Annotated in this window: 104 protein-coding genes, 5 tRNA genes and 1 pseudogene (1 of these 110 only partly in view); 73 read left to right on the plus strand and 37 right to left on the minus strand. The window is 38.6% G+C overall.

The annotated features are described in order from the left end of the window. The 12 genes from tuf to AC4CUY_RS00365 all read left to right on the plus strand — a co-directional run. Nucleotides 1-159 carry the final stretch of an elongation factor Tu gene (gene tuf, locus AC4CUY_RS00310; RefSeq protein WP_004723653.1) on the plus strand. It extends 1,032 nt beyond the left edge of the window, so the window shows 159 of its 1,191 coding nt (coding positions 1,033-1,191); its start codon lies beyond the left edge, outside the window; the stop codon is at nucleotides 157-159. A 50-nt stretch (nucleotides 160-209) separates the two neighbouring features. Beyond that, a tRNA-Trp gene (locus AC4CUY_RS00315) sits at nucleotides 210-285 on the plus strand. Between the two features lie 74 nt (nucleotides 286-359). Next, the gene (secE, locus tag AC4CUY_RS00320; RefSeq protein ID WP_004718489.1) at nucleotides 360-800 is read left to right on the plus strand and encodes a preprotein translocase subunit SecE; all 441 of its coding nucleotides are present in this window, start codon (nucleotides 360-362) and stop codon (nucleotides 798-800) included. 7 nt (nucleotides 801-807) lie between these two features. After that, nucleotides 808-1,341, plus strand: coding sequence for a transcription termination/antitermination protein NusG (gene nusG / locus AC4CUY_RS00325; protein ID WP_004718486.1), 534 nt, complete (start codon nucleotides 808-810; stop codon nucleotides 1,339-1,341). A gap of 117 nt (nucleotides 1,342-1,458) precedes the next feature. Continuing rightward, complete coding sequence (gene rplK, locus AC4CUY_RS00330) at nucleotides 1,459-1,887, plus strand: 50S ribosomal protein L11 (protein WP_004718484.1); 429 nt, start codon at nucleotides 1,459-1,461, stop codon at nucleotides 1,885-1,887. Nucleotides 1,888-1,890: 3 nt separating this feature from the next. Then, a complete protein-coding gene (gene rplA, locus AC4CUY_RS00335; protein WP_004718482.1) occupies nucleotides 1,891-2,586 on the plus strand; it encodes a 50S ribosomal protein L1 in 696 nt (231 codons plus the stop codon). 361 nt (nucleotides 2,587-2,947) lie between these two features. After that, a complete protein-coding gene (gene rplJ / locus AC4CUY_RS00340; RefSeq protein WP_336952377.1) occupies nucleotides 2,948-3,454 on the plus strand; it encodes a 50S ribosomal protein L10 in 507 nt (168 codons plus the stop codon). Nucleotides 3,455-3,502: 48 nt separating this feature from the next. Continuing rightward, complete coding sequence (gene rplL / locus AC4CUY_RS00345; RefSeq protein WP_004818508.1) at nucleotides 3,503-3,868, plus strand: 50S ribosomal protein L7/L12; 366 nt, start codon at nucleotides 3,503-3,505, stop codon at nucleotides 3,866-3,868. Between the two features lie 304 nt (nucleotides 3,869-4,172). Continuing rightward, complete coding sequence (gene rpoB, locus AC4CUY_RS00350) at nucleotides 4,173-8,261, plus strand: DNA-directed RNA polymerase subunit beta (protein WP_004718475.1); 4,089 nt, start codon at nucleotides 4,173-4,175, stop codon at nucleotides 8,259-8,261. Nucleotides 8,262-8,406: 145 nt separating this feature from the next. After that, nucleotides 8,407-12,600 carry a DNA-directed RNA polymerase subunit beta' gene (gene rpoC, locus AC4CUY_RS00355; protein WP_336952374.1) on the plus strand — a complete coding sequence of 1,398 codons (4,194 nt, stop codon included), beginning with the start codon at nucleotides 8,407-8,409 and terminating at the stop codon, nucleotides 12,598-12,600. Between the two features lie 83 nt (nucleotides 12,601-12,683). Beyond that, on the plus strand, nucleotides 12,684-13,256 hold the full coding sequence (locus AC4CUY_RS00360) for a hypothetical protein (protein ID WP_490773546.1): 573 nt from the start codon (nucleotides 12,684-12,686) through the stop codon (nucleotides 13,254-13,256). Nucleotides 13,257-13,486: 230 nt separating this feature from the next. Further along, the gene (locus AC4CUY_RS00365) at nucleotides 13,487-13,843 is read left to right on the plus strand and encodes a YMGG-like glycine zipper-containing protein (protein WP_336952370.1); all 357 of its coding nucleotides are present in this window, start codon (nucleotides 13,487-13,489) and stop codon (nucleotides 13,841-13,843) included. 150 nt (nucleotides 13,844-13,993) lie between these two features. Here AC4CUY_RS00365 and AC4CUY_RS00370 read toward each other — a convergent pair whose 3' ends face one another. Then, the gene (locus AC4CUY_RS00370) at nucleotides 13,994-14,482 is read right to left on the minus strand and encodes a PaaI family thioesterase (RefSeq protein WP_336952368.1); all 489 of its coding nucleotides are present in this window, start codon (nucleotides 14,480-14,482) and stop codon (nucleotides 13,994-13,996) included. A gap of 119 nt (nucleotides 14,483-14,601) precedes the next feature. Between AC4CUY_RS00370 and AC4CUY_RS00375 the strand changes: the two genes are divergently transcribed. The 7 genes from AC4CUY_RS00375 to AC4CUY_RS00405 all read left to right on the plus strand — a co-directional run bounded on the left by AC4CUY_RS00375 (nucleotide 14,602) and on the right by AC4CUY_RS00405 (nucleotide 21,977). Beyond that, on the plus strand, nucleotides 14,602-15,477 hold the full coding sequence (locus tag AC4CUY_RS00375) for an alpha/beta fold hydrolase (RefSeq protein ID WP_419359062.1): 876 nt from the start codon (nucleotides 14,602-14,604) through the stop codon (nucleotides 15,475-15,477). A gap of 144 nt (nucleotides 15,478-15,621) precedes the next feature. Then, nucleotides 15,622-17,040 carry a Na+/H+ antiporter family protein gene (locus AC4CUY_RS00380; RefSeq protein ID WP_004818515.1) on the plus strand — a complete coding sequence of 473 codons (1,419 nt, stop codon included), beginning with the start codon at nucleotides 15,622-15,624 and terminating at the stop codon, nucleotides 17,038-17,040. Nucleotides 17,041-17,413: 373 nt separating this feature from the next. Beyond that, nucleotides 17,414-17,809, plus strand: a complete 396-nt coding sequence (locus AC4CUY_RS00385) for a hypothetical protein (RefSeq protein WP_490773547.1) — start codon at nucleotides 17,414-17,416, stop codon at nucleotides 17,807-17,809. A gap of 551 nt (nucleotides 17,810-18,360) precedes the next feature. Next, nucleotides 18,361-18,972: an OmpW/AlkL family protein gene (locus AC4CUY_RS00390; protein ID WP_034617314.1), complete on the plus strand. Its 612-nt coding sequence runs from the start codon at nucleotides 18,361-18,363 to the stop codon at nucleotides 18,970-18,972. A 167-nt stretch (nucleotides 18,973-19,139) separates the two neighbouring features. Beyond that, complete coding sequence (locus AC4CUY_RS00395; RefSeq protein ID WP_336952364.1) at nucleotides 19,140-19,481, plus strand: lysozyme inhibitor LprI family protein; 342 nt, start codon at nucleotides 19,140-19,142, stop codon at nucleotides 19,479-19,481. 92 nt (nucleotides 19,482-19,573) lie between these two features. Further along, nucleotides 19,574-21,505 carry a molecular chaperone HtpG gene (gene htpG / locus AC4CUY_RS00400; RefSeq protein ID WP_336952363.1) on the plus strand — a complete coding sequence of 644 codons (1,932 nt, stop codon included), beginning with the start codon at nucleotides 19,574-19,576 and terminating at the stop codon, nucleotides 21,503-21,505. A gap of 61 nt (nucleotides 21,506-21,566) precedes the next feature. Then, the gene (locus AC4CUY_RS00405) at nucleotides 21,567-21,977 is read left to right on the plus strand and encodes a hypothetical protein (protein ID WP_336952362.1); all 411 of its coding nucleotides are present in this window, start codon (nucleotides 21,567-21,569) and stop codon (nucleotides 21,975-21,977) included. A gap of 81 nt (nucleotides 21,978-22,058) precedes the next feature. On the opposite strand, the gene AC4CUY_RS00410 is transcribed toward AC4CUY_RS00405, so the two are convergent. Then, nucleotides 22,059-23,204 (minus strand): hypothetical protein, encoded by a 1,146-nt coding sequence (locus AC4CUY_RS00410; RefSeq protein WP_336952361.1) that lies wholly within the window; start codon nucleotides 23,202-23,204, stop codon nucleotides 22,059-22,061. 758 nt (nucleotides 23,205-23,962) lie between these two features. Between AC4CUY_RS00410 and AC4CUY_RS00415 the strand changes: the two genes are divergently transcribed. After that, nucleotides 23,963-24,949, plus strand: a complete 987-nt coding sequence (locus AC4CUY_RS00415) for an IS110 family RNA-guided transposase (protein WP_490773548.1) — start codon at nucleotides 23,963-23,965, stop codon at nucleotides 24,947-24,949. Between the two features lie 645 nt (nucleotides 24,950-25,594). Here AC4CUY_RS00415 and AC4CUY_RS00420 read toward each other — a convergent pair. After that, nucleotides 25,595-26,296, minus strand: coding sequence for a DsbA family oxidoreductase (locus AC4CUY_RS00420; RefSeq protein ID WP_004818526.1), 702 nt, complete (start codon nucleotides 26,294-26,296; stop codon nucleotides 25,595-25,597). 190 nt (nucleotides 26,297-26,486) lie between these two features. Here AC4CUY_RS00420 and AC4CUY_RS00425 point away from each other — a divergent pair, with 190 nt between their 5' ends. Then, the gene (locus tag AC4CUY_RS00425) at nucleotides 26,487-27,236 is read left to right on the plus strand and encodes a hypothetical protein (protein WP_419326989.1); all 750 of its coding nucleotides are present in this window, start codon (nucleotides 26,487-26,489) and stop codon (nucleotides 27,234-27,236) included. A 50-nt stretch (nucleotides 27,237-27,286) separates the two neighbouring features. Continuing rightward, the gene (locus AC4CUY_RS00430; protein WP_490773549.1) at nucleotides 27,287-28,102 is read left to right on the plus strand and encodes a DKNYY domain-containing protein; all 816 of its coding nucleotides are present in this window, start codon (nucleotides 27,287-27,289) and stop codon (nucleotides 28,100-28,102) included. Between the two features lie 12 nt (nucleotides 28,103-28,114). On the opposite strand, the gene AC4CUY_RS00435 is transcribed toward AC4CUY_RS00430, so the two are convergent. Beyond that, the gene (locus tag AC4CUY_RS00435) at nucleotides 28,115-28,480 is read right to left on the minus strand and encodes a MerR family transcriptional regulator (protein ID WP_336952354.1); all 366 of its coding nucleotides are present in this window, start codon (nucleotides 28,478-28,480) and stop codon (nucleotides 28,115-28,117) included. Between the two features lie 241 nt (nucleotides 28,481-28,721). Here AC4CUY_RS00435 and AC4CUY_RS00440 point away from each other — a divergent pair, with 241 nt between their 5' ends. Continuing rightward, nucleotides 28,722-29,231: a hypothetical protein gene (locus AC4CUY_RS00440; RefSeq protein ID WP_490773550.1), complete on the plus strand. Its 510-nt coding sequence runs from the start codon at nucleotides 28,722-28,724 to the stop codon at nucleotides 29,229-29,231. Between the two features lie 238 nt (nucleotides 29,232-29,469). Here AC4CUY_RS00440 and fadA read toward each other — a convergent pair whose 3' ends face one another. Continuing rightward, nucleotides 29,470-30,642 carry an acetyl-CoA C-acyltransferase FadA gene (gene fadA, locus AC4CUY_RS00445; RefSeq protein WP_004718442.1) on the minus strand — a complete coding sequence of 391 codons (1,173 nt, stop codon included), beginning with the start codon at nucleotides 30,640-30,642 and terminating at the stop codon, nucleotides 29,470-29,472. Nucleotides 30,643-30,654: 12 nt separating this feature from the next. Continuing rightward, nucleotides 30,655-32,808: a fatty acid oxidation complex subunit alpha FadB gene (fadB, locus tag AC4CUY_RS00450; protein ID WP_004818537.1), complete on the minus strand. Its 2,154-nt coding sequence runs from the start codon at nucleotides 32,806-32,808 to the stop codon at nucleotides 30,655-30,657. 508 nt (nucleotides 32,809-33,316) lie between these two features. On the opposite strand from fadB, the gene lpxO reads away from it, so the two are divergent. The 7 genes and pseudogenes from lpxO to AC4CUY_RS00485 all read left to right on the plus strand — a co-directional run bounded on the left by lpxO (nucleotide 33,317) and on the right by AC4CUY_RS00485 (nucleotide 40,865). Next, nucleotides 33,317-34,261: a lipid A hydroxylase LpxO gene (lpxO, locus tag AC4CUY_RS00455; RefSeq protein WP_336952350.1), complete on the plus strand. Its 945-nt coding sequence runs from the start codon at nucleotides 33,317-33,319 to the stop codon at nucleotides 34,259-34,261. A 108-nt stretch (nucleotides 34,262-34,369) separates the two neighbouring features. Next, nucleotides 34,370-34,993 carry a PH domain-containing protein gene (locus AC4CUY_RS00460; RefSeq protein ID WP_336952349.1) on the plus strand — a complete coding sequence of 208 codons (624 nt, stop codon included), beginning with the start codon at nucleotides 34,370-34,372 and terminating at the stop codon, nucleotides 34,991-34,993. Nucleotides 34,994-35,129: 136 nt separating this feature from the next. Beyond that, nucleotides 35,130-35,555 (plus strand): PH domain-containing protein, encoded by a 426-nt coding sequence (locus tag AC4CUY_RS00465; protein WP_336952348.1) that lies wholly within the window; start codon nucleotides 35,130-35,132, stop codon nucleotides 35,553-35,555. 510 nt (nucleotides 35,556-36,065) lie between these two features. After that, the gene (uvrC, locus tag AC4CUY_RS00470) at nucleotides 36,066-37,865 is read left to right on the plus strand and encodes an excinuclease ABC subunit UvrC (RefSeq protein ID WP_336952347.1); all 1,800 of its coding nucleotides are present in this window, start codon (nucleotides 36,066-36,068) and stop codon (nucleotides 37,863-37,865) included. A 126-nt stretch (nucleotides 37,866-37,991) separates the two neighbouring features. Then, on the plus strand, nucleotides 37,992-38,786 hold the full coding sequence (locus AC4CUY_RS00475) for a thioesterase family protein (protein ID WP_336952346.1): 795 nt from the start codon (nucleotides 37,992-37,994) through the stop codon (nucleotides 38,784-38,786). A 105-nt stretch (nucleotides 38,787-38,891) separates the two neighbouring features. Further along, entirely contained in the window at nucleotides 38,892-39,479 is a 588-nt protein-coding gene (pgsA, locus tag AC4CUY_RS00480; RefSeq protein ID WP_004718416.1) for a CDP-diacylglycerol--glycerol-3-phosphate 3-phosphatidyltransferase, read from the plus strand. A 220-nt stretch (nucleotides 39,480-39,699) separates the two neighbouring features. Further along, a pseudogene (locus tag AC4CUY_RS00485) lies at nucleotides 39,700-40,865 on the plus strand (hypothetical protein). Nucleotides 40,866-40,967: 102 nt separating this feature from the next. Here AC4CUY_RS00485 and AC4CUY_RS00490 read toward each other — a convergent pair. The 4 genes from AC4CUY_RS00490 to AC4CUY_RS00505 all read right to left on the minus strand — a co-directional run bounded on the left by AC4CUY_RS00490 (nucleotide 40,968) and on the right by AC4CUY_RS00505 (nucleotide 43,885). Further along, nucleotides 40,968-41,186 (minus strand): hypothetical protein, encoded by a 219-nt coding sequence (locus tag AC4CUY_RS00490; RefSeq protein ID WP_336952344.1) that lies wholly within the window; start codon nucleotides 41,184-41,186, stop codon nucleotides 40,968-40,970. Nucleotides 41,187-41,374: 188 nt separating this feature from the next. After that, on the minus strand, nucleotides 41,375-42,004 hold the full coding sequence (gene blhA / locus AC4CUY_RS00495) for a cell division protein BlhA (protein ID WP_419326995.1): 630 nt from the start codon (nucleotides 42,002-42,004) through the stop codon (nucleotides 41,375-41,377). A gap of 32 nt (nucleotides 42,005-42,036) precedes the next feature. Continuing rightward, on the minus strand, nucleotides 42,037-42,444 hold the full coding sequence (locus AC4CUY_RS00500; RefSeq protein ID WP_004718406.1) for a DNA polymerase III subunit chi: 408 nt from the start codon (nucleotides 42,442-42,444) through the stop codon (nucleotides 42,037-42,039). After that, complete coding sequence (locus AC4CUY_RS00505; protein WP_336952343.1) at nucleotides 42,437-43,885, minus strand: leucyl aminopeptidase; 1,449 nt, start codon at nucleotides 43,883-43,885, stop codon at nucleotides 42,437-42,439. Before AC4CUY_RS00505 ends, AC4CUY_RS00500 begins: the two co-directional genes overlap by 8 nt. 144 nt (nucleotides 43,886-44,029) lie before the next feature. Here AC4CUY_RS00505 and lptF point away from each other — a divergent pair, with 144 nt between their 5' ends. The 4 genes from lptF to AC4CUY_RS00525 all read left to right on the plus strand — a co-directional run bounded on the left by lptF (nucleotide 44,030) and on the right by AC4CUY_RS00525 (nucleotide 49,111). Next, nucleotides 44,030-45,130 (plus strand): LPS export ABC transporter permease LptF, encoded by a 1,101-nt coding sequence (gene lptF, locus AC4CUY_RS00510; protein WP_336952342.1) that lies wholly within the window; start codon nucleotides 44,030-44,032, stop codon nucleotides 45,128-45,130. Then, nucleotides 45,130-46,200 (plus strand): LPS export ABC transporter permease LptG, encoded by a 1,071-nt coding sequence (gene lptG / locus AC4CUY_RS00515; protein WP_336952341.1) that lies wholly within the window; start codon nucleotides 45,130-45,132, stop codon nucleotides 46,198-46,200. Before lptF ends, lptG begins: the two co-directional genes overlap by 1 nt. Before the next feature lie 154 nt (nucleotides 46,201-46,354). After that, on the plus strand, nucleotides 46,355-47,902 hold the full coding sequence (gpmI, locus tag AC4CUY_RS00520; protein ID WP_336952339.1) for a 2,3-bisphosphoglycerate-independent phosphoglycerate mutase: 1,548 nt from the start codon (nucleotides 46,355-46,357) through the stop codon (nucleotides 47,900-47,902). A 30-nt stretch (nucleotides 47,903-47,932) separates the two neighbouring features. Continuing rightward, nucleotides 47,933-49,111 carry a S41 family peptidase gene (locus tag AC4CUY_RS00525; protein WP_336952337.1) on the plus strand — a complete coding sequence of 393 codons (1,179 nt, stop codon included), beginning with the start codon at nucleotides 47,933-47,935 and terminating at the stop codon, nucleotides 49,109-49,111. Between the two features lie 285 nt (nucleotides 49,112-49,396). Here AC4CUY_RS00525 and AC4CUY_RS00530 read toward each other — a convergent pair whose 3' ends face one another. Genes AC4CUY_RS00530 through gacA form a run of 3 tightly spaced genes read right to left on the minus strand, consistent with a single transcriptional unit; the run spans nucleotide 49,397 to nucleotide 53,069 of the window. Beyond that, complete coding sequence (locus tag AC4CUY_RS00530; protein ID WP_336952336.1) at nucleotides 49,397-50,812, minus strand: sigma-54-dependent transcriptional regulator; 1,416 nt, start codon at nucleotides 50,810-50,812, stop codon at nucleotides 49,397-49,399. Nucleotides 50,813-50,829: 17 nt separating this feature from the next. Continuing rightward, entirely contained in the window at nucleotides 50,830-52,398 is a 1,569-nt protein-coding gene (locus AC4CUY_RS00535) for a sensor histidine kinase (protein ID WP_336952335.1), read from the minus strand. A gap of 35 nt (nucleotides 52,399-52,433) precedes the next feature. Continuing rightward, nucleotides 52,434-53,069, minus strand: coding sequence for a response regulator transcription factor GacA (gacA, locus tag AC4CUY_RS00540; protein WP_336952334.1), 636 nt, complete (start codon nucleotides 53,067-53,069; stop codon nucleotides 52,434-52,436). Between the two features lie 232 nt (nucleotides 53,070-53,301). Between gacA and pbpG the strand changes: the two genes are divergently transcribed. Then, nucleotides 53,302-54,357 (plus strand): D-alanyl-D-alanine endopeptidase PBP7/8, encoded by a 1,056-nt coding sequence (gene pbpG, locus AC4CUY_RS00545; protein ID WP_004718389.1) that lies wholly within the window; start codon nucleotides 53,302-53,304, stop codon nucleotides 54,355-54,357. Between the two features lie 676 nt (nucleotides 54,358-55,033). On the opposite strand, the gene thrC is transcribed toward pbpG, so the two are convergent. From thrC to xerD, 4 genes are all read right to left on the minus strand, one after another. Next, nucleotides 55,034-56,173, minus strand: coding sequence for a threonine synthase (gene thrC, locus AC4CUY_RS00550; RefSeq protein WP_336952333.1), 1,140 nt, complete (start codon nucleotides 56,171-56,173; stop codon nucleotides 55,034-55,036). 141 nt (nucleotides 56,174-56,314) lie between these two features. After that, nucleotides 56,315-57,619, minus strand: coding sequence for a homoserine dehydrogenase (locus AC4CUY_RS00555; protein ID WP_004718385.1), 1,305 nt, complete (start codon nucleotides 57,617-57,619; stop codon nucleotides 56,315-56,317). Nucleotides 57,620-57,744: 125 nt separating this feature from the next. Further along, complete coding sequence (locus tag AC4CUY_RS00560; protein WP_336952331.1) at nucleotides 57,745-58,557, minus strand: thioredoxin fold domain-containing protein; 813 nt, start codon at nucleotides 58,555-58,557, stop codon at nucleotides 57,745-57,747. Between the two features lie 122 nt (nucleotides 58,558-58,679). Then, nucleotides 58,680-59,597: a site-specific tyrosine recombinase XerD gene (gene xerD, locus AC4CUY_RS00565; RefSeq protein ID WP_336952330.1), complete on the minus strand. Its 918-nt coding sequence runs from the start codon at nucleotides 59,595-59,597 to the stop codon at nucleotides 58,680-58,682. A gap of 168 nt (nucleotides 59,598-59,765) precedes the next feature. Here xerD and AC4CUY_RS00570 point away from each other — a divergent pair, with 168 nt between their 5' ends. The 3 genes from AC4CUY_RS00570 to AC4CUY_RS00580 are packed head-to-tail and all read left to right on the plus strand — an operon-like array spanning nucleotide 59,766 to nucleotide 62,175. Continuing rightward, nucleotides 59,766-60,035, plus strand: coding sequence for a FeoA family protein (locus tag AC4CUY_RS00570; protein WP_336952329.1), 270 nt, complete (start codon nucleotides 59,766-59,768; stop codon nucleotides 60,033-60,035). Further along, nucleotides 60,032-61,894 (plus strand): ferrous iron transport protein B, encoded by a 1,863-nt coding sequence (feoB, locus tag AC4CUY_RS00575; RefSeq protein WP_336952328.1) that lies wholly within the window; start codon nucleotides 60,032-60,034, stop codon nucleotides 61,892-61,894. Before AC4CUY_RS00570 ends, feoB begins: the two co-directional genes overlap by 4 nt. Before the next feature lie 29 nt (nucleotides 61,895-61,923). Then, nucleotides 61,924-62,175 carry a DUF6587 family protein gene (locus AC4CUY_RS00580; RefSeq protein WP_105714628.1) on the plus strand — a complete coding sequence of 84 codons (252 nt, stop codon included), beginning with the start codon at nucleotides 61,924-61,926 and terminating at the stop codon, nucleotides 62,173-62,175. A 535-nt stretch (nucleotides 62,176-62,710) separates the two neighbouring features. Here AC4CUY_RS00580 and AC4CUY_RS00585 read toward each other — a convergent pair. Beyond that, a complete protein-coding gene (locus tag AC4CUY_RS00585) occupies nucleotides 62,711-64,513 on the minus strand; it encodes an ABC transporter ATP-binding protein (protein ID WP_336952325.1) in 1,803 nt (600 codons plus the stop codon). Nucleotides 64,514-65,082: 569 nt separating this feature from the next. On the opposite strand from AC4CUY_RS00585, the gene AC4CUY_RS00590 reads away from it, so the two are divergent. Continuing rightward, nucleotides 65,083-65,706: an alpha-ketoglutarate-dependent dioxygenase AlkB family protein gene (locus AC4CUY_RS00590; protein WP_336952324.1), complete on the plus strand. Its 624-nt coding sequence runs from the start codon at nucleotides 65,083-65,085 to the stop codon at nucleotides 65,704-65,706. Here AC4CUY_RS00590 and AC4CUY_RS00595 read toward each other — a convergent pair. After that, nucleotides 65,691-66,392, minus strand: a complete 702-nt coding sequence (locus tag AC4CUY_RS00595; protein WP_336952323.1) for an NAD(P)H-dependent oxidoreductase — start codon at nucleotides 66,390-66,392, stop codon at nucleotides 65,691-65,693. The two genes, AC4CUY_RS00590 and AC4CUY_RS00595, sit on opposite strands and share 16 nt — an antisense overlap. A gap of 312 nt (nucleotides 66,393-66,704) precedes the next feature. Next, entirely contained in the window at nucleotides 66,705-67,493 is a 789-nt protein-coding gene (locus tag AC4CUY_RS00600; protein WP_004818582.1) for an IclR family transcriptional regulator, read from the minus strand. A gap of 545 nt (nucleotides 67,494-68,038) precedes the next feature. Between AC4CUY_RS00600 and AC4CUY_RS00605 the strand changes: the two genes are divergently transcribed. Genes AC4CUY_RS00605 through AC4CUY_RS00615 form a run of 3 tightly spaced genes read left to right on the plus strand, consistent with a single transcriptional unit; the run spans nucleotide 68,039 to nucleotide 71,393 of the window. Then, complete coding sequence (locus AC4CUY_RS00605) at nucleotides 68,039-70,123, plus strand: FUSC family protein (protein ID WP_336952321.1); 2,085 nt, start codon at nucleotides 68,039-68,041, stop codon at nucleotides 70,121-70,123. 2 nt (nucleotides 70,124-70,125) lie between these two features. Continuing rightward, entirely contained in the window at nucleotides 70,126-70,332 is a 207-nt protein-coding gene (locus AC4CUY_RS00610) for a DUF1656 domain-containing protein (protein ID WP_336952320.1), read from the plus strand. A gap of 50 nt (nucleotides 70,333-70,382) precedes the next feature. Continuing rightward, nucleotides 70,383-71,393, plus strand: coding sequence for an HlyD family secretion protein (locus AC4CUY_RS00615; protein WP_336952319.1), 1,011 nt, complete (start codon nucleotides 70,383-70,385; stop codon nucleotides 71,391-71,393). Between the two features lie 52 nt (nucleotides 71,394-71,445). On the opposite strand, the gene AC4CUY_RS00620 is transcribed toward AC4CUY_RS00615, so the two are convergent. From AC4CUY_RS00620 to AC4CUY_RS00640, 5 genes are all read right to left on the minus strand, one after another. Then, complete coding sequence (locus AC4CUY_RS00620) at nucleotides 71,446-72,159, minus strand: SDR family NAD(P)-dependent oxidoreductase (RefSeq protein ID WP_336952318.1); 714 nt, start codon at nucleotides 72,157-72,159, stop codon at nucleotides 71,446-71,448. A gap of 13 nt (nucleotides 72,160-72,172) precedes the next feature. After that, nucleotides 72,173-72,616: a Holliday junction resolvase RuvX gene (gene ruvX, locus AC4CUY_RS00625; RefSeq protein WP_336952317.1), complete on the minus strand. Its 444-nt coding sequence runs from the start codon at nucleotides 72,614-72,616 to the stop codon at nucleotides 72,173-72,175. After that, entirely contained in the window at nucleotides 72,609-73,163 is a 555-nt protein-coding gene (locus AC4CUY_RS00630; protein ID WP_105714632.1) for a YqgE/AlgH family protein, read from the minus strand. Before AC4CUY_RS00630 ends, ruvX begins: the two co-directional genes overlap by 8 nt. Nucleotides 73,164-73,426: 263 nt before the next feature. Further along, nucleotides 73,427-75,088 carry a DNA repair protein RecN gene (gene recN / locus AC4CUY_RS00635; protein WP_419819694.1) on the minus strand — a complete coding sequence of 554 codons (1,662 nt, stop codon included), beginning with the start codon at nucleotides 75,086-75,088 and terminating at the stop codon, nucleotides 73,427-73,429. Between the two features lie 342 nt (nucleotides 75,089-75,430). After that, entirely contained in the window at nucleotides 75,431-75,643 is a 213-nt protein-coding gene (locus tag AC4CUY_RS00640) for a hypothetical protein (protein ID WP_419359020.1), read from the minus strand. A gap of 403 nt (nucleotides 75,644-76,046) precedes the next feature. On the opposite strand from AC4CUY_RS00640, the gene ppnP reads away from it, so the two are divergent. The 3 genes from ppnP to AC4CUY_RS00655 all read left to right on the plus strand — a co-directional run bounded on the left by ppnP (nucleotide 76,047) and on the right by AC4CUY_RS00655 (nucleotide 78,244). Beyond that, nucleotides 76,047-76,370 carry a pyrimidine/purine nucleoside phosphorylase gene (gene ppnP, locus AC4CUY_RS00645; RefSeq protein WP_004718357.1) on the plus strand — a complete coding sequence of 108 codons (324 nt, stop codon included), beginning with the start codon at nucleotides 76,047-76,049 and terminating at the stop codon, nucleotides 76,368-76,370. Nucleotides 76,371-76,529: 159 nt separating this feature from the next. Then, the gene (gene rlmB, locus AC4CUY_RS00650) at nucleotides 76,530-77,285 is read left to right on the plus strand and encodes a 23S rRNA (guanosine(2251)-2'-O)-methyltransferase RlmB (RefSeq protein ID WP_336952314.1); all 756 of its coding nucleotides are present in this window, start codon (nucleotides 76,530-76,532) and stop codon (nucleotides 77,283-77,285) included. 38 nt (nucleotides 77,286-77,323) lie between these two features. After that, nucleotides 77,324-78,244 carry a DMT family transporter gene (locus AC4CUY_RS00655; protein ID WP_336952313.1) on the plus strand — a complete coding sequence of 307 codons (921 nt, stop codon included), beginning with the start codon at nucleotides 77,324-77,326 and terminating at the stop codon, nucleotides 78,242-78,244. A gap of 394 nt (nucleotides 78,245-78,638) precedes the next feature. Here the strand turns inward: AC4CUY_RS00655 and coaE are convergent, their stop codons facing one another. Genes coaE through pilB form a run of 4 tightly spaced genes read right to left on the minus strand, consistent with a single transcriptional unit; the run spans nucleotide 78,639 to nucleotide 83,118 of the window. Beyond that, on the minus strand, nucleotides 78,639-79,238 hold the full coding sequence (gene coaE / locus AC4CUY_RS00660) for a dephospho-CoA kinase (RefSeq protein ID WP_419359018.1): 600 nt from the start codon (nucleotides 79,236-79,238) through the stop codon (nucleotides 78,639-78,641). A 26-nt stretch (nucleotides 79,239-79,264) separates the two neighbouring features. After that, the gene (locus tag AC4CUY_RS00665) at nucleotides 79,265-80,146 is read right to left on the minus strand and encodes a prepilin peptidase (RefSeq protein ID WP_419359060.1); all 882 of its coding nucleotides are present in this window, start codon (nucleotides 80,144-80,146) and stop codon (nucleotides 79,265-79,267) included. A gap of 2 nt (nucleotides 80,147-80,148) precedes the next feature. Beyond that, on the minus strand, nucleotides 80,149-81,381 hold the full coding sequence (locus AC4CUY_RS00670) for a type II secretion system F family protein (RefSeq protein ID WP_419359016.1): 1,233 nt from the start codon (nucleotides 81,379-81,381) through the stop codon (nucleotides 80,149-80,151). A 27-nt stretch (nucleotides 81,382-81,408) separates the two neighbouring features. After that, nucleotides 81,409-83,118 (minus strand): type IV-A pilus assembly ATPase PilB, encoded by a 1,710-nt coding sequence (pilB, locus tag AC4CUY_RS00675; protein ID WP_419359014.1) that lies wholly within the window; start codon nucleotides 83,116-83,118, stop codon nucleotides 81,409-81,411. 276 nt (nucleotides 83,119-83,394) lie between these two features. Here pilB and tpiA point away from each other — a divergent pair, with 276 nt between their 5' ends. The 16 genes from tpiA to AC4CUY_RS00755 all read left to right on the plus strand — a co-directional run bounded on the left by tpiA (nucleotide 83,395) and on the right by AC4CUY_RS00755 (nucleotide 96,516). Further along, a complete protein-coding gene (gene tpiA, locus AC4CUY_RS00680) occupies nucleotides 83,395-84,189 on the plus strand; it encodes a triose-phosphate isomerase (protein WP_419359012.1) in 795 nt (264 codons plus the stop codon). A gap of 9 nt (nucleotides 84,190-84,198) precedes the next feature. Further along, complete coding sequence (gene secG / locus AC4CUY_RS00685; RefSeq protein WP_419359011.1) at nucleotides 84,199-84,540, plus strand: preprotein translocase subunit SecG; 342 nt, start codon at nucleotides 84,199-84,201, stop codon at nucleotides 84,538-84,540. A gap of 53 nt (nucleotides 84,541-84,593) precedes the next feature. Continuing rightward, a tRNA-Leu gene (locus tag AC4CUY_RS00690) sits at nucleotides 84,594-84,678 on the plus strand. 44 nt (nucleotides 84,679-84,722) lie between these two features. Next, nucleotides 84,723-84,799, plus strand: a tRNA-Met gene (locus AC4CUY_RS00695). Nucleotides 84,800-84,875: 76 nt separating this feature from the next. Continuing rightward, nucleotides 84,876-84,952 (plus strand) — tRNA-Met (locus tag AC4CUY_RS00700). A 100-nt stretch (nucleotides 84,953-85,052) separates the two neighbouring features. Further along, nucleotides 85,053-85,129, plus strand: a tRNA-Met gene (locus tag AC4CUY_RS00705). A gap of 202 nt (nucleotides 85,130-85,331) precedes the next feature. Then, nucleotides 85,332-85,856 carry a ribosome maturation factor RimP gene (gene rimP, locus AC4CUY_RS00710; RefSeq protein ID WP_419359009.1) on the plus strand — a complete coding sequence of 175 codons (525 nt, stop codon included), beginning with the start codon at nucleotides 85,332-85,334 and terminating at the stop codon, nucleotides 85,854-85,856. Nucleotides 85,857-85,890: 34 nt separating this feature from the next. Next, nucleotides 85,891-87,375, plus strand: coding sequence for a transcription termination factor NusA (nusA, locus tag AC4CUY_RS00715; protein ID WP_336952303.1), 1,485 nt, complete (start codon nucleotides 85,891-85,893; stop codon nucleotides 87,373-87,375). 10 nt (nucleotides 87,376-87,385) lie between these two features. Beyond that, nucleotides 87,386-90,094, plus strand: coding sequence for a translation initiation factor IF-2 (infB, locus tag AC4CUY_RS00720; protein WP_336952302.1), 2,709 nt, complete (start codon nucleotides 87,386-87,388; stop codon nucleotides 90,092-90,094). Further along, a complete protein-coding gene (locus tag AC4CUY_RS00725; RefSeq protein WP_336952301.1) occupies nucleotides 90,094-90,495 on the plus strand; it encodes a ribosome-binding factor A in 402 nt (133 codons plus the stop codon). The genes infB and AC4CUY_RS00725 overlap by 1 nt, the downstream gene beginning before the upstream one ends. A gap of 398 nt (nucleotides 90,496-90,893) precedes the next feature. Further along, nucleotides 90,894-91,484, plus strand: a complete 591-nt coding sequence (locus AC4CUY_RS00730) for a LemA family protein (RefSeq protein ID WP_151802279.1) — start codon at nucleotides 90,894-90,896, stop codon at nucleotides 91,482-91,484. A 119-nt stretch (nucleotides 91,485-91,603) separates the two neighbouring features. Further along, nucleotides 91,604-92,686 (plus strand): TPM domain-containing protein, encoded by a 1,083-nt coding sequence (locus AC4CUY_RS00735; RefSeq protein WP_419359008.1) that lies wholly within the window; start codon nucleotides 91,604-91,606, stop codon nucleotides 92,684-92,686. Beyond that, nucleotides 92,680-93,246, plus strand: a complete 567-nt coding sequence (locus AC4CUY_RS00740; RefSeq protein ID WP_419359006.1) for a TPM domain-containing protein — start codon at nucleotides 92,680-92,682, stop codon at nucleotides 93,244-93,246. Before AC4CUY_RS00735 ends, AC4CUY_RS00740 begins: the two co-directional genes overlap by 7 nt. Before the next feature lie 200 nt (nucleotides 93,247-93,446). Then, a complete protein-coding gene (locus tag AC4CUY_RS00745; protein ID WP_419359004.1) occupies nucleotides 93,447-93,794 on the plus strand; it encodes a type IV pilin protein in 348 nt (115 codons plus the stop codon). 583 nt (nucleotides 93,795-94,377) lie between these two features. Beyond that, nucleotides 94,378-94,722 (plus strand): prepilin-type N-terminal cleavage/methylation domain-containing protein, encoded by a 345-nt coding sequence (locus AC4CUY_RS00750; RefSeq protein WP_419359002.1) that lies wholly within the window; start codon nucleotides 94,378-94,380, stop codon nucleotides 94,720-94,722. A gap of 144 nt (nucleotides 94,723-94,866) precedes the next feature. Beyond that, a complete protein-coding gene (locus tag AC4CUY_RS00755) occupies nucleotides 94,867-96,516 on the plus strand; it encodes a PglL family O-oligosaccharyltransferase (RefSeq protein WP_490773551.1) in 1,650 nt (549 codons plus the stop codon). 116 nt (nucleotides 96,517-96,632) lie between these two features. On the opposite strand, the gene bfr is transcribed toward AC4CUY_RS00755, so the two are convergent. From bfr to gmk, 6 genes are all read right to left on the minus strand, one after another. Then, nucleotides 96,633-97,097 carry a heteropolymeric bacterioferritin subunit Bfr gene (bfr, locus tag AC4CUY_RS00760; protein ID WP_336952292.1) on the minus strand — a complete coding sequence of 155 codons (465 nt, stop codon included), beginning with the start codon at nucleotides 97,095-97,097 and terminating at the stop codon, nucleotides 96,633-96,635. 314 nt (nucleotides 97,098-97,411) lie between these two features. Beyond that, the gene (locus tag AC4CUY_RS00765) at nucleotides 97,412-97,606 is read right to left on the minus strand and encodes a bacterioferritin-associated ferredoxin (RefSeq protein WP_004718308.1); all 195 of its coding nucleotides are present in this window, start codon (nucleotides 97,604-97,606) and stop codon (nucleotides 97,412-97,414) included. 188 nt (nucleotides 97,607-97,794) lie between these two features. Beyond that, complete coding sequence (locus tag AC4CUY_RS00770) at nucleotides 97,795-98,178, minus strand: RidA family protein (protein WP_004718306.1); 384 nt, start codon at nucleotides 98,176-98,178, stop codon at nucleotides 97,795-97,797. 93 nt (nucleotides 98,179-98,271) lie between these two features. After that, entirely contained in the window at nucleotides 98,272-100,383 is a 2,112-nt protein-coding gene (locus tag AC4CUY_RS00775; RefSeq protein WP_490773552.1) for a RelA/SpoT family protein, read from the minus strand. A gap of 214 nt (nucleotides 100,384-100,597) precedes the next feature. Continuing rightward, a complete protein-coding gene (gene rpoZ, locus AC4CUY_RS00780; RefSeq protein ID WP_004718302.1) occupies nucleotides 100,598-100,879 on the minus strand; it encodes a DNA-directed RNA polymerase subunit omega in 282 nt (93 codons plus the stop codon). Between the two features lie 110 nt (nucleotides 100,880-100,989). Continuing rightward, nucleotides 100,990-101,610 (minus strand): guanylate kinase, encoded by a 621-nt coding sequence (gmk, locus tag AC4CUY_RS00785; protein ID WP_336952290.1) that lies wholly within the window; start codon nucleotides 101,608-101,610, stop codon nucleotides 100,990-100,992. A gap of 134 nt (nucleotides 101,611-101,744) precedes the next feature. On the opposite strand from gmk, the gene ispH reads away from it, so the two are divergent. The 12 genes from ispH (at nucleotide 101,745) to rplS (ending at nucleotide 112,691) form a co-directional block, all read left to right on the plus strand. After that, on the plus strand, nucleotides 101,745-102,695 hold the full coding sequence (gene ispH, locus AC4CUY_RS00790) for a 4-hydroxy-3-methylbut-2-enyl diphosphate reductase (protein WP_419358995.1): 951 nt from the start codon (nucleotides 101,745-101,747) through the stop codon (nucleotides 102,693-102,695). A gap of 142 nt (nucleotides 102,696-102,837) precedes the next feature. Beyond that, complete coding sequence (locus AC4CUY_RS00795; RefSeq protein ID WP_419358993.1) at nucleotides 102,838-103,347, plus strand: pilus assembly FimT family protein; 510 nt, start codon at nucleotides 102,838-102,840, stop codon at nucleotides 103,345-103,347. Beyond that, the gene (gene pilV, locus AC4CUY_RS00800) at nucleotides 103,344-103,865 is read left to right on the plus strand and encodes a type IV pilus modification protein PilV (RefSeq protein WP_490773553.1); all 522 of its coding nucleotides are present in this window, start codon (nucleotides 103,344-103,346) and stop codon (nucleotides 103,863-103,865) included. The genes AC4CUY_RS00795 and pilV overlap by 4 nt, the downstream gene beginning before the upstream one ends. A 9-nt stretch (nucleotides 103,866-103,874) precedes the next feature. Further along, complete coding sequence (locus AC4CUY_RS00805; RefSeq protein WP_419358989.1) at nucleotides 103,875-104,786, plus strand: PilW family protein; 912 nt, start codon at nucleotides 103,875-103,877, stop codon at nucleotides 104,784-104,786. Further along, nucleotides 104,770-105,549, plus strand: a complete 780-nt coding sequence (locus AC4CUY_RS00810) for a pilus assembly PilX family protein (RefSeq protein WP_419358987.1) — start codon at nucleotides 104,770-104,772, stop codon at nucleotides 105,547-105,549. The genes AC4CUY_RS00805 and AC4CUY_RS00810 overlap by 17 nt, the downstream gene beginning before the upstream one ends. A gap of 17 nt (nucleotides 105,550-105,566) precedes the next feature. Next, a complete protein-coding gene (locus AC4CUY_RS00815; protein WP_490773554.1) occupies nucleotides 105,567-109,337 on the plus strand; it encodes a pilus assembly protein in 3,771 nt (1,256 codons plus the stop codon). Beyond that, nucleotides 109,315-109,848: a type IV pilin protein gene (locus tag AC4CUY_RS00820; RefSeq protein ID WP_336952283.1), complete on the plus strand. Its 534-nt coding sequence runs from the start codon at nucleotides 109,315-109,317 to the stop codon at nucleotides 109,846-109,848. Before AC4CUY_RS00815 ends, AC4CUY_RS00820 begins: the two co-directional genes overlap by 23 nt. Nucleotides 109,849-109,850: 2 nt before the next feature. Further along, nucleotides 109,851-110,282 (plus strand): type IV pilin protein, encoded by a 432-nt coding sequence (locus tag AC4CUY_RS00825; RefSeq protein WP_419359059.1) that lies wholly within the window; start codon nucleotides 109,851-109,853, stop codon nucleotides 110,280-110,282. A gap of 145 nt (nucleotides 110,283-110,427) precedes the next feature. Further along, the gene (rpsP, locus tag AC4CUY_RS00830) at nucleotides 110,428-110,685 is read left to right on the plus strand and encodes a 30S ribosomal protein S16 (protein WP_004718284.1); all 258 of its coding nucleotides are present in this window, start codon (nucleotides 110,428-110,430) and stop codon (nucleotides 110,683-110,685) included. Between the two features lie 27 nt (nucleotides 110,686-110,712). Further along, nucleotides 110,713-111,261 (plus strand): ribosome maturation factor RimM, encoded by a 549-nt coding sequence (gene rimM, locus AC4CUY_RS00835; RefSeq protein WP_490773555.1) that lies wholly within the window; start codon nucleotides 110,713-110,715, stop codon nucleotides 111,259-111,261. 42 nt (nucleotides 111,262-111,303) lie between these two features. Next, the gene (gene trmD, locus AC4CUY_RS00840) at nucleotides 111,304-112,044 is read left to right on the plus strand and encodes a tRNA (guanosine(37)-N1)-methyltransferase TrmD (RefSeq protein ID WP_419358983.1); all 741 of its coding nucleotides are present in this window, start codon (nucleotides 111,304-111,306) and stop codon (nucleotides 112,042-112,044) included. Between the two features lie 275 nt (nucleotides 112,045-112,319). After that, nucleotides 112,320-112,691: a 50S ribosomal protein L19 gene (gene rplS, locus AC4CUY_RS00845; protein WP_234623337.1), complete on the plus strand. Its 372-nt coding sequence runs from the start codon at nucleotides 112,320-112,322 to the stop codon at nucleotides 112,689-112,691. 64 nt (nucleotides 112,692-112,755) lie between these two features. Here rplS and AC4CUY_RS00850 read toward each other — a convergent pair whose 3' ends face one another. Together AC4CUY_RS00850 and AC4CUY_RS00855 are read right to left on the minus strand one after the other, a co-directional pair. Continuing rightward, a complete protein-coding gene (locus AC4CUY_RS00850; protein ID WP_336952279.1) occupies nucleotides 112,756-113,721 on the minus strand; it encodes a lipase family alpha/beta hydrolase in 966 nt (321 codons plus the stop codon). A 262-nt stretch (nucleotides 113,722-113,983) separates the two neighbouring features. Beyond that, nucleotides 113,984-114,958, minus strand: a complete 975-nt coding sequence (locus tag AC4CUY_RS00855) for an esterase/lipase family protein (protein ID WP_336952278.1) — start codon at nucleotides 114,956-114,958, stop codon at nucleotides 113,984-113,986. Between the last annotated feature and the right edge of the window lie 385 nt (nucleotides 114,959-115,343).

The following is a 115,343-nucleotide window of genomic DNA, read 5'->3' on the forward strand; positions in this document are numbered from 1 at the left end:
CAATTACAAGACGGCGTTGAAATGGTTATGCCAGGTGACAACGTTGAAATGTCAGTAGAACTTATCCACCCAATCGCAATGGACCCAGGTCTACGTTTTGCGATCCGTGAAGGTGGTCGTACAGTTGGTGCTGGTGTAGTTGCTAAAGTAACTGCATAACCGCTAATATGTTTATTCTAACCGAGAGTTTAGGCTCTCGGTTTGTTTATAGGTCAGTAGTTCAATTGGTAGAGCGTCGGTCTCCAAAACCGAATGTTGGGGGTTCGAGTCCCTCCTGACCTGCCATTTTTTAAATAAAAAACTTGATGTCGGCTAAACTGGTCATATAATAAGTCGCGAAACCTACGACGAGTACAAAAATGTCGAATGATAAATCACGTGACGCAATGGGCGGCGCGGCAATTCCTCAAAGCAACAATTCTGCTGAAATGGTGAAGACAAGTTCTCCATTTGATTTTATTTTGTGGATCATTGCATTAGCTTTATTTGGCGGTGCGTTGATGACAAATCAATATCTTCCAGCGTATTGGGCACCTGCAAATAGTGTCTGGGTGCGTATTGGGGTAATTTTAGCTTGTATCATCGTAGCTTTAGGTTTATTATACGCCACCCATCAAGGCAAAGGCTTTGTTCGTTTGCTTAAAGACTCTCGTATCGAATTGCGTCGAGTTACATGGCCTACGAAACATGAAACAGTAACCACTTCATGGCAAGTTCTCCTCGTTGTTGTAGTTGCCGCAATTATTTTGTGGTGTTTTGACTATATCATCGGTTGGTTTATGAAGTTTATTATCGGGTAAGAGAGCTATGAAACGTTGGTACATTATTCATGCCTATTCAGGTTATGAAAAACAAGTGATGCGTTCACTTAATGATCGAATCCAGCGTAGCGCTGTTGCTGATAGTTTTGGTGAAGTCCTTGTTCCTACCGAAGAAGTGGTAGAGATGAAGGATGGTAAGAAACGTAAATCAGAGCGTAAATTCTTTCCTGGCTATGTGTTAGTCGAAATGGAAATGAATGATGAAACTTGGCACATTGTTAAAGAATGTCCAAAAGTATTAGGTTTCATCGGTGGTACAGCTGAAAAGCCAGCACCAATTACGCAAAAAGAAGCTGATGCGATTCTTGCACGTGTACACAACAAAGGCGAAGCACCTCGTCCTAAGACGATGTTTGAGCCGGGTGAAGAATTACTTGTTACTGACGGTCCATTCACAGACTTTAAAGGTGTGGTGGAAGAAGTTCAGTACGAAAAATCACGTTTAACGTTGACGATTAATGTATTTAATCGACCAACTCAAGTTGAATTGGAATTTCGCCAAGTCGAAAAAACAATTTAATTTGCACTGTTTGAAAGCGCCCGATTTGTTATGGATCGGGCATTGTTGTTGTAACGGTATCGTTACTTGAAATGTTGGGGAGCTCTAAAAGGCGTTTGTACCCAGAGGTAATTTGAAATGGCTAAGAAGATTGACGGCTATATCAAGCTGCAAGTTCCAGCTGGTAAAGCGAATCCATCTCCACCGATTGGTCCTGCACTAGGTCAACGTGGTGTTAACATCATGGCATTCTGTAAAGAATTCAATGCTGCGACACAAAAAGTTGAACAAGGTCTTCCAATTCCTGTAGTGATCACTGTGTACAACGATAAGTCGTTCACATTCATCATGAAAACTCCACCTGCTGCGATTCTTCTTAAGAAAGCTGCTGGTATCCAAAAGGGTTCTGCTGTACCAAACAAAACTAAAGTTGGTAAGTTGACTCGCGCTCAGTTAGAAGAAATTGCGACTACTAAAGAACCAGATTTAACTGGTGCTGATTTAGACGCACGTGTACGTACCATTGCTGGTTCTGCGCGTTCTATGGGCTTGGAAGTGGAGCTATAAGACATGGCAAAGTTAACTAAACGTCAAAAAGCCATTGCTGCAGCTATTGAAGCAAACAAAGTTTACACTTTGGAAGAAGCAGTACAAGTTCTTAGCAGCCTACCTGCTGCAAAATTCAAAGAATCTTTGGATGTTGCGGTAAATCTAGGTGTTGATCCTCGTAAATCTGACCAAGTTGTTCGTGGCGCGACTACACTTCCTGCAGGTACTGGTAAAACTGTACGTGTTGCTGTGTTTGCTCAAGGCGCTGCTGCTGAAGCTGCTAAAGCTGAAGGCGCGGACATCGTTGGTTTTGATGATCTTGCTGAAAGCATTCAAGCGGGTAACTTAGATTTCGACGTTGTGATTGCTGCTCCAGATGCAATGCGTGTTGTTGGTAAGTTGGGTACGATCCTTGGTCCACGTGGCTTAATGCCAAACCCTAAAGTGGGTACTGTAACTCCTGACGTAGCAACTGCAGTTAAAAATGCAAAAGCTGGTCAAGCACGTTACCGTGTAGACAAAGCGGGTATCATCCATGCTGCGATCGGTCAAGTAGGTTTCACTGCTGAAGCTGTTCGTTCAAACGTTGAAGCGCTTATCGCTGACCTTAAGAAAGCAAAACCTGCGACTTCTAAAGGTATCTACATCCAAAAGATCACTTTGAGCTCAACTATGGGTCCTGGTCTTGTTGTTGATGTACAAAACGTTTCTAAATAATTATTTTTCAATAATTATATTGAGATAAAAGAATTTTAAAGTCCTGAGTGAAATTTGAAGTGTTACTTCAAATTTTACGCAAGAAAGAGTGATGACTTCTATTGAGGTTGAGCTTTTCTTCTTGTGGATTGATAAAGCATTGCTTTGTTAATCATCAGGCGGACTTTGAATTGATAGATGTAAATTTATCAGCGTCAAAGACCTCAGGCGAGGGGAGTCTTCGGATTCGCTTCTTAAAATACCAGTCTGAGTAGACGCGGTGGTGTGATTGATTCCTCCTCCGCGTGTAAGTCAAGAGATTGATTTACGAATTGGGAGTGCAGTCCGTGGATTGCATAAATCACCGTTAGGAGGTTTTACAATGGCTCTTCTTATCGAAGACAAAAAACAGATCGTTGCGGAAGTAAATGAAGTTGCTTCTACCGCGTTTGCTGCTGTTGTTGCTGACTACCAAGGTTTAACAGTTGAACAATTGACTACACTTCGTGTTGAAGCTCGTAAGTTAGGTGTTAAGACACGTATCGTGCGTAACACTTTGGCTAAACGTGCTTTCGAAGGTACTCAATTTGATATCTTAGACGAAAACCTTGTTGGTCCAACTATTCTAGCTTTTTCAACTTCTGAAGATGACATGGGCGCAGCTGCTCGCTTGTTTGAAGAATTTGCTAAAACTAACAAAGCATTTGAACTTAAAGCTGCTGCATTTGACGGCAAACTTTATCAAGGTGCTGAAGTTAGCGTTATCGCGAATCTTCCGAACCAAGAAAAAGCACTTACTATGCTTGCCAATGTTCTTCAAGCTCCTATTTCGAAATTGGGTCGCCTTATTACAGCGCTCAAAGAGAAAAACGAGTCAGAAGCTGCATAAGCTTAATAAATTTCACACACCATTCAATATCCATTTGGAGTTATTCTCATGGCTTTAACTAACGAAGAAATCTTAAACGCAGTTGCTGAAAAAACTGTTCTTGAACTTGTTGAACTTATCTCTGCTTTCGAAGAGAAATTCAATGTATCAGCTGCTGCTGTAGCTGTAGCTGCAGGTCCTGCTGTTGCTGCTGCTGAAGAGCAATCAGAATTCAATGTTGAATTGACTTCTTTCGGTGCTAACAAAGTTGCTGTAATTAAAGCAGTACGTGAAGTTACTGGTCTTGGCTTGAAAGAAGCTAAAGACTTAGTTGAAGGCGCTCCTTCAAATCTTAAAGAAGGCGTTTCTAAAGAAGAAGCTGAAGAACTTAAGAAAAAACTTGAAGAAACTGGTGCTACAGTTACTGTTAAGTAATTTCGCTAGGGGTCGAATTTTAATTTGACCCCAAAAATTGGCTGATGGCTCTTGGGTCATCAGCCTTTTTGCGTTACAATAACCGGCTCGATTTTAGATTGATTGGTAGAAAAACCATCAATTTTTAAAATAAATAAACATAATCAAACGCTTACCAATATTTTTCCACTTTAAAAATATTGTTAAGCGTTTTGTACCACTGAAATTTGCAGCATTTGTATAAAAGTGGTGGTCATATCGACCTGCGTAATTCCTTCTAAGTTCGTTCTGCAGGCGGACTTAGTTTACTTTCCGAGGACTCCAGATGGCATACTCATATACCGAAAAGAAACGGATCCGTAAGAATTTTGGTAAATTGCCCCAAGTCATGCATGCTCCGTACCTGCTCTCGATTCAAGTCGACTCGTACAGAACATTCTTGCAAGATGGCAAAACTCCAAAAAATCGCGAAGATATCGGTCTCCAAGCTGCATTTCGTTCAGTTTTTCCTATTGAAAGTTATTCGGGCAATGCTGCTTTAGAATTCGTTGAGTATAGTCTTGGTAAACCAGAGTTTGATGTTCGCGAATGTATTCTTCGTGGCTCAACCTTTGCGGCACCAATGCGCGTTAAAATTCGTTTGATCATCAAAGATCGTGAAACGAAATCTATTAAAGACGTACGTGAACAAGAAGTGTACATGGGTGAAATGCCACTCATGACTGAGAATGGTACCTTTGTCATCAATGGTACTGAGCGTGTAATCGTATCTCAATTACACCGTTCACCAGGCGTATTCTTTGACCATGATAAAGGTAAAACGCATTCAAGCGGTAAAGTGCTTTATTCAGCACGTATTATTCCTTATCGTGGTTCATGGTTAGATTTTGAGTTTGATGCTAAAGATTTAGTCTTTGTACGTATTGACCGTCGTCGCAAATTGCTTGCGACTGTTGTGTTACGTGCATTGAGCTATAGCAATGAACAAATTCTGAATATGTTCTACGAAAAAGTACCTGTATATCTTGATATGGGTAGCTATCAGATTGACCTTGTGCCTGAACGTCTTCGTGGTGAAATGGCTCAATTTGATATCGTGGACAATGATGGTAAAGCCATTGTTGAACAAGGTAAACGTATTAATGCTCGCCATGTACGTCAAATGGAAGCTGCTGGTTTAACTAAACTTCCAGTTCCAGATGAATATTTGTATGAGCGTATTACTGCTGAAGATATCGTGCTTAAAGATGGTGAAGTGATTACTGCTAACACTGTATTAAGTCATGAGATTTTGGTCAGAATTGCTGAAGGTGGTATTAAACAATTTAATATCCTGTTCACCAATGACATCGATCGCGGTTCTTTTGTTGCTGACACCTTACGTGCAGATACAACATCTGGCCGTGAAGAAGCACTTGTAGAAATCTACAAAGTGATGCGTCCAGGTGAGCCACCAACGAAAGAAGCGGCTGAAAACTTATTCAATAACTTATTCTTCTCTACAGAGCGTTATGATTTATCGCCTGTGGGTCGTATGAAGTTTAACCGTCGTTTGGGTCGTCCTTACGAAGTGGGTACAGATCAGAAGTCTCGTGAAGTAGAAGGTATTCTTTCTAACGATGACATCATCGATGTACTGAAAACATTGGTAGAAATTCGTAACGGTAAAGGTGAAGTCGACGATATCGATCACTTGGGTAACCGTCGCGTACGTTCTGTTGGTGAAATGACAGAAAACCAATTCCGTGTTGGTTTGGTTCGTGTTGAGCGTGCTGTTAAAGAGCGTTTAAACCAAGCTGAAACAGATAACTTGTCTCCACAAGATTTGATCAATGCGAAACCAGTTGCTGCTGCAATCAAAGAATTCTTTGGTTCAAGCCAATTGTCACAGTTTATGGATCAAAACAACCCATTGTCAGAAATTACACACAAACGTCGTGTATCTGCGCTTGGGCCTGGTGGTTTGACACGTGAACGTGCGGGCTTTGAGGTACGTGACGTACATCAAACTCACTATGGTCGTGTATGTCCAATTGAAACGCCTGAAGGACCAAACATTGGTTTGATCAACTCGCTTTCTGTTTATGCAAAAGCGAACAACTTCGGTTTCTTGGAAACACCATACCGTCGCGTTGTTGATGGTCGTGTAACAGATGATGTTGAATATTTATCTGCAATTGAAGAAGTTGGTACTGTGATTGCACAGGCCGATTCTGCATTGGATAAAGATGGACATTTAACTGAAGACTTCGTTTCAGTACGTCACCAAGGTGACTTCGTTCGTATGCCACCTGAAAAAGTGACGCATATGGATGTATCGGCTCAACAGGTTGTCTCTGTCGCTGCATCTCTTATTCCATTCCTTGAACACGATGATGCTAACCGTGCCTTGATGGGTTCAAACATGCAACGTCAGGCTGTTCCTACATTGCTTGCTGATAAACCACTTGTGGGTACCGGCATGGAAGCAAACGTAGCGCACGACTCTGGTGTATGTGTGATTGCGAAACGTGGTGGACGCATTGAGTTTGTAGATGCATCACGTGTGGTTATTCGTGTCAATGAGGATGAAATGATTGCGGGTGAAGCAGGTGTAGATATCTACAACTTGATCAAATACACGCGTTCAAACCAAAACACATGTATTAACCAAAAAGTGCTTGTGAGCATGGGCGATAAAGTCGGTCGTGGTGACGTTCTTGCTGATGGTCCATCAACTGATGGTGGTGAATTAGCACTAGGTCAGAACATGCGTGTCGCGTTCATGACTTGGAATGGTTATAACTACGAAGACTCGATTTTATTATCTGAACGTGTTCTTCAAGAAGATCGTTTAACTTCAATTCATATTCAAGAATTATCATGTGTTGCACGTGATACGAAGTTAGGTGCGGAAGAAATCACTGCCGATATTCCTAACGTAGGTGAAGCAGCGTTATCTAAACTTGATGAATCAGGTATTGTTTATATCGGTGCTGAAGTTGCAGCGGGTGATATTCTTGTTGGTAAAGTGACACCTAAAGGTGAAACACAATTAACTCCTGAAGAAAAATTACTTCGTGCAATCTTTGGTGAGAAAGCGGCAGACGTTAAAGATTCATCTTTACGTGTTTCTTCAAGCGTTAAAGGTACAGTCATCGACGTTCAAGTGTTTACACGTGACGGTATCGAGAAAGATGAACGTGCTCAAGCGATTGAGAAAGCGCAACTTGATGCTTACCGTAAAGACTTGAAAGAAGAATTCAAAATTTTCGAAGAAGCTGCTCGTGAACGTATTATCCGTTTGTTAAAAGGCCAAGAGTCGAATGGTGGCGGTACTACGAAGCGTGGTGATAAGCTATCTGAAGATGTATTGTCTGGTTTAGAGCTTGTTGATCTTTTAGAAGTTCAACCAACAGATGAAGGTATTGCTGAACGCTTAACTCAAATTCAAGTGTTCTTGAAAGAGAAGAGCTACGAGATCGATGAGAAATTTGCTGAGAAAAAACGCAAACTTTCTACAGGTGATGAGCTTACAACAGGTGTCTTGAAAGTTGTTAAAGTTTACTTAGCTGTAAAACGTCGTATCCAGCCTGGTGATAAGATGGCGGGTCGTCACGGTAACAAAGGTGTTGTATCAAACATCTTGCCTGTTGAAGACATGCCGCATGACATCCATGGTGTTCCAGTTGATGTCGTACTTAACCCATTGGGTGTACCATCACGTATGAACGTGGGGCAGATTCTTGAAACTCACTTAGGTATGGCTGCAAAAGGTCTTGGCGATAAGATCGACAAGATGATGAAAGAGCAACGTACTGTTCTTGAGCTTCGTGATTTCTTAGACAAGATTTATAACAAAGTTGGTGGCGAGCAAGAAGATCTTGATAGCTTGACCGATGAAGAAATCTTGGTGTTATCAGGTAACTTGCGTAAAGGTGTTCCTTTAGCTACGCCAGTATTTGATGGTGCAGAAGAGAGTCAGATCAAAGAGTTGCTTGAGCTTGGTGGTATCTCACGTACAGGTCAAACAGTATTGTATGACGGACGTACAGGTGAGCGTTTTGACCGCCCAGTAACTGTTGGTTATATGTATATGCTCAAGTTGAACCATTTGGTTGATGACAAGATGCATGCGCGTTCTACTGGTTCTTATTCACTTGTAACTCAACAACCGCTTGGTGGTAAAGCACAATTCGGTGGTCAGCGTTTCGGTGAGATGGAAGTCTGGGCACTAGAAGCTTATGGTGCTGCTTATACACTTCAAGAAATGCTTACTGTGAAGTCGGATGACGTTGAAGGTCGTACTCGCATCTATAAGAATATTGTAGATGGTAACCATTATATGGATCCGGGTATGCCTGAATCGTTTAACGTATTGACCAAAGAGATCCGTTCTTTAGGTATCAACATTGAACTGAAAAATGGTGACTAAATCCCCCCCATTCCCCCTTTGTTAAAGGGGGGAATGTCCCCTCTTTAAGAAAGAGGGGGTAGGGGAGATGCCAAATCTCAGTGAAAAAACAATATTTGTGACCCAGTCGTAGCCTGAAAAGCGCTTCGACACACGGAGAAAAAAATTGAAAGACTTGCTCGATATCATGCGCAAAAAGACGGATTCAGATGGTCACGCTCCAGTAGAGTTTGACCGTATCCGTATTGGTCTTGCGTCACCAGAAATGATTAAGTCATGGTCTCACGGTGAAGTTAAAAAGCCAGAAACCATTAACTATCGTACGTTTAAACCAGAACGTGATGGTTTATTCTGTGCCAAAATCTTTGGTCCAGTAAAAGATTACGAATGCTTGTGTGGTAAATACAAGCGTATGAAATATAAAGGCGTCATTTGTGAAAAATGTGGCGTTGAAGTAACAACTGCAAAAGTTCGTCGTGAGCGTATGGGTCACATCGAGCTTGCTTCTCCAGTTGCGCATATTTGGTTCTTGAAATCATTACCAAGCCGTATCGGTTTATTACTTGATATGACTTTACGTGATATCGAACGTGTATTGTACTTCGAATCTTATGTGGTCACTGATCCTGGCATGACGCCAATGGAAAAGTACCAACTTCTTAACGATGAAGAATACTTCACAGCGTTAGAAGAACATGGTGATGAATTCAGCGCGAAAATGGGTGCAGAAGCAGTTCAAGATTTGTTGAAAGACATCGATCTTGAAGCTGAAATTTCTCGTTTACGTGAAGAAATTCCGAACACGACTTCAGAAACGAAGCTTAAAAAAGCCTCTAAACGTTTGAAGTTGATGGAAGCGTTCAAAGAGTCGAACAACAAGCCTGAATGGATGGTGATGAATGTACTTCCTGTACTTCCACCTGATCTTCGTCCGTTGGTACCGCTTGAAGGTGGTCGTTTTGCGACTTCTGACTTGAACGATCTTTATCGTCGTGTGATCAACCGTAACAACCGTTTAAAACGTCTTCTTGACCTTGCTGCACCAGACATTATCGTACGTAACGAAAAACGTATGTTACAAGAGTCTGTGGATGCGTTATTGGACAATGGTCGTCGTGGTCGTGCAATTACTGGTTCGAACAAACGTCCGCTTAAATCTTTGGCAGATATGATCAAAGGTAAGCAAGGTCGTTTCCGTCAAAACTTACTTGGTAAGCGTGTCGATTATTCTGGTCGTTCGGTAATTACTGTAGGTCCAACTTTACGTTTACACCAATGTGGTCTTCCAAAGAAAATGGCTCTTGAATTATTCAAGCCTTTTATCTTTGCTAAGCTACAAGCTTCTGGCCAAGCAACAACCATTAAAGCTGCGAAGAAAATGGTTGAGCGTGAAACCCCTGAAGTTTGGGACGTTCTTGCATCTGTAATTCGTCAACATCCAGTCATGTTGAACCGTGCGCCAACACTTCACCGTTTAGGTCTTCAAGCATTTGAACCTATCTTAATTGAAGGTAAAGCGATCCGTTTACATCCACTCGTTTGTGCTGCGTTTAACGCCGACTTCGATGGTGACCAAATGGCGGTTCACGTTCCATTAACACTTGAAGCTCAATTAGAAGCTCGTGCGTTAATGATGTCGACTAACAATATCTTGTCACCTGCAAATGGTGAGCCGATCATTGTACCTTCTCAGGACGTTGTCTTGGGCTTGTATTACATCACACGTGATGCAATCAATGCCAAAGGTGAAGGCATGGTGTTTGCGGATACTCATGAAGTAAACCGTGCACTTGCAACTGGTCAAGTTGACTTACATGCGCGTGTAAAAGCACGTGTACACCAAACAGTGATTGATGAAAACGGTAACCGTGAGCATCAAACAATTGTTGTAGATACGACGCCTGGTCGTTGCTTACTTTGGGAAGTTGTGCCTGAAGGTATGGATTTCCAACAAATCAACGTTGAGATGACGAAAAAGAACATCTCTAAATTGATTAACTCTTGCTACCGTAAATTAGGTTTGAAAGATACTGTTATCTTTGCTGACCAATTGATGTACTTGGGCTTCCGTCAAGCAACACGTTCAGGTGTTTCTGTGGGTATGGAAGACATGTTGATTCCACCACAAAAACAAGCAATTATCGAAAAAGCAGAAGTTGAAGTTCGTGAAATTGAACAACAATTTGAGCAAGGTTTCGTAACGGCAGGTGAGCGTTACAACAAAGTTGTCGATATTTGGGCGCGTACCAACGACCAAGTTGCGAAAGCGATGATGGATAACTTGTCCTTCACAACTGTTAAAAATAAACAGGGCGAAGACGAGAAGCAAAAATCATTCAACAGTATCTACATGATGTCTGACTCAGGTGCCCGTGGTTCGGCAGCTCAGATTCGTCAGCTTGCGGGTATGCGTGGTTTGATGGCGAAACCAGATGGTTCGATTATTGAAACGCCGATTAAAGCGAACTTCCGTGAAGGCTTGACAGTACTTCAATACTTCATTTCAACACATGGTGCACGTAAAGGTTTGGCCGATACAGCACTTAAAACTGCGAACTCTGGTTACTTGACTCGTCGTCTTGTAGACGTAGCACAAGACTTGGTTATTACAGAGCCAGATTGCGGTACGCTTGAAGGTCTTGTAATGACTCCGTTCATTCAAGGTGGCGACGTTATTGAGCCATTAAGTGTACGTGTATTAGGACGTGTAACTGCTGAAGACGTGAAAAAAGCGGGTTCAGATGAAGTTGTTCTTCCACGTAACACATTGATTGATGAAAAAATCGCTGCATATATTGAAGATGCTGGTGTTGATGAAGTTAAAGTACGTTCAGTTGTAAACTGTGCTTCCACTTTCGGTGTATGTGCGAAATGTTATGGTCGTGACTTGGCTCGCGGTCACTTGGTAAATCCAGGTGAATCTGTTGGTGTTATGGCTGCACAATCAATTGGTGAACCTGGTACACAGTTAACCATGCGTACATTCCACGTGGGTGGTGCTGCAAGCCGAACATCTGCTGCAAATAGCGTACAAGTACGTAATAAAGGTACGGTTCGTTTTCATAACGTTAAAACTGTTCAACATGCTAAAGGCCATTTGGTATCTGTTTCACGTTCAGGTGAGATCGGTATTGCAGATGACTTAGGTCGCGAACGTGAACGTTATAAACTTCCATACGGTGCGTCTATCTTGATTAAAGATGGTCAACCTGTAGAAGGCGGCGGTATTGTTGCGACTTGGGATCCGCATACACATCCATTGGTGACAGAAGTTGCTGGTAAAGCACGCTTCAGCCAAATTTCGGATGGCGTAACTGCAACATCTAAAACTGATGATGCAACGGGTATGACGACTGTTGAAATCTTACCTGTAACAGCGCGTCCTGCTTCTGGTAAAGATTTGCGTCCTGCAATCGTGTTGGATACAACAGATGGCGGCGAACAGTTCTACTTCTTGCCACAGAACACGATCGTTACTGTTCGTGATGGTGAAACGATTGGTGTTGGTGACGTTATTGGTCGTGTACCACAAGAAACTTCACGTACTCGTGATATTACCGGTGGTCTACCACGTGTAGCTGATTTGTTCGAAGCACGTAAGCCGAAAGAACATGCAATTCTTGCTGAAATCTCAGGTGTTGTAAGCTTTGGTAAAGAAACCAAAGGTAAGAACCGTTTAGTGATTACACCAGATGATGGCTCTGAAATTTATGAAGAGTTGATTCCAAAATGGCGTACCATTAACGTGTTTGAAGGTGAGCATGTTAACCGTGGTGAAACCATTTCTGATGGTCCACAAAATCCACATGACATCTTACGTTTGAAAGGTGAAGTTGCATTAACCAACTACATCGTGAACGAAGTTCAAGACGTTTACCGCTTACAAGGTGTAAAAATCAACGATAAGCATATCGAAGTAATTGTTCGTCAAATGTTGCGTAAAGTAGACATTACCGACGGTGGTGATACAAGCTTTATCAAAGGTGAACAAGTGGATTACATCCGCGTTGTGGGCGAAAACCAAGCAGTATTGGCTCAGAACAAATTTCCTGCGAAGTATGAACGTCAATTGATGGGTATTACGAAAGCATCGCTTTCTACTGATTCGTTCATCTCTGCTGCATCGTTCCAGGAAACAACACGTGTGTTAACTGAAGCTGCTGTAACAGGGAAAGAAGATGAGTTACGTGGTTTGAAAGAAAATGTTGTTGTAGGTCGCTTGATTCCAGCTGGTACTGGTCTTGCATACCATTTAGAACGTCGTCGTCAAGAAGCAGAAGCTGCAGAGCATGAGCTTGTAAATGACTTCTCTGAAGTTGATCAAGCATTCTCGCAAGCTTTAAATGAAGATACTTTCTAAGTTAAACAGCTTTTGAAATGAAGAAGACGCCTTAGGGCGTCTTTTTTTATATACTGAGTGGACTCAACACATAAGCATTTAAAATGGCAATAAAAATTAGACATACATTGATGGTTTTACTGGCAGTCATGTTCGTTCCCGCCTGTTTGTTGATGTTTTTACCAGCTCAGCCAGAAATGAATTGGCAGCATAATGTATTTCAATTCATCACAGAAAAATTAAAGGTTCAAACGGGAATGTTTGGCCCCTTGGGTTTTTATACAGTATCGATTACTGCATATTTTTCGCTATTGAGCAGCATCTGGGCCGTTTTTTTATTTTGCATGATTTGGCAAGAAGAGCGTGAAACTGCACCTCAAACAACCACTCAGACAGTGCAATTTAAGTTGTTGGATGGGGTAATTATGGTTGTATGTGTTATTGGATTTATCTGGTTTAGTTTTTCGATGATGCAATGGCATTTCGCGAAACAAGATATGACCATAGGTTTAGGTCGAAATGGTTATTTATTCCAATCCTTGTATCACTATCAACTTGGTGTTGTCTTTGCTGAACTCTTTTTTATGCTTTTCTTGGTATTCAGCCAGCTGGCAATCTTAATGCTTGTTTATGCAAGTTATCATTTTCTCAATGAAAAATTTAAACGAATAGAATGATGCTTTTAGTTTTAAAAATCTTGTGATTAAGTTAATGCTTTATGAGGAAATCGTCATTCAATGATAATTTCTTATTAACATGAATGTTATTTAAATTCGACTGTGCATCTTTGATAATTAAAGACTACAAATAGCAACATGAAAATTTAATTTAATCCATAAATTAGTGTTTTCATAAAATCAGTTGTAATTAATTGCATTTGTAAGTTCAGATAGAAAGGATGAATAACATGAAAAAAATAGTAATGACTATGATGTGTGTGAGTTTACCTATTGTGATGCTTACAGGTTGTGAAAACATGTCAGCAAATGATAAGCGTATTACTTCCGCGGCACTTGGTGGTGCTGTTGGTGGTGGTATAGGTAATCATGCTGGTAATGGTGTGGGTGCTGCTGTTGGTGCAGGTGGTGGTGCTGCTGTAGGAAGCAAAGCCAACAATGGTTCAAACCGTAATGCAACATATAGTGGTATAGGTGCAGGTATTGGCTCAGTCATTGGTAAAGGTGTACTCGGCGGTGATGCCGGTGCGGCCATTGGTGGTGCGATCGGTGGTGGTGCTGGTGCTGCAATTGAGCAAAATAAATAGTCGTTAAAACCAAATCAAAATAAGCGCAACGTTTATAACGTCATGCGCTTATTTTTTTATCAATATCTAATTTTAGAAGAGTTCAGCATCTCTTCACTATTACACAATTTATTGACTATTTGGCTTTAAAATGGCTCATTCAAACAGACTTCAGCGTTTTAATGGGTGAGGGTTTTTACGACGGATATACACCGTTTTTTGTACTTCAGCAATTCTTAAGCCCGAGTCGTCAAAAATATTCACTGTATAGTTACGATAGACTGGACTATAGTTTTCGGCCAAGTTCTTCACATGTTCGATTTCAATCGCATCTAAACGGATATCTGCATAAACCGTACTGCGACCAGGGGAAAGGAAATTGATGTTTGCGGTTTTGTCCCAAACCATATATTTCGGGCCTAAATGATGCATTAAAAGAAGCATATAAAATGGATCAACCATTGAATACAAACTACCGCCAAAGTGCACGCCAACAATATTTTGATTGCTATGCGTCAGTGGCATTTTGACCCGAACGTGATAGTTTTTTAGATCAATTTTTTCGATTTCAATCCCTGCACCTTTATATGGAGAAAAATGATTCAACATAAATTTGGAAACAAATGGGATTGTCTGTAGTTTTTTGATTAGCGCATTCATGGTCAATTCTAGTTATCGATTTTTAAACCATAATAAAGAACAGAATGGAATGTGGCATTGATCTAAATGCCCTTTACAACGAAATCACAGCCAATGGTAAAACAATAAAAGGTGACTCAATGCAAGTGCAAACTTATTGGATATCCACCCAAGACAAACAAAAACTTTATGCAAAAACATGGGGTAATGCTGAAAACCCTGCGTTGGTTTTGGTGCATGGCTATCCCGATAATCAAGAAGTTTGGGAACCGATTATTGAACAATTGATCTCAAAATTTTACATCATTACTTATGATGTACGTGGGGCAGGGCAGTCTTCTGTACCAAAACGAATTCGTGATTATGCTTTAGCACGCTTATCTTTGGATTTTGAGTGCGTGGTAAATGAGCTACTGCCCAATCGTAATTTTCATCTTGCAGCGCATGATTGGGGCTCGATTCAGTCGTGGGAATCTGTGACTGAACCTAAATTTAAAAATCGTATTTTGTCTTATACCACTATGTCTGGACCTTGTTTAGATCATGCGGCTTTTTGGATGCGTGAACAGTTTTTACATGAAAAGCCTAAATTTTTTAAGCAGTTATTTAAATCTTGGTATATCGTTGCATTCCAGTTACCATTTCTTGCCCCGACCGTTTGGCATTTTTTTAGCCCACAACGCTGGGGTGCAATTTTAACGCAACTTGAGAAAAAGAAAGGCTTACCCTTAAACCAAAATATTGCAAAAGATGGTGAACATGGTATCGGACTATACCGTGCTAACTTTCTTCCACGTTTAACTCGTCCACGTGAGCGTTATGCAGTATGTCCTGTACAGGCGGTTGTACTGTTAAGAGATAAATTTGTAAGTCCAGAATTGATTGATGAAGTGCCTAAATGGGCAACAGATTTTGAACGTGTAGAAGTTGATGCAAACCATTGGGCAGTACTTAGTCAACCACAAGAGATTGCACAATATATTGAAACATTTGCACTCAAAAATAGTGAGAGTTGATTCGCTTAAAGTGATGTGAGCTCTTATAAAAATAGGCCATGTTTTCACATGGCCTATTCATTTTATGACCAGTTCGACTAAATTACAGCTTCATTGAAGTGAATCTGATAAAATATCGGCTTTCAAATTTTCGTAAATTTCTCCATGAATGCTGTCGTTATTGCGATTGCCGTGATGTTTATCTTGTCACTGGCACGAGTTTCTGTTGTTTTAACATTGGTTATTTCAGCAATTATAGGTGGGTTGGTTGCAGGTTTAAGCTTGTCAGATACTGTTACAGCATTTAATGCGGGCTTGGGTGATGGTGCAGAAGTTGCCTTGGCCTATGCGGTATTAGGCGCTTTCGCTTTGGCACTTTCAAAGTCAGGCTTGCCTGATTTATTGGCCTATAAACTGATCGGCTTACTCGGTATGGAAGCCACGCAGAAACAAGCAACCAAAGTAAAATTCTTATTATTGGGTATTTTACTGATTGCCGCGATTTGTTCACAAAATTTAATTCCTGTGCATATTGCGTTTATTCCTGTGCTTGTTCCACCGCTCTTAAAAGTGATGAATCACTTGAAACTCGACCGTCGTGCCGCAGCATGTGTACTGACCTTAGGTTTAGTCGGCACATATATCTTCTTGCCTGTAGGCTTTGGTGCAATTTTTCTTGAACAAATTCTGATGGGGAATATCAACAAAATTGGCGCTGCTTATCATCTGCATGTTGAAAGAAGCATGATGCCTATGGGGATGGCTATTCCTGTATTGGGTATGGTGATTGGTACTTTATTTGCCGTTTTTGTCAGTTATCGTAAACCGCGTATTTATGTTGATCGTAATGTTGCACCAATTACCACGATTGATTTAGATAAACCACTTCGTGCGGTAAATGTTGAGGTATTAAAAGCTGATGGCATAGCCTTAGAGCAAGAAGCCAAGCAAGAAGCCCCTGTGATTGCCAAGAAAACTATTCTTATGGCATTGCTGGCAATCATTTTAACCCTGATCTCTCAATTGTATTCAGGCTCAATGATCCTTGGCGGATTAGTGGGCTTTTCTGTCTTATCTGCCGCAGGGATTTTTAAATGGCAAGAAGCGGATGATGTTTTTGTACAAGGGATGCGTATGATGGCATTGGTCGGTTTTATCATGATCTCTGCTGCGGGGTTTGCATCCGTGATGACCCATACTGGGGATATTAATCAGTTGGTCAACGGTGTTGTTCATTTGATTGGTGACAATAAAGCGCTAGCTGCTTTCTTGATGTTATTTATTGGTTTATTTGTAACAATTGGAATTGGTTCATCATTTTCAAGTGTGCCTGTACTTGCAGTCATTTATGTTCCTTTATGTGTACAATTCGGCTTCTCTCCACTTGCAACCGTTGCTCTGATTGGTACTGCGGCAGCATTAGGAGATGCGGGTTCACCAGCTTCAGATTCGACCTTGGGGCCTACTGCTGGTTTGGGCGTAGATGGGCAACATGATCATATTTGGGATACGGTTGTTCCAACATTTATCCATTTTAATATTCCATTATTGGTGTTTGGTTGGATTGCTGCGATGGTGCTGTAGCGTTTATTTTTTAAGTTAAGGCTGTTTATGATGAGATCTAAACAGCCTTTTTTATATCTGTTCGACTAAAATCATTTAAATAGATGGGTTGATATTCTTTGTAAAAATGGGAGTATTCTAGTTTTTGATATTTAAACAGCAGGAAAAATCTTAAATAATATGCCTGAATTAAGATCAGCAGATCAAGATTATCAATTATCTAAGCCTAAATAATAAGGTGAGTGGGGATTTGGCTGATCAAAGAGATACATATAAAGGTGAGTTATAAACCTTTGTGATCATACTGCCCCAATTCATAAAAATACTTCAGGATCACTGCATAGAGATACCTGATGGTAATAAGATATCATTGTAATTATTGGAAAAAGTAAATATGAATATATGTGAATTAGTGAGTTATATTGAAGTTGGTATGACCAAACCTGTTGTAGTAGATAGAGTTTTATTAGAAGAGTATGGGAATTATATGAGAGTAATTGGTTTTTTGGACAAAGAACAAATATTAATATCCTACTTTTATTATGATGAAAGTGATGAGGATACAGGGATAGATATTAATCTTAAATATGAATCATTAGATAAAGCGATACAGTCAATTGAACAGTTTTTAGGGGTTTCAATAGATGGATGGGAAAATTTTAATCGAACAGGAAATTATCCAGAACCTTTGGAGAATTGTGTTGATAATAAATGGAATAATTTAGTAAATGATATTAAGCAAGGTACTATGATTCCAAAAGGTTATAATGAAATTCGTTTGAATATATAAATTACTATATTTTTTATTGATTAAAATACTTTAATTCTTTTATCTTAAAATGAACTGTTTATCTTTAAACAATATGATTTAGACTATGTAACATAACTTTATATTGATGTTTTATTGACAGTATAGGTTGATTTAATTTCCTAATTTATAAAAATAACAAAAAACAATTTTTCGATGAACTCTCTGTTTTCAATACACTTTTATCTTTCTCGATAAAAAATTCAGAGATGCCAATCTGATTGGCTGAATCTATCATCTAGGACATGGAGGCAAGATTTTTCTCTGAAGATACAGCCCTGAAAATGAGGTTTAAATTTATTTTATAGATATTATTAATTTATAATAAAGAATCCATTTTATATTAAATTTCACTCAATAATCCTGATTAATTTGGTTGGGTTTTAAAACCAACTGTTTTGATATGATTAAAATAAATTTTATTGTATAACAGTTACTTGAAAATATATATTAATTCTTGATTTAAATAAATGTTGCAATATTATTAATACCTATGTTTAATGTTTATTAATAACAACGCTGGGGTATTTATAATGTTAAAGCAAACTGCTCTTATTGCATTAATGGCAATTTCTTCTGCTTCATTTGCAGATTGGCAAGTCAAGGTTGGTGGTTCGGTGATTGCACCAACACAAGACACCAAAGTTGCTGGTGTTGGTACTGTGAAAGCAGACCATGAATATGCTTTTACGCCTTCTGTAGAATATATCTTTGGTGAAACACCTTTCTCTGCGGAAGTTTTATTAGCTACACCAATTAGCCACGATGTGAAATTAGATGGTGAAAAAGCAGTTAACCTTAAACACTTACCACCAACTGTAACGTTTAAATATAACTTCAAAAACTCTACACGTTTTACACCATATATTGGTGTTGGTGGTACAGCATTCCTTGCATGGGATGAGGAATCATCTGGGGCATTGGCGGGCACTAAGGTTAAAGTTAAAGATGATTTTGGTTTTGCTGGTCAAATCGGTTTTAACTTCCAACCTGCTGATGCAAAAAACTGGGGTGTTTTCTTTGATGCCCGTTATGCTCAATTAAGCCCAGAAGTGACTGTTAAAGCGGGTAATACTACTGCTGCAAAATTTGATTTAGATATTGATCCAGTTATCTATACTTTGGGTTATAGCTATAGATTCTAAGTTCGCTTTAGACTCATAAAAAACTCGGTAAATTTACCGAGTTTTTTTATTTTTACAGAGCCTTATATATTGAAACAAGAAGCAATAAAAAATAGTTATTTTTAGCTATATAAGCGCTGATTAAATCCATTTAATCTATCAGAACATCAATAAGACTTTGACATGATATGAAAAATTTAATTTTTATAATATTGGTAGGGTTAAGTAGCAGCACAATAGCCAATGCAGCAAGTTTTAATTGTGAGCATGCTCAGACCAAAAGCGAACATGCCATTTGTGAGCATCGCAGTTTAAACGATGCAGATGTCAAAATGGCGACCACCTATACCATTATCCGTAAACTTGTTCCGATGGGAACACGGGGTGTGATACAGGATCAGCAAGTGAAATGGTTACAACTGCGCAATCAATGTCAGGACAATCTACGTTGTTTAACCGATGCGTATCAAATGCGCCAGCAAAAACTAGAGATTTATATGAATCGAGTTTACCAACAAGGTCCATTTTAAAAAAAATTAAATTTGCCTATTGAAATATGCTTAAACCACTCCATTTCTAATGCATTCAATAAAAAAGCGTTATGAATTTACGGAGTGATTTTATGAGTGAACAGAACGTACAACACAGTTCAAAAAAGCATAGCTTTCAAGCAGAAGTGGCTCAGCTTTTACATTTAGTGACGCATTCACTTTATTCTAACCCTGAAATTTTCCTACGCGAGCTGATTTCAAATGCTTCAGATGCATGTGATAAGTTACGTTTTGAAGGAATTAACCATCCTGAATATTATGAGAATGATCCAGACTTACATGTTCGTGTAAGCCTAGATAAAGATGCGAAAACAATCACCATCTCAGACAACGGTATTGGTTTAAGCCAACAAGAAGCAATTGATAACTTAGGAACGATTGCTAAATCAGGCACCAAAGACTTTATGTCAAAGTTATCTGGTGACCAAAAAGCTGATGCACAACTGATTGGCCAGTTTGGTGTAGGTTTTTATTCTGGTTTTATCGTTGCTGATAAAATTACCGTTGAATCTCGCCGTGCAGGTTTAGATGCATCAGAAGGTGTACGTTGGATCAGTGGTGGTACGGGTGACTTTGAAGTCGAACAAATTGAGAAGGCTTCACGTGGAACTTCGATTATTTTACATTTACGTGATGACGCACTGGATTATTTAGAATCTTATAAAGTTAAACAAATTATCAATAAATACTCAGACCATATCAGCTTACCTATCGAAATGCAGAAGGAAGTTTGGCAGGAAGAAGAAGCAGCTGAAGGTGAAGAGAAAAAACCAGGTCATTATGTTAAAACAGATGAATGGGAAGCGATTAACTCAGCAAGTGCCTTGTGGACACGTAGCAAAGGCGAAATTACTGAAGAGCAGTATGTAGAATTCTATAAGAATTTAACTCATGACTTTGATGCACCATTGGCTTGGGCACATAACCGAGTTGAAGGCAGTACTGAATATACCCAATTGCTTTATATTCCAAGTAAAGCACCAAGTAATATTTTCACGCGTGAAGCTAAAGCAGGCATCAAACTTTATGTAAAACGTGTATTTATTATGGATGATGCAGATAATCTGATTCCAAATTATCTACGTTTTGTACAAGGTGTGGTGGATAGTGCTGATCTGCCGCTTAATGTAAGCCGTGAGATTCTACAAGAAAGCCGTGATGTGAAAACCATCCGTGAAGGTAATGCACGTCGTGTATTGACAACATTGGATGCTTTAGCAAAATCAGAAGATCAAGCTGATCAAGACAAATTTAAAACTTTCTATGCTGAATTTGGTTCAGTGATCAAGGAAGGTTTAGGTGAAGACTTTGGTAATCGTGAACGTATTCTAAAACTTTTACGCTTCTCTACTTCGAGCAATGATGAGGTATCAACATCATTGGAAGCTTATAAAGCACGTATGAAAGAAGGGCAAAAAGCTATCTATTATGTGACTGCCGATAGCTTAGCGGCTGCGAAAAACTCTCCGCAACTTGAATTATTCCGTAAAAAAGACATTGAAGTTTTGCTTATGGCAGATCGTGTTGATGAATGGGCGATGGAGTTTGTGCATGACTTTGATGGCACTCCTATGCAAAATGTTGCAAAGGGTGCAGTCGATCTTGGTGATTTACAAGATGCGGAAGAGAAAAAAGCACTCGAAGCTGCCGCAGAACAGTTTAAACCTGTGGTTGAAAAACTCTCTGATTCATTAAAAGCCAAGACCAAAGAAGTGCGTGTGACAACGCGTTTAGTGGACTCACCAGCATGTCTAGTGACCAGCGATGGTGAGCTTTCGCCGCAGTTAATTCGTATGTTAAAACAAGCGGGTCAGGCTGTACCTGAATCTAAACCAATTCTGGAAATTAACCCTGAACATCCTTTAGTAAAAAAACTTGAAAGTTCAGCCCAGTTTGATGATTTAGCCAATGTGATCTTTGATCAGGCAGTAATTGCTGAGGGTGGTTTACCTGATGATCCTGCTGAATATGTAAAACGTATTAACAATTTATTGCTTAAATAAGTCGTAATTTGTTTTAACAGAGCCTATCTTTAAGATAGGCTTTTTTATATAAACACATTCAATGAATAATTTTAAAAGAATTCAATGTATAGGTTGTTTTGTATTGCTCAGTTTAGCTACAACAGTTGTGATGGCATATGAACTTCCACCAGTTGAAAAGCGTAATGCAAATACCACAGATATTTCAGTACATAACGCCATGTTCTTAAGACAAAATACACAGGCTGCTGTGATGGGTATATTGAAAAAAAATGGCCAGAACTATGAACTTGCTGCTAGCGATGGGAAAGGGGGAATGGCGTTACCGATAGCGGTACATCCAAGCCTTAAAATAGACGATGCTTTAGTCGATAAAGAAGTTAGGGCGATTGGGCGAATGACTTATGAAACAATGTATATGCCCAATTCTAGCGACTTTGGTCCCGCTTATAGTTTTACTTTTGAATTGTTTTCAATTGCCCCATTGAATTAAAAGGGTGTGGCAGGCATTTTACCAACATCAGTGGATAAGTCGAAACTTATCCACAGTTCAGCTTAAAGATTCAGCTTATGCTTAAAATAACGCTTCTAAACGTACCAAAGCGCTTGGGAAATGGCTACGATCTTCACGACGATCATTAAAATAATTTAAGTCGCCTTGTACGTAAAACCATTCACGCCAAACAGGTTGTCGCCAAGAAACAAAAGGCCCCCAACTGTTGAGCTTAAGGTCATTATTATTATAATAACCGCCAGTATAGATACCATAGTTAAAGCGATTATTTTTAAAGAACTGATGTTGTCGATAAGTACGGTTATCCCAAGTTAAATCATCGTCTTGTTCATCTGCATACGTCACATAGAATTGGTTGGAAATAAAGGGCTGATTGGGGCGAGCATGGGTCAGCTCTAAGTTGGTTCTCAAATAGTTTTCACTGTCGATCCCATAGCGGTAAATCTGTTCCGCATGAAAAGTAAAATCATTCCCCAGTTTCCAATCCTTTTGAGCCTTTAAACGTGCATAGATATCATCACCTGAACGAATACCAAGGTCTGCATCTAAGTCAAAAGGTAAGCGTTTAGAAAGCTGTGACCAACGTAAAGCAATCGAGCTGTTATCATCACGAATTTGTTTACCATCCACTCGTTTATCTGGATCGCCATCAGCATGATTATTGTTGATCGCTATATTATTTGTAATTTCATCATCTAATGAATCATCACCAAAGACCACACTTAAACGGTTTTCAAGTGTGGGTAATTTAACTTTTCCTCGTATCCGAGGATTGACATCATAACCATCATGCTTATTCCATTGATTATCAACAATGATCCGCAACGTTGCTGACGCTGGATGTGCAGGATCAGTTTTTCCAAACCAGTTGTCCATTTTATTGGCTGTACGGTCTGCCCAATTGCTAATCTTTTTCTGCTTTTTGTCGGCCCAAGTTTGATCTTCTGTTGCATCCGTTGGGGGAACAATAACTTGATTAGATTGTTCTGGGAAAATGGTCGGTGTTGAGTCAACAATTTTTGGAATATAGTTGAGCAAGCCCATCTCATTTTCTTTGGCGCTGGCTAAAGAAGGTTGCTGATCGACTTTCCCCGTTTTAGCATTCGCTTCAAGACTGCTATTTACTTCTGCAAACGCAGTGTTCCCAAAAAAACCGCCTAATATTAAGACATAAGGTAGTTTTGAGAAGATTGATATTTTATTCATATGCCCACTTCTTAAACTTTGAGTCATTCAGTACTTCATTTTCGATATAACTATGCCTTAAAAAAACACTAAATTTCAATGGAATCGCTATTTTAAGTACAAAAAACATAAATTTATTTAAAATGAAGCGTATTCTATCCACATTATCGCGAATCAAAGCGTGACTTAAGCTATTTTTTAATAAATAAGCGCTTTTTTATCCAAAGCTCAATTATGGTAAAGCTTTTACGCTAAAAATTCTTTGGAGACAAAATCTACACTTATCCAAGAATAGATAAGCGATTTTAAATATAGTCAAACTGCATAATTATTCATGCAAGTGATTTGCTTCAAGTCATTGATTAGACATGAAGCATGTATCTTTTATGAACTTTTTAAAAACTATGGGTTATCAATTCATTTTTTGTGCTTTTGAATCATAAATAGTTGCCCTACAGTGTGGCGACATGGATGTCGCCGTTGGGCGGGGGTATATGAGCAAAAATAAAGCACTGCTTTGTTTGCAGCGCAAGAGCCCTGTTAAACGAAAGATTTTTGTCATCTTGTATCTTGTTCTTTGTAGTGATTAGCTATCACTACACGTAAATTGTAGAGTTTGGTTTGTCATCAAAACTTCGAGTTTCCTGAAAAGATTAAACCTACAATTTACACCTAACCACTGACATAAATCTGGACGGTAACTAAGCACTTTGATGCTGCATTCACAAGAAAAGACTGTGGTTTTTTAATATTAATTCAATCAATAATTAGGTGAAGCTATGTTTTATCTTGGCATTGATGTTTCTAAAGCTAAATTCGATTGTTGTTTATTTCTTGATGACTCTAGTGGAAAAATAAAAACTAAATGCTTTTCCAATAGCAATAAAGGATTTCATCAATTGTTATCATGGTTAAATCGTTTTGGTCTTGTTGCTGAAGAAACTAGAGCCTTAATGGAAGCAACATCCGTCTATCATGAAATGTTAGCTCAATTTTTATTTGATTTAAAATTTCAAGTTTGTGTGGCTAACCCAGCCCGTACTCGATATTTTGCTCAAAGTATCTCTAAGCTTAATAAAACTGACAAAATCGATAGTGAAGTATTGGCGCGATTTGCAATGACTGTAGATTTACATTTATGGCAACCCACTCCTGATAATATCCGATTGCTCAATGCTTTATTAGATAGAAGGTCAAGTCTTGCGAACGACTTAAAACGTGAACAAAATCGTTTGGAAAAAGCAAACTCCACTCTAATAGTTGTACCAATTTTAAAGTCTATTAAGACTAATATTAAATCATTAACTCGGCAAATTCAGAATCTAGATACACAAATTCAAAACCATATTGATCAAGATCAAGACCATGAGCTTAAACGTGATCAAAAGCTTCTTGAAAGCATTCCAGCAATTGCTGAGCGTACCAGTTTATTAATGCTTGTTTTTTTACGTGCTCATTCTTTTGAAAAAGCTAGCCAAGCTGCTGCATTTGTGGGTTTAGTTCCCATTCATAGACAATCTGGTAGTTCTGTGCTTGGAAAAAGTCGCTTATCTAAAGCCGGTTCACCTAAAATTCGATCGGGTTTATATATGGCTGCCATTGTTGCAACTCGGTACAATCCTCACATTAAAGAGTTGAGCGAACGGCTCTTAGCGAAAGGGAAAACTAAAATGGTAGCGATTGCTGCTGCTATGCGAAAGTTAATTCATCTTTGCTATGGTGTTCTTAAAAACCAACAACCTTATCAGGCAAATTATAAGGCATGAATCCTTAAATAATTTGCTTGACAGTTAAGACGGTATCTTTTCATCTCTGAAAAGTGAGGCATCGCCTACGCAAAGGTATTTAAGCTTTGAATGTATGGTACGGCATTGCAAGCTTTTTATAATCAAACAAATTATTTCCTAAGGCAATTGATTTAGTTGAAAATATTAATCAAGAGAAATTATATTCTTGTGTATGAGTTTTTGACAGGTTGACTATAGTAGCAATGCACTTTTGAAAAGCGAGAATGAAGAAAAATTATACGCTGTTGTGGATAACTTTAATTTTATCCTCAAAGCCTATTTTATTGCGGCATAAACAAAAACACCTCCAAAAGAGGAGGTGTTGTGTCTTAAAAAATAAGAAAATTAAAAAAGAAACTACAGCGCATGAATTTCGTGGGAACGAAAAATATTTATTGATCTTAGTCTAAGAAAAAGGTGATGAATAGTTGCTTTTCTGCAACGCTGTATTGCAAAAATGGCACGTAAAATTTAAAAAATGACTCATTAAAAATAAGACATAGAAATCATTCAGTATATTTTTTATGATCTGTTTCGGTTGGTTTTTTAATCATTTTCTTAAATATTATTATGCTTATTGAATACTGAAGAAACTCCTTCAAGGAATTTCTCCAGTAGCTGATTTTATTTGTTGGGAACTTCACAAGACTCATCAGCACAAACAGGGCCATCCTGTTGCTCGATTTCAGCATCATTCGCAGTTTCAAGGGCTTTTTCTAACACTTGTACAAAGACTTCACGTGGTTGAGCACCCGCTAAAGCCACACGTTGATCAAAGACAAAGAATGGTACGCCTGTTACTTTTAATTGTTCATGAGCAACTTGTTCATCGAATTTTACAAAGTCAGCATATTCTTCAGAGTCTAGAACATCATCAACTTCTATTGGATTTAAGCCAATACGAGATGCGACATCTTCAATTGTTTCCCGTTCACCAATCGGTAAACCTTGAGTCATATAGCTATAGAAAAAAGCTTCTTCTGCTTCTGAACCTAAACCCTTACTTTGTGCAAGGTGAATGATCCGATGGGCGTTAAAGGTATTTCCTGAGTTGGCATTTTCCCAGTTAAATTGGATGCCTTCTTCTTTTGCCATTGCTGCAATATTGCGTTGCATATCTTCGACTTCAGGGATACTACGCCCATATTTTTGCGCAAGACGTTCAGAGTTTGAAACTTCTTGGCGCGTAGGTGCTTCAGGATCAAGTTCAAAACTGTGCCAATGGACTTCAAGCTCAATACCTGCTTGTTCAGCAGCAGCTTCTAAACGTTTTTTACCGATATAGCAAAAAGGGCAAACCACATCTGACCAAATATCTACGCGCATGGGAAATCTCTACAATCTAATTTTGGATTATGATGGGGTTTGTTTGCATAAATTTAAAGTGAAACTTTTAAGCAGTCTTATTTTAAGGTGATTCAACAAAGGTTATTTATTGTTATTTTGCATAATTAATATACAAAAAAGAGTCGCTTAGGATATTCTAAGTAATCTATAAGGATGTTCGGAGTTTGGTATGCGTCGACTTTTGATTGTTTTCGGTATCATCTTTCTGGCTGTTATTGGATTTTTCTACTATGACCATACTTCAATAAAGAATGAAGACGCCAATCGCCAAGCATTTGATTTGGTGATGACTGAAAAAATGCGGCAACTTTCTGAACAAGCCCAAGACCGTTCTAAACCCGTAAATATTGATATTCATGATAATCGGCTCAAAGGTGATTACAAAACCTTGTCTGAGTTTTTATTGAAATATTGGGCCAAGAATGTTGATACACGGAACACTTATTTAAATCAGCTCGCAGCGGCCAAATGGGATCATTTTTTAGATGTAAATCGTTTGGATGCAGACCGTAAACAGAACTATGTAGAAACAACACAGATGCTGGTGACTGTACGACAAGCAATGCAGCAATATCAGCAAAAAAATAGACAAAATAAAACCGAGGCTTTAAACGAATTAAAAAAAATAGATTTGCGCAAGGACCTCAAGAAACCCTTACAGGATAAGCTCGAACAGAATGTTGAACTTGACCCTGAAAATACCCTAATCCTAAATGAGCTACAAATTTTAGGTAAAGCTGAAACCATGTTTGATTTGTTAAAAAAATATGAGTGGCAGAAGCAGGGTAATCAAATTTTGTTTAAAGACGATGCTCAAGTGAAACAGTTTAACCAGTTGTTTCAGGATGTGCTGAAATTGAATAGCCAAATCAATCAGAAAAAAGAGCAAAATGCGGAAGTATTAGAAGAAGCCTTGTAAATTTTAGAAGTAGATGAATGAAAAATATAAAAATATGTTTGCTTTTTACAATGTTTATACTGCTATTGCTGGGTGGGATTGGCTATGTCTACCAGACGCCATTTCTCGTTCAGCAAGATTGTAAAAGCGTTGCTTTATATCGCTATCATTTTGGTGTTTATCAAATTGATCAAGACACAATGCTGGATGCCGATACTTATAAAAAGGTTTATGGATGGAAGCATTTTTTAGGCTTAGCCCCTATTTTATGTGCTGAACAAATTGAGTATGACCAATGTGTCGTGGAGGAAAAGCAAGCGGGGTTAAATGCTGAGCAGGAAAAACAGCAATGGAGCCTTGTGCGGGACAATTTATATATCAATCCTCAACGAGAATTGGCGTTAAAGTTTCCTTATGCAAATCGTTGTAGCGTGTTTCTATCTGAACATGTTCTGCCCAGCAAAAGCCTGTCGATCATGGGTGAGCGTTTTTATCGACATTTGGGTTTTGGTGGTGAAGATGGGCCTTCTTTGAATGACACTATAGATTTAGCGAGCTTTAAGCAGTTAAACCCTTCTAATTTGTATAAAGATAAACGGCATGTTTATCAATACTTTAGCATGCTGGATGGGGGCATGTTTTCGATTTTAGAGGGTGCAGATGCCAGTAGTTTTGAACTACTCGGAGATTGCTACGCAAAAGACAAGCAGCATATTTATGAAGAACGTTTTGGCGAACTTGAGGGTGCAGATTATGCAAGTTTTAAAACCAAATCTGATATGGGATGCGTTGCACAGGATAAAAATGGCTATTGGTTTTGGAATAATCGAAAAGCTTGGAAAGATATGAATAGTGAAGAAAAAGAGCGGGTCCAGGCGCTTCAATAAGATTGATCTCGATTAACGCTTGGTTTCTTCAACTTTTCCTTGCATTAAAAAAGATGTTAATAGGCTTTGAGATTTTTTGAGTTTGACTAATTTTTCTGAAATATGTTCTAACTCTATTTTTAATGTTTCTTTGGCAACAGGGCATAAGGTAAATTTTTCCTCACCCAAATCGAAACATGGCAATAATAATTTAATGTCTTTTAAATGCATGCCGGCATCATTGAGAACTTTAATTTTTTGAATATCCTCGATGTTTGCTTGATTATAAGCTCGATAGTGATTCGCTGTTCGTTGCGGGCGAATTAATCCTAGCTCTTCGTAATAACGTAACATACGCGGGCTTACTTGAGTTATCTCAGCAACTTTAGCAAGATTCATAATAGACCTCTTATAAACTAAAACGGACCAGTTGGAAAAAAAATTATTGGTGGCTCTATTTAAGTTGTTGAATGAGCAAAACCTATTTAATCTTTATTTCAGAATTTTAACAGTATTTACCGTTTATCTGAGCTTTAGTGAATCTCGCTATAATTTGTTATAGCCTGTTTAATAGACAATATTAAATGTATTGAATCATTTTATTGAATATATACGATGATTTATTTTTTAGGTGAAATGTATGAACTTTATCAAAGTTTCGATACTTGTAACTGCTCTTTCTGTTTGGTTACCCACTGTACAGGCAGAAGAAGTTGCCTCATTGCCTACGATTAAAGTGATGGCGGATTCTGAACTGCGTCAAGAAGCTGTAGGTGTTGTTCCTTATCAAGAAGATAAAGATGTACGTAAGGCGTTACAGCATCAGATCATTAAAAAAGATAATGAGATCCAAAATTATGTGATTGGCGATAATTTTACTACGCTTGATATACAGCCCAAAGCCTCTGAACCGAATATAAATCAAATTTCTTCACCATTACTTAGAGAGTATGTTTTAGCTGTGGCTGCTGGTTTGCAGTCTTCTGACCCGACATCAGGTTTGTTTACCATGATGGAACCACTTTCGATGGGTATGAATCGCGAGAAAGCTTTAGAAGCAGTTCGTAATGGAACTTTTAAGTTGAATATCGATGCTGACCGTTTAGATTTGATATTAGGTGATAAATGGCGAAGTGCTCTGCCTAAGTGATTCGTTATTTAAAATTTTGATTATTTCATTAAGCCAATCTGTTGATTGGCTTTTTGTATATTGCTATCTGTTTTCAAGAATGTTGACATATCCTAATTCTAAAATTAAGTTAGTAGTTAAGGTGAAATTATCTATTAAAAATATCAAAATCAATAGGATATTTAGATAAATTTGAAATGTTTATAATAAAAATCCCCGCATTAAGCGGGGATTTTATATCTTAGTATTTAATTAAGAATTAAACACGTTCGATAATTGTCGCGATACCTTGACCAAGACCGATACACATGGTTGCAAGACCGATTTGCGTATCTTGTTGTTCCATCACGTTCAACAATGTAGTGGTGATACGTGCGCCAGAACAACCCAATGGGTGACCCAATGCAATCGCACCGCCGTTTAAGTTGATCTTGTCTTGCTTGTCATAGATGTTCAAGCCTTTCATTACAGAAAGACCTTGAGCAGCAAATGCTTCGTTTAACTCGATGGTTTGGATGTCTTCCATCGTTAAGCCAGCACGTTTAAGCGCTTTCTGTGTTGCAGGAACAGGACCATAACCCATGATCGCAGCATCACAGCCTGCAATCGCCATAGAGCGAATCACAGCACGTGGCTTAAGACCTAAAGCTTGAGCACGTTCAGCCGACATCAACAACATTGCTGATGCACCATCAGACAATGCAGAAGAAGTCGCAGCAGTCACAGTACCACCTTTAGGGTCAAATACTGGACGTAACGCTTTGAATGCTTCAAGGTTTGCATCTGGACGAATTACTTCGTCGATGTCGCAAAGGATTTTGAAGCCATTGGCATCATGACCTTCAACACCCACGATTTCGTTTTTGAAACGGCCTTCCTGAGTTGCAGCCCAAGCGCGACGATGGGATTCAACACCAAACGCATCTTGTTCGTCACGGCTAATGCCGTTCATACGACCTAACATTTCAGCAGTTAAGCCCATCATGTTAGATGCTTTCGCATAATGCTTAGATGCTTCTGGGTTAAGATCGATGCCATGCATCATACCAACGTGACCCATATGCTCTACACCACCGATGATGAATACATCACCTTGGTTGGTTGCAATTTGCGCCGCAGCAGTATGGATTGACTGCATAGAAGAACCACAGAGGCGGTTTACAGTTTGACCACCAACAGTCTTCGGCAAGTCAGCCAATAACACGATGTTACGGCCAATGTTCATACCTTGTTCTAGGGTTTGGTTCACACAACCCCAGATCAAATCTTCAACTTCATTTACATCAAACTGGTTACGAGCAACTAAAGCACGAACCAATTCAGCAGATAAGCTGTCAGCACGTACATTGCGGAACATACCGTTTTTGGTTTTACCCATTGCAGAACGTACGCCATCAACGATGACAACGTCACGTGGATTTAAAGTAGCCATTCACGTTGCTCCTTAACCGTAGAATTTTTTGTTGTTTGCAGCCATGTCACGCAACATTTGTGGCGCTTCATAAGCCTTACCTAAGTGTGCATATTTGTCGCAAAGCGCAACATATTCAGCAACACCTGTTTGGTCGATGTAACGCGCTGGACCACCACGGAATGGAGGGAAACCTACACCCATGATCATTGCCATATCTGCTTCAGAAGCAGTAGAAACAATGTTGTCCTCTAAGCAACGAACAGTCTCGTTACAGAACGCGAGCATCATACGGTCAATAATTTCTTGAGCATCAAACTCGTGCTTTTCAGTTGTTGCCATCGTTGCAACAAGCTCATACGCAGTTGGATCAATAGATTTCGCTTTCTTACCTTTACGATCAAGCTCGTATTTGTAGAAACCGATGTCATTTTTTTGACCAAGACGTTTGTTTTCGTACATGATTTCGATCGCGCCTTTATAGTCAGGCTTCATGCGGTCTGGGAAACCTTCAGCCATAACTTCAGCACCATGCACACCAGTGTCGATACCCACAACGTCGATCAAATAAGCAGGTCCCATAGGCCAGCCGAATTTTTCCATGACTTTGTCAACTTGTTGGAAGTCTGCGCCATCTTTAAGCAGAAGGTCAAACGCACCAAAGTAAGGGAACAATACACGGTTTACAAGGAAGCCAGGACAATCGTTTACAACGATTGGTGTTTTACCCATTTTTTGAGCAAGAACAACAGTTGTCGCAATTGCTTCTTCAGATGTTTTCTCACCACGGATCACTTCAACCAAAGGCATCATGTGAACTGGGTTAAAGAAGTGCATGCCTACGAAGTTTTCAGGACGAGTCAATGCATTTGCAAGACGCGTGATTGAAATCGTAGAAGTATTTGAAGCAATGATCGTATTTTCACGAACTTTTGCTTCTGTATCACGTAACACAGCTTCCTTGATTTTAGGATTCTCTGTGACTGCTTCAATCACGATGTCGACTTCTTTAAACTCGTCATAGCTTAAAGTAGGACGGATACGTGCAAGTGTTTCACCCATTTTTGCAGGTGTCATCTTTTTACGTTCAACTTGTTTAGTCAATAAGCCATTTGCTTCAGACATACCTAAAGCAAGCTGTGGGTTACCGATGTCTTTCATGATGATTGGTGTGCCTTTGCTTGCCGCTTGGTAAGCAATACCGCCACCCATAATACCCGCGCCTAAAACAGCTGCTTGGTTAACCGGGTGAGCACCTTTCTCATGTTTTTTAGATGCTTTTTTTACAACTTGGTCATTGATGAATAAACCGATCAATGCGCCAGCTTGTGGTGTAATAGCAGCTTTAGCAAACGCTTCGGCTTCAATTTTTAACGCTTCATCACGTTTTTGGCTTACACCAGCTTGAAGTGAATCAAGAAGAAGTTTTGGTGCTGGGTATTGAGCAGGGTTTGCTTTCGCAAGGACTACACCTTTAGATGAGTTAAACGCCATCATTTGTTCAAGCATGTCTAATTTAACAGGCTCTAATTTTTCTTGACGTTTTGCTTTCCAGTCTAAACGACCAGAGATTGCTTGTTTAACAAGATCAATCGCAGCTTCTTGGAGTTTGTCAGCCGCAACCACTGCATCTACAGCACCGTCTTTCAGTGCAGCATCTGGACGTTTGTTTGCTGAAGTCGCGATCCACTCAACCGCATTGTCAATACCAATCAAACGGCTTAGACGAACAGTACCACCGAAACCAGGAATGATCCCCAGTTTAACTTCTGGTAAGCCAACTGTTGCAGCATTTGACATTACGCGGTAGTCACATACCAAACACATTTCAAAACCGCCGCCCAATGCAATACCATTGATCGCAGCAACTTTAGGAATCTCTAGATCTTCAAAAGCGTTAAAAATCTCGTGAACAGGCATTGCCCATTCTACAATTGCACTTTCACCTTGCTTAAAATTTTCACCAAACTCAGTGATGTCTGCACCAACGATAAATGTTGATTTACCAGAGGTTACGATTAGACCTTTCACTTCACTGTTATTTTTTACAGCTTCAATAGCAGCTTTAAAGTCTTCAATCGTTGCACGGTTGAATTTGTTAACCGACTCACCTTGTAAGTCAAAGCGGAATTCTGCAATTCCGTCCGAAAGCAATTGGACGGTAATGGCATTGCCAGCGTGGATCATGCCCTGATCTCCTTTTTTGGAGGACTTCTTAAGTTGATGTTTTGAAGTGTGTATGCAATTCCCGCACACATTTCGACTTCACTAATCTTACGATAACTATATCTAAAAATAACCTAACAAGTTGTATCAAGCCGTGACGCAAGGGTCATCAATTTTTTTGTTGCAGAAACTTATCCATTTATGTGTTGAATAGGTAGTTATTTCAAATGATGTAATGAAGCATATGTTTAAATTAATTTTTTTAATCATAAGATAAGACTTTTATATCGAAAAAGAACATTGTAATAGACTGGTTTTACCAATGAATTTTTAGTCATTTTGGTCAATTGAGTGTTTTATTAAACAATTTTAAGCTGTGTAAGGTAGTTTATAAAGTTTAGGCTTTAATGCGATTGGCTTTTTGATTTATAGATTTGTTATAATTTGTAGAAACATTCTCCCTTTTTGAGATTTAAAATTCTATCAGCACATGTTGCTTGATTAACCTGATTAATGAAAAGAGTGCTGTATGATTAAATGGATCATATTGGCGATTTTTGTGATTTCTGCTTTGTATATCCAAAATCGCGGTAAAGTGCGACATTCGTTTTATCGTCAATTTTTTGACCATTCAACGATACTCGCACCAATTAACTTTCTCATGTATATGTTTTCAAAAGTGCCGAATCAACCGTATATCGACACGCAACATTTTAAAGATTTAAAAGTGTTAGATGAAAACTGGGAAATGATTCGTGAAGAGGCGCAAGCGTTATATGCCAAAGGTGGAATTAAGGCTTCAAGTACATATGATGATTTAGGCTTTAATTCATTTTTTAAAACAGGTTGGAAGCGTTTTTACCTAAAATGGTATGATTCAGCGCATCCATCAGCAACAGAACTCTGTCCAAAAACAACTGAATTGCTGAAAAATTTGCCAACTATCAAGGCGGCAATGTTTACGGAGCTTGCACCTGATAGTCGATTAGTACGCCATCGTGATCCTTATGCCGGTTCATTACGTTATCATTTGGGGCTCATTACGCCAAATGATGATCGTTGCTTTATTGATGTAGATGGTCAGCGTTATTCATGGCGTGATGGTGAAAGTGTGGTTTTTGATGAAACTTATATTCATTATGCAGAAAATACTACAGACCAAAATCGTATTATCTTTTTTGCTGATGTAGAGCGCCCATTAAAAACAAGATTTATGCAGCGCTTTAATCACTGGTTCGGTAAAAAAGTGATGACTGCTGCCAGCTCTCCAAATGAAGCAGGGGATCAAACAGGAGGGTTAAACAAAGTTTTTGGTTATGTGTATCAAATTCGTATTAAAGCCAAAGCCTTGAAAAAATCCAATCGTCAGTTGTATTACTTTTTAAAGTGGTTCTTGATGTTAGGGATTTTCTTCCTGATTTTTATTCGACCATATATGTCACAGATCATTGCATTTTTTGAAAAAATGATTTGATTTGAAGCGCCCGTCAGGGCGTTTTTTAATAACAAATTTTGACTTGAGTTTAACGCTCGATTTTTTTAATTTACTTTCATAATTTATAAAAGTGCTGGAAAACACAAAATGTTTAAAAATTTAGCCTCAGAAATGATGGGTATGAGTGATATTGGAACAATTATTGAACCGCATGATTTCAATAAAACAGATATTGATGATTATATTTTTCATGAAGATAACGAGAAAATTTTCTTTGTAATCAAAAGTAAAACAGATGAATATTGCTTTACTAATGTCGCCTTTATGCATCTCGATGGTAAAAGTGCAATCAGTAAAAAGCGCATGTTGTACCGCTATTTGTACAAACATAATCCTGTGAAAAATGTTCTTTTAGAAACAGCAGGTACCGTGGATTTAGATGCTGAAATTAAGTTCCAGTTAGGTGATCAGCACTTCTCTATTGATATTGATAAAAAGCAAATAGAGAAAATTCGTGATCTATATAAAGCATTATTCACCATTGGTGAGACCTGCAAAGAAATCAATCGTAAACGTAATGTACTATTACAAAGTACTGACAATGTTCAGAAAATGTTTAACTTGCGAGAGCTCAGTGAGCAGGCAATTTTAAATTTACCTGAAATCATTAACCAGACTGCACAACAAGTTGAAGACTATGCGAATCAGCGTATTCGACAAATCGAAAATTATGATTTTTCTGAAATTTTTGATCGTTATTTGAAAAATTGATTTTTTATAAATTTAGTCAAGAATTAAAACGCTCGTAAGGGCGTTTTCTATTATGTAAATCAATGATTTTATAGTCATTTTTTAGTCAGAATTCAGGTAAAATAGTATTTTGTATGGGGGAACTTTGAAGCACATTATGCAAAAATTTCATACTAAAATTGATTGGTGGATTTTAGGCTTTATAATCGCGATGACAGGCCTACTCATTCAGTTACTCTTTACCATGTATGCTAAGGGCACAATGGTTGAATATCCTGAGCATTCGGTCGTTTATATTTTAACCATTGCGGTGATTTGGTGGCCAGTTTTAAATACACGTTATATCATTCAAGATGAAATACTGACGATTCATAGTCTATTCTTAAAATGGCGTATTCCATTGGCAAATATTCAGAAAATAAGTAAAACTAATAATTCGATTTCATCACCTGCATTATCTTTAGATCGTTTGAAAATTGAATATATCAAGGATGGGAAAATTAAACAGGTCCTTGTTTCTCCAAGAGATCAGCAGGCTTTCAGTAAGGTTGTAAATAATCCTTTTTTTGATTCTTGCACATAAATATACCAAACAAAACATTTCCGATATGAAGGTTTAATAGCGGAAAAATACAATATGAATGGCAGAAAGCTTTTGGTTAATAGTACTTCTACAGAAGGAGCTGCATAATATTATCTGACTAGAGAGGGAGTTCTTATATTTATGCTCCTTGGTCATTGGATGAAATATTTTTTAGTGGATGAGTAACATTTGATACTGAAGAACTCAAATATTTATAGAGTGGTTATATTTCTCGAAATTTTGGTTTTATTTCATTTCTATAAGAAAGTTGATGTTTTATGTGAATCGATCACAAAAGATATTCATAATCTAATCTGTCAGATCAACAGTAATACGATTGTTTAGATTTTAGTTGCAATATTAAGGATAAGTTGCTTATCTATCAGTCATTTGAAAAATAAAAATCAAGATCTTATTCAATAGAAAGAAAAAGTAATTCACTCAAGTAGACTTGAAAAATGCATGATCTAACTACATCATCCATTTATAGTCCAAATTTAAAAGCCTACTGTGAACGAAAACGCACGTGAAAATATCGAAAAGATTCTAGCCAATATGACGACGCTACCTGGTGTGTATAAAATGCTGGGAAAAGATGGTGAATTATTATATGTCGGAAAAGCCAAAAATCTAAAAAATCGCGTACTGAGTTATTTTGTAAAAACCATTGAACACCCGAAAACACAGGCTTTGGTTGCACGTATTTATAATATTGAAACTCTCGTAGTCCGTTCTGAAACTGAAGCCTTATTACTCGAACAGAATCTGATAAAACTGCATCGCCCACCGTATAACATTATGTTGCGCGATGATAAATCTTATGTCTATATTTTTGTCTCCGCAGATAAACCTTATCCGCGGATTGCTTCAGGACGAGGCAAAGGCAAACATCAAGTAGGTAAGTTTTTTGGACCCTATCCAAGTGCTTATAATGCAAGAGACACACTTTTAGTACTACAAAAACTATTTAATGTCCGGCAATGTGAAAACAGCTATTTCTCACAGCGTAAACGTCCATGTTTACAATATCAGATTAAACGTTGTACTGCGCCTTGTGTGGGTTTGATTTCACCTGAAGCCTATAATGAGGATGTACAAAATTCGATTCGTTTTTTAAATGGTGATACCAAAGAGCTGAACCAAGAATTGATCCAAAAAATGGAACAGGCAGCAGAAAATCTAGAATTTGAAAAAGCAGTTTTTTTTCGGGATCGTATGGCCTTACTCCGTGATGTACAAGCACAACAAGCCATTTATAAAGTCAAAGGTGAAGCTGATATTCTTGCGATTGCCTATCAAGCGGGTGTGACATGTGTACAGATTATGCATGTACGTAATGGGAAAATGCTGGGCGGGAAAAGTTATTTTCCAGATATGTTGGATGATGATTTGAGTCAAATGCTGTCTGATTTTATCGCCAATTTCTATTTCCAAGTTGCAGACGAGGTTCCAGCCGAACTCATTGTTAATGTAAATGTTACAGATCGAAAAGAATTGGAAGAAGCTTTACATCAGCAATTTGAAAAGAAAATTCAGATTAAACATAATGTTCGAGAAACTCGTGCTGAATGGCTGGAATTGGCTGAGATGAATGTTCAGCATGCGATTAAAGGAAAACTAGCCAATCATTTAGAATTAAATGAACGCTTTCATCAACTAGAACAAGTCTGTGGTCGTCCTATAGATCGTATTGAATGCTTTGATATTTCTCATACGATGGGCGAAGCGACCATTGCATCATGTGTAGTTTTTGATGCAGGCGGAGCACGTAAGCGAGATTATCGTCAATTTGCAATTGAAGATATTACAGGTGGTGATGATTATGCCGCGATGCGGCAAGCGTTAACACGCCGTTATAAAAAAGCCATGTTACCCGATTTGTTACTGATTGACGGGGGCAAAGGGCAACTTCATATGGCGATGGATGTTATGCAAGAGCTTGGCTTAGATGCATTTATGGTGGGTGTATCCAAAGGTGAAGGACGTAAACCCGGTTTAGAAACACTACATTTTACCGACGGCACTAAGATTCAGCTTCCCGAAGACCATAAAGCACTGCATTTGATTCAGCAAGTCCGTGATGAAGCGCATCGTTTTGCAATCACCAAGCATCGTGCTAAGCGAGATAAACGTCGTGGAGGATCGGTACTTGAGGCTATTCCGGGCTTAGGTCCAAAACGTCGTCGTGATTTACTGACTCATTTTGGTGGGATTCAGGGGGTACTTAAAGCTTCTGAACATGATTTAAAAAATGTTCCAGGTTTGGGTGATGTTATGGCACGAATGATTTATAAAGTGTTGCATGAATAACGTCGTTATTGTTCTCGATGATGAGTAGCATTTGCCAAAACAACCATTGACGCATGAGTCACTGATCATTTTCATCTCGCGTCAAATATGAAACAGTACAGCAAAGATCGAAAAATTGGACGGATCATGTCATTAGAATCACTATTTCAGCAGATTGAACAAGAAGAGTGGATTGATATTCCTCAAGGGTGGTTGCAGGGGCGCACGATCTTTGGCGGTCTTGTAGCGGGTATGTTGGTTTATAAAGCAATTGCAACCATTCACGATCCAGTTAAAAAGTTGTTGAGTTGTAGTGTCACTTTTGCTGGGCCTGTTGAAGAAACACCAGTGAAATTAACTGCTGAAATCTTGAGACAGGGTAAATCAGTCACTACAATTGAAGTCAGACTGTGGCAGAATGAGGCTGTGCAAAGTATTTTAATTGCAAGTTTTGGTAGCCAACGCGATTCTAAAATTCAAGTATCTTTAGAGCCTCAAGCCCCTGATTTTCCGCCACTTGACCAGATTAATATTGTCCCTAAATATTTACCCTTTCCTGAGTGTGTAAAGAACTTCCAGCTGGCATGGACTGAAGGGAATTATCCAATGTCAGGTAGTAAGCAGCCTGATTTTTCAGGTTGGTGTCGTTTTGACCCTGAGCTACATGCCAATCGAGCAATGAATGTTTCAGATATCATGACCTTAATGGATGTTTGGCCACCTGGTGTATTGCCGATGTTTAAATTGCCAGCACCTGCAAGTACACTAACTTGGCATGTGACGTTTATCCATCCTTTACAAAATCAGTTGAATGATTGGTTTAAGTATAAAGTGTTTACAGACTTTGCTGAGCATGGATATGCAACTGAACATGCCTATCTTTGGGATGAACAAAATCGACTCATTGCGATTGCAAGACAGACGGTTACGGTATTTACCTAGTCGACAGTTTAATGTGAATCGTTTAAAGTACTAAGGAAATAGAGCTTTACTCTAAATTATTATTTACCTTCATTCGGGTAAGTAGGGGACTCACTGGCGGTGTCTATGACTACAGGTCGTATCCTGAATATTCCAAATATCTTGACGCTTGCTCGAATCGCGTTAATTCCTGTTTTTTTAATTATTGCCTATTGGCCACCTGCAATTGGAGTGGCTGGACATACAGGTGGTATGACGCGTCATATTATCTTGACTGCAATTTTTGTTGTTGCTGCAGTCACAGATTGGTTTGATGGTTATCTAGCAAGAACTTTAAATCAGACCTCAGCTTTTGGGCGGTTTTTAGATCCAGTTGCAGATAAATTAATGGTGGCAGCAGCACTGATTGTGTTAGTGCAGTGGCAACCATCAATCACTATGGCATTTGCTGCAATTGTGATTATTTCACGTGAAATTACAGTTTCAGCACTACGTGAATGGATGGCTGAATTAGGTGCGCGTACCAATGTAGCAGTCTCCACGGTAGGTAAATATAAAACAGCCTTTCAGATGATTGCGATCACGGTGTTTTTATTAAATTGGCAACCGCTTGAAATATTGGCTTATGCTTTGTTATATACCGCTGTCATTTTGACACTCTGGTCGATGTTTATTTATTTAAAAGCAGCGTGGCCATATTTAAAACAGCCTTAATCTGCGCAATATAATGCAGTATATAGATCAAAGCCTTTCTCTCGTGAAAGGCTTTTTTTGCGCTTGAAAGTTAGTACAATAGAAAGATTGATGAAAACCAATACAAATCGTTAAACATCACCTTGTGCTATATTGAAAATTAATCAAATTACAAGAAACACTGTAACTGGAATATTGTGAAACACGTCATTGCAGGTGCAGGTAAAATTAAGGAATATACATGGCAGCATTGCTTTATTTATCGAATCAAAATTTGTATTTATTGGATGGAAATAAAAGTATTACGGTTCAATGCCAATCCATTGACTTATATAAAAAGAATTTAGTTGAGATTCAACAACGTAAAGATTGGAAAACCAAAGGTACGGGTGCACAGTTCATGCGAACATCTTCACAAGATGATGAGGTGGATTTAACCCATATTTTCCCAACAGATGTAGCTCTGACCGCTGATCATAAAATGATTTATACTGCTTGTTTGCAAGAAGGCACTTCGATCAACATCAAATCATTGACAGATTAGATTTACAAGAAACCGAAGGCTTAGTGTTAAGAAAGAATGATTTTGTGGTGCAGGACATGGCTTATGATGAGTCCAAAAAGCGTTTAGCACTATCTGTTAACACACAGGGCTATGAACGACATATTTGTATTCTACCTTTAGACGCCAATCGAACACAGTATTTGACCGAAGGAGATTGTCAGGATTCAAATCCATGTTTTGATCCACGAGATACCATGCAGTTATATTATGATTCGTGTGGTTTAGCCTATGGTGAACACCGTATTGCCTATAGTCCCAAAGAAATTTTTCATTTGGATATGACAACAGGCGAGTTGCAAACAATCGCTTCAGATCCAAAGTTTGATTTCTTTAAACCAAAAATGGATGGGCTGGGTAATTTGTATTTTATTAAACGCCCCTATTCCCGTGATGGTTCTCCTCAATCTCCCTTAACGACATTTAAAGATATTATTGTTGCACCCTTTAAAATTATTCGTGCGATTGTAGGGTGGTTAGATTTCTTTACTCAACGCTATACAGGTGAATCATTAAAAACAACGTCTGGAAATAATCCAGCCAAATCGCAACAAAAGTCAGAAGAAGAACTATTTGTTGAAGGTAATTTGATTAAGGCTCAGCAAAATTTAGAACGTAATCAGAAGGCGGGCGAAAAATATCCTGGGATGATTCCAAATTCGTGGGAGTTGATCAAAATGACAGCTTCTGGTGAAATGATTGTATTAAAAAAAGGTGTGATGAGTTTTGCTTTAAAAGACAATTCTATTTTTTATTCCAATGGAAAATATTTGGTTGAAATTGATCAAAACAACAATGAGAACTTGAGGGTTGAAGCAAAGCTAATTTCAAAAATTATCTGTTGAGGTCTTGTTTTTCTACACTACATTTAGATAAATCAAAGCCGAAATGAGACTTTGGTTTATCTTAGAAATTGCTTTGAGAAAGAGACAAAGTATCAGGCTTAATTAGTTTTTGATAATGGTCAAAGAGGTATGTTCAAAGCGTGATTTTAGTTTGTGTGTATCTGTCAGTGAGAACATCCCTTTTTCAGACTCCCGAGAAAGAAATACTGAAAGTGATTGAAAATCTACACGGCTAATCAGTAAGTCTTGTATAGAAACAGTCCATTTTTCACCTGAATGTAGTCGCGCAATTTGGTTCGAAATATGGTTAAGCAGATCCATTTTATTCATCCTGATCCAAGTGATTGGAAAATTTTATCTTGAAAATAAAAATTCACTGAATTGATCACTTAAAATATTTTTAACCTGTACACATAAGCATTAAAGCCATCCGAGATGACTATCATGTGACATTAATATTGCATTTTCGTGACAAGTAAACTTGGATATCCGATTATAATAAATAAACTTTATTTTTTGTCTGCCGAGAAATTCGAATTTGCCAAAATATATTCAATCTCTTCTTTTGCCGCAGTTTGCAGTTTGCTACGTAAAGCATTTAAGCTCTCTTCGATTAGCGTTTCTGCTTCTAACTCAAGACGTAGACGAACACTTTCCAACTCTGAAGTCATTTGTGCATCTGTGATGCGGAATTGCCCATTGGCATAATCTATTGCTGGATAATCAGGATTTTTAGTGTATTTTTCACTATATTCTGAAATTTCAATATCAATTTGTTGACGTAAATTTTGTAAGGTCAATTTTTGATGTTCAAACTGCTGAATTTCATCTTGTTGTAGTTCTAAATTATATGCGTGCTGTAATGCTCTTTTTTCAGCTAAAGATTTTTCAAGTGCCAATTGTCTACGGATACGTGCTTCTTCAATCAGCTGGGCTTTTAGCTCAGCATAGGCTTGTTCAACTTGGAGTTGCGCCACTTGCATTTGGCGTTGGTCATTACTTAGCCAGTCCTGTACATTTGTTGTAGGGCTGAGAAGGTCACAGATGCGGTTAAGGTCATCTACAAAAGTTTGGCGTACGGCTTCAGGCGTATCTAACCAGCGCTTTTTAAAATCTTGACCGACATTTAATGTCACCACGCATCTCCTTGATATAAAATGAGAATGAAGAATTAAAGTTTAAATGTTTGAGGCGAAACACCCATTCGTCGATAGGCTTTATATTTCTCTCGACCAATTTGTTTTGCTGATTCAGCATTTTCAATAATTTCTATAATGTGACTAAATTGTGTCACTTGTTCAAGTGCTTGATTGTTAAAATTAAACACAATCCAGTCTAAAGACTCAGGTAATCTTGAAGAAATACAGATCGGTGCATCAATTTGATCAATTCCATGCGCAATAAAACTGGTTGGATCAAAACTCCATAAACGTTCATCCAGTTGTTGCTGCATTTCTACATCAGGGCAATGCAACCAAACTTTGGCTGCATTTCGTAAAATTTTACGACATAAACGACAGGCACTTTCTACCTGTCGCTCAGGGCTTTTTTCAAATAAATAAAAGCTAATTTTAGCCATTCTTTTGTACACGGTTGGCTATTAACTGCATCAACAATGGTACTGGACGGCCGGTTGCACCTTTATTTGCACCAGAATTCCATGCTGTACCAGCGATGTCTAAGTGCGCCCAACGATAGTCACGGGTAAAGCGTTGTAAGAAACAGGCTGCTGTAACTGCGCCAGCTTTTGGACCACCAATATTGGCAATATCGGCAAATGGCGAATCAAGTTGTTCTTGATAATCGTCATATACGGGCATACGCCATACACGGTCAAATGCAGTGTGTCCTGCTGCTGTAATTTCTTCTGCAAGTTCATCATCTGGTGTAAATAAACCAGAAACGACTGAACCTAAAGCCACCACACAAGCACCAGTCAGTGTTGCAATATCAATCACTAATGCAGGGTTAAAGCGCTTAATATAGGTTAAGGTATCACAAAGGACTAAACGCCCTTCGGCATCAGTATTCAGGATTTCAACCGTTTGCCCACTCATGGTGGTTACAATATCACCAGGGCGAGTTGCATGACCAGAAGGCATGTTTTCAGCAGCGGCAATTGCACCGACAACATGAATCGGGAGTTTCGCTTCACAAAGTGCACGAATCGTACCCAGTACAGATGCTGAACCACACATATCAAATTTCATTTCATCCATGCCTAAGCCTGGTTTTAATGAAATACCACCTGTATCAAAAGTCACACCTTTACCCACGAGCACGATCGGTGCTTGATCAGGATTGGCTTTATATTCAAGCGTAATCACACGTCCTGGACGATCAGAACCTTTGCTTACCGCAAGAAAAGCATGCATGCCTAGATCAGCAAGCTGTTGTTCTTCAAGTACAGTCACTTGTAAAAGCTCAGGGAATTCAGCTGCTAAAGCATGTGCTTGTTCTGCTAAATATTCAGGGAAGCAAATATTAGGAGGGCAGTTGCCTAAGTCACGAGCAAAGTTTTGTCCTTTTTGAACAGCTTGAATAAGCGTGATCTGCTCTGCACTCAGACTCGATTGCGTTGCAATAAATTCAATATTTTCTAAAGTAAATTCATTCTTCTTCGATTTGAATTCATCATAAGCATACGCAGCTTGCGTCAAATTTAATGCAAATAGATAATGTAACTCAGACGGCAAAGCCGAAATATCAATGCTGATTTTTTGGAATTTTTTTTGTGAAGCTTTGATAATGGTTTGTGCGATTTTTGCTAATTTCGCAGCTTTAATCTCAGAGGCTTTATCTATGCCCACTAAAGTACATTGCGTAACTTGAGTTAGCTTTCCGATAAGTGGTAGAGTTTCATTTAAACTTGCTTTGAATTGAGTGTCTTCAATTATGCTGTTCAAGTCATTGATTTTATATATTTCTTGAGCTTGTTTAGCGTTTTCAGAATCCACCAGAATAAATAACGACTGGCTAGATGTAGACGCTGAAAATGACGTATTGATCGTAAGTTTCATGTGTTGTCTTTGTGCCTTTTGTACATTTCAAATCATTAAACCATTGAACCACTTCAAATGGTAGAATTTCAATCTAGTTTTATAATTTTAACTTCGGGTAAACTAGCGCTACATCACGATATTACCCTTATTTGGAAGATTAATTTGATTATTCGACGTTACCTTGTCAAACAAGTCGTTTCGACCTCTCTTGTGGTTGTCACATTATTGACAGTCATTATGATGGGTGGGCAATTGATTAAACGATTTGGTCAAGCTGCTATGGGGCGTGTAGATCCGAGTATTCTGTTGAGTATTATCGGTTTTCGTTTACCTGAGTTTTTGACTTTAATTCTTCCTTTGGGTTTCTTTATTGGATTGATGCTGGTTTTTGGCCGATTATATGTCGATCATGAAATGGCTGTACTGAACGGTAGTGGTATTAGCCGTATTCAAGTCGCTCGATTATTGATTCCACTGACTGTTATTTATTTATGTGTACAAACTGTTTTAATGATCTGGATGTCTCCGTGGGGAATCCGTCAATATGAGCAACTGATTTCTACTCAAGCAGTCCGAACGGGCTTTGATTTGGTTCGGCCACGTGAGTTTATTTCCTCAGGGGCTTATACAATTTATGCCGGCTCTTTATCCGAAGATCGCAAAAATCTTAAAGATATTTTCTTTTATCAACGTGCTGAAAAAGAAGGTAAACCTGATGTTATGATTTTGGCGAAGGAAGCAACACGGATTGAAATTGCCAATGAAACAGCAAGTGTTGTCGATTTAGTTCAAGGCCGCCGTTATGAAATTTACCCTGGAACACCAAAATATAGTCAAACTGAATTCCAAACTTATCGTTTGCGTTTAGAAAATAATAAAGAAGCTAAGTTTGAAAGTGATGAAGTAGAAGGGCTAACTTTTGGTAAATTGCTTGAAAATAAAAATGACCCTGTTGTGGCAAGTGAATTGGGATGGCGCTTATTTGTTCCATTTTCTATCATTGTCGCCTTAATGTTAGCAACAGCACTATGTGAAGTAAGCCCAAGACAAGGTCGTTATCTCAAACTTTTCCCAGCATTATTAATTTTTGCCAGTTTAATTGTGGCGCTCATGGCAATACGAACCCGTATTAGTAAAGATGAGGTGGGTGTTTGGGCATATCCTGCAGTGTTATTATTCTATGCTGCCGCTGCCGCTCTATTTTCAAGAAAGCAGAAATTAGCACCTAAAATTAAAAAGCAAATACAGCGAGTAAAATCATAATGTTAGCACGTAGAATTGTCGCAAAACATGTGACTAAAACCACATTGCTTGCCATGTTGGGTGCTACGGCAGTACTGGCTAGCTTACAGATTTTATTCACCTATTTGGGTGAGTTAGGTGATCTAAAACAAGGCTATACGGCTTGGAATGCATTGCAATATGTTTTATGGGGTGCACCTCGTTATTTGTATGAGATTCTTCCTATTGCAGCATTGATCGGTGCTGTACTGGGTTTAGGTTCAATGGCTTCGAACAGTGAATTAATTGTGATGCGAGCAGCAGGCATTAGCTTATGGCGTATTGTCGGTTGGGTCATGCGTTCTGCTATGCTTTTGGTGATCCTTTCGTTTTTATTAACTCAATTCGTTATTCCCTATACCAATGAACAGGCGAAAAGTATTAAAAGCCATCGTAGTGTAGCAACGCTAGGAGAGGTGAAAGGCTATTGGACACGTGAAGGACAACGCTTTATTTATATTGATTATGCCAATTCAAAAGGGACATTAAAACAAGTTCAAGTTGTCGATTTTGACGATAATTATCGAATGAAATCTTTGTTAAATTCAGAAGAAGGGCAGTTCTTAAAAGAAGGACAATGGAATTTAAAACAAAGTGCTCAAGTCAATTTATTGGCCAATGGTCAAGCTCAAGTTGTAAATAAAAATCAAGAGGATTTAGCACTCGCATTGCAACCTAAATATGTGCATATGGTGACCATTAATCCAGAAGACTTAGCACCTACGCAGTTATTGAGTTTTATGCAATATATGCATGAATACAGTCAAGTACCAAAGACTTATCTTTTGGCTTTTTGGAAAAATGTCGGTTCACCATTTGCTTTGCTTGCATTGGTTTTGATTGCATGTTCATTTATTTTTGGGCCATTACGTCAACAATCGATGGGCTTTCGCTTAGTGATCGCATTATTTGTTGGTCTAGGTTTTTATTACATACAAGACTTCTTGGGTTATGCAAGTTTGGTCTATGCACCTTCTCCTGCTTGGTTTGTATTCTTACCAATTATATTGATGTTTGGCATCGGAAGTTATTTGTTGTATAGAGCAAGATAACTTAATGGATCTGTTTTTTTGAACAATGATCTTTCAGATAGATAAGAAGTTTAGATCATGGCAACTTGTTTTTGCCATAATCTGAGGATAGAGTCTGCCGTAAAAAAACGGTAAGATGTAACGATTAATTTGTAAACAGTAAAGAGTGTAAATCATGACGGATGCAACTGCTGGCAAAATCCCTCACGTTCTAGTGATTATGGATGGTGTGGGTCATCGTGAAGCGGTCGAAGATAATGCGTTTTTAGCAGCAAAAACGCCGAATCTAACCATGATGCAAGACAAGCATCCGCATAGTTTAATTTCTGGTTCAGGTGAAGATGTCGGTTTGCCAGATGGACAAATGGGTAATTCTGAAGTTGGTCATATGAACTTGGGTGCAGGTCGTGTGCTGTATCAAGATTTTACTCGTATTACCAAAGATATTCGGACCGGCGATTTTTTCGAGCATGAAATTCTGATTGATGCTGTAGAAAAAGCCAAATCGGCAAATGGTGCATTGCACATTATGGGATTATTGTCAGAGGGCGGTGTCCATTCTCACCAAGATCATATTATTGCAATGTGTGAGCTTGCTTTGAAGCGTGGGGCAAAAGTCTATTTACATGCGTTCTTAGATGGTCGTGATACACCACCACGGAGTGCAAAACCTTCTTTAGAAAAACTCGATGCGGTATTTGCACAGTATCCAAATCAGGGGCGTATTGCCACCATGATTGGACGTTACTTTGCAATGGATCGTGATAATCGTTGGGATCGTGTGGAACAAGCTTACCGCCTGATGACTGAAGGAGAAGCTTTACGTGTTGTTGATTCAGCCGTTGAGGGCTTAGAGCAAGCCTATGCAGCCAATGAAAATGATGAATTTGTTAAAGCAACCCGTATTGGTGAAATGGCCAAAATCCAAGATGGCGACAGTGTGGTGTTTATGAATTTTCGTGCGGATCGGGCACGTGAAATTACTAAAGCATTTGTAGAAAAAGACTTTGCAGGTTTTGAACGCAAAGTTGTACCCCATCTATCTAAATTTGTGATGTTAACGCGTTATCAAGCGACGATAGATGCACCAGTGGCATATATGCCAGAAGGTTTAAAAAATTCAATTGGCGAATACTTATCTTCTTTAGGCAAAACTCAGTTACGTATTGCAGAAACAGAAAAATATGCACATGTGACCTTCTTCTTTAGTGGCGGTCGTGAAGATGAGTATCCAGGTGAAAAACGGATTCTAATCCCATCACCAAAAGTTGCAACTTATGATCTACAACCTGAAATGAGCGCACCAGAAGTCACCGACAAGTTGGTTGATGCAATCAATTCAGGTGAGTTTGATCTCTTGGTGGTGAACTATGCCAATGGCGATATGGTAGGTCACACTGGCGTGTTTGATGCAGCAGTGAAGGCTGTTGAAGCTGTTGATATCAGTCTTGGTCGTTTATATGAAGCAGTGATGGCAAAGCATGGTCATATGTTGATTACTGCTGATCATGGTAATGTAGAGCAAATGCAGGACTATGTAAGTGGTCAAGTACATACGCAGCATACCACTGAACTTGTACCTTTCATTTATGTTGGACCAACCTCAGCCACGATTGCTGAAGGTGGGGTTTTAGCAGATGTTGCACCGACTATTTTAAGTTTAATGCATCTCCCTGTACCGACAGAAATGCAAGGCCGTAATCTGATTACATTGAAAGCATAAAATTATCATTATTAAAAACTAGGTGTGTGAATGGCTCAAGCTTGGAAATATATTGCTGTATTAACAGGATTGTTGGCCTGTGGAAGCCATTCCGTTCGGGCAGCAGAAAATGCTGCCGCACTTGATTTTGATGGTGATGTCGAAGAAAGTATTGCTGAAGTGCCCATTGAATCGATTGAGCAATTTGTACAAATCTACGGCATCGTCAAAGACAATTATGTTCAGGAAAAACCTGATGATGTTCTGTTTTTGCAGGCAATCAAAGGGCTGGTGGGTGGTTTAGATCGCTATTCGCGTTATCTAAGTCCTGAAGAATATAAACAGTTGATGCAATATACGGAAAGTGACCTTGCGACTGCTGACTTTGAATTGGCTTTTGATAGTCATATTCATCAATGGAAAGTCAAGAATTTACGCGATAATTCAGACTCATTTAAACTCGGTTTAAAAAATGGATTCACCATTTTTAAAATTGAAAATCAAGAACTTAAAAATTTAAATGCCCAACAAGTCGAAGATTTATTACATGGCTCAATTGGTTCAACTTTTCAGTTGCAACTGAATGAAAAAAGCCCAGCAATCACGGTGGTCAGAAATCGCAAATTAGAAGTGGCTGATATAGAGCCGATTATGTTGCATAATCAGGTTTTAGTGCTTAAAGTTAAAGTTTTTCAACAAGATACAGCCAATGAAATTAAACGTTTAATTGAAGAATACAGTACCCAAAAAATGAAAGCTGTATTATTCGACCTACGTAATAATCCAGGTGGTTTACTCTCAGCCGCTGTTGAAACGGCTGATCTTTTTTTAACTCAGGGAACGATTGTTTCTACCAAAAGTCGTTCAGAAGGCAATCAACAATTCCAAGCCTTACCGGGTGATGAGTCGTCCAATACTAAATTAGGTATTTTGATTAATGGTCGTTCAGCATCTGCAGCTGAAGTCTTTACCGCTGCAATGAAAGAACATCAACGTGCTTGGGTTATAGGTGAAAAAAGCTATGGAAAAGGCGTTGTACAGAAGTTATTTCCATTGCCAAATGGGGCTGCTTTGCAAATGACGGTTTCGCATTATTATACGCCAAATGGCAATATGATTGATGGGCAGGGTATTCGGCCTAATTTGGAATATCCATGGACTTTAGATCAAAAAGAAGAAACCTATCTAAATAATGTTGCAGATCAACTATTAAAACATCGTGATAGATAAAGTTGAATGTAAAAGTGAATTCATAACACTGTAGCAGTTTGTGCTACTACATCTGACATTACGTATTTAAATCACGTTGTTTCGGTGATCCTTTAGCTTGTACTGTAAACTAATACAATGCTTGCTTGTTGCTCAGACTGGACATGACCAAATCTTATGTTGAGTAAGGGCTGGATTCAGTACCTCTACTCAACGACGACATCCATGTCGCCACGCTGTAACCATGTAAAAAGCAAAAGCGCTTGAGTTGGTTGATATTATGATGTTGATGGCTATAGGTTGCTTCTATTCATCATCATCGGTATCTAAACCAAACTTTTTCAAACGATAGCGTAAAGAGCGAAATGTCATGCCCAATTTCTTAGCAGCTAAAGTGCGGTTCCAATGGGTTTGATTTAATGCAGATAACAACACTTCTTTTTCGACTTTTTCCAAATATTGCTCCAACCCTTCTTCTGGAATGTTTTGGGCTTTATTCGCGGTGACGATAGGCAAGACTTGACTTTGGATAGGATCACGTGATTCGACTTTGTTGATACCACGATGTGGAGCAGGTTGTAGCTGTTGAATATCAATATAGTCTTCATCACTCATGGTAATGGCTTTTTCAATGATATTGCGTAATTCACGAACATTGCCTGAGTAATGTTGTTGTAAAAGAAAAGCTTTGGCTTGTTCAGTAAAAGACTTGGTTGAAATACGCCACTCTGTACAAATTTGCTGAAGAAAATGGTTGGCTAAAATCAGAATATCACAATCACGTTCGCGCAATGGCGGCAGGACAATATCCATCACATGAATTCTAAAGAACAGATCATGGCGGAATTTACCTTGTTCAACGAATGCTTCAATGTCTTGATGTGTAGCACTGATAATACGGAAATCAACTTCGATTTCGGTATCACTGCCTAAAGGACGAATTTTCTTTTCTTGTAAAGCTCGTAACAGTTTGGCTTGCATGGCCAAAGAAAGTTCTGCAATTTCATCTAAAAACAGAGTACCACCATTGGCAGCTTGAATAAGACCTTGTTTGTCTTGAGTTGCACCTGAAAAACAGCCTTTTTTATGCCCAAACAGCTCACTCTCCATCAAGTCTTCAGAAATTGCACCACAATTAATCGCAACAAAAGGGCTATCACTGCGGTTGCTGAGTAGATGGATGAGATTAGCAACAACCTCTTTGCCTGTTCCAGATTCACCGGTGATAAACACAGGTGCTTGTGAACGGGAAATTTTTTTAATCGATTCTCTTAACTTACGTATCACCTGTGAATCGCCGATGAGCATTGATTCCTCAAGCGGCGCATCGCTGATCGTTTCTCTTAACTGTGGTACATGCAAAGCTTTTTGTAAAAGCTGTTGCAGATGTAATTGGTTAATCGGTTTGCTGACAAAATCAAAAGCACCTGCTTTGAGAGAGGCAATCGCAATTTCCATATTTCCATATGCAGTTAAGACTGCAATAGGCGTTTTAGGATAATGCTGCGATACATGTTTAACCAAATCTAAACCACTGCCATCAGGGAGGTTTAAATCGGTAATACAGGCATCATATTTATATTCACTAAAAAAATATTTGGCTTGTTGTAAATGGTGTGCCATATGCGTTTTGATGCCCATTCGAGAAAGGCTCATTTGCATTAACATACATAAATCTTGTTCATCATCTACAAGTAAAACCAATGGTTGTCGTGTAGTCATATCCCCAAAAACCTAATCTAATCCATGAGTGGGCATTCGATACGGAAGCATGCCCCTTGTTGTTTTTGCTCTACGTAAATTAGTTTCGCTTGATTCGCTTCGCATATCGTCTGCGATAGGTACAATCCTAAACCAGTTCCATTGATTTCGGTACTAAAAAATGGCTGAAATAATTGCGAAAGATCTTGTTTTGTGACGCCTTTCCCATAATCAATCACATCGATATATACGTGTGATTCATTTTTAAACGTTTGTACTAAAATGTGTTCAGCATTTTGATCATTATGACGTAATGCATTACGCACTAAATTGATTAGAACTTGTCGAAGATGAGAATCATCAAAATAGATCCATACATCAGCTTGAATTTCTAATTTGATTTTTTCCTGAGCATCCCCTAAATCATGGCGTAATAAGTCATCAACAAATTCTTGAAAATTAATTTTTGAGGTATGGATCTTTTTATTTTTTGCCATATCTAAGGTATCTTTAATAATATTATTGATACGGATGGTCTGTTTGGTAATCATTTGATTTAAAATGGTTTGCTGTTCTGGGTCACTGCTGATAAACAGGTCGTTGGCCTGGGCAATGGCGGCAAGCGGATTGCGAATTTCATGGGCAATACTGGCCGATAATTGACCCAGTGCGGCAAGTTTGAGTTGTTGTACCTTTTGATTAATTTTTTGTGCATCTTCGAGGACTAAAAGCGTGAGTGCTTGATGCGGAACAATCAATTTTTGTACGCGAATATCGACTGTATACGAGGATTGATGGGATTCAAATTGAAAGCGTTCACCATCACGTAACATGGCATCTTTTAAAATTTCATATAAGTCCGGTTGAAAGCTGGATAAATGATATTGCTCATGTGCGTAAAGTGGTGAAATGCCCAAAAGTAAACAGGCTGCAGGGTTACTGACGATAATTTTGCATTTTTCATCGAGCACCAAATAACCGACTTCAATCTGTTCTAAAATATAGCGGTTAATGTTCTGTAACTTAAATAATTCAAGAGATTGATAGGTATTTAACGACTCTAAAACTTGGAAGCGATTAATTGCAATCTGCCCAATGCCATAAACCATAAAAAATAAAAAAGCCAATAAGGCACTGTTACTAATATTATTTAAATTTGAAAAATCGAAGAAGCTGCCTAAAAACTGTTGGTAAATAATTGCAATCACAGAAACCAGTGTTACGAATAGCGCTTTATTTTTACTAAGCAGAAAATTCGCGGTAAAAACGGCAATGACAAACAAAATGCTGATGGCTAAATTTGGCCCATTGAGGGCAAATACCAAGGTACTTAGAAATGGAATATCAACAATAAAAAAACCAATAAATTGCTGCCCCACACCATGCGGATAGAATTTGAGCAGCATCATTTGCAATGCTGCGATTACAGTAAACGCGGTTAGAGAATAAAAATATAAACTGGGATATTCGTAATGTACGGGTTGGTTTTCAAGAGTAATCAGAAAAATAATGACTAAGCAAAAAGCAATAACCAATCTATAACCTGAATACAGTGTGCCTAGACGGTAAATTGTTTGATAAATAGGAACCGTTACCGTAGGCGACATAATCGTACTCAAGATAAATTATTGTTTTAATCAATTTATGGCTTAATTAAACCATAACGTATCGCAAGGTGAGTGAGTTTTACATCACTATCAAGTCCTAATTTTTCAAAGATACGATAACGATAAGTATTGACCGTTTTTACACTGACAAAAAGTTTGTCAGAAATTTCTTGTGCGCTTACACAATTTACCACCATCATGGCAACTTGCATTTCACGTTCTGACAGTGCGTCAAAAGGTGAGGTTTGTGTATCGGATAAATAAGAGCTTGCAAGTTGTTCAGCAATATCTGCACTAAAATACTTACCGCCTTGCATGACTTTTTTGATTGCACGAACCATTTCAGTGATTGGTGCGCCCTTGGTAATATAACCACGAGCACCAGCTTTCAATAACAGCGACGGATAGGGTTCTTCAGCCAAACCACTCACAGCGAGTACTTTGGTCTCAGGTGCGGTTTGTAACAAACGACGGGTAGTTTCTACACCACCAATTCCAGGCATGTTGACATCCAATAAAACTACATTGGGATGGTGTTGCCTTACAATCGTAATTGCTTCTTCACCAGATTCTGCTTGTCCAATGACTTGAATATCGGTCTGATCTTCTAACATTCTGCAGATGCCGGTTCTTACTAATTCATGGTCATCTACCACTAAAACAGTAATCACTTACACCTCCTTAAATTTCTCAATATCGACATTTTTGTTACATAAAGCAAAAAAGACTTGCAAAGACATAACAAAATTGGCAATCCTATTCCTAATATCCATTCAATATTTACGCATAATACGGCGTGATTGAAATATTTGTTTTAATATAGTCACGTTTGAGTGTAAATGTAAGTCATATTTGAGGTAATTAGCAAGTTTGTGAATACCTCCTTGAGGTGAGTAAGTTATCGTGAAAAAACCAAAAAAAACGTTAATGCATGTGCTGAGTTTGTCAGTACTACTCAGTTTGAGTTCGACTGGTTTTGCTGAAATCATTATGAACTCATCGGGGGGGAGCGGACAAGCAACTGTAAATTGGTCTTCTTCAGATGCCAGCCAGTTACTCAATGGTGATTCTCTGGATGATGATGGCGAAGATATTTCTCCAAAAGGCTCAACCACGTTAACCACAACAATTCGTGCATCAAATGCTGCACCGACAACATTGACCAATAAGTCTGTACAGATTTATGACACCAATACCTATAATAGCCAACCATCGGTAAATGCGCGTGCTGCATTGGTAATGGATGCAAAAACAGGTGAAGTTCTGTTTAGTAAAAATACCAATATGGCGTTACCTATCGCATCAATTACCAAATTGATGACAGCAGTGATTACTGCAGATGCCCGTTTAAATATGTCTGAAGACATTACCTTGCAACAAATCGATTTTGCGGGTGCTGGTGGTAAGAATTCAAGTTCAACTTTAAAAGTTGGCGATACCATGAATCGTGCTGAAATGTTACTTGTGGCATTGATGAAATCTGAAAATCCAGCTGCAGCAGCTTTAGCGCGTACTTATCCAGGTGGTCGCCAAGCGTTCTTTGCTGCAATGAATTCAAAAGCACGTCAATTGGGCATGAATTCAACCCATTATGTTGAATCTACTGGTTTGGATCCACGTAATGTTTCTTCTGCTCGAGATTTAGGGATTTTAGTCAGTGCTGCATCACAATATGGTTTGATCCGCCAATTTTCAACAACAGCGCATTATGACTTTAATTTGGGTTATCGCGTGCTGAAATCAAACAACACCAATGCTCTAGTACGTAATGGTGGGTGGAATATTAATATTTCCAAAACGGGTTATATCAATGAAGCAGGGCGTTGTGTGGTCATGCATACCACTGTAAATAGTCGTCCAGCTGTGGTGGTATTATTAGGTGCAAGCTCTTCTCAGGCACGTACCAATGATGCAACCAATTTATTGAACTGGGTGAGTAATTTACCGAAACGTATCTAATCAGTTTGTCACTGAAGTTATCCATCCAAATTAAAAAAGCGCTTCAAAATATGGAGCGCTTTTTTTGCTTAAATTAAGCATAAAAAATAGATTATGAAATGTGTAAATTTGCAATGCTAGAGTTTGGGTGGCGCTTTACAAATCCTGCAGACAAAGCAATTGATATTAAAGACAGAAGTAGTCAAACCACCTAATTATCCATATAAGTGATTTCTGTCAAGTCATTGATCATAAAAAAAGCTCATATTTTGTATTTTTGAATCATAGATGGTTATCCTACTGTGTAGCGACATAGATGTCGCCGTTGGGCGGGAGTATAGGTCGTACCCTCGCCCAATATAAGCAAAAACAAAGTACAGCTTTGTTTGCAGCGCACGGTTTGGCATCTCTTATGAAAAGTGGGTCATCGCCTACGCAAAGATGGTTAAACTTTGAATGTAAGGTGTGGCATTGCAAGTCTTTTTATAATCAAATAGTTTATTTTTCTATATAAATGATTTAATTGATAATATTAATTAAGAGAAATTATATTCTTGCGTCTGAGTTTTTTGACAGCTTGATTATAGTGCGAGCGGATCAGATCTGAACTATGACTCATATGAAGAAGAATAATAATTTTTAAATTGCGCAAATAAAAACCAGCTGCGAACAACTGGTTTTTATTTTGAAGTCTGTTTTACATATTTGAAAGAATAGAGTCTTTCACTTGATTCATTGTCGCATCAATAGACAACATAATGGCATCTTTACATTGTTTGATTGCAGTATCAGGATCTTTTAGACCATTACCTGTCACTGTACATACAATCACAGAGCCTTCCGCAATTTTACCGGCTTTGATGTCACGGATTGCACCACCAATAGATGCCGCAGAAGCAGGTTCAACAAATACACCTTCATACATAGAAAGCAAACGTTGCGCTTCTAAAATTTCAGCATCTGTTAATTCATCAAACCAGCCATTTGAATCACGAACGACCGCCTTAGCATGATTAAAGCTTTGAGGATTACCAATACGGATTGCTGTTGCAACGGTTTCAGGGTTTTCAACTGGGCCACCACGTAAAAATGGTGCAGCACCAGAAGCTTGATAACCAACCATGATCGGACGACCTTCAGGATTTGGACCTGTAAACTTATCCGTTTCAGGGTCATAAACCACTTGTTCAAATGCTTCAACTGGTTGGTTAGCAACTGCTTCAGTATAACCCATCCAATGCGCAGTAATATTGCCTGCATTACCTACAGGTAAGCAGTGGTAGTCAGGTGCACGACCCAAAGCTTCTACGATTTCATAAGCAATGGTCTTTTGACCTTGTAAACGGTATGGGTTGATTGAGTTAACAATCGTTACAGGCGCTTGGTCAGCAACTTCTTTGACCAAACGCATACCGTCATCGAAGTTACCGCGAATTTGCATGGTGATTGCACCGTACATCATCGCTTGTGCCATTTTACCCATGGCAATTTTGCCTTCTGGAATTAACACAAATGCTTTGATGCCAGCACGAGCAGCATATGCAGCAGCAGCAGCAGAGGTATTACCTGTAGATGCACAGATAATCGCCTTAGAGCCTTCTTCTACCGCTTTGGTCACTGCCATGGTCATACCACGGTCTTTAAACGAACCTGTCGGGTTTAAACCTTCATACTTCACATAAATTTCAACGTTCTTACCAATAATACCAGGAATATTGTCTAATTTAATGAGAGGTGTATTGCCTTCATTTAAAGAAATAGCACGTGTAGTTTTCGATACTGGTAAGCGGTCACGATAGCGATCAACAAGTCCTGTATAGCGATTGGCATTAGACATGATGGTGTTCCAATTGTGTGTAGTGTAGAGCAAATAAGATATTCTTTTAACCTCTAAGCCTCTATTCTGAGAGGCTGAGCCATTCATTGAATGACGCTTTGCATGCAGTTGCTGCAAATTTAGAGGAGTTTAAAAACCCGATTAGTTATCGAGCAATTCTAAACGAATTCGTACGATTTCGCCATGTATAGCAGGTAATGCCTGAATTTGTGCAATCGCTTCATTCATCTTCGATTCTACGATCGGATCAGTCAAAATCACGATAGGAATCAGATCTTTTAAACGGGGCTGCTGCATGATGGCATCAATACTGATACCCGTGCGACTTAAAATTGTTGTTACATCTGCCAGTACGCCAGTTTGGTCTTCAGCATTTAAACGCAAATAATAGCCTGTAGTCATCTCATCACTCGACAAGATATGTAAGTCGGAAAGTGCTTCAAAGGCAAGCTGAGGAATTGTGCCTGAACCATCTTCTGTGTAAATGATATCACGGACAATATCGACCACATCTGCCACGACTGCAGAAGCAGTAGGGCCTGCACCTGCGCCCGCACCATAATACAATGTAGGACCAACCGCATTGGCCTGAACCAAAACTGCATTCTTCACACCATTTACATTGGCAAGAAGCTCTTCTTCTGGAATCAGGGTTGGGTGTACACGAAGTTCGATACCTTTGCTAGAACGACGCGCAATACCTAAATGTTTGATCTTATAGCCAAGCTCTTCAGCGTATTTCACATCTTGTGCAGTAATCTTGGTAATACCTTCGGTATAAACTTTGTCAAACTGTAAAGGAATACCAAATGCACATGATGCAAGAATGGTCAGCTTGTGTGCAGCATCAATACCTTCAACATCAAAAGTTGGGTCTGCTTCGGCATAACCAAGCTCTTGTGCTTCTTTCAGTACATCCGCAAAGGCACGGCCTTTTTCACTCATTTCAGTCAGAATGAAATTGCCTGTACCATTGATAATACCCGCAAGCCATTCAATTTTATTGGCTGCTAGACCTTCACGAATGACCTTGATAATTGGAATGCCACCGGCAACTGCTGCTTCAAATGCGACTTGGACATGGTGGTCATCGGCTGCTTTAAATAGCTCATTTCCATGTTCTGCAAGTAATGCTTTGTTTGCTGTTACGACTTGTTTGCCATGTTTAATGGCTTCCATCATGACTTCATAAGCAGGATGAATACCGCCCATGACTTCAACAACAACATCAACATCAGGCTGGCGGACAATGTCTAAGAGATCGGCACTTTGTTTAATGCTAGCTGGTAAATTTAGATCTGGCCGTGGACGACGAGTGCCTACGTGGGTAATTTCAATTTCTCGACCGGTGCGACGTCTAATTTCAGCAGCGTTTTCTTGTAGTAGTTTAAGGGCACCACCGCCTACGGTTCCAAGACCGAGTATTGCCAGACGAACTGGTTTCACGTCACACTCCAATTATGTATATAAATTATATTAAGCTTAGATCATAGCTAAAAAATGCGCCAGACTCTAGAGTCTGGCGCATCTTTATATTGAGCTATAAATAATAGTAAATTTACTGATAAAAATTATTTATTTAAACGGCTTTCAATTTCATCAGCAGTCATGTAACCACCTAAATATTCACCCTCTGCATTGTAGATTGCAGGTGTACCATTCACACCCATTTTTAGACCTAAAGCATAGAGATCACGAACTGGATTTTTACAGCTAGCTGGTGGAAGCGCAGTACCTGCAATGGCTTGATTAAATGCAGCACTACGGTCTGCACTACACCAAATACTTTCCATAGTCGGTATAAATTGTTCACCACGTGGCCATGCGATATAACGTATTTCAATACCTTTAGCGGTGATTTCACTGATATGTTCATGAAGTTTATGACAATAAGGACAACTTGCATCGGTAAATACATAAATCACATGTTTAACTTTGCCTTGAGCAGGGTAGACCAAGAGATCTTTAATATTTAAGTCAGCCAGATATTTCTTGTTTTCTGCAGCTTGTATTTTGTCACCAATGCTAGTGAGTTTATCACCACCTAAACGGATCACATCGCCTTGGATCAGAAATTTACCATCAGATGTTGCATAGACGGAGCTCATTCCTTCCATGCTGATCCAATAAAGATTTGGCATCTCTGTTGATTTAGCATCTAAAATTTTGGCTTTTACGCCTGCTTTTTTGAAATTGGCTTGTAATGTTTGGATTAAACGTTGTTTTGCATCACGCTCAGTTAAATTCGATGCTTCACCTGTTGCAGGTGCTGTCGCAGTTAAAGTGTCATCTTTTTTTGAGTCTGAGTTTTTTGAACAAGCACTCACTGCCATCGTGCTTGCAATAAGACAAGCCAACATCAATTTTGAACGATTCAATTGCATAAATAACTCTTTATGTTTCTTCAGCATGATTTGAGGGAATTAGCATAACAAAATTTTGAATACTGTACTTTAAAACTTGATTAAGGGATGTAAATTGCCGATATACGTTTCATTCTAAGTCTTCAAGCACGAGGATGATATTTTTCATGTAATTGTTGCATACGGATTTGTGCAACATGGGTATAAATTTGGGTAGTTGATAAATCACTATGACCCAAAAGCATTTGTACAACCCGTAAGTCAGCGCCATGATTTAAAAGATGCGTTGCAAAAGCATGACGTAAAGTATGCGGTGATAGTTCTGCTTGGATCCCGGCTTGTAAGGCATAACGCTTGATGGCATACCAAAAGTTTTGACGACTCATAATACCGCCATGTTGAGTTAGAAATAGATAATCGGTAGATGATTTATATAGTTGTGGACGAGATTCAGTTAAATACTTTTCCACCCATTCACAAGCTATCCCGCCTAAAGGAACTAGGCGCTCTTTGTTCCCTTTACCTGTAATTCTTAAATAGCCTTGTTTTAAATTAATCAGATCTAATCTTAAATTAAGTAGCTCTGAAACACGTAAACCACAAGCATAAAGCACTTCAAACATAGCGCGATCACGTAAACCAAGCGCCGTAGTAACATCGGGTGCTTGAATCAGGGCTTCAACGTCTTGTTCAGATAAATCTTTAGGTAAGGCTCGTCCGATTTTTGGGGTTTTATGTATCGCCACAGGATTATCTAAGCGAATTTTTTGTTCCCGTAAAAACTTAAAAAATGAACGTAATGCCGAAAGCGAACGTGCAATTGACCGAGGACTTTTACCTTGTTTGGTGAGTTCAATAAGAACATCAGAAATGTCTTCATGCGACCAATCAGGTAAGTAAGAATTTACACATTCACTACATTGAATTAAGTCGGATAAATAGGCATTTCTTGTATGGGGACTGACCGTTTGCGCAATTAAATAATCACGGAATCCCTGTAAAAAGCCTAAATTTTCAGGAATAGTAACAGCAGTAGGGATACGCGGTTTCTTATTTAGCATGGCCTTAAGCGAAGTTTAAAATTTATTTGTTGATGGAATGTAGATTAAAAGAAAACATAAGTCGAATACTTTGTTTGAATGAGAATTGTAATCGAACCTTACTTGGTAATTATTCTCATTTGTATGTATAATAATCTGTCTATCGTGTAAATTTTAGGGTTAATTGCAGTGCGTTTGTCAGACTTGAAAGTAAAGCAAACTGCCATTATCGCAAAGGTCAATCGTACCTCAGAAGATAATGTCAATCAGCCAGATTTAGTGGCGAGTCGTTTAGAAACACTAGGTTTTGTGCCTGGCACACGTGTACAAGTGATCACAAAAGGTATTTTTGGTGGTGATCCGATTCTAATTCAAGTCGGTTTTACTCGATTTGCTTTACGCAAGATTGAAGCCGAGAAAATTGAGATACATCAGGCATTAGAAGGAGCTCCCGCATGAGCGAAACTTTACGTATTGCTTTAGTGGGAAATCCTAACTGCGGTAAAACATCACTTTTCAATCATTTAACAGGCACACGTCAAAAAGTTGCTAACTATGCCGGGGTAACTGTTGAACGTAAAGTGGGTACATTTAACTTACCTTCTGGTCGTGCAGTTCGTGTTCTAGATTTGCCAGGGACGTATAGCCTCAATGCAGCCAGTCCTGACGAAGCAATTACCCGTGATGTAGTTTTGGGTAAAATTGCTGAAGAGAAGGATCAGCAGGCGATTTTATGTGTCGTAGATGCTACCAACTTAAAACTACATTTGGGGCTTGTCCTTGAAATCATTGAACAAGGCAAACCGATTCTGCTTGTATTAAACATGATGGATGAAGCACGTCGTCGTGGTATGCAGATCAATACACAAAAATTATCACAGCGTTTAGGTGTTCCCGTAGTGGAAACGGTTGCTGTACGAAATACTGGTATTGAAAATTTGATGAGTGCTTTGGAAAATGAAAAATTCCATACCCCAAGCACAGAATTGAGTGATGTTAAACTTTCGGGTTCTAATCATGAAAAAATTGACCAAATTTTAAAAGATGTGGTGATTTTTTTAGATCATGAAGATAAACGGACTGATTTTCTCGATAAGATTTTTTTACACCCTGTTTTAGGACTTCTCAGTCTTGCGCTGATGATGTTTATTGTTTTCCAAGCAGTATTCGCTTGGGCTGCGCCCTTTATGGACGGTATTGAAGAGTTTTTTGGCTGGTTTGGTGGATGGATTGGGCAATTTATCTCCCAACCTTTGCTCAATAGTTTAGTGGTTGACGGGATCATTGCAGGCGCAGGAAGTGTGCTGGTATTCTTGCCACAAATTTTAATTCTTTTCTTCTTTATTTTGGTTTTAGAAGAATCTGGCTATCTACCGCGTGCAGCTTTTTTACTTGATAAATTAATGTTTAAAGCTGGTTTAAGTGGTCGTGCTTTTATTCCTTTATTATCCAGCTTTGCCTGTGCTGTGCCTGGAATTATGGCGACTCGAAGTATTAGTGATCCACGGGATCGTTTGGTGACCATACTTGTTGCGCCATTGATGACGTGTTCAGCGCGTTTGCCTGTCTATGCCTTACTGATTGCAGCATTTATTCCATCAAAAATGGTTTGGGGATTTCTCAATCTACAAGGTTTAGTGCTCTTTGGTTTATATATGGCGGGAATTGTGAGTGCGCTCATTGTTGCGACTGTGCTGAAATTTTTCCAGAAAGATAAATCACAACATGCTTTACTGATGGAATTACCAAGTTACCGCATCCCAGATATAAAAAGTGTGTGGATTGGTTTACTGGACCGTGCCAAAATTTTCTTAAAGCGTGTTGGTGGAATTATCTTCGCTTTATCTATTTTGTTATGGTTTTTATGTACATTCCCTCAACCGCCAGAAGGTGCAACATTACCCGCAATTGACTATTCATTTGCCGGGATGTTGGGGCATGTGATGCACCCAATCTTTGAACCACTTGGGTTTAATTGGCAAATTTGTATTGCTTTAATCCCAGCGATGGCAGCACGTGAGGTTGTGGTTGCGGCATTGGGGACTGTCTATGCTTTATCTGCAACTGATGATGATGCAGTGGCGCAGGGTTTATCGCATCTGATCAGTCAGGGTGATTTAAGTTGGTCAGTTGCAACAGGTTTATCCTTGTTGGTGTGGTTTATTTATGCACCACATTGTTTAGCAACATTGGCAACAGTGAAACGTGAAACAGGTTCTTGGAAAACTGTTGCGGGTATGACGGTTTATTTATTTGGTTTGGCTTATTTAATGGCTTTTCTCACTTATCAAATTGCATCACGTTATTTTGGTCTATAAGCCAAAATCTTGAAGCAAAGGAGCTAGAGATGATTGAATTATTGATTATTGCGGTATTGGTGATTTGGAGTGCAATTTTTGTATTTAAGAAAGTCTTCCCAAAGTCAGCGTATTCGGTGTTTTCTAAGCTGGCTCAATTTTGTCAGTCGCAAGGTTGGACTCGTTTAGCCAAATGGATTCAGCCTGCGATGGTGAGTGGATGTGGTGGCGGTTGTGGTTGTAGTAGTGCTGAAACGGATAATCCTAAAAAGGTTGAAGTCCAAGCAGTAAAATGGAAATGATTTGCCTCTAAACACATTACTTTAAAAAGAAAAAAGCCATTCTAGAACATAGAATGGCTTTTTATTTGTATGAGAGAATAACAGTCCATAAAAGATAATGTATATCGCTATCTGATAGACTTATGTTGAATGATTAGCGATACCAAAAGTGCAAGTGATTGAAAGAGTATAACCTTAACATGGGTTCGACCTAACTCTGTATTTAACTTATTGAAAAGCAATGCTCTTGGCGGAGTCTTGTTAAGTGCTCATTCAATTTCAGGATCAGCCTTAGGCTCGCCCCACTTTGGTTTTAACATGAGGAGCTAAGCTCCACAAGGGCAACTATCTTGCGTAGCTACATCGCTGCTCACCGCAAAACTCGAAGACAACCCGCAATGCATTCAATGAATCGCAGAAACAACACTTTAAGGATGAAGTCCTGCCTCAGACAGTTGCGAAAGACGTTTCCGAGTATCATATTTGATCAAAAAATTTACATCGAAATTAGGTTAACATTAATGTGTGAGCTGGTATAAAATAATGTCAACAATCCCTAGCTATGGGTTTCTTCCTCACTATCATCTTCAAAAGTTCGTGCAATTTTTTCGATATTTAAGCTTTTAGCCATCGCATCAAAAATTTCCTTATAAGCACCATCTTGATGATAAAGATCATGATGTTCACCATGCTCAACGATTTGTCCTTCTTTCATCACATAGGTGTAATCGGCATCAATAATTTGTGAAAGGCTATGCGAGATCATAATCACAGTTCGGCCTTGCTTAATCTCATCTAAACTTTGTTTGATTTGCTCTGAAGCGATGGCATCTAAACTCGCTGTGGGCTCATCTAAAAAGATAATTGGCGGGTTTTTGAGGAACATTCGAGCAAGTGCGATACGCTGTTGTTGTCCGCCAGACAACAGCAAGGCATCTGCTTCATAGGCATGTGGGAGTTTCAAAATCTGCTCATGAATCGAGGCTTTTTTTGCAGCTGCGATGACTTCTTCATTGCTTGCATGGGGCTTACCATAACGAATATTTTCTAAAATTGAGCCTTGGAAAATATGATTCTTTTGCAATACCAAGCCAATATGTTCTCTTAGATAGTGTGTATCGAGTTGCCCTAGATCAATTCCATCGAGTCTGATACAGCCTGAATTCGGGGCATAAAATTTATCCAGTAGACTGATTAAGGTTGATTTCCCTGCACCTGATAAGCCGACTAAGGCCGTGATTTTATTGGGTTGAATAGTCATGTTAATCCGATGTAAGGCTTGATGACCATTGGGATAGATAAAATCAACATTTTCCAATTCAAATTTGCCATGAATTTGAGGTTTCATTAAACCACTGGCTTCGATTTCATGATCTGCTTCTAAGATGCCAAAGAAGCTTTCTGAGTAGATCATTGCCGAGTTAATTTCATCATAAATACGATGCAAAGAACGGATCGGTGCAGACACGTTATTGAACAGCAATACATGGTACATGATCATCCCTATACTCATTTGTCCATCTAAAACAAAATAAGCAGTTAAAATAATGATCAGGACTACACCAACTTGTTCGATAAAGGTTTTTAGACCATCAAAAATATAGCTGGTTTGTCGAGTTTGCATCTGATTTTCAGTCAGTGACTTTTGTAAATTCAGTTGCTTAGTGGATTCAACAGCCTCTTTATTAAAAGATTTAATCACTGTAATTGAGTTAATGATACTCAAAATACCTTGATTCTTCTTTTCCATGTTATCGCGCAAGGCTCGACGTTTGCCAGAAAGTTTTTGTGATTGTTTAAAGGTCAGCCAAAAGTAAATTGGTACAATGATTGTCGCAACCACACCTACCCAAAAATTGGCATAATACATTAGGGCTAAAGCAATAATTGCACTGGTAAATAACGGTAAAATATCAATAAAAAATATTTGCACCAGTCGAGTGAGTGAGCTAACGCCACGGTCGATACGAGTTTGTAATTTTCCTGCTTGGTTATTTTTCTGATCAAAAAAGGCCAATCGATAGGTAATAAATTTTTCGATAATGCCTTGAGATAGGTCCTGTGAAATTAAAATTCTGAGTTTTTCACCGAATGATTTTTGCCCAAATTGAACAATTGCATTGATGACTTCTTTGGCCAATAAAACCACGGTAATGGTAATGATAATGTGCCATCCATCCGCTAGGCCTTGTCCTGCTTGGATCAGTTGGTTAATGCTGTCTACAGCATATTTAAGTGTGAGCGCATTGACCTGAGCGGTGAGTGAACCAATCAACGTTAACACTAAGGTGACGATGACAAGCCAGCGGTAGGGACGTACAAAGGGGCGTAATTTTTGAAATAATTGCCATAAATTCATAGGTTTTTGCTTTTTATCAGCTTGGTTTTAGTCTAAAGCTGAATAAACTTTGCTACAAGTGATTGCTATGTTTTGAATTGTGAAAGATTTTAATGCTAGTCTTATACTAGTCCAAATCTTCACGATTAAAATCCTCTTGAAATTGATCTGCTAATTTAAATCCGAGTTGATTAAGCTTTTCAAAATACTTGAGATAGTCTTCATCTTCCATATCATATGGATGATCATCCCATAAAAAGTGAAAGCCATTGATACCAACCTGGTGCTACTAGATAACCATACAAATAGTTGACTTTTTCAGCAAAGCTCATTTTTGCTGACTCATCAATTCATCTAAATACATCATATGTGATTCTCTTTTTCCCATTCTCCATCCTATTGAATAAGGATGGTATTTTAGTGCAAATTCCATGGAGGTGGGACTTCGCCATATTTGGCTAAATAGGCTTAGACGCCTTGATATGAACTGCTATTCTTCATATTAAAGTTGTTCAATTTTGATTAAAAATGACTTGTTTCATGTTCAATATTGATTCATTGTTGGATGAACCAGTAGCTCATTTTACACAATGAATTTAGATTTATTTGAACCTGAAGCACAAGATAATTTACTGCCTTATGATGGGGTAGTAAAAGACTTTGGCTTAGTTTTGGATCATGAACAAAGTCAAAAATATTTAAATTATTTTCTACAGCATTTGGCTTGGCAACATGATGAAGTTTATTTGCATGGTCAATATTATAAAACTGAGCGCAAAGTGGTGTGGTATGGCGATGAGGATTACCAATATCATTATTCAGGTATGGCAAAACAAGCCCATATCTGGAATCCTGCTTTATATCGACTCAAACAGCATATCGAGCAACTCACAGGGCACACTTATAATTCCTGTCTGGCAAATTTATATGAAAATGGCTCACAAGGCGTGGGTTGGCATAGTGATGATGAGCCATCACTGGAAGCGCCCAACCACAATGTGGTGATTGCTTCATTGAGTTTAGGTGCTACTCGAAAATTCAGTTTTAAGCACAAGTGGAAAGCTAAAAAAGTAGATTTACTTTTACATAGTGGTCAGTTGATTGTGATGCAAGGGCAGACCCAACGTTATTGGAAACATACCCTCGCTAAATCCACGCGAATTTTAGCGCCTCGTGTAAATTTGACCTTTCGTTATTTTTATCCAAGTGGGTAAAGTTTGTCATCAAATTGTTCAAGTTTAGGGAACACTAAAGCAGGTAAATTTTCTAAATTCTCTAAATATTGCTGATAATCTAGCAGGATTTGTTGGCGTGCTTCGTTAGAAATATATGGGACATGGTAAGCCGTAAATGGAGGCAGTACGTCAAAGCCTGCATAAGCTAAAGTTCCACGTTGAATCGGCAGTAATAAGTCTTCAATTGAACCATGAATCGCATGATCACCAAACATATGTTCACGACCACCTAAGGTAAAGCTTAATAAGGCTTTTTTCCCGACCATGCCGCCGTGGTTATAAAAACGTTTGCCACCATAGAAAATACCTGAAACGAATACACGATCAATCCAGCCTTTTAAAATTGCAGGTACAGATGTCCAGTACATGGGAAAACTCAAAATGACTAAATCTGCTCTTTGTACTTTTTCAATTTCAATTTGAATATCTTCAGAGATCTGCTTATTTTTACAAGCATGACGTTGTTCCAAAGCATAATTCATATATTCTGGATTACTCAATTCTAAAAAATCATCACCTGATGCGATTGGATTAAAGTTCATGGCATATAAGTCTGAAACATCAACCTGGTGTCCTAATTTTTCCAAGACCTCAACAGCATGATCTTTCATGGCCGTAGTAAACGAAAGTGGTTCGGGATGTGCATGCACGATGAGGATATTCATAGCATTCCTTAATTAAAATTATGCATCATTGTTATTGGATGCTTTAGATTATTCCCGAATGAAAATGATTCGCCAATTACTCTAATTATTTTTTTAGTGGCTCAAAAGTAAACTTGATGGATAAAAGATGTGCAAATAAAAAAGCCTATGTATGAACACATAGGCTTTTTTACTCTGAGGAGGAATTGTTTCCGTAAAAACAATATCCAAAAATCATGGGTTACTGAAGAACATAATCATATTATGAGAATATAAAAACATTATCAAGATATAAAAACATTACAAAATGTTAAATTATCAACCCTATTTCATTTATGGGTGAAATTCAGATAATTGGTCATTTGCAGAGAGTGCCTGATAGCGTTTTTCAATCTGCGCAGCAGACTCTTGCAGTGTTTCAATCAATTTTGGAGTGTTGACGTATTCAAAACGATTTTTTGAAGCAAGCACGGTCAGCGCTAAAGGAGCTTCTTTACTTGAAAACTTCACTGGGATAGATAAGCCAGAAACATTTGGATCAAGTTCGCCTTGTGAAAAATAATATCCTTGTTTTTTTATTTTTTTCATTTTATTGACAAAGGTTTCTTCATTTTCAGCAAAACCAACTTCAGTTAATTGAGTTGCAAAGCGAAGGTAATACTCATGAATTTTCTGCTTAGATAAATGCGCCATGATCACTTTAGGTGAAGAGCCCATGAATACGGGACGAGGGCAACCACGACCATAAGATAGTAAAGTTTCATCACGATACACTTCATGATGAACATCAATACAATAGTCATCATTTAAATGTGTTAGTAAACAGCAAAGTTCTGTGCGCTCTGAAATTTCTTGCATAAACGGTTTGCTGATTTGAACCAGTGGATCTGTGGTTCTAGAAATATAGTCCATCACAGCAATTTTAGGTCCAAGGGTGTAATCACCTGAAGTCCCATTTAAGCGTTGCAAAATATCAGCCGAAACTAACTCTTTCAGATAGCGGTAACTAGTTGGTTTTGATAAACCAAGCTCTTCACAAATCACATCGACATTAATTACTGGGCGAGACACCGAAAATAAATCCAATACGGTGAGAATTTTGCCAAAACTGGAAAGTGCCATTGATGACCTACTCAATTAGTGAGAATCAAAAAAAATAAATAATGAATGTTACTTTATAACAAATTGTTCAAGAAAAAACAGCGGAATTTGCATTGTAAATGCAAATGATTCTACATTTTTAACTTTAGTAGCTATTTTGAGAAAAAGCATTATATTTAAACATTAAAATAAATTTTATTCTAATAAATTATCAATATGAGATATTTTTGTTGATTAATTGCATTTTTTTTGAGATTATTGCTCATATGAATATCCCATGATGAATCTATACTTTTTTAAAAGTGTAAATTTTTATCATAAATTGAGTCCTTCTCTACTCAATCGTTGTATTTGAACAAATGCCTAAATTTGTTCTTCTATTCACATCCTTTTTTAAACCACACTGTTTATTTGACTAAGCAGTGCGGTTTTTTGGTCGCTAAGAAAAGAAATGTGATGTACACAACAAACCCTCATAAAAGTGGTGAATATTAGCTTTCTAGATCTTACAGAGCTAGATATGAAAGAGAAAATCAATGAAATTGAATTTATAGTGAGTTGCTTGCATGTTACTGATCAAACCCTTATTGGCTTTTAGACCCAATAAACTCGATTGGATTTTTGCGAGCAAAACTTTCATTGCAGGAATGCTGGCACTCTATATTGCATTTGAACTTAATTTGAGCTATCCGATTTGGGCGATTGGTACTGTCTTTGTGATAGCCAATCCTTACTCAGGGATGATGGCGTCTAAAAGTATCTATCGAATTTTAGGAACCTTGATCGGAGCAATTTTTGCCATCGCAGTGATGCCCCACTTGGTCAATACACCTTGGTTATTTACTTTTGTACTGGCAACTTGGGTGGGGGGCTGTCTTTATTTATCTTTAATTGATCGATCACCACGCAGTTATGTGGTGATGTTAGCGGGTTATACCGCAGTGATTATCTGTTTTAACTCAATTTTTTATATTGAGACAGTGTCCATTTTTGACATGGCAGTTGGGCGGTTCTTAGAAATTTCATTGGGTGTTGTGTGTAGTGCAGTGGTATCTGCCACCATATTTCCTATGCATATCGGGCCTGTGGTGGAGCTACGTGTCACTAAAACTATGCAAGATACCAAACAGGCTTTTGACTCAATCTTGTCTGATCCTGCACATTCGGATAATTACACTCAACTATTGACCAATATCACTCGTGATACGACAGATATTCATAGTATGGCTGTGCATTTAAGTTATGAAACTTCAAAATTTAAAGGCATGACCAAACCACTACAAGAGTTGCTACATCAAGTGACCATGTTAGTGGCTAACTTGGTCGCAATGTCAGAACGAATAAAGCAACTGGATCAAATTGATGTAAATTATCGTCCGTATCTGCTTGAGTTTCACCAAAAAGTTGATGACTTTTTAGCAAATAAACATGCCATTCTTGAGAATGAGCTTAAGCATCTGCCTGAATATTTTGACCAAGAATTTCAAACGATCACTGAGCATGCAACAGCTGAACAACAGGTAATGTTGGGCAGTTTAAAAATGGATATTCGCCATTTTATTCAAAATGTTCGTGCAGTGGAGTTTATTTGGCAATGTATGCAACAAGGCAATCATAGCTTACCTGAGTCAATAGTACCGTTAACCACGACCTATCCAAGTTTGCATCGTGACTATGGAATAGCCGTGCGTGGCGGAGTATCGGCATTTTTAACAACCAATATTGCTTGTGCATTTTGGATTTTAAGTGGTTGGAAAATGGGGTTTATGGTGGCAGAAATGGCCGCAATTACAGCATGTATTTTGACCTTTTTAGATGACCCAGTACCTGCATTAAAAATATTTATCCGCTCCAGTATTTATGCCGCTATTTTGGTTTTTATTTATGCTTATGGGATTTTCCCCCATATCACAGCATTTTGGGAATTGGCCGTTGTATTAGCACCGTTTATTATGTTTTGCGTGATGTTGTATTTGCATCCGCCTTTACATGTACTGGGTTTACCTCTGATTATGAGTACCATCATGGGATTAAATCTACAAAATCGCTATTTAATGGACCAGATCACATTTTTTGATGCTTCAATTGCGACCGTGATTGGGCCGATTATCACGGTTTGTATCATGCAAATGGTACGTTCAATGTCACCTGAAATGACAGTAAAGCGGATGTTGGCTTTACACTATAAAGCTTTGCGTGAAAGTATTGCGATGTCTTATGGAACAGGCTTTAGAATACATTTACGCAGTATGCTTGATCGTATTGGCGTGTTAAATACCAAATTGATTCAGTCAGAACAACTCAAAATTGAAATTAATAATGCTTTGATTGAATCAAGTGCTGCTATTGATTTAACCCGTTTGCAGGAGTTGGTCAAAAAATTGTCTCCTGAATCTGCAACAACCAGTGCAATTTTTGAATTACAGCGCTTACTCAATCAGTGGTTAATTGAAAAAGCACTAGCTCAGCCTGATAACAACTTACGACAAGCACTGATTCAGCAATTTGCTCATGTCCTAGAGGAAGCTCAAGCGGTAGGCGACCAAGATATTCGACAGCGCATAGAGATTTCTGTAAATAATATTCGCAATAGCATCTGTCATATTCATCTGGTTGATGCCCAACCTTCAACTGTTCTATTGGGAGCATAAAAATGGGTGAGCTCAACATTTATGGCGTATATGTCCCAATATTTTTAATTCAAGCAATTTTGGCATTCATGATTTGGAAAGTGGTCTGTATTGGTACAGATCGTTTGGTTGAAAAAGAATGGATTGCATTACCTGGAATTTTTAATATCTGTATCTATTTGATTTTATTATGGTCGATTCATTGGGTGTTTATTCAGGTGACGACTTAGCCATTGAGTATAGCTGATTTACTTTTAAGTTTAATGATTGGAAAATTGAAATGAATACGTTTGATATACGTAAGGCAATACGGCCTATATCATTGGCTATCGTGGTGATTATTGCGATATTTTGTGCGCTTCATATTTGGAATTACTACAACGCAGAACCTTGGACACGTGATGGACGTGTACGTGGTGATGTCATTCAAGTGTCTTCTGATATTGCAGGCTTAGTCACAGAGGTGATGGTTCAAGATAACCAAACGGTAAAAAAAGGACAGGTACTTTTTAAAATAGATTTAGCACGTCAAGCTTTAGATGTGGAACAAGCAAAATCAGATCTTGCAAAGGCTCAATCAGGACTGGCAGAGGCAGAAGCGGGGCTTGCTGAGGCAAAAGCCAATATTGTGAAGTCAAAAGCCAATATTAACCTTGCGGAGAAAAATGCACATCGATATGCAGACCTGATGAATGGTGCGATCTCTAGACAAGAACAAGATCAAATGTTTGCTACACGAGATCAGTCTCATGCAGAGCATCAGCAATTGCAAGCTGCAGTACAACAAGCAGAAGCCAATATTAAACAACAAAAAGCCTTGATTGAGGCAGCAACCAGTAGTGTGCATTTGGCTCAATTGAATATGCAACGTTCAGAAGTGATTGCACCTGCAGATGGAACATTATCAAATTTTGATTTGCGTGCAGGGAATTATGTCAAAGTTGGGCAGGCTGTTGCCGCTTTACTTGATCGTAAACAGCTCTATGTTGTGGGATATTTTGAAGAAACCAAACTCAATAAAATACATCTAGGTGATCCTGCAACAGTGCAACTTATGGGCGATTCTTTGAAATATAAAGGCCATGTTCAAGGGATTGCTTCAGGGATTGAAGATCGTGAACGGACCACTTCATCGGGTCTATTGGCCAATGTAAATCCAACATTCAGCTGGGTACGTTTGGCCCAACGGGTACCTGTGAAGATTATTTTAGATGAAGTGCCCCATGATTCATTAGCCTTTGTCGCAGGGCGTACCGTGACGGTACATATTTTAGAACAAGTAAAAAAATAACTAGCATCCATCGTTAAACTTTGATCTTGAAGCCCATTGAAAAATGGGTTTTTTATAAGTTTAGGTCTGCCATAGCGGGCATATGAATTTCCTTAACACAGCTGGCTTGACTGGTCGATAATATAAATTTAATCGCAAGAATAACATCTTGTAAGGGAATTAACTCATGACCACTCTGTTGTAAAACTTCATCTACAGATGTATCCAGATCAAATTCAGTCGCTAAGTAGCCTAAATTTAATATACTCACCCCAATCTGGTCTTTGCGTAAACTTTCTCGGAGAGCGTGGACAATGCCTCTGAGGGCAAATTTGCTGGCTGAAAAAACCACTTCTTTGCCACTATGATTTTCTAGTCCCCACGTTGAACCAATCAAGATAATTTTTGCATTTGGGGACAGTCTAAGATTCTCAATCAAGGATTGAATTGCCAAAATACAGGACTGAATATTGGTATGAATCAAATTTGATATTTCAAGGTCAGTGCATTGTTCAAAGTCATAATCTGCTTGAAAGGCTTTTGTCTCCCAGATCCCGACATTGTAAATCAGAAAATCTATACGCTGATTTTGAATTTGATTTTTAACTAAATCCCGAGCGTGCTCAGGTTTTGATAAATCAGCAGAAATCCATTTAAAATGAGCAAGGTCACACTTAGGTTGAGAACGTGAAATACCAAAAACCTGATCTTGTGTTTGAGGTACTGCGCGTAGAATGGCTTGTCCCAAGCCTTTACTTACACCATAGATGACATAGGTTTTAGACATTTTAATGCTCAGTTTAAGGGGTAATTCCTTCAGGATTTCGATACCAGCTTTCAATAAATAAAGCAGCTGCAATACTATCCGCTGCTAATTTTTTTGCTCGTCCTTGAGCTTGGTAATGATCCAGTTCATCTCGTGCTTCACGTGTGGTTAAGCGTTCATCGACCATGAATGTTTCAATATTGGTTTGATGACGTAAACGTCGTGCAAATTTACGTGCGCGTGTGGATAATTCTGACTCAGAATCATCCATATTTAATGGTAAGCCGACTAGAAATAAGTTCGGTTGATGCTGTTTGATGATCTTCAGCAGTTCATCCCAATTGGGGATGCCATCTTTCATTGGAAAAAGTGCAAGTGGTGTTGCACTTTCAATAATGGAAGAACCTACAGCCATCCCCGTTTTTTGTGTACCAAAATCAAATGCAATAATCAGTTGTGGGGAATTTAAATCAGGCATGTCCAATCTCAGAAGATAACCAAGTACGATCAATCCCTATTTTACGATAAGCCGCATCCCAACGGTCGGTATAAGGCAAATTAAAGACCAAATCCATATCTGAATCACAAATCAGCCAATCACCACGGGTAATTTCGTCTTCAAGTTGATTCTTGCTCCAACTGGCATAGCCCAATGCAATTTGATAACGACCAACACCTTCGTTGTGTGCAATCGCATCTAAAATATCTTTGCTGGTGGTAATACACAGATTTTCACCTACGGCAATCGATGAATGCCAGGTTGGTTGTCCTGTATGAATCACAAAACCCGCTTCAGGGCGTAATGGACCACCTTGTAGGACTTCATGCGGATGCACATTATCTGCTTCAATTTCTAAGTCATTTAAAAGTTCTTTGACTTGAATACCTGAAGGTCGATTGATAATAATACCTTGCGCACCATCTTCATCATGACGAGCAAGATAGATTACGGTATTGGCAAAGAAATCATCAGCAAGATCAGGTGGTGCAATCAAGCAGCGATGAGAAAGATATTGTTTTGGCACCGATATGCAACTCCTTTTCAATCCGCTTAAATAATTTTAATTGTTCAAATAAAATCTATATCTATATAAATAGCACAATTAATATCAATAGGTTGTGAATATTTCAAAAGCCTGCAAAAACAGCCTAAGTTTTCAATCAATATGTATAAAATATGAACAAAATGGTATCCAAATAAAAATGTGCCTCTAAACCCTAATAAAAGCGCTGACAACTGTGCCAGCGAATAGGGCTTTTAACTGAGTGTTCTTTCTTATGAAATGTCTTAAGAATGTTGAAATTTCAACTGTCTTAATTGTTTAGCATGTTGCAAGGTGGTTTCACCGATTTCAATGCCACCTGTCATTCGTGCCAATTCTAAAATAAGTTGCTCTTCCTCTAGTGCAACGATGGTACTACTAGCAGGATCTGTTTGTAATTTTTTAACCAATAGGTGTTGATCGGACTGGGCCGCAACCTGAGCTTGGTGGGTAATACATAAAATTTGAACATGTTGTCCTAAGCCTGCCAATAAGCGTCCGACTATTTCAGCGGTACCGCCACTGATCCCGACATCAATTTCATCAAACACTAAGACTTCTGCTTCAGTTTTTTCAGCATTCATCACTTGCATGACCAGTGCAATACGTGACAGCTCTCCACCAGAAGCAACACGTGCCAGTGGTTGAGGTGGAATACCTTTATTGGCAGTAAAGAGTAACTGAATAAAGCTTAGACCTTCAGCAGAAACTTGTTCCAGCGGTTCAAATTTAAATTCAAAATGTGCTTCTGGTAGCGCCAGTTGTTTGACTTGCTCAGTCAGTTGCTTGGCTAAAGGTTCAGCGGCATCACGACGAATCTGATCTAGATGTTGTGCTTTCTCGAGAAACACTTGATGAGATTGTTCAACTTGCTCAGCAAGGGTTTCAGGATCTTCAAGTTGGTGTAGTTGTTCTAATTCATTTTGCCATGTTTCATATTGCTGTTTGAGTTCATCGGGTTGAATACGGTATTTACGTGCCAAGCGATGAAAGACTTCAAGTTGCGTATTTAACTCATCCATACGTTCAGGGTCAAAACTTTGACGGTCTATAAACTGACGTAAATTTGCCGTCGCATCATCAATTTCACTTTGTGCATTGATCAATGAATTGTAAATTTCAGACAGAAGTTCACTACGTCCAGCATGGGATTCTAAACGTCGAATAATCGAAGAAATTTCTTGGGTAATATTTTGTTCAGATTCATCAAGAACATTTAAGCTATAGCCGCAGTCTTGCATAATGTGTTCATGGTGACTTAAGCGATCAAACTCTTGTTCGATTTCTTTATAATCAATACGAATGACATCTTCGAGTTCTTCAAGTTGTAATTTTAAAGTGTCAATGCGTTGAAGGCGATTGGCTTGTGCGTCAATCGCCGCTTGATGTGTACGAATATTTTTTTGCCAAGTGCTATATGCATCCCGTACATCTTGAGCAGGTTGATAAAAATTACTATAACGATCTAACCAATGCTTCGGGTAGGGTGGCTCAAGCAGTTGTTGTTGGCTATGCTGACTGTATAGTTGTACCAAGAGACGTCCAAGTTCTTTCAATTCAGCGAGGCTGCTGGGACGACCATTGATCCATGCCTTGCTGCGACCTGTTGCAAAGATCACCCGTCTTAAATGAATCTCACCAGATTCATCATCTAATTCATGGGTGTTGAGCCAATTTGCTTCTGGACTCTGTGCTTGATAGCTAAAAACAGCGGTAATATCTGCTTTTTCGGCACCATAACGCACATAATTGGTATCAGTACGTTCCCCTAAACAGGCTGACAACGCATCTAATAATAATGATTTACCCGCACCTGTTTCACCTGTAAGCACGTTGAACCCTTGCTCGATATCAATAGCAAGGTTATCGGCTAAAGCAAAATTGATCAGATTTAAGTGTGTCAGCATAAACGCATCCAAGCTGCGAACGGTGAAGTTCTAAGATAGTGAAGTTTTGTTGTGGTCACAAGTCAGAACGTATTCTAATACGAAGTAATTTTAAGCATTCTAAATAATTTTAATATGAAAATGTAATTTCCTTTGCTGAATATGCCAGTAAAAACATCAAAATAGATAAAGCTTATTGTATAAAATAAAAAAATGATGCAAATATCTACATTTTTTATCAACGTCACAGTCTATCCTGCATTGAGCTTATATTTGAATGCATCTTGAATTTTAGACATATACATTAGAGCTTCTGATAATAATCTTTTGGATGTTTTATTCAACGTGGTTAAGCTTTATGAATCATGAAACTTTTACCATTGCATAGAAATGAAGTGTATGACGATCAAGTTTGCAATGCCCCGCTTTACATTTAAAGTTTAAATCGCTTTGCGTAGGCGATGCCTCACTCTTTGTAGGAGGTTCCAAACCTTGTGCTGCAACCAAAGCCATGCTTTGTTTTTGCGCATGTTGGGTGAAAGGCACGTCCTGTAATTCCATCCAACATGGCGACATCCATCTCGCCTCACGATAGAAAGACCATCTATGTTTCATCAATATTTAAAAATATTGAATGCTCATTTTGACTAATACATAAATCAGCATATGCTCATCCTCGTTTTCCTCCAAAGCAAGACGTAATTTTAATTTATAGAGATGGGCCAATCTTGAAACAAGACTTTTCTTCACTCTAAGTAGGAAATAAATTGAGCATACATAGGGTGGCATTTTTGCTGACAAGTATTGTGGTTTTGGTCTTTATTGTTAAGGAAGCTTAAGCTTTGATCTAAGCGGACTGATAAAGCTGACAAAAATAGAAACAGCTCAACAGTAAAAACATAGATTGATTAGTTTGCAGAGCAACATTAAACTACATCGAACATAATTTTTATAAATGCGCATTATCTGGAGAATACGCATGTCAGCTCAGTACGATCATGTATCAGTAGTTAAAAAATCTAATGTATATTTTGGCGGTTTATGTATTAGCCACACTGTGCAGTTTGAAGACGGAACCAAAAAGACTTTAGGGGTCATTCTTCCAACAGAAGAAGCTTTAACATTTGAAACACATGTGCCTGAACGCATGGAAATTATTTCTGGTGAATGTCGCGTTAAAATCGCAGACAGTGAAGAAAGTGAGTTGTTCCGTGCAGGTCAGTCATTTTATGTGCCTGGTAATAGTCGTTTTAAGATTGAAACGGATGATGTTTTAGACTACGTTTGCCATTTAGAAGGTTAATTAAAAAGCTTTGCTTAAAGTAAAGCTATGCTTTTGTTTTTAAATTAGGCAAAGAATTTTTGCGCTAAATCGGTTAAACTAGAGCATCACATAAAATCCTGTAAAGTTGGCTTTGCAGGATTTTTCATTTCTATCATCCTGTTGTTAATGAGGTTGTTCATGGCGAAGTCCGAATATTATTATGGCGTTCATTCAGTGGAGTCATTATTGGAGTTAGAACCTGAACGTGTTTTAACCTTATTTACTTTAAAAGGTCGTGATGATCAACGTTTACAACGTATTCTTCAGCTTGCAGAGCCTTTTGGTATCAGTGTGCAAAAAGCAAGCCGAGATAGCTTGGAAAAGTTGGCAGGTCAACCTTTTCACCAAGGTGTGGTCGCAGCTGTTCGCCCGCATCCTGTATTGAATGAAAAAGATTTAGATCAGCTTTTAGAGTCAACCCAGCAACCTTTGATATTGGCTTTGGATCATATTACAGATCCACATAATCTAGGTGCATGTATCCGTACAGCAGCAGCTATGGGTGTAGAGGCGGTGATTGTACCGCGTGACCGTGCGGCAACATTAACTCCAACTGCACGCAAAGTTGCAGCAGGTGGTGCTGAAAAGGTGAAGTTTATTCAAGTGACCAATTTGGCGCGTACGCTTGGACAAATCAAAGATAATTATAATGTTCGTGTGGTGGGGACCATGCTTGATGAAAAAGCCCTCCCTATCCAGAAGTTTGATTTTACCGGAACAGCAGTATGTATCGTGATGGGCGCAGAGGACACAGGGTTACGTCCAATTACTCAATCACAATGTGATCAAACCGTATTTATCCCGATGACTGGAAATTTACAAAGTTTAAATGTCAGTGTGGCTACTGGTATGGCGTTATATGAGGCATGCCGTCAACGTCAACAAAGTGAATGATTTAGTTTAAATTGTATTGGTAAAATTAGAGAAGCATCATGATGACCTCCCGTACTCAAGGCTACATTTATGTAGCCATCACAATGTGTATTTGGGGAGGTTTTACGATTACTTCAAGACTGAATGCAATCTGGCATATCAGCCCATGGGATATTACGGCATTACGCTTTTCATTGGCATTTTGTATACTGATGCCGATTTTAATCTATAAAAAAGACACAGCTTTTCTATTGAACAAACAACCCTTCATTTTGGCGATGATTGGTGGTGTTGCTTATTGTTTAACTTCATATAGCGCATTTCACTTTGTGCCCGCGGCACATGCAGCCATTTTTTTAAATGGCTGCATTCCATTGTGCACGGCTTTAGCTGGTTTTTTACTTTATCGCCAGCCGTTTGATAAACATATATGGATCAGTTTAAGCATCATGCTGGCTGCCATTTCTGCAATGAGTTTTCTGATGTATACCGAAACAGGTGTTGCTTTTGGTCTTGGGGATTTATTGTTTTTTATCAGTGCAATTTGGTGGGGGACTTTTACCGTATTGCTGCGTCAATGGCAACTTTCCGCATGGCACGCCATGGCAGGTGTTGCGATATGGTCGGCGATCGTTTATGTCCCGATTTATTTGTTGTTTTTACCTAAACACTTAGATCAAGTGTCCACACCACATTTGGTCATGCAAACGCTTTTTCATGGTATTTTTGTGGTGATCATTGCGACTTTGGCGTATGTCGAAGCAATTAAAAGATTAGGTGCTTTTAAAACAGGCAGTATTGTCACACTTGCGCCTTTTATTGCCGCAATTATCGCCGTACCTTTATTAAATGAACCTATAAGCCTCGCAATGATGTGTGGTTTGATTGGTATGGGGATTGGTGCTTTACAACCGTGGCGTTGGTTTACCCATAAAGACAGTTTGCAGCAGCAGTTGGATGAGAATAAACCAAATCAATAAGCAATTTTTAATTAATCATCATTAGAGCTTACGAAAATAAGCTTTGGGATGATTTTTAAATGTGATTAAGCTTTATCAACCATGAAACTTTTACCCTTACATTGAAATTAATTGCGTGAATATCAAATTGGCATTGCCACGCTTAACATTTAAAGCTTAAATCGCTTTGTGTGGGCGATGCCAAACCTTGCACTAAAAACAAAGCCGTGCTTTGTTTTTACTCATGTTGGGTAAGGGGAGCGTTCTATACGCCCTGTACGTCCAGCCAGTATGGCGACATAAATTTCGCCTCACGATAGATACCCCATCTATGTTTCATCAATATTTAAAAGTATTGAATACTCATTTTGACTGATGCTAGTAGTCTATTGATTCAGAAAGTTTCAATTATTTACTAAGCTGTTGTGAGTTTGAGATACTGTTGATGTAAAGAATCTAATTTTGCGTATAGATGATCAATATGTCCATCATTTAGCACAATATCATCTGCTAATTTTTGCTTTTCATGACGTGGCATTTGGGCTGCAATAATTTTCTGAATTTGTTCGATGGATTGTCCATCTCGTTGTGAAGCACGTAAGATTTGCATGTCTTCACTGGCATCAATCAATAGCGTGCGTTGAGTGAGTTCATGTTGATTGGTCTCAAAAAGCAGGGGAGAAACTAAAATCACATAAGGACTGGTTGCGGCTTGTAATTGTTGAATAATCTCAGCGCGAATTGCTGGGTGGGTAATCGATTCAAGCTGTTGTCGTGCCTGTGGATCTTTAAAAATATGTTCTCTCAATGCACGACGATCAAGTTCACCATTGCTTAATAACACCCAATCCCCAAAAATCTGTTTAATTTTTTGAAGTGCGGGTTGTCCTTTTTCAACAATTTCTCTTGCTACAATATCTGCATCAACCACTGTAATCCCTTGGGTTTCAAACCACTGACTTGCTGCGGATTTACCACTACCAATTCCACCTGTTAAACCCAAGATAAACGTCATTGCGCATTCCTAATACTGTGTTGAAATTATTGACCCAAATATACTTTCATAATTTGCTCACCCCATAGAAATGCAATCCATCCTGCGATGGCAATATAAGGACCGAAAGCAAAAGGGACATTTTCTTTACGAATCTTAAGTAAAATAATACCAATGATCGCACCCACCACAGAAGAAAGTAGGATAATTAACGGTAACATCAAGGGTCCCATCCAAGCGCCAAGTGCAGCAAGTAGCTTAAAGTCACCATAACCCATGCCTTCTTTGCCTGTGACTATTTTAAATAGATAGTAGACAATCCAGAGACAGAGGAAACCAATAATGTAACCCCAAATTGCAGCACTTGATGTTGTATAGAGATCGAATGAGTTAATGCCTAAACCGATGGCAGCCAAGGTTAAGGTAAAGCGGTCTGGGAGTAATTGAGTGTCAAAATCAATAAATGTCAGCGTGATCAGCACCCAAGTCAGCAGTACACCAAAAACCATTTGTGGTGTTGGGCCATAAACAGCAACCACTGTTAATGAACACACTGCAGTTAAAAGCTCAACAAATGGATAACGCATGCCAATTGGATTTTGACATGAAGCACATTGACCTCTTAAAGCTAACCAACTGATGACGGGTATATTTTGATACCAGCGAATCGGGGTTTTGCATTTGGGACAGGTAGAGACTGGTTGACTCAGGCTGAGTTTTTCTTCATCGAGAATAATCTGTTGTGAGCCCGCCAGTAATTGGCACTCAGCATGCCAATCCTGTCGCCATTCTTTTTCCATCATTTTTGGTGTGCGATAAATCACCACATTTAAAAAACTACCAACACACAACCCGAGAATACCAACTGTCAGATAGAGCGCTGTTGGGGATTGAATCATCAAATTTAATAAGTCATTAAGCATGTTCATCATTACCCACCAACCACTGAACCCATTTGGAAAATTGGCAGATACATGGCAATGACTAAGCCACCAACCAATACCCCTAATATCGCCATAATTAACGGTTCCATCATTGAGGTTAATCCATCCACAGCATTGTCGACTTCATTTTCAAAATGCGTTGCAACTTTGTCTAACATTGCATCCAATGCACCCGACTCTTCACCAATCGCCACCATTTGAATAGCCATAGAAGGGAACTTATTTGTTGCGCGCATGGCAAAGTTCAGTTGCTGTCCAGTGGCGACATCCTCACGGATTTTCATTACCGCTTGTTCATAAACCACATTATTGGTCGCGCCTGCAGTTGATTCTAATGCTTCGATGAGTGGTACCCCAGCAGCAAATGTTGTGGCAAGAGTTCGGCTATAACGTGCAATAATCGCTTTATAGACCAGATCGCCAAAAATAGGCAGTTTCAGTGCTGTCCGATCTAGAAAATTTTGGAATTTCTGACTGCGTTTTTTTGCTTCTAAAAAAGCTGTAATTACAACACCAATGAATAGAATTAGAAGAAACCAATATTTTTGCATCCAATTGGACATATTCACCACCATCTGCGTAAATGCGGGGAGGTCTGCACCAAAGGAGCTAAATAAATCCTGAAAGACTGGTACCACTTTGACCATTAAAATAATCGTCACAATAAGAGCGACGACAATCACAGAAATTGGATATTTCATGGCTTTTTTAATTTTTTGCTTCAGTAATTCACTTTTTTCTTTATAGATCGCCACACGATCAAGCATGGTTTCTAAGGCACCGGATTGCTCTCCGGATTCAACCAATGAACAGAACAAGTTGTCAAAATAGCGTGGATATTTTCTTAAAGCCCCTGCAAAGGTATTACCGCCTTCAACCTCACTTTTTATTCCTAATACAATTTCTCGCATAGAGGGGTTTTCTAGCCCTTCTGCAACGATTTCAAAGCTTTGTACTAAGGGGACACCTGCTTTCATCATTGTGGCGAGTTGACGAGTGAAAATGGTAATGTCTAAAGTAGAAATGCCTTTTTTCATTAAACCTTCAAAAATATTATTCCTTTTTTCTCGAATGGTTTTAATCGTAATGCCTTGTTTGCGCAGGGTGACTTTGGCAAGTGCCATATTACGTGAAGGTAATTCTCCTTTAACCTTGATCCCTTTGCGATCAACCCCGTCATAAGCAAATGTAGGCATCATTTGAGCTTTTTTAGCTGCCATCATAATTTCCTTGAATATTGATTATATTTATTCGCTGGTCACACGGTTAATTTCTTGTAAAGAAGTTAAGCCATTGATGACTTTAATTAAACCTGAACGTCTTAGATTATCAAACCCCAATTTCTCCGATGCCGCTGCAATTTGAAGTGCATTGCCATCTTCCATGATAATTTTTGAAATTTCAGGTGTTACTTTCATGACTTCATAGATCCCGACACGCCCTTTATAGCCTTCACGGCATTCACTACAGCCTACAGGTTGAAAAATTTGTAATTCAGGATTACTTAAGTCTTGTTCAGTAAAGCCCATTTCTAACAAACTCTGTCTAGGAATTTCAACAGGTGCTTTACAATGATTACATAAGCGTCTTGCCAATCGTTGTGCAATCACAAGATTCACCGAAGTGGCAATGTTAAATGAGGGTACTCCCATATTGCGTAAACGGGTCAACGTTTCTGGCGCACTGTTGGTATGTAGCGTAGACATCACCATATGACCCGTTTGAGCAGCCTTAATCGCAATTTCAGCAGTTTCAAGGTCACGAATTTCTCCGACCATGATAATGTCAGGGTCTTGACGTAAGAACGATTTTAGTGCGACTGAGAAAGTGAGACCGGCCTTGAGGTTAACATTGACTTGATTGATGCCTTCCAAGTTAATTTCAACTGGATCTTCAGCCGTAGAGATATTTGAACTTTCTGTATTCAGGATATTTAAGCCAGTATACAGGGAAACAGTTTTACCAGAACCTGTTGGCCCCGTGATGAGTAACATGCCTTGAGGTTTCTCTAAGGCCTCCATAAATAACGCTTTTTGCTTTTCTTCATATCCGAGCGCATCAATACCCAACATGGCACTTGATGGATCAAGAATACGCAGCACCAATTTTTCACCAAACAATGTGGGTAATGAATTCACACGAAAATCAATCGCTTTGGTTTTTGAGAGTTTTAATTTGATACGACCATCTTGCGGGACACGCTTTTCTGAAATATCCATTCTGGACATGACTTTTAGGCGTGATGCCAAACGACTTGCCAGTTGTAGGGGCGGATTGGTAATGGTTCTAAGCACGCCATCTACTCGATAACGCACTCGATAACTTTTCTCATAAGGCTCAAAGTGTAAATCTGATGCCCCCATACGAATCGCATCGACCAAGAGTTTATTGATATATTTAACAATAGGCGCTTCTTCTTCAGAGGCATCATCATCTTCAGATGGAGGTTGGTCATCGGTAGCAATGACATCAACATCAAAATCTTCATCACCAAAGTTAAAACTTTCTTCTACCGTAAAGTGTTTTTCTAATAGTTTTTCTAATTTATGGTGTTCAACAATAATCGGTTCAATATTCAGACCACAGTTAAAACGAATGGCATCCAGCGCTTCTATATTGGTCGGGTCACTGGTGGCAACATATAAAATATTACCGCGTTGCACCAAAGGGATCACTTTATGTTTGGTGACTAAATTTGGTTCAATAATCTCCTTGAGCAGCATTTCAGGATTAAAGCTGTCCAGATCAAAAATAGGCTCGCCAAACTCAACAGAGATCATTTCGGCAATGATCAGTGGTGGTATATTTAATTTTTCACTGAGATAAGCAACCATACTCACTTTATTTTTTTGAGCGTTACTGAGCGCATCTTTCATTTGCTGAGCAGATAAAAAACCTTCGTCGACTAAGCGACGGATATACCCCGAAAACTTAGGTGAACCATTTTGCATAGACATCCCCAAAACACATTAAATTTCATTTTATAATTGGAATACGAAAATTATACGATGATCCTTAGAAATATCTAGAATTAAACGTATTTTTATAGAAACATATTTAACAATAATTTGAGCCAATGTGGCTTTTTAGCATTATCTTTGAAATGTTTTATGTTTCTTGCGTTGTTATTAAAACATGACTTTAAATAAGATGACTGAATTGATAAAGAAAAAATACTTTTAAAATATAAATTCCGTGTAGAATGTGCACATTTTCGATAAAAGGTTAGATGTATGTCGAGTTCGACTATTACTCCTTGGGTTGTCGGCAATTGGAAAATGAACCCAATGCAAGCGAATTCGCAACAGCTCATTCAAGATTTAAATCAGTATTTACAACAAACACCGATTACAGAAAAACAATGTCATATTGGTGTTGCACCTATTTCTATTGCTTTATTGTCTGTACAAAAATTAATTAACGATGCAGATTCACCCATCAAAGTTGTCGCACAAGATCTTTCTCAAATGGCAGGCACAGGTGCTTATACCGGTGAAGTCAGTGCTGAGTTACTTAAAGACAGCCATATTGATTATGTGTTGATTGGGCATTCAGAGCGCCGAGAACTTTTTGGCGATGATGTTCAAAAAATTAAAGCTAAATTAGCCAATGCTTTAAATGCAGGGCTTCGCGTGATTTATTGCGTGGGTGAAAGCTTAGAACAACGTGAAGCAGGGCAGGCAGAGCAAGTGGTTTTACAACAAATTTGCGATCTCGCAGCAGTTGTAAAAGTAGAACAATGGCACAATATTGTGATTGCCTATGAACCGATTTGGGCAATCGGAACAGGTAAGACTGCTTCTCCGCAAGATGCACAGACAATGCATGCAAAAATTCGTGAAGGTTTAACTCAAATTACGGCTCAAGCTCAACATACTGCGATTTTGTATGGTGGTAGTGTCAAGCCTGAAAATGCAGTAGAGTTAGCTGCATGTCCAGATATCAACGGTGCACTGGTTGGTGGTGCATCACTTAATGCTGAGTCATTTTATAAAATTGCTCAAGCATTTGCTCAAACAGAAGAATAGGAGTTCAGCATGCATACATTTGTGCTGGTTGTACATATCATTTTGGCCGTTTTGATGATCGGGCTGATCCTCGTTCAGCACGGTAAAGGTGCAGATGCAGGTGCATCATTTGGTGGCGGTGGTGCTGCAACTGTATTTGGTGCCTCGGGTTCTGCAAGCTTTTTAACCCGTTTAACTGCAATTCTCACGGCTTTGTTTTTTATCACCAGTTTAAGTTTAGCGGTGTTTGCTAAAAAACAAACATCGGATGCCTATGGCTTAAAATCTGTACAGAGCAGTTCTCAAACCACAGCACCTGCACACGCCAATACGGGTGAAACTTCACCAACTGCACCAAAAACTGGCGAATAATGCCATTTAGTTCTTTCTTTTTCTGAATGATGCGACTAGAATGCGTCACAGCTGCGGTGGTGGTGGAATTGGTAGACACGCTACCTTGAGGTGGTAGTGCTTTCGGGCGTGGGGGTTCAAGTCCCCCCTTCCGCACCAACAATGAACCAGATTGTTGGTGTTAGCAGCTGAAAAAACATTGTTGCGGGATGGAGCAGTCTGGTAGCTCGTCGGGCTCATAACCCGAAGGTCGTTGGTTCAAATCCAGCTCCCGCTACCAATTTAATTAAGATGCAACTTAGTTAATGATAATGTAAGTTGAAAAATTTATATTATGTGTGAATTTGCAATGTTGTTGCGGGATGGAGCAGTCTGGTAGCTCGTCGGGCTCATAACCCGAAGGTCGTTGGTTCAAATCCAGCTCCCGCTACCATTTTGATTAAGGTGCAACTTAATCAAGCAAGAAATTCAATGTATCTGTCAATGATGGATTGAAAAAATTAAATTTCTTGTGTATAATTTTGCAACGCTGATGCGGGATGGAGCAGTCTGGTAGCTCGTCGGGCTCATAACCCGAAGGTCGTTGGTTCAAATCCAGCTCCCGCTACCAAGTTTCTAAAAGGGCTCACAGATAGGTGGGTCTTTTTTGCATAGTGAACTTCGGTTTACTGTGCGATAATAGGGGCGATTACGCCCTTTTTTATTGGCTATCGTGTGGTGTGGACATCAATTGGTCAAAAAGACATGCTTCACTATAGTAAGTTTGAATTAGTCCGATGAGCGATTGAATCGCACAAATATGACGAGAGTAAATGAAGCTATCAAATAAAACTCAAGCACTTCAAGATCTAATCACTCCTGCAGTGCAAGCTTGTGATGTAGAACTTTGGGGGATCGAATTTATTCCTCAAGGTAAGCGTTCTTTATTGCGTATTTATATCGATAAAGATGTGGTGGAAAATGCTGAACCAACGATTAATGAAAATGGTGAAGCAGAATTGGGTCGTGGTATTGGCGTACAAGATTGTGTACGTGTGACTCAGCAAGTTGGTGCAATATTAGATGTACATGATCCAATTTCAGGCGAATATGCTTTAGAAGTATCATCTCCAGGTTGGGATCGACCATTCTTCCAGTTGGCACAGTTAGAAAAATACATCGGACAACAAGTTGCATTGCGTTTGATTGCTGCAGTTGAAAATCGCCGTAAATTCCAAGCAAAATTAATTGCTGTAGATTTAGAAAATGAATTCATTCAAGTTGAAGTTGAACAACAGCACGTACTTGAGATCGATAGCAACAATATAGACAAAGCGAATTTGATCTTTCAGGATTAATCCAGAAATAGAAATCTGAATAAATAGGTGACTTATGGCACGTGAAATTCTCACCGTCGTTGAAACGGTAAGTAATGAGAAAGGTGTAAGTCGTGAAGCAATTTTTGAAGCGCTTGAACAGGCTTTGGTTGCAGCGACAAAAAAGAAATTCTACGAAGGAACGAATTCGGAAGAAGCTCAGTTACGTGTAGAAATTGATCGTAAGACAGGTGATTACAGCACTTTCCGTCAATGGGAAGTTGTTGCTGATGAAGATCATGAAATGCCAGCATGTCAAGATGCGATTTCTGATGTTGATCCTGCTCAATGGTCAATTGGTGATATCCGTGAGTTAGAAGTACCATCAATTGATTTTGGTCGTATTGCAGCACAGATTGCCAAACAAGTAATTGTGCAAAAAATTCGTGAAGCTGAACGTGCTTTAGTGGCGGATGCTTATGAAGCTAAAGTGGGTGAACTGATCTACGGTGAAGTGAAAAAACAAACCAAAGATGGCTTCATTATAGACTTAGGTGATAACGCAGAAGCCTATTTAGCACGTGAAGAAATGATTCCTAAAGAAATTCTTCGCCCTAAACAGCGTATGAATGCAATTCTTTATAATGTGAACCGTGAAGGTCGTGGTGCGCAATTATTGTTGTCACGTGCTAAACCTGAAATGCTGATTGCATTAATGAAAAAAGAAATTCCTGAAATTTCTGAAGAAATCATTGAGATTAAAGCAGCAGCACGTCAACCAGGTGTACGTGCAAAAATTGCGGTTAAGACCAACGATCATCGTATTGATCCAGTCGGTGCGTGTATTGGTATGCGTGGTACACGTATCCAAGCGGTTCAGTCTGAATTAAATGGTGAACGTATTGATGTTGTCGTGTGGTCTGATGATCCGGCTCAATATATCGCAAGTGCTTTAGAGCCTGCGGATGTATCTGGGATTGTGATTGATGAAGATGCACGTACAGCAGACATTATTTTTGCAACCAGTGATCAACTTGCGCGAGCAATTGGATCACAAGGTCAAAACGTCCGTTTAGCATCAGAGCTTACGGGTTATAAATTAGATATGATGCTTGAAGATGAGTACCGTGCTCGTCAACAAAGTGAAGCTCAACAGTATTTAGACATGTTTGTAACACGTCTTGATATTGAAGAAGATCTTGCAATGGCTTTAGTAGAAATGGGCTTTACCTCACTTGAGGAAATTGCTTATGTGCCTGCGGAAACTTTCGATGAAATCGAATTAGATGCGGATACAGTTGAATTGCTACAAAGTCGTGCAAAAGAAGCAGCTTTGGCTGATGCATTAAAGCAACAAGAAGATATTCAGGACCCAAGTCCAGAACTTGTTGCGATGGAAGGAATGACTTCTGAAATTGCGCATGCTTTAGCAGCACGTGGTGTGGTAACAATCGATGACTTAGCTGACCAAGCAACGGATGATATTTCTGATATCGACGGTTTAGGCGCTGAGAAAGCAGGTCAATTGATTATGAAAGCACGTGAATCATGGTTTAACTAGGAGGTAATACATGACGGATAAGTCAATTCAAGAGTTAGCGGTCAGCGTAGGACTTCCTGTTGCAAAGCTCCTTGATCAGGTGCGTGAAGCTGGATTGCCACAAAAACAGGCTGAAGATAAAATTTCTACTGAACAGCAAGATGTTCTCGTGAACCATTTGAAAAAAGCACATGGTCAAGATACGGGACAAGCAGGACAAATCACGTTGAAACGTAAAACGACAAGTACGGCTAAAGTTGCGAGTACTTCAGGTAAAGCGAAGACAATTAACGTAGAAGTTCGTAAGAAACATACGTTTACTAAGCCAGATCCTGAGCAAATCAAAGCGGAAGCTTTGGCTAAAGCTCAAGCAAATGCTCAAGCGACGTCAACTCAAAAAGTACAGCAAAATACTGTTGTGGCTGGAGTTGAAAAGACTGAAAGCTCAGCGAAAGCGAATTTAGAAAAAATGCGTGCTGCTGCAAAACAACAAACTGCTGCAAAAGAAACACCAAAAGCAGCTGTTGTTGTAAAACGTAAATCGACCAATAAGCCGATTACTAAAGCAACAGTAAAAACAATTGAAACCCCTGAGCAGAAACGTGCACGTGAAGCTCAAGCAGCACAACTGAAAGCGACTGAAGAAGCAGCTCGTCGTAAGTCGGCAGAAGAAGCTCAACAGCGTACGCTTGAGCAAATGCGTCAAATGGCGTCTAAGTATTCTTCTGATGAAACTGCGACAACGATTCGTGTAGTTGATGATTCACCGTTGGCTGCAGGTTTGGTTGGTCAAGCATATGAAGACTCATTTGCAAAAGAAGACCGTGAAATCAAACGTGGTACCAATACTGCAAATACACGTTCTCCTAAGAAAGGTGGTCGTCGTGGTCAGGAAGAGCAATCTTTCAGCCATAACCCGCATAAACGTGGTTTAAAAACCAGTCAAGCGAATAAACATGGTTTTGAGAAACCAGTTAAAAAGCAAGTTTATGACGTTGAAATTGGAGAAACTATTGTTGTTGCAGACCTTGCAGCAAAAATGGCAGTTAAAGTTCGTGAAGTAATTAAATCACTGATGAAAATGGGTGAGCTTGTTACTCAGAACCAAGCCATTGAGCAAGAAGTTGCGGCATTAATTGTTGAAGAAATGGGTCACAACCCAGTTCGTGTATCTGATACACAAGCTGAAGATAACTTACTTGAAGCAGCTGAAGAAGCACGTGGTGCACAAACAACACGTGCGCCAGTTGTGACAATCATGGGTCACGTTGACCATGGTAAGACATCGTTACTGGATCGTATTCGTCGTGCCAAAGTTGCGCAAGGCGAAGCGGGCGGGATTACACAGCATATTGGTGCTTATCACGTTAAAACGGATAAAGGAATTATTACTTTCCTGGATACGCCTGGACATGCTGCATTTACTGCAATGCGTTCACGTGGTGCCAAAGCGACTGATATCGTGGTACTTGTTGTTGCAGCGGATGACGGTGTAATGCCACAAACTGCGGAAGCAATTGACCATGCACGTGCTGCGGGTACTCCAATTATTGTTGCAATCAATAAAATGGATAAAGAATCAGCTGATCCAGATCGCGTATTGAATGAATTGACAACCAAAGAAATCGTGCCTGAACAATGGGGTGGTGACGTACCAGTTGCAATGGTTTCAGCACACTCAGGTCAAGGTATCGACGAACTTCTAGATTTGATTTCAATTCAAGCTGAAATGTTAGAGTTGAAAGCATCTGAAGAAGGTGCTGCACAAGGTGTTGTGATTGAAGCACGTGTAGACAATAGCCGTGGTGCGGTAACGTCTATTCTTGTTCAAAATGGTACCTTGAAAGTAGGTGACTTGGTTCTTGCGGGTGCATCTTACGGTCGTGTTCGAGCGATGACCGATGAGAATGGTCAACGTATTCAATCTGCAGGTCCTTCAATTCCAGTTGAAATTTTAGGTCTTCCAGAAGCGCCAATGGCGGGTGATGAAGTTCTTGTTGTTAATGACGAGAAAAAAGCACGTGAAGTTGCCGATGCGCGTATGGACCGTGAGCGTCAAAAACGTCTTGAACGTCAAAGCGCAATGCGTCTTGAGAACATCATGGCATCAATGGGCAAGAAAGATGTGCCGATTGTAAATGTTGTTCTTAAAACTGATGTACGTGGTACCTTGGAAGCACTACATGTTGCACTTGCTGATCTTGCAACTGACGAAGTTAAAGTACGTGTAATCGGTTCGGGCGTGGGTGCAATCACTGAGTCTGATGTGACCCTTGCTGAATCTTCAGAAGCGGTACTTCTTGGCTTTAACGTACGTGCAGACAATACCGCGCGTCAAAAAGCAGATGCAGATGGTATCGACATTCGTTACTACTCAATCATCTATCAACTTATTGATGATGTGAAAGCAGCAATGAGCGGAAAACTTGCACCTGAACACCGTGAAACAATTTTGGGTGTTGCAGAAGTTCGTGAAGTATTCCACTCAAGTAAGTTTGGTGCTGCTGCAGGTTGTATGGTGCTCGAAGGTGTATTACATCGTAATAAACCAATCCGTGTACTACGTGATGATGTTGTGGTATTCCAAGGCGAGCTTGAATCTCTTCGTCGCTATAAAGAAGTGGTTGAAGAAGTTCGTGCTGGTATGGAATGTGGTCTTGCAGTAAAAGGTTATAAAGACATCAAAGCACTTGATAAAATCGAAGTGTATGATGTTCAGTTGATTAAACGGAGTCTTTAATGGCGGGTAGTCAACGTCTTAAGCGTATGGCGGATACGGTACAACGTGAGTTGTCAGAACTGATTCGCCAAGAGCTTAAAGATCCTCGCTTAGGTGGTCTTGTGACCATCTCTGCGGTGAAAGTGAGTCCAGATCTGGGTTATGCAGAAGTTTACGTTACCGTGATGGGGCGTGAACTTGGCGATGAGCAAAGTGAAGTGGCAAATAAAGAAACTTTAGATGTCTTAAATAAAGCATCTGGTTTCTTACGCCACGAATTAGGTCGTCGTATCAAAACTCGTATAACGCCACGTTTGCGCTTTCATTATGATAAAACCAATGCCTATGGTAACTATATGTTTGGTTTAATTGCAGAAGCAGTGAAAGATTTGCCTGAGCAACAAGACGAAGAAGAAAAGTAAACTTAAACAATAAGCCACCTGAGGGTGGCTTTTTTGTATCTTTAAAAGATGTTTAAACTCTAAATGAATAATTTAAATAAAAATAAAAAAATAAAGCTAAAAATTTATCTGCTGATGATCAGATTATAATTTCATGAGTAAAACACTAGATCAGCTTGATCAACGCGCAGAGTTTTTGGGCGATAGCAATGCAAAGTGAATTTAGTCAGGTCTAGATAATTTTAAACATTTAAAAAGGTTTTGGTTTAAAGCATTCTTCAGCAATTTCTATCAAACATGCAAAAATTTAATTGTCTCGTCTTTGGCTAGGTAGCAGAAATTAAACAAAACTTTGCCTTAAACTGTATAGAATGCAGAGATATCAACAAATACAAATAAATATCTTTGAGGAATTGGCAATGAATTCAATGAAAAAAGGTTTAGTTGCACTTACACTGGCAAGCACCTTAGCTTTTTCAGGTTGTGGCTATAACACTTTGCAAGCTAAAGATGAGTCTGTAAATGCGGCATGGTCTGAAGTTGAAAACCAATATCAACGTCGTGCAGATCTAGTCCCTAACTTGGTGAATGTGGTTAAAGGTTATGCAACCCACGAAGAAAAAGTTTTAACTGAGGTGACTGAGGCACGTGCCAATGTCGCAGGTTTAAAAGTAGACAAAGAAGTATTGAACGATCCTGAATTGTTTAAAAAATATCAAGAAGCACAATCACAAATGACAGGTGCATTATCACGTCTTTTAGCGGTGACAGAAAATTATCCAGATTTAAAAGCCAATGAACAATTCCGTGATTTACAGGTTCAATTGGAAGGGACTGAAAACCGTATTAGTACTGCACGGACACGTTATGTTGCATCTGTTCAAGATTACAATACCTATGTGCGTCAATTCCCTCAGGCAATGACTGCTAAAGTGATTGGTATGAAAGCTAAACCGAACTTTAGTGCTGAAGCAGGTGCATCGAAAGCGCCAACAGTTAATTTTAATTAATGATGTGATTTTATTTCTCTGTCTTTAACGCTTGAGATAAAAGATAGTGGGAATATTTTTCATTATTCAATAAAAGGTGAACTATGATTGAATGGCGAGAAAAATCAGTAATGAAAAACATGAGTACAATATTATTTGTATTTTTTGGACTGATGCTTTCTGTTCAATCGAGTGTTTGGGCTGAAACAGCGACAGCCACAGATGAGCAAGAGGTACAAGACGCAATTGTTTTGGGTAAAGTTGTACCCAATACCAATTTGCCCAATGTGATCGGCTCAAAACCCACAGATGCTCAAAAACAAACACCTACCACACAGCAAGCACCTCAAACTTCCTCAAAAGATTTACCACAAGTTGCCAATGATATGGCAGAGGGTGAAAGTGCTCGAAATATTCCCACATTAAACCAGCCTGTCGTTGATCAAGCGAATGTTTTATCTGCAGCTGAAAAGCAAAATTTAGAACAACAAATTCGTGATATTTATCGCCAAGGTAAAGCACAAATTGGGATTATCATTGTTCCAACCACAGGGCAAGAAGGTATTTTTGATTTTGCTATGCGGGTTGCTGAGCAATGGAAGTTAGGTTCAGCAAAACAAGACAATGGTTTATTGATTGCTGTTGCAGTCAATGATCATAAAATCCATATTGCAACAGGCTACGGTTTGGAGGGTGTACTCCCCGACATTGTGGCCAGTCGGATTATACGCAATCAGATCACACCGGACTTTAAGCAAGGACAATATGCTCAGGGTTTACAGGCGGGTGTCAATGAAGTTGAGCGTATTTTAAACCTTGACCCTGAAATTGCCAAACAAGCCGCAGATGAGCTAAAAGAGCGCCAAAACCAAGCGTTGCAAGAACAAGAAGCCAAGGATCGAACCTTGACCACAGCTATGGTGATTTTGGTGATTGGTATCTTTGCATCATTTATTGTGGGCAATCGTTTAAGCGCGGCTGTTGCAGGAGTAACAGCAACCGCTGCAGGACTTATTTATGGCTCAGGGATTGTAATGAGCTTAGTTTTGGGTTTTGGTATATTCTTTTTGTTGATTACATCACTGGCACAACTGATTTTCCAAATGTTCTTATCTAGTGGTGGGCGTGGTGGAAGCAGTGGAGGTGGTGGTTTTGGCGGTGGGGGAGGCTATAGTGGCGGCGGTGGTGGTTTCGGCGGTGGAGGAGCATCAGGCTCATGGTAACAAAAACAGATACAACAGCAATTGTGACTGAACCGAAGTTACAGGAACAGGTACAACCGAGCTTTAAACGTTGGTTAAAGCACGTTTTATATATGCCTGCCTCGAAACGCTATTTTTCAAAGCAAGATCAGCATGCAATTGCACAAACGGTGAAGCAAGCAGAAGAAGGCCATGTCGGTGAAATACAAGTGGTGATCGAGGGGCATATTCCAAGTCATCAGGCTTATCATCAAAATACACGGTTAAGGGCACAACAATTGTTTGCTGAATTGGGCGTGTGGGATACTGAGTATAATAGTGGTGTATTGCTGTATTTAAACTTGTGTGAAAAGACAGTCGAAATTGTGATAGATCGTGGTATTTATCAAGCTACTACACAGCAAACGTGGCAACAGATTTGTGATGTGATGATTGCTGAACTGAAAAACAAAAATTATCGAACTGCAGTGAGTAATGGTGTTTTAGAAATTGGTCAAATTTTAAATTTATTTTACGGGGATAAATATAGTCAAATTGATAATGTAAATGAATTATCAAACAATCCAATCATTGTGAATTAATTTTATTCTCGGTGACAATAAATGTCACTTTTTTACGTTTAATTACGTAAAAATATAAGCAGTAAAAAAAACCTTGTAAAGCATTACATTCTCTCTAAAATCAAAGAGTCTCGACTGGTTGTTGATTTTTTCCACAAAAAAGAACAGCCATATAAATTGCTCAAAAGCTATAAAAATTTTTAAAACATTGGAGAAATGTTATGAATGCTCAAAAAGGTTTTACCCTGATTGAATTAATGATCGTTGTTGCAATTATCGGTATTCTTGCTGCGATTGCGATTCCTGCTTATCAAAGTTATACACAAAAAGCAAATGACGCATCTTGTTTATCAGAAATGAAATCTTATTCAGGTTTATTTGTTGCGGAAAAAATTGCTGAAAGTGGTTCTATAACGAACTTACCAGCTGATACTACTTTAACACATTGTACATTTACTGCTCCTACTGCTTTAACTGAAAATACATTAACTGCTACTGCTAAAAAAGGAACAAATAAAAGTATTACATGTGCTGTAGGTACGAGCGCTGCTTGTACAATTGCGCCATAATATTGTTATATATTTAAAAAGGTACTTCGGTACCTTTTTTTAATTTTTATCATATCTTAAATATAATTTTTTACTATATAATGTGAATTATATTGATTGATTTAATGACATAATTTTAATTAATAGAAAATTACATCTCTTGTTTTTAGTAAACTAAAATAAATCATAACTGTATTTTAAGAGAATACTTGTTAAATCTGATATTATTTAAGATATACTTGTATAAAATGTTATAATTTCGATTGTGATGTAAATTTTTTTAAAATAAAATAATAAGTTTATCTTTATGGGTGAAATAAAAATATGTCATTTAACTTTATTATTGAACTTTATTTTTATCTTATTACCTATAAAAAAATGTGGTTTTTTTGATAAACACTTTTTTAATTTATATATTGCTATTTGTAAATGAATGTATTAGATGTAATTTCTTAAATTTTACAGAGAATTATAATAAATTAACAATTAATGTTATAAAGCGACATTTTTTTTCAAAAATATCAGAATTTATAAAAATTATATTTATTCTAAAATATTCATGTTACTTTTGTTTTATAGACAATAATCTTAATGATTTATTATTATGAAAAATATAAATGGTTTTACATTAATAGAACTGATGATTGTTATTGCGATTATTGGTATTCTTGCTGCAATTGCAATTCCCGCGTATGAGAACTATACAAAAAAAACAAATGATGCAGTTTGTTTGTCTGAAATGAAGTTCTATGCATCATTATATGTTTCTGAAAAATTATCTGAAAATGGAAGTTTAACAAAATTACCTTCTATAAGTGAGCTTAGGCATTGTAATTTTGAGGCGCCAACTAGCTTATCTCTCACAAATCTGATTGCAACGGCTATTAATGGGACAGGTAACACAATTAATTGCAATGTTAATAATGAGGTGGCTTGTGAAATAAACTGATTGTATTTTATACAGATTTGAATTTTAATAAATAACAGCCATCTCAAATAAAATTTCAAACAAAATGCATTCTATGTAGTCATTCCTTAAACAAAAAATGTTAGAAACGCTATAATAGGTTCAGTTTTTCTGTTCACTTTTCATATGAAAGCCATTCCTTATCTTCTTTCAGCCGTCTTGCTTTTACTTGCTTGGCTTTTACCGATCCATAAAATGCCTTGGACAACCTTTGGTAGTGAAGAACTGACTTTTCTATCTGCTTTGGTGTTGCTCAGTGCTTTTCTAAATAAAGACTTAAAAATTCCAAAACCGCAACTGCTTATATTGCCTGTATTGGCGATTCCATTGATTCAATGGGGCTTTGGCGAGATTTTGTATTTAAGTAATGCGTTGCTTTGCACAGCCTATATTGCAATGTTTTGGTTGATGCTGGTTGTCGGTTATAACTTGGCAATAGGTGAAAAAGGTCAAAGAGAACAAGTCTTTAAAGTATTTAGTCTTGTGGTTTTTACGGGGGCGATACTTTCAAGTTTTATTGCAATGACCCAATGGTTAGGCGTAAACGAATATTTTAGACCATTGGTCAATTTGCTCAATGGTAATCGTCCCTATGCAAACTTTGCCCAGCCGAATAATCTGGCGACGTTTATGTGTATGGGGGTATTTGCATGTTTATATTTTTATGAAAAGAAGATACTGCCAAATTACATACTCGGGCCATCCACTTTTATTTTTCTATTCACCATTGCGCTGACTCAATCACGAACTGCTTGGGTGGTGTGTTTGTTCACATTGATTTATTTGACCATTAAGCAATTCGGTCAAACTAAGCGCTTTGGGTTTATCAAATTACTCGCATGGTCTGGTGTGTTTATTGCGTTGATTACATGCTTGCCGATTCTGAATCAGTGGATTGCATCTGTATCAACCCAAGACGTAGCACAAGCAAATTCAGTGGTCGAGAGAGCAACATCAGGTTATCTCCGTTTAGATATGTGGAATCAAGCCCTCGTTGCGATTTCAGAAAAGCCATGGTTTGGGTACGGTTGGAATCAAACAGGGATGGCGCAAATCGCCGCTTTTGATTTATATCCATCACATGAATGGTATAAAACAGCACATAACGTGATTTTGGATTTACTGATTTGGAATGGTATTCCGATTGGTGGATTGATTATTGTTTATGTCGCATGTTGGTTGTATTGGTTAAATAAAGGGATTAAAGATGCAGTTTCAATTGCCGCAAGTTTGATGGTCTGTGCTATTTTGATTCATGCTTTATTGGAATACCCAATTCACTATGCATATTTCTTACTTCCTTTAGGTTTTTTATTGGGGATCATCCAAGCTCAGTATCCTCGTTTGCCTACAGTGAACTTAAAGTCTTCGATTACAGTGAGTATTATTGTGATTGGTTTGGTCTTGGTGGGAGTGATTTATCGAGACTATATTTTATACCGCCAACAAAGTGTATTCGTAAATAAGAAAACACCGTTAAGTGCTTCACAGCAAGCAGTGATGAATCAAGATATTTTGTTGCTGACGCAATTTAAAGAACGTGTCTGGTGGATTGGTCTAAATCCATATAGCAAAATGTCGGATCAGCAGTTGCAATATATGGGGCGTATGGTGGCAAACTTAGCTTCGGCATATGATATTCAGAAATATGCACAGGTCTTGGCTTTTAATGGTAAAAAAGCTGAAGCTGAACATCAGTTATGGATTCTAAAGACACTGCATGGGCAAGAGAAATCATATCAGGATCTATTACCTGTATCTGTTGCAGGAAAATAATACCCTTTCATAAAAGTGAATTGTGATGACTGTAGTGTTTGCATCGCTACATTTTGAAATAAAATAAAAAATCCCCCAATCAATTGAGGGATTCTTTTGTGATATTTAAAAATTAATTAGAGTTGGCTTTGAATATAATTTTCTATACCAACACTTTCACTTAGATCTAGTTGGGTCGTTGTCCAATCCCAAAATTCTTCTTCTTTCTCAAGAATTTCTTGAACAAGATCACGAGTCACATAATCTAAGTTGCTTTCAGCCAGTTCAACAGCTGTTTTCAATGCATCTATGTTTTCTTTTACTTTACGTACATCACAGTTTAAAACTTCAACCGTATGTTGACCAATATACAACTTTCCTAAATGTTGAAGATTAGGCAAGCCTTCTAAAAAAAGAATACGTTCAATGATCTTATCCGCATGCTTCATTTGGCGAATAGATTCTTTGTATTCAGCCGAACCAAGTTTTTCGATTCCCCAATCATTAAACATACGCGAGTGTAGAAAGTATTGGTTAATCGCAGTCAAGTGATGGTAAAGCACTTGATTGAGTTGATTAATTACATCTCGATTGCCTTGCATATGGCTAAAACTCCATTCTAATTGTGTACCTTAAAGTGAATTTAAACTGAGTCATTGAAATTTAATGATTAAGGTAATTCGATATGGCTCTATATTAATCAACTTTTTAGAGGGTTACGAGTAGTTTATGGAACGGCAAATGAAAATCGCAATCAAAAACAGTAGGGATGTCGTTTTGGCTAAAAGAGATTGATTAAAAAACGAACCCGCCTTGAGTCGAAGCGGGGGAGGAGAATGATCTGGGGATCATTAAAAAACTTATTTATTGTCGTTATTTATATAAACTTTTTATGCTTGAATCTTTGGATTTAAAACTATGCGGCAACAGAAATACGTGCTGCAATAAGTGATAGCTCTTCATTGATAATGCTTTTTGCTTCAGGAGCACAGCGACCACAGCACGTGCCTAAGTCTAATAATTCACGTACTTCACGGTAGCTCTCTGCACCATTTGCCATTGCATCTTTGATATCTTGATCTGTAATACCACGACATAAACAAACGTACATGAAACTCAACCCTAAGGTTAAATGCGATATCTAATATTATTGATAATTGTTATCATTTGTCAATGGAATTAATTTGAAATATCATTAATCTTTATTGGCTTTTTGAATAAAAAAATACCACCTGATCGGTAGTATTTAGTTTTATTTTTTAAATTATTTAAAATCAAATGTTTAATATTTGACTGCTATTATTGAGGAATAATGACAATGCCATCCATTTCAACCAACGCATTTTTAGGTAATGATGCAACACCTAATGCTGCACGTGCAGGGTAAGGTTGAGCAAAATATTCGCCCATGATTTGATTAACCAATTGAAAGTTTGATAAATCAGTCAGAAAAATATTGAGCTTTGCAATATCTGCTAAAGAACCACCTGCGGCTTCACACACTGCTTTTAAATTATCAAAAACCCGTCGAATTTGCGCTTCAATGCCTTCAACCAACTCCATGCTATACGGATCTAAGCCAATTTGCCCTGATAGATATAATGTATTGTCTACTAAAATAGCTTGTGAATAAGTACCAATTGCAGCAGGGGCATTTTCAGTATGGATCACTTGGCGGGACATTGATTTCTCCTTGATTTCAAATCATTTCATCATAAAGGATGAATAGCATGCAAAGTGCATCGAAGACTCTCGATAAACATTACAGATCTTAATTTAGCACGCTTTTGCTTTTAGCGCCTCGTTAATTGAAACGGGCATGGACATCCGACTAATTCGAGGAAAACCAAATTGCATACGTAATTCACGAATGATTTGCGCAATTTGTTTACGATTATTGACCACGATATTCACATAAGTTTTATCTTCATGAGAACGGACTGATTCAACCCCAGTTTTTGCTTTACGACATAAGTAAATCAATTCTGAAATTTGTTCATCAGTTAAAACAAGGTCAATACTCAAATAAGCATTGAAGTTAACATCGTCTTCTTCTTCCGACGTCCAGTGCAAAGACATGATGTTTTCTGGATGTAAATGTTGCTCATGCAATAAATTATGACAACGTGCACGATGTACAATTAAACCACGACGAGATAAATGTCCTTGAATTGGATCTCCCAATACAGGGTTACAACAGTGCGCATACTTAACATCGACACCATCGGTACCTTGAATCAAGCGCTTAGAAGCGTGTTCCTCAGTGGTTTTGGATTGAGCAAATAAATGATTGGCGACTAGTTGCGGTAGTAGGTCACCGACTGCAATTTGTTCAAATAAGGTGTCTTTATTAGTTACGTGGCGCCACTCTAATAAATCCTTCCAATCAGCTTCAGACAAGTCTTTAGTTGAGCGACTAAATAATTTTAAAGCACGGTTAAGCGCTTGTTGCCCCACTAAACGTTGTTCATCGGGATCTTGGTCACGCAAGATGTTCTGAATCGCACGACGTGCTTTTTGGGTATTAATAAAACTTAACCAGTCTGGATTTGGTGTTGCCAATACATCGGTAATAATTTCAACCACCTGACCACTGACTAAAGGTGTTGAAAGGGGTTTAATTTCACCATTAATTTTAGCACCAACAGCATGGTTACCTAAAAACAGACTTGCTGAATACGCAAAATCAACTGCTGTAGCACCTTGAGGCAATTCATGTAGCTGTCCGTGTGGTGTATAGACCCAGATTTTTTCTTGATGTAGATAATCAAGGAGGTCGCTAAATGTAGTCTTTGCACACTCTCCCCCGACAAGAATATCTAAATTCTTCATCGACGCTTGAATCGCTGAACGACATGCCTGTGGAGCGTTTTCACCAAGAACCACCCCAAAGCGCGCTGCTTTGCGCATCAGCTCGGTTTGAATGGTTAAAGATAGTGTTGTGCGCTCACCTTTGAGTTTGATCATCAAAGATTGGTTTCCGCCTGGTAATGGCCGACGGATATGATCTTCATAATCGATGACTTGGAAATTTTCTCGTAAGGCATCAACCAATCGGTCACAATCGGCAATGCTTTGTAAAATAATTTCGAAAGCGTGGCTGTGGGTGAGTTCCTGTAAGTCAATTTCGTTTTTTACAAAGTGGCGTAATAGTTCGATATTGTTATTTTTCTTTTTGATGCGCCCTTGAATATTATAATTATTGAGCAGTTCAGCTAAGTTTTGTTCCCAAACAGATTGATATTTACAGCGCTCTGGTTTGGTTTTGAGTAAATTTTCTTGTACATCATTGTACATATCGAGATCGAGATTTTGATAACACAAATGTTCTAAGTTATCCGCCATCTCATTCATACCGACAAGGCGTGCCATGGGAACAAAAATATCAAAGGTTTCTTGCGCAATTCGTGCTCGTTTATCTGGGCGTAAAGCACCCAGTGTTGTCATATTATGATAACGATCAGCGAGTTTGATAATAATGACACGTGGGTCTTGTAAGGTGGCTTGTAGAATCTTACGAAAAGATGCTGCTTTATTATATTCTTTATCACTGGAATGGCTGAGTTTGGTCACACCATCGACCAATTCGGCCACGGTTTTACCAAATTTTTCAGAGATATCTTCTTTGGTGAAATCAGTATCTTCAATCACATCGTGTAATAGTGCTGCCATGAGTGTTTCAGCATCCATACGCATATGTGCCAAAATACAACTCACCGCAATCGGATGTAAAATATAGGGTTCACCACTTTTACGTGTAATACCATCATGCGCAATATCAGCATAATCACAAGCCACAAGTACTCGCTCGACATCGCTTGGTTTTAAGTAAGCGTCGATAATTACATTCAACTGTTGCTTGGATTGGCTGACCTGTTGGCCTGGCATAGAACACCTATCTTAAATTACAAATTTGAAATATTTTTCCTAATGCTTTAATGAAAAGCATATTGAGCCGCTTGTCAATTTCTAGACATCAAATATATCTATTTTTTTTAACAAATAATTTGAATTTTGTCGATTGATTAGCAAAACTTTTTTTGCAAAATAACTGAAATAAAAAAGCCTAGTTGAAAAACTAGGCTTTTTATAAAGGCTTAGCTTATTGGAAAGAAAAACCTTCAAGATTAAGATTGTTTGCTGATAAAGCAAGGTCAAGACTAGACGTTTGGTAATCTTGATCACGTTGCTTCAAGATATCTTTAGTCACATGACCAATCGCAATTTCACGTAATGCAACAACAGTCGGCTTGTCATTGTCCCACTCAACAGTCGGTTCAATGCCTTGACGTGCCAATTGACGCGCGCGTTTGCTTGCCACTAGTACAAGCTCAAAGCGGTTGTCCACATGGTCTAAACAATCTTCAACGGTTACGCGTGCCATAAGAGTTCTCGTTTGAATACAAATTTTTTAAATAGACTGTGCAGTATAAAATGCTTTCACTATAGACTCAAGTTTTAATCGAAGCTTATTTAGAAAGCATTGAAATACGATTAAGACTGGGGTGTAATCAGTTTGGTAATTAAAGCTTGATGACGATTTGCCTGTTGATCTATTTTTAAGCGGTTGGCATTGATCACAGATTCCAAATCATGTAACGCTTTATTGAAATCATCATTGATAATGATGTACTCAAAATTGACATATTGTTGCATGTCTTCCACCGCGCAACTTAAACGATGCTCAATGACTTCAACCGAGTCTGTACCACGATTTGAAAGACGCTGACGTAAATCAAATTGAGTAGGAGGGAGGATGAAAATTTGTTTAGATTCAGGAAAAAGTTTACGAACCTGTTCTGCACCTTGCCAATCGATCTCAAGTAGCACATCATGGCCTTTCGCCAATTGGTCTCTTACCGTTGTTTGCGCAGTACCATAATAATTACCAAAAACTTCTGCATATTCAATAAAACCACCTTGATTCACTTGGTCAAGAAAGTTTTCTTTAGAGGTAAAGTGATAATGAACACCGTCGAGTTCGCCAGGTCGCTGACCACGAGTCGTATGTGAAACAGAAACGTGTAAATTGCTCACACGCTCAAGCAGCGCTTTAACGAGAGATGTTTTGCCTGTTCCTGATGCCGCAGAAACGACAAACAATAGACCCGACATGATATTTTTCCTGATATGATAAAATATCTTCTCTATTTTAGAGTAGAGCGAACACAAACAAAACTGTTTTTACACATTGTTTGTGTTTAATCGATAAAATATATCCAACCATTGAAGTGAGCATTGAGGGTTTTATGGAAATTGTATTGGCTAATCCGCGTGGATTTTGTGCAGGTGTAGATCGTGCAATTGCCATCGTCAATCGTGCGCTTGAATGTTTTAATCCACCTATTTATGTACGTCATGAAGTGGTTCACAACAAATTTGTGGTTGACGATCTACGTCAGCGTGGTGCAATTTTTGTGGATGAGTTGGATGAAGTGCCTGACGATAATATTGTTATTTTTAGTGCACATGGCGTATCTAAGGCAGTTCAACAAGAAGCAGAGCGCCGTGGATTAAAAGTCTTTGATGCAACCTGTCCATTGGTCACCAAAGTACATATTGAAGTCACGAAATATGCCCGTGAAGGAACTGAAGCAATTTTAATTGGTCATGAAGGTCACCCTGAGGTTGAAGGTACCATGGGGCAATATGACAAAAAAAATGGTGGTGAAATTTACTTGGTTGAAGATGAAGATGATGTTGCTTCATTAACAGTACATCATCCTGAAAAAATAGCCTTTGTGACCCAAACAACCTTATCTATAGATGATACTGCTAAAGTGATTGATGCTTTACGCAATAAATTCCCTCAAATTCAAGGGCCTCGTAAAGATGATATTTGCTATGCCACACAAAATCGCCAAGATGCTGTGCGAGATTTAGCCACACAATGTGATGTGGTGTTGGTTGTTGGCTCTCCAAACTCATCAAATTCGAATCGTTTACGTGAGTTGGCTGAACGTATGGGCAAGCATGCTTATCTTATTGATAATGCAGATGAGTTACAGCAAGAATGGTTTAACTCAAATCATAAGATTGGTGTGACAGCAGGGGCATCTGCACCTGAGATTTTAATTAAGCAAGTAATTCAACGTTTACAGGACTGGGGTGCGACCGCGCCACAAGAATTAAATGGTCGTGAGGAAAACATCACATTTAGTTTGCCAAAAGAGCTACGGATTCATGTAACTCAAGCTTAAATTTAAACTTTATTTTTTAAGCAGATAGCTGAGATTTCAGTTATCTGCTTTTTTATGCCTTTCGTCCAACTTGTATTGGTTTTGTAAGTATTTAAGCTATGATTTTTAATAGGGTAAAGTTTTGTTGCAATGGGGAGTAGCAATGCAAAATAATCGGGGATTCACCTTAATTGAGTTAATGGTGACGATTGCTGTTCTGGCAATTGTTGCATCGATTGCAGCACCCTCTTTTTCAAAGCTCTTAGCAACCTATCAGGCAAATAAAAGCAATGAAGAGTTAATGAAAGCACTAAAAGAAGCGAAGAGCCGTGCATCATCAATGAAAATGTCTGTGATCGTTTGTCCAAATAAAGATGGCTCGAATCAGGAAATAACAAAGACACTTTGTTTAACCAAAGCAGGTGTTAGTAGCGCCAATGCTTCAAATTTCATTGATGCAAAACGTGTCATTTTAGCCAATATTGATAAGGCTGTTAGTGTTGGTGGTGACTTAAATGTTGTTTTTAGTGCTATTGGGTCATCACTTGATAATGTGCCGAGTACCAACTTAAAGGCAAGGAAAATAACAATATGTGGTAATAAGGAAATTACCGAAATAACAGTATCAGTTATTGGAATTGTATCCTCTAAAAAGAATGGAGCATGCTCATGAAGAATAGGAAGAATCAATTGGGTGTGGGGTTGGTTGAAGTTTTAGTTGCTCTGGTTTTACTTGCGATCGGGGTTTTGGGATTTACTGCTTTACAGTTAAGGGCGGTGGACGCGACTGGTGAAGCGCTTACAAGATCTCAAGCAACCCTAATTTTGAGAGGCTTAACAGAAAGTATTCGAGCTAATCCTAATGGTCAATCTAGTTATCCTGCTGCAGTAAAAAACTATATTGGAGTGGGAGAGAAGTCTCCGAAAAAAAAATGTTTTAATGCCACATGTACGCCAGCAGAAATGGCTGATTATGATTCATATTTGGCTGCTGATGCAGCATCAAAAATCGGTATTAGTATTACAATGACGGATTGTCCAGGGGTAGGCAGTACAATAAAAAGGCAATGCTTATTCGCTGCTTGGGATGAAACTGCATCGAAATTAAAAGCAAGTGATTATAGTGCTTGTATGAGTAGCACAGGAACGTATGTGTTTACTGCAAAATGCCTAATGATGGAGGCATATTAAATGAGATTCATGACGAAGCAAAAAATAATGGGACCTCAGAAGGGTTTCACACTAATTGAGTTGATCGTTGCTCTTGCCATTGGTCTTATTATTAGCGCTGCAGCTTTGCAATTATTCACAGGTGGTTTAATTACGGCAAAAATGCAAGAAGCAAGTGCAGAGTTACAAGATAGTGGTGTGTTCGGTGTTGATTATATTGCTAGAGATATTCGTCTAGCGAATTTTGGAAATGTAAATAATCCAGTGTTAGATACAACAACACCCAATGGCGGAATTATTTTTACCAGTGCTGATCCAGCTTTAGGCAAGGCAAATCTACAGTTAAAAGATGTAAGTGCGGGATTGTTAACAAAATCAGGAGGTTCTACTGGGACGAGTTCGAGTAGTGATCAACTAACAATTATGTTTCAAGCACCCAATAAAATGATGAATTGTGAAGGTAGAGAAGTAAAGGCTAGTGAGTATGTTATTCAACGTTATTTTTTAAGGACAGATAATGGTAACTTGGCATTGGCTTGTGATGCAAACACTCCAGGAAGTAGTGTCCCTTCTATTGCTGGATTAAATGATTCAAACAATGGTGAAGTGATTATGCCGAGAGTGGATCTTGTTAGATTTTACATTGGAGCAAAAGCTGGAAACAATTTTAGCTATTACACAATTGAGCAATTTAAGACTGCAGTAAAAGGGGCGTCCTCTCCCAATATACCTAGAGTTGTCTCGATTAGAATGATGGTTTTGGTTCGCTCTAAAGATCCAATAACAAATAAAAATATAGACCCCTCTAAAGAAAGCTTTAATTTCCCTGATGGTGAAGTGACTTTAACGGATAAAAACACCAAATATTTACGACGTTTATATACAACAAATATTGCTTTAAGAAATGGCTTAGGAGAGAAGATTTATGAAACATCGAACTAACCTAAGCAAGCAGAAAGGGTCAACGATTATCGTTGTTATGATGATGTTGTTATTTTTAACAATAGTTGGAGTAATGGCGATTCGGACCTCTATGACAACATTGAATATTGCGACAAATGCGCAAATTAGTCAGCTTTCAAGCCAAACAGCTGATACACCAATTAACCAGGTTTTTTTAGAGGATTTAAATAAGCAAGTGAATCTTTCAAGTGTTATAGGTAAGGCTTTGAAAGATGCAGATACAGAACCTGGTAAAGAATATGTATTTTGCTATAAACCTAGAGTGAGTACTCGTTTTGGTTCAGTTACATCTATGGCTGTACTTAGAAATGTGAGTTCTGATGTGGAGTTGGTTGAGGGAAGTACAGATAATTTTTGTAATTTAACCACTGACTTTGGTAGTGCAAGACGAGGTGTAGTGACTCAGGTTTCTATTAAAATTCCAACAGATACATCCGATTTGCCGCCTTTGGCATTACTTGCAAGAAATATTAATGTAAGTGGTGGACAAACAATTCCACAAGGGGTAACTGAGCAAAAACGTATTCGGATGACGACAGTAGCAGTAATGCCCATTTATGCTAAAAACTTGTCCGCTGCTCAAGCATGTTTAAAAGAAAATGTGAATGATAATTCAGATGCGGAATCTAGTGCTCTGCAAACAACAGCACAATGTCTCGTAAATCTTGGTATTCCAGTTAACAGCCAAGTCCAAGAGTTTAATTTACAAACATTTATAAAAATGGTTAAGGCGCCAGTATAAATTTAGGGGAATGTAAAATGAAATCTAAAAAGCTTACGGCCTCATTGAGTTATGCAGCCAAGCAAAAAAAATTAAATTTAGGAACAGTTGGATTTACTACGTTTGTCGGTACATTTCTGATTGTATCTTCTGTCACTCAAGCAAATGATTTACAGATTTATGCTGCACCTACAGCAGGAAAAAAGACGTTAGTGATGATGTTGGATACTTCAGGCTCTATGGCTGCTTTTGATGATGATAGGTGTTATAGGATTAGAACGGAGAATAAGACATCAACAGTACCTTATGAGCGTAAATACTGTACAGATTGGTATGGTACTAAAGTAGGCTATGATCGATTAACACGTTTAAAAGATGGAATGTTTGCATTTTTAAATAGTGATGAGGCTTCATTAAGACAAGTTCGTGTTGGTTTAGGGAACTATTCTACCAATGGTGATGGTCGGAGTGGTCAAATTTTGGTGCCTGCCAAAGAGCTAGGAGCAGTGAATTCTACACAAAGAACAGCTCTAAAAAATGCAATTAAAGATTTGACGGCAGGTGGTGTCACACCAACAGCCCATGCCTATGCAGAAGCAGCAGCATATTTAATGGGAACAAACACCTTACAATCCATCTATTTAAATAATGCCCCTTTCCTCTTTTCATATTATTACAGGGGGAGCCTTAGATATTCTCAATGTAATGAGTGGAATAATGCGGGAACAGATTGTATTTCTTGGACTGCAGCAAGTTCTACCAATACGAGTGGTTTAATAGCTCAAAAATGTAGCGCAAATGGCTATGATGATGGCACTTGTTATAATAAAACAGGTATTGTTTTATATGCCAATAGTGATAGTGGATTTACAAAATCTTCAAATGATACAAAAGTCGCTGATAATACAACCTATAACTCTCCACTTCCTGCTGTTGCTGATCGCCAAAGCTGTGATGGGCAAGGGGTGTATATTCTTTCCGATGGTGCGGCCAATTATACAACTGAAGCTAGATCAAGTCGCTTAATGGCAACCACGCTAGATACATTTGGTGATAATTTTAGTTGTACTGGCGGACTCGTAGAAGCCTATGACGGAGATAGTCCAGGTGGTTGGCGTTGTATGGGAGAATTTGCAAAAAAACTATTTAATAAAACCAAGAATCCAACAGGTGTCTCTATCCAAACTTCTTTTGTAGGTTTTGGTAATGAAATGAATGATCTGAGGAATGGCTATGTAGAAAATGCCTGTAGGCTTAGTTCCCGAACACAAGATGATCGAAAATCAGATGATCAATGTTCTCCTACAGCACCGAGTTATAAAACCCCTAACCCTGGTTATGGTAATGGCGGGTTTTTTATTGCTAAAGATTCAAGTGAAATTACCAACAGCGTAATTAAATTTATTGATAATTTAGGAAAAAATCTAATTAGTCCATTATCAACGGGGGCGATTTCTGTTCCTGTAGATGCCTTAAGTCCACAATCCTTCCAACCTTATGGATATTTGAGAGCTTTAGAACCAAAACCAGGGACTCAGAATATCACTTGGACGGGGAACTTGAAAAAATACAGTATTCAAGGTGGCGCTTTAAAATCAGGAAGCAACTTTGTTTTCCAAACCAATGGATTGCTCAATCCAAGTTCTCAAGATATTTGGAACAGTACCTCTCTAACTGATGGTGATGGTGTTACAGCGGGTGGTGTCTATTCAAAAATTAAATTACCAACAGTAGTAAGTCCTAATGGCTATAGACCGCTTTTTTCAGATATTAAAAGTGTCGCATCAGGTGGAGTAATTACTTCCACAGGTAAAAATTCAGATTTATTTTTAGTCACTCAATCTGCCACCACTGCAACAAATTTACTGGACAAGTTTAAGACAGACAGCAGGTTAAAAAATTTAACATTAGATATTCAGTTAAAATTATTAAATTATTTAGGTTATGACTTAAACCTAAGCTCTACACAGCTTCCAAATAGCCTAGATACCCCTAAAGATGCTTTCACATCTATGGGGGCAAGTATTCATTCTTTTCCAGTACAAATGACTTATAAGGGAACATTAGATGCAGATGGCAATTTAAAGTCTACCCGTGATCAGTCTGTACTTTATGGCAGTATGGAAGGTGCCTTACGTATCGTCAATTCTTTGACTGGTGAAGAGCAGATGGTATTTGTTCCTACTGAAATTTTGCAGGACAGTACTTTATCAAAAGCGCTAAGGAAAGATGAGTCAGATCTAAATGGTGTTACACAAGGGATTAATGGCGCTTGGGTTGCAGATTCAGATTATAAGGTGACTGGCGGAAATGATACAGAAACCTCAGTCGTTGCAAATAAAATGAATGTATATGGTGGTATGCGTATGGGGGGGAAAAGCTATTATGGCTTAGATGTCCTTAATCCAAGCGCACCTAAATTACTTTTCCGTATTCTTGGTGGGACAGGCGACTACACTCGTATGGGGCAAACTTGGTCTAAACCTGTACTAGCCAATATTCGATATAACAACCAAATTACTCGAGTGATGATTGTGGGTGGTGGTTATGATATGTGCTATGAGAATCCAAGATTTAAACTGAATTCATCAAATTCCAATACAGATTATCCATCTACCTCATGTAACAATAAAGCACAGGCAGATGGTAATGCTGTTTATATCATCAATGCAAAAACGGGTGAGAGAATTTGGTGGGCGAGTAATACTAATGCGAATACCAACAATGCAAATATGACCCATAGTGTGGTGAGTAGAATCAGTACTCTGGATCGTGATGGAGATGGCTTAGTTGATAACCTCTATTTCGGTGATTTAGGCGGGCAAGTATTTCGTGTTGATTTAAATAATGCCAAAAATACTCCAGTAGCATCCTTTGGGAAAAGAGTTGTTCGTTTAGGAAATCTTGCAACAAAAGCGGATGGAACAAGTATTACAAATGGAGATCAACCTCGTTTCTATCAACCACCAACGTTAACTGTACATGATGAAGCGGCCTCAACTTTTGTTATGGTTGGTATTGCATCTGGTGATCGTAGTACCCCCTTGGATGTTTCACCGAATAAAGGTCGTGAACTCATGTTACCTCTGAATGAGTTAACTGGACGTCCATCAAATAAAGTTTATGGACTCATTGATCGCGATATTGCTGATAGTGGGTTGATTACAGGTATCAAAGATCCTCAGACAGGTGTTTATAAAGACATTGATCTAAAATCTATTGATATTACTTTAAAATATTTAAAAGAAAATCCACAAAACATAACAGGTATCATTTCTTCGACTTTTTTCCCATACGCTAAAACAGGGATGCAAGGATGGTATCGTTCACTCTCTAGTGATCAGAATGGAAATCCGGTATTTGGTCGAACAGCTGGTGGGGTAAAAGCATTTGAAGAAGAACCTGTTGCAATGACAGGTAGGCTTATTGTTCCAGTTTATGACCCAGAGGGGACAGGTATTGTTGATAAACAAAACCCTTGTCAGCCTCGAATTATTGGTGAAAGTAATACTCAGCAGTTCTGTTTGCCGTATGGGGCTTGTTTAGATTCAAAAGGCGTCGTCGATTGGAACCTTGAAAAAAGTACTGGTTTTCAAATTGTAGATGGCAAGAACCAAAACATCTTAGGGCCTGGTATTCAAGGCATTACTTTTGGTCCAGATGATACTGGTGGTGGAAATAATACTGGTAATAATTGTGGTGCCTTAACTTTGCTGGGTTTACAACAAGGAAAAGGAAGATGGGAGTGTAATAAGATTTTAAACCCAATCCGATGGTATGAAAAATATGTTGAAGCTAAGAAGAATTAATCGATATGGAACTGTGACAAGCCAAGCTTGTCACAGGAATACTTATGGTTTTACATTAATAGAACTAATGGTTGTCATTGTTATCATTACAATTTTAGCAGCTATTATTTATCCAAACTATCAAGATCATGTTCGGCGGGCGGCAGCGGCGCAAGCTCAACAGGAAATGCAGAAAATTGCAAATCAGTTAGAGATATTTAAATCTAAGAATCTCACTTATCAAAATTTTGATTTAAAAAATTTATATAGTTCAAACTCGTCCGAAGTGATTTCAGTTCCTGTTGGATCAACTGGAGATAATATTAAATACAAAATTACACTTAACGATTTATCTAGTCAGAACTTATCGCTGATGAATTCAAGTGTATCTGGATTTGGTTGGGCAATAAAAGCAGAAAGTACAGACGTTAAAAACTATAATTTACTTATGACGAGTGAAGGGCTTCGTTGTAAAACCAAAGATAGTGTCACTTTTATAGCGTGTACAGGTAGTGATGTTACATCATGGTGAAAATTATGAAATCAAAAGGTTTTACATTAGTTGAGCTATTAATTGTTGTTGCAATTATAGGAATTTTAGCTGCAATCGCTTATCCGTCATATCAAGAATATATTGTTCGAACAAATCGAGTTGATGCACAAAGTGAAATGCTTCAGATTGCTCGAAATTTATCCAATTATAAAATGGCGAAAGGCACATATAAAGATGCGAAATTGGAAAACGGAGCATTTGAAGAAGATTATCCGAGTACAGGAGCGACAAAATACAAAGTTAAGTTAGAAATTCCTACAGATAATTTAACATGGTCTTTAACGGCTACCCCAATTTCTGGTTCACAACAAGATGGGAATGGGGATATCGGATTAAATAGCCAAGGGCAGAAATGTTGGACCAAAGGCTCAACCTGCACCCCATCAGCAACTACAAATTGGGATGGCAGATAAAAATCAAATTCAAAATTGTGGATAAATAAAATTTGATCTTTCTTTCAAGCCAAAGATAACGTAAAATATCGCCCTCTATGAAAGGGGTTTGAAATGTGTCGATGGTCGGTACAAGGATAATCCGTAAAAACTATAAGGTTCTATCATGGTTGTAATTCGTCTAGCACGCGGTGGTGCTAAAAAACGTCCGTTCTATCAAGTAATCGTAACTGATAGCCGCAATGCGCGTGACGGTCGTTTCATCGAACGTATTGGTTTCTTTAACCCTACAGCTCAAGGTAAAGCAGAAAAACTTCGTTTAGATGCTGATCGTTTTGCTCATTGGGTTGCTCAAGGCGCTCAACCGTCTGAACGTGTTGCTTCTTTAGCTGCTCAAGCTAAGAAAGCTGCAGCTACTGCATAATTAAACCTTTAATTAGGCAGTAAGCCCATGACACCAGCACAGAATGTGCCCGAAGATCGTATTCAGATTGGACAGCTACGTTCAGCATATGGATTAAATGGGTGGCTCTGGGTCTATTCCAATACAGAACCTATGGGCAACATATTTGACTACCTCCCTTGGTACATTGAGACCAAAGAAGGTTGGCAAATTGTAGACGTAAAACGTTGGAAACCACATGGCAAAGGCTTGGTTGTTTCGTTGAAAAGTGTGAGTGATCGCACTGCAGCAGATAACTTAGTTGGTGCTAATGTTTGGATTTCAAAATCGCAACTGCCTCAAGCAGGCGTGGACGAGTATTACTGGTCTGATTTAAAGGGTCTAATTGTATTAGGTCTGAATGATGAAGAGCAGGAAGTAAATCTTGGTCAAATCCATGAATTGTTTGAAACAGGCGCCAATGATGTCATGGTTGTTCGTGCAACAGCAGATAGCATCGATGGCGAAGAGCGAATGATTCCATGGCATAAAGATGTGGTACAACGCGTTGATCTCGAAGCTGGTCGTATCTATGTCAATTGGGGCGTAGATTTCTAATCCGATAAGGATTGGCGCAGCAGGAAAATAGAGGAGTCTGCGATGTTTTTTGCAGTCATTACGCTTTTTCCTGAAATGTTTGAAGCGATTACAGCGTACGGAATTAGCGGGCGAGCAGCAAAGCGTGACATTGTACAAGTTCATTGTATCAATCCGCGAGAATTTGCTGAAGGTAACTACAAACGAGTGGATGAACGTCCATTTGGTGGTGGTCCTGGTATGGTGATGATGGCTGAGCCATTGGCAAAAGCCATCCACCATGCGAAAGAACTTGCAAAGCAAGCAGGTGCAGTTCAGGTTCCTGTGGTGTATATGTCACCGCAAGGACAGACCTTAAATGAACCAGCAGTACAGCAATTTGTTGAATATGATGGATTAATTGTACTGTGTGGACGTTATGAGGGTGTTGATGAGCGTTTGATCCAAAAATATGTTGATCAGGAATGGTCAATAGGTGATTACGTATTATCAGGTGGCGAACTCCCTGCGATGGTTTTATTAGACAGTATTATTCGACGTTTGCCGAATACCATGTCAGATGAACAATCTGCAGTGCAGGACTCTTTTGTGGATGGTCTTTTAGATTGCCCACAATATACCAAGCCAGATCATTTTGAAGGTTTGGATGTTCCTGAAGTACTTAAGTCAGGGCACCATGCCAATATTGAAAAATGGCGGTTTTTGCAACGCTATCAACGCACTTTAGAACGCCGACCTGAGTTGGTGGAACAAGTTGAGTTGACCAAGCAGCAAAAAAGATGGCTAAAAGATGAGCGATGGTAGGCAAGCATTGATTATGTTTGTTTGAACGCGAGTCAGAAGCTGTACTTCTAAGTCAGGAAATAGCAATAATTCATGATTATTGCCCTGAGGAATTTAAGTTCCATAAGAAGTCGGCTTCGAGAAAATACTTATTTTTAAGTACTTATATTAGGCTCTTTATTGATCTGAGTAACATCAGAAGTAAAGGGAAAGATAAACGGGTTGATACGCGATTTAGCCTCTATCCCCAGCGGTTGTGCAGACCTCTTCTGTCCCGCAAAACGGAGATTCCCACAATGAGTGGTAAACATCCTTTAGTTCAAGCAATTGAAAACCAACAGTTAAAAACTGATATCCCAGCTTTTGCTCCTGGTGACACAGTTATCGTTCAAGTAAAAGTAAAAGAAGGTGAGCGTGAGCGTCTTCAGGCTTTTGAAGGCGTAGTAATTGCGAAGAAAAACCGTGGCTTGAACTCTGCGTTCACTGTACGTAAAATTTCTAGCGGTGTTGGTGTTGAGCGTGTATTCCAAACTCACTCTCCAATTGTTGCTAAAATCGAAGTGAAACGTCGTGGTGACGTTCGTCGTGCTAAGCTTTATTACCTACGTGAATTGTCTGGTAAAGCTGCTCGTATTCGTGAAAAATTACCAGCACGTAAACAAGGTTAATTTTAACTTTGCTTTACAGCTAAAAAATGCGCCAAATGGCGCATTTTTTTATTTCTTGCTTCTGTTAAAGCCCTTGTAATTTTAGACGATTGGTATGTTCACGGTAGACCTGCACTGGGTCTGGTGAAAAAATTGCACGTAATCCTAAAACTTGATTGACCTCATCTAAGTGGTTCCAGCGGTAATCATCCCGAATAGTTTTACCAAATTTAGCACTACATCGTGAGACTAAACCATCATTATCACGACCAGCGTTAATCAAGAGACTTGTACCAAGTAGAGCAGAATCCAAGTCTAGAAGATTTGTAACAGCCGTATTGCCGGTAAATGAGTAAAATTGAATTCCTTTTTCTTGATACGCCCCTTCACCACAAGTTGTGTTACCGACACCCATGGGAAATTTACTGTTAAAGAGTGCAGAACCTTCAATAGTTAAGCTTTTCCCACCCGCCAAGGCATCATGAGGGAGTTCATTGGGATTAAGACCTTGTGCCCAGACAATTGCTTTTGAAAATAAGTTTACGATACTTACCAATGGGCCTTGGATCGGTGTGCCTTCTACGCTTAAGACTAGGTTTGCAACAGGACTGCCTTTCTGTGGAGAGCCAACAGCTGTGACAGAAGCAATTTGATTAGGCATAATACCTGCGACATAGCGGCTGGTTGGACCGCCATGAGAATGTCCGATCAGATTGACTTTTTGACTGCCAGTAATTGCTAGAATCTCTTCCACTTGTTGTGCCAATTGCTCACCGCGCACTTCGGTAGAATTAAAAGGAGATACTCGTGTGGCCCACGTATTGGCGCCGTTACGAGCCAAATCTGGTAAAATTTGATACCAGTAGTCTAATCCTAAAACATCGCCAACACGAATAAACCCAGCCATACCATGCACAAATACCACAGGATATTTGGTTTTTGCATACTCAGAATTTACTTTGCTAACAGTCACTTGTTGCGCATTAGATGCATGTGCAGTTGTTAATGTACTCGTCAGAAGTAGACTGGCGATAATACGTCCATATTTCATTTTAAAGCTCCATCTATTTTATTATTTGGGGGTTTTAATACCTCAATCTTAAATTTATTGAGTGTAATATATTAATTTTGATCATGTTTTTTTGGATTGTAACTTTGGTTTCTTCGGTTTTTAAATCTAAGTTCAAATCAGATTCTAGAATTCGAAATTCAATACGATGTTGAGTATCAAAAATGGTTCCAGAATCATTAACTATTCAACTATAAAATAGACTGAATGAACAGTACATTTTATCGCCTCTCATCGGCAATATTTACAAGCCTTGTAATTTCAGACGATTGGCATGTTGACGGTATTGATCAAGCGGGTTTGGCGCAAAAAATAGGCCATGTAGTCCTAAAATTTGATTGACTTCATCCAAGTGAGTTTGTCGGTAATTGTCTCGGATTACTTGCCCATAATGGCTATTACAACGACTAACTAAACCATCATTATCTAAATTTTTATAAGACAACGGTGCCAGCGTAGAGATTACGCCATCAACAACATCCAAAATGTTGGTGAATTGAGCCGTACCCGTCCAAGAATAATGATAAATACCATTGGCTGTCACTTTTTGACCATCGCCACAGTCTTTTGGAATTGCAGCACTTGGATATTTTGCATTGAACTCAGCAGAGCCTTTCTCACTGATACTTTGTAAAGAGTTATTAAGGCTTATAGAAAGGGAAGGATTACCTTCAAGCAGTGTAATCACAGGTGCTAAGATATATTGACCGAGAATTGTGAGAAGCGCATTTACACCTCGATTATTTACAATATCGTCAGCGACCTTAGAGCCTTTAATTGTTCCTGCAACAGCAGTTAAAGAGGCGACTTTTGTTGGTGCAACGATTTCTATATAGCGAATTGTTGGTCCACCATGACTATGCCCAATAAGATTGACCTTGGGCGAGCCAGTCAGTGCGATCACTTCATCGACTTGCTGTAAGAGCTGTTCACCCCGAACTTGTGTCGATTCCAATGGGGAAACTTGAGTCGCATAAACTTTTGCGCCATTACGGGCTAAATCAGGGAGGATCTGATAGAAATAATCTAAGCCAAAGGATGAGGTTCCTAGACGGGTAAAACCGAACATTCCATGATTAAAGACAATGGGGTATTTAGTTTTTGCATAGTCTGAACTAACATAACGTGGGTTTACCGTTTGTAATCCAGACGCAGATGCAGTCATCGAACTGAGTCCAATGATTAAACTTAGGGCGAGAATATTGATGTTAAATTTCATTTTAAAATACTCTTTTTGTTTTAAGTGAATTATTGATCAACAAGTAGTCTATGTTGCAAGCTAAAATTTGCTTACAACCCTTATGATTTCAAGCGATGGGTATGTCATCATTTTCATTATTACCCGAAACCAAAAGTGCGAGTTGCATTAAAGCTTTGTTAATCCCTAACAAATTTCTAGTCTTTGTTAACCCTCCTATGAGATTGTCATAAATATTATTTTCAAATTTATATCATCAAGTTTAGCAGCATCTTTGATATGTGAAATTCCATAAAATTCTTACGCTTAGATTTAAAATCAAAGACGTAGAATGTGGCATAAACTCAGAATTAAATATTTTTTGTTTCTGACTTTTTATCATTTTATGGCTGCTTTAAATATTTAT

Source organism: Acinetobacter sp. 778_lipA (genome assembly GCF_058242985.1).

Excerpts from the sequence above, each read along its gene's own strand:
- AC4CUY_RS00725 (WP_336952301.1), top strand. The coding sequence starts at position 90,094 with ATGGCGGGTAGTCAACGTCTTAAGCGTATGGCGGATACGGTACAACGT.
- AC4CUY_RS00560 (WP_336952331.1), bottom strand. The coding sequence starts at position 58,557 with ATGCAATTGAATCGTTCAAAATTGATGTTGGCTTGTCTTATTGCAAGC.
- AC4CUY_RS00395 (WP_336952364.1), top strand. The coding sequence starts at position 19,140 with ATGAAAAATTTAATTTTTATAATATTGGTAGGGTTAAGTAGCAGCACA.
- ppnP (WP_004718357.1), top strand. The coding sequence starts at position 76,047 with ATGTCAGCTCAGTACGATCATGTATCAGTAGTTAAAAAATCTAATGTA.
- AC4CUY_RS00405 (WP_336952362.1), top strand. The coding sequence starts at position 21,567 with ATGAATAATTTTAAAAGAATTCAATGTATAGGTTGTTTTGTATTGCTC.
- AC4CUY_RS00410 (WP_336952361.1), bottom strand. The coding sequence starts at position 23,204 with ATGAATAAAATATCAATCTTCTCAAAACTACCTTATGTCTTAATATTA.
- nusA (WP_336952303.1), top strand. The coding sequence starts at position 85,891 with ATGGCACGTGAAATTCTCACCGTCGTTGAAACGGTAAGTAATGAGAAA.
- AC4CUY_RS00770 (WP_004718306.1), bottom strand. The coding sequence starts at position 98,178 with ATGTCCCGCCAAGTGATCCATACTGAAAATGCCCCTGCTGCAATTGGT.
- AC4CUY_RS00655 (WP_336952313.1), top strand. The coding sequence starts at position 77,324 with ATGATGACCTCCCGTACTCAAGGCTACATTTATGTAGCCATCACAATG.
- AC4CUY_RS00360 (WP_490773546.1), top strand. The coding sequence starts at position 12,684 with ATGGCAATAAAAATTAGACATACATTGATGGTTTTACTGGCAGTCATG.
- AC4CUY_RS00640 (WP_419359020.1), bottom strand. The coding sequence starts at position 75,643 with ATGTCGCCATGTTGGATGGAATTACAGGACGTGCCTTTCACCCAACAT.
- xerD (WP_336952330.1), bottom strand. The coding sequence starts at position 59,597 with ATGCTAAATAAGAAACCGCGTATCCCTACTGCTGTTACTATTCCTGAA.
- AC4CUY_RS00370 (WP_336952368.1), bottom strand. The coding sequence starts at position 14,482 with ATGAATGCGCTAATCAAAAAACTACAGACAATCCCATTTGTTTCCAAA.
- rlmB (WP_336952314.1), top strand. The coding sequence starts at position 76,530 with ATGGCGAAGTCCGAATATTATTATGGCGTTCATTCAGTGGAGTCATTA.
- AC4CUY_RS00810 (WP_419358987.1), top strand. The coding sequence starts at position 104,770 with ATGAAACATCGAACTAACCTAAGCAAGCAGAAAGGGTCAACGATTATC.
- AC4CUY_RS00500 (WP_004718406.1), bottom strand. The coding sequence starts at position 42,444 with ATGGCTAAAATTAGCTTTTATTTATTTGAAAAAAGCCCTGAGCGACAG.
- AC4CUY_RS00735 (WP_419359008.1), top strand. The coding sequence starts at position 91,604 with ATGAGTACAATATTATTTGTATTTTTTGGACTGATGCTTTCTGTTCAA.
- AC4CUY_RS00795 (WP_419358993.1), top strand. The coding sequence starts at position 102,838 with ATGCAAAATAATCGGGGATTCACCTTAATTGAGTTAATGGTGACGATT.
- AC4CUY_RS00390 (WP_034617314.1), top strand. The coding sequence starts at position 18,361 with ATGTTAAAGCAAACTGCTCTTATTGCATTAATGGCAATTTCTTCTGCT.
- fadA (WP_004718442.1), bottom strand. The coding sequence starts at position 30,642 with ATGGCTACTTTAAATCCACGTGACGTTGTCATCGTTGATGGCGTACGT.
- AC4CUY_RS00430 (WP_490773549.1), top strand. The coding sequence starts at position 27,287 with ATGTTTATACTGCTATTGCTGGGTGGGATTGGCTATGTCTACCAGACG.
- recN (WP_419819694.1), bottom strand. The coding sequence starts at position 75,088 with ATGCTGACACACTTAAATCTGATCAATTTTGCTTTAGCCGATAACCTT.
- rplK (WP_004718484.1), top strand. The coding sequence starts at position 1,459 with ATGGCTAAGAAGATTGACGGCTATATCAAGCTGCAAGTTCCAGCTGGT.
- bfr (WP_336952292.1), bottom strand. The coding sequence starts at position 97,097 with ATGCAAGGCAATCGAGATGTAATTAATCAACTCAATCAAGTGCTTTAC.
- AC4CUY_RS00585 (WP_336952325.1), bottom strand. The coding sequence starts at position 64,513 with ATGAATTTATGGCAATTATTTCAAAAATTACGCCCCTTTGTACGTCCC.
- ispH (WP_419358995.1), top strand. The coding sequence starts at position 101,745 with ATGGAAATTGTATTGGCTAATCCGCGTGGATTTTGTGCAGGTGTAGAT.
- AC4CUY_RS00605 (WP_336952321.1), top strand. The coding sequence starts at position 68,039 with ATGTTACTGATCAAACCCTTATTGGCTTTTAGACCCAATAAACTCGAT.
- ruvX (WP_336952317.1), bottom strand. The coding sequence starts at position 72,616 with ATGCCTGATTTAAATTCCCCACAACTGATTATTGCATTTGATTTTGGT.
- AC4CUY_RS00465 (WP_336952348.1), top strand. The coding sequence starts at position 35,130 with ATGCAAAAATTTCATACTAAAATTGATTGGTGGATTTTAGGCTTTATA.
- rpoZ (WP_004718302.1), bottom strand. The coding sequence starts at position 100,879 with ATGGCACGCGTAACCGTTGAAGATTGTTTAGACCATGTGGACAACCGC.
- rplA (WP_004718482.1), top strand. The coding sequence starts at position 1,891 with ATGGCAAAGTTAACTAAACGTCAAAAAGCCATTGCTGCAGCTATTGAA.
- pgsA (WP_004718416.1), top strand. The coding sequence starts at position 38,892 with ATGACTACAGGTCGTATCCTGAATATTCCAAATATCTTGACGCTTGCT.
- lptG (WP_336952341.1), top strand. The coding sequence starts at position 45,130 with ATGTTAGCACGTAGAATTGTCGCAAAACATGTGACTAAAACCACATTG.
- rplS (WP_234623337.1), top strand. The coding sequence starts at position 112,320 with ATGAGTGGTAAACATCCTTTAGTTCAAGCAATTGAAAACCAACAGTTA.
- AC4CUY_RS00620 (WP_336952318.1), bottom strand. The coding sequence starts at position 72,159 with ATGTCTAAAACCTATGTCATCTATGGTGTAAGTAAAGGCTTGGGACAA.
- secE (WP_004718489.1), top strand. The coding sequence starts at position 360 with ATGTCGAATGATAAATCACGTGACGCAATGGGCGGCGCGGCAATTCCT.
- pilV (WP_490773553.1), top strand. The coding sequence starts at position 103,344 with ATGAAGAATAGGAAGAATCAATTGGGTGTGGGGTTGGTTGAAGTTTTA.
- AC4CUY_RS00420 (WP_004818526.1), bottom strand. The coding sequence starts at position 26,296 with ATGCGCGTAGATATTTGGTCAGATGTGGTTTGCCCTTTTTGCTATATC.
- AC4CUY_RS00755 (WP_490773551.1), top strand. The coding sequence starts at position 94,867 with ATGAAAGCCATTCCTTATCTTCTTTCAGCCGTCTTGCTTTTACTTGCT.
- rplJ (WP_336952377.1), top strand. The coding sequence starts at position 2,948 with ATGGCTCTTCTTATCGAAGACAAAAAACAGATCGTTGCGGAAGTAAAT.
- AC4CUY_RS00580 (WP_105714628.1), top strand. The coding sequence starts at position 61,924 with ATGATTGAATTATTGATTATTGCGGTATTGGTGATTTGGAGTGCAATT.
- trmD (WP_419358983.1), top strand. The coding sequence starts at position 111,304 with ATGTTTTTTGCAGTCATTACGCTTTTTCCTGAAATGTTTGAAGCGATT.
- AC4CUY_RS00740 (WP_419359006.1), top strand. The coding sequence starts at position 92,680 with ATGGTAACAAAAACAGATACAACAGCAATTGTGACTGAACCGAAGTTA.
- AC4CUY_RS00415 (WP_490773548.1), top strand. The coding sequence starts at position 23,963 with ATGTTTTATCTTGGCATTGATGTTTCTAAAGCTAAATTCGATTGTTGT.
- AC4CUY_RS00745 (WP_419359004.1), top strand. The coding sequence starts at position 93,447 with ATGAATGCTCAAAAAGGTTTTACCCTGATTGAATTAATGATCGTTGTT.
- AC4CUY_RS00385 (WP_490773547.1), top strand. The coding sequence starts at position 17,414 with ATGAATATATGTGAATTAGTGAGTTATATTGAAGTTGGTATGACCAAA.
- feoB (WP_336952328.1), top strand. The coding sequence starts at position 60,032 with ATGAGCGAAACTTTACGTATTGCTTTAGTGGGAAATCCTAACTGCGGT.
- thrC (WP_336952333.1), bottom strand. The coding sequence starts at position 56,173 with ATGTCTAATGCCAATCGCTATACAGGACTTGTTGATCGCTATCGTGAC.
- rimP (WP_419359009.1), top strand. The coding sequence starts at position 85,332 with ATGAAGCTATCAAATAAAACTCAAGCACTTCAAGATCTAATCACTCCT.
- AC4CUY_RS00600 (WP_004818582.1), bottom strand. The coding sequence starts at position 67,493 with ATGGCACTTTCCAGTTTTGGCAAAATTCTCACCGTATTGGATTTATTT.
- lpxO (WP_336952350.1), top strand. The coding sequence starts at position 33,317 with ATGATTAAATGGATCATATTGGCGATTTTTGTGATTTCTGCTTTGTAT.
- AC4CUY_RS00805 (WP_419358989.1), top strand. The coding sequence starts at position 103,875 with ATGACGAAGCAAAAAATAATGGGACCTCAGAAGGGTTTCACACTAATT.
- AC4CUY_RS00380 (WP_004818515.1), top strand. The coding sequence starts at position 15,622 with ATGAATGCTGTCGTTATTGCGATTGCCGTGATGTTTATCTTGTCACTG.
- AC4CUY_RS00425 (WP_419326989.1), top strand. The coding sequence starts at position 26,487 with ATGCGTCGACTTTTGATTGTTTTCGGTATCATCTTTCTGGCTGTTATT.
- AC4CUY_RS00475 (WP_336952346.1), top strand. The coding sequence starts at position 37,992 with ATGTCATTAGAATCACTATTTCAGCAGATTGAACAAGAAGAGTGGATT.
- infB (WP_336952302.1), top strand. The coding sequence starts at position 87,386 with ATGACGGATAAGTCAATTCAAGAGTTAGCGGTCAGCGTAGGACTTCCT.
- AC4CUY_RS00590 (WP_336952324.1), top strand. The coding sequence starts at position 65,083 with ATGAATTTAGATTTATTTGAACCTGAAGCACAAGATAATTTACTGCCT.
- rpoB (WP_004718475.1), top strand. The coding sequence starts at position 4,173 with ATGGCATACTCATATACCGAAAAGAAACGGATCCGTAAGAATTTTGGT.
- AC4CUY_RS00850 (WP_336952279.1), bottom strand. The coding sequence starts at position 113,721 with ATGAAATATGGACGTATTATCGCCAGTCTACTTCTGACGAGTACATTA.
- rplL (WP_004818508.1), top strand. The coding sequence starts at position 3,503 with ATGGCTTTAACTAACGAAGAAATCTTAAACGCAGTTGCTGAAAAAACT.
- AC4CUY_RS00530 (WP_336952336.1), bottom strand. The coding sequence starts at position 50,812 with ATGACTACACGACAACCATTGGTTTTACTTGTAGATGATGAACAAGAT.
- AC4CUY_RS00765 (WP_004718308.1), bottom strand. The coding sequence starts at position 97,606 with ATGTACGTTTGTTTATGTCGTGGTATTACAGATCAAGATATCAAAGAT.
- AC4CUY_RS00435 (WP_336952354.1), bottom strand. The coding sequence starts at position 28,480 with ATGAATCTTGCTAAAGTTGCTGAGATAACTCAAGTAAGCCCGCGTATG.
- AC4CUY_RS00440 (WP_490773550.1), top strand. The coding sequence starts at position 28,722 with ATGAACTTTATCAAAGTTTCGATACTTGTAACTGCTCTTTCTGTTTGG.
- AC4CUY_RS00525 (WP_336952337.1), top strand. The coding sequence starts at position 47,933 with ATGGCTCAAGCTTGGAAATATATTGCTGTATTAACAGGATTGTTGGCC.
- rpsP (WP_004718284.1), top strand. The coding sequence starts at position 110,428 with ATGGTTGTAATTCGTCTAGCACGCGGTGGTGCTAAAAAACGTCCGTTC.
- gmk (WP_336952290.1), bottom strand. The coding sequence starts at position 101,610 with ATGTCGGGTCTATTGTTTGTCGTTTCTGCGGCATCAGGAACAGGCAAA.
- AC4CUY_RS00460 (WP_336952349.1), top strand. The coding sequence starts at position 34,370 with ATGTTTAAAAATTTAGCCTCAGAAATGATGGGTATGAGTGATATTGGA.
- AC4CUY_RS00775 (WP_490773552.1), bottom strand. The coding sequence starts at position 100,383 with ATGCCAGGCCAACAGGTCAGCCAATCCAAGCAACAGTTGAATGTAATT.
- rimM (WP_490773555.1), top strand. The coding sequence starts at position 110,713 with ATGACACCAGCACAGAATGTGCCCGAAGATCGTATTCAGATTGGACAG.
- AC4CUY_RS00730 (WP_151802279.1), top strand. The coding sequence starts at position 90,894 with ATGAATTCAATGAAAAAAGGTTTAGTTGCACTTACACTGGCAAGCACC.
- AC4CUY_RS00615 (WP_336952319.1), top strand. The coding sequence starts at position 70,383 with ATGAATACGTTTGATATACGTAAGGCAATACGGCCTATATCATTGGCT.
- pilB (WP_419359014.1), bottom strand. The coding sequence starts at position 83,118 with ATGTCTATGCAAAATGGTTCACCTAAGTTTTCGGGGTATATCCGTCGC.
- tpiA (WP_419359012.1), top strand. The coding sequence starts at position 83,395 with ATGTCGAGTTCGACTATTACTCCTTGGGTTGTCGGCAATTGGAAAATG.
- AC4CUY_RS00535 (WP_336952335.1), bottom strand. The coding sequence starts at position 52,398 with ATGTCGCCTACGGTAACGGTTCCTATTTATCAAACAATTTACCGTCTA.
- AC4CUY_RS00670 (WP_419359016.1), bottom strand. The coding sequence starts at position 81,381 with ATGGCAGCTAAAAAAGCTCAAATGATGCCTACATTTGCTTATGACGGG.
- secG (WP_419359011.1), top strand. The coding sequence starts at position 84,199 with ATGCATACATTTGTGCTGGTTGTACATATCATTTTGGCCGTTTTGATG.
- AC4CUY_RS00595 (WP_336952323.1), bottom strand. The coding sequence starts at position 66,392 with ATGAATATCCTCATCGTGCATGCACATCCCGAACCACTTTCGTTTACT.
- AC4CUY_RS00750 (WP_419359002.1), top strand. The coding sequence starts at position 94,378 with ATGAAAAATATAAATGGTTTTACATTAATAGAACTGATGATTGTTATT.
- AC4CUY_RS00490 (WP_336952344.1), bottom strand. The coding sequence starts at position 41,186 with ATGGATCTGCTTAACCATATTTCGAACCAAATTGCGCGACTACATTCA.
- coaE (WP_419359018.1), bottom strand. The coding sequence starts at position 79,238 with ATGACGTTTATCTTGGGTTTAACAGGTGGAATTGGTAGTGGTAAATCC.
- gpmI (WP_336952339.1), top strand. The coding sequence starts at position 46,355 with ATGACGGATGCAACTGCTGGCAAAATCCCTCACGTTCTAGTGATTATG.
- nusG (WP_004718486.1), top strand. The coding sequence starts at position 808 with ATGAAACGTTGGTACATTATTCATGCCTATTCAGGTTATGAAAAACAA.
- AC4CUY_RS00505 (WP_336952343.1), bottom strand. The coding sequence starts at position 43,885 with ATGAAACTTACGATCAATACGTCATTTTCAGCGTCTACATCTAGCCAG.
- fadB (WP_004818537.1), bottom strand. The coding sequence starts at position 32,808 with ATGATCCACGCTGGCAATGCCATTACCGTCCAATTGCTTTCGGACGGA.
- AC4CUY_RS00665 (WP_419359060.1), bottom strand. The coding sequence starts at position 80,146 with ATGAACATGCTTAATGACTTATTAAATTTGATGATTCAATCCCCAACA.
- AC4CUY_RS00855 (WP_336952278.1), bottom strand. The coding sequence starts at position 114,958 with ATGAAATTTAACATCAATATTCTCGCCCTAAGTTTAATCATTGGACTC.
- AC4CUY_RS00610 (WP_336952320.1), top strand. The coding sequence starts at position 70,126 with ATGGGTGAGCTCAACATTTATGGCGTATATGTCCCAATATTTTTAATT.
- AC4CUY_RS00375 (WP_419359062.1), top strand. The coding sequence starts at position 14,602 with ATGCAAGTGCAAACTTATTGGATATCCACCCAAGACAAACAAAAACTT.
- AC4CUY_RS00365 (WP_336952370.1), top strand. The coding sequence starts at position 13,487 with ATGAAAAAAATAGTAATGACTATGATGTGTGTGAGTTTACCTATTGTG.
- AC4CUY_RS00820 (WP_336952283.1), top strand. The coding sequence starts at position 109,315 with ATGTTGAAGCTAAGAAGAATTAATCGATATGGAACTGTGACAAGCCAA.
- htpG (WP_336952363.1), top strand. The coding sequence starts at position 19,574 with ATGAGTGAACAGAACGTACAACACAGTTCAAAAAAGCATAGCTTTCAA.
- AC4CUY_RS00815 (WP_490773554.1), top strand. The coding sequence starts at position 105,567 with ATGAAATCTAAAAAGCTTACGGCCTCATTGAGTTATGCAGCCAAGCAA.